Source organism: Sphingomonas astaxanthinifaciens DSM 22298 (assembly GCF_000711715.1).
Lineage (GTDB): Bacteria > Pseudomonadota > Alphaproteobacteria > Sphingomonadales > Sphingomonadaceae > Sphingomicrobium > Sphingomicrobium astaxanthinifaciens_A.
Window position 1 is genome coordinate 1,003,107 of record NZ_JONN01000001.1, and the last position, 108,084, is coordinate 1,111,190.

118 protein-coding genes, 3 tRNA genes and 1 pseudogene (1 of these 122 cut by a window edge) are annotated in these 108,084 nt (G+C 69.1%); 52 read left to right on the forward strand and 70 right to left on the reverse strand.

Annotated features, from left to right (window positions below):
• The 3 genes in view from BS69_RS14195 to BS69_RS0104995 are tightly spaced (at most 28 nt apart) and all read right to left on the reverse strand, a layout consistent with a single transcriptional unit that may run on beyond the window.
• Window positions 1-294, reverse strand: partial view of a sensor histidine kinase gene (locus BS69_RS14195; protein WP_029940874.1) — the beginning only. Its footprint begins 1,035 nt before the window's first position; only the first 294 of its 1,329 coding nucleotides appear in the window; the start codon lies at window positions 292-294; the stop codon falls past the left edge of the window.
• The gene (locus BS69_RS14200; protein ID WP_029940875.1) at window positions 287-1,318 is read right to left on the reverse strand and encodes a DUF2336 domain-containing protein; all 1,032 of its coding nucleotides are present in this window, start codon (window positions 1,316-1,318) and stop codon (window positions 287-289) included. Before BS69_RS14200 ends, BS69_RS14195 begins: the two co-directional genes overlap by 8 nt.
• 28 nt (window positions 1,319-1,346) lie before the next feature.
• The gene (locus tag BS69_RS0104995) at window positions 1,347-2,531 is read right to left on the reverse strand and encodes a hypothetical protein (protein WP_029940876.1); all 1,185 of its coding nucleotides are present in this window, start codon (window positions 2,529-2,531) and stop codon (window positions 1,347-1,349) included.
• A 66-nt stretch (window positions 2,532-2,597) separates the two neighbouring features.
• On the opposite strand from BS69_RS0104995, the gene BS69_RS0105000 reads away from it, so the two are divergent.
• A complete protein-coding gene (locus tag BS69_RS0105000; RefSeq protein WP_029940877.1) occupies window positions 2,598-4,895 on the forward strand; it encodes a hypothetical protein in 2,298 nt (765 codons plus the stop codon).
• On the opposite strand, the gene BS69_RS0105005 is transcribed toward BS69_RS0105000, so the two are convergent.
• From BS69_RS0105005 to BS69_RS0105125, 25 genes are all read right to left on the reverse strand, one after another.
• Window positions 4,892-5,152, reverse strand: a complete 261-nt coding sequence (locus BS69_RS0105005) for a DUF1467 family protein (RefSeq protein WP_029940878.1) — start codon at window positions 5,150-5,152, stop codon at window positions 4,892-4,894. The genes BS69_RS0105000 and BS69_RS0105005 overlap by 4 nt on opposite strands.
• A complete protein-coding gene (locus BS69_RS0105010) occupies window positions 5,149-6,783 on the reverse strand; it encodes a ribonuclease J (RefSeq protein WP_029940879.1) in 1,635 nt (544 codons plus the stop codon). Before BS69_RS0105010 ends, BS69_RS0105005 begins: the two co-directional genes overlap by 4 nt.
• A complete protein-coding gene (locus tag BS69_RS0105015; protein WP_029940880.1) occupies window positions 6,784-7,569 on the reverse strand; it encodes a type III pantothenate kinase in 786 nt (261 codons plus the stop codon).
• Between the two features lie 3 nt (window positions 7,570-7,572).
• The gene (locus tag BS69_RS0105020; RefSeq protein ID WP_342665814.1) at window positions 7,573-8,283 is read right to left on the reverse strand and encodes a biotin--[acetyl-CoA-carboxylase] ligase; all 711 of its coding nucleotides are present in this window, start codon (window positions 8,281-8,283) and stop codon (window positions 7,573-7,575) included.
• Complete coding sequence (gene nuoN, locus BS69_RS0105025; RefSeq protein WP_029940881.1) at window positions 8,280-9,707, reverse strand: NADH-quinone oxidoreductase subunit NuoN; 1,428 nt, start codon at window positions 9,705-9,707, stop codon at window positions 8,280-8,282. The genes BS69_RS0105020 and nuoN overlap by 4 nt, the downstream gene beginning before the upstream one ends.
• Window positions 9,707-11,239, reverse strand: coding sequence for an NADH-quinone oxidoreductase subunit M (locus tag BS69_RS0105030; RefSeq protein ID WP_029940882.1), 1,533 nt, complete (start codon window positions 11,237-11,239; stop codon window positions 9,707-9,709). The genes nuoN and BS69_RS0105030 overlap by 1 nt, the downstream gene beginning before the upstream one ends.
• A 1-nt stretch (window position 11,240) precedes the next feature.
• Window positions 11,241-13,283 carry an NADH-quinone oxidoreductase subunit L gene (nuoL, locus tag BS69_RS0105035; RefSeq protein ID WP_029940883.1) on the reverse strand — a complete coding sequence of 681 codons (2,043 nt, stop codon included), beginning with the start codon at window positions 13,281-13,283 and terminating at the stop codon, window positions 11,241-11,243.
• A gap of 1 nt (window position 13,284) precedes the next feature.
• Window positions 13,285-13,590: an NADH-quinone oxidoreductase subunit NuoK gene (gene nuoK / locus BS69_RS0105040; RefSeq protein ID WP_029940884.1), complete on the reverse strand. Its 306-nt coding sequence runs from the start codon at window positions 13,588-13,590 to the stop codon at window positions 13,285-13,287.
• A complete protein-coding gene (locus tag BS69_RS0105045) occupies window positions 13,587-14,189 on the reverse strand; it encodes an NADH-quinone oxidoreductase subunit J (protein WP_029940885.1) in 603 nt (200 codons plus the stop codon). Before BS69_RS0105045 ends, nuoK begins: the two co-directional genes overlap by 4 nt.
• Window positions 14,190-14,204: 15 nt before the next feature.
• Window positions 14,205-14,687 carry an NADH-quinone oxidoreductase subunit NuoI gene (gene nuoI / locus BS69_RS0105050; protein ID WP_029940886.1) on the reverse strand — a complete coding sequence of 161 codons (483 nt, stop codon included), beginning with the start codon at window positions 14,685-14,687 and terminating at the stop codon, window positions 14,205-14,207.
• Window positions 14,684-15,709 (reverse strand): NADH-quinone oxidoreductase subunit NuoH, encoded by a 1,026-nt coding sequence (gene nuoH / locus BS69_RS0105055; protein WP_425423534.1) that lies wholly within the window; start codon window positions 15,707-15,709, stop codon window positions 14,684-14,686. The genes nuoI and nuoH overlap by 4 nt, the downstream gene beginning before the upstream one ends.
• A 20-nt stretch (window positions 15,710-15,729) precedes the next feature.
• Window positions 15,730-17,739 (reverse strand): NADH-quinone oxidoreductase subunit NuoG, encoded by a 2,010-nt coding sequence (gene nuoG / locus BS69_RS0105060; RefSeq protein WP_029940888.1) that lies wholly within the window; start codon window positions 17,737-17,739, stop codon window positions 15,730-15,732.
• The gene (locus BS69_RS13610; RefSeq protein ID WP_029940889.1) at window positions 17,739-18,455 is read right to left on the reverse strand and encodes a hypothetical protein; all 717 of its coding nucleotides are present in this window, start codon (window positions 18,453-18,455) and stop codon (window positions 17,739-17,741) included. The genes nuoG and BS69_RS13610 overlap by 1 nt, the downstream gene beginning before the upstream one ends.
• Window positions 18,452-19,033 (reverse strand): hypothetical protein, encoded by a 582-nt coding sequence (locus BS69_RS0105070; protein WP_029940890.1) that lies wholly within the window; start codon window positions 19,031-19,033, stop codon window positions 18,452-18,454. The genes BS69_RS13610 and BS69_RS0105070 overlap by 4 nt, the downstream gene beginning before the upstream one ends.
• Window positions 19,030-20,340 carry an NADH-quinone oxidoreductase subunit NuoF gene (gene nuoF, locus BS69_RS0105075; RefSeq protein WP_029940891.1) on the reverse strand — a complete coding sequence of 437 codons (1,311 nt, stop codon included), beginning with the start codon at window positions 20,338-20,340 and terminating at the stop codon, window positions 19,030-19,032. Before nuoF ends, BS69_RS0105070 begins: the two co-directional genes overlap by 4 nt.
• Window positions 20,340-20,477 (reverse strand): hypothetical protein, encoded by a 138-nt coding sequence (locus tag BS69_RS14410; protein WP_169738057.1) that lies wholly within the window; start codon window positions 20,475-20,477, stop codon window positions 20,340-20,342. Before BS69_RS14410 ends, nuoF begins: the two co-directional genes overlap by 1 nt.
• Window positions 20,478-20,595: 118 nt before the next feature.
• The gene (locus tag BS69_RS0105085) at window positions 20,596-21,291 is read right to left on the reverse strand and encodes a complex I 24 kDa subunit family protein (protein ID WP_029940892.1); all 696 of its coding nucleotides are present in this window, start codon (window positions 21,289-21,291) and stop codon (window positions 20,596-20,598) included.
• A complete protein-coding gene (locus BS69_RS0105090) occupies window positions 21,291-22,571 on the reverse strand; it encodes an NADH-quinone oxidoreductase subunit D (protein WP_084184290.1) in 1,281 nt (426 codons plus the stop codon). Before BS69_RS0105090 ends, BS69_RS0105085 begins: the two co-directional genes overlap by 1 nt.
• Window positions 22,571-23,452 carry an NADH-quinone oxidoreductase subunit C gene (locus BS69_RS0105095; RefSeq protein ID WP_084184292.1) on the reverse strand — a complete coding sequence of 294 codons (882 nt, stop codon included), beginning with the start codon at window positions 23,450-23,452 and terminating at the stop codon, window positions 22,571-22,573. The genes BS69_RS0105090 and BS69_RS0105095 overlap by 1 nt, the downstream gene beginning before the upstream one ends.
• Window positions 23,449-23,922, reverse strand: coding sequence for a NuoB/complex I 20 kDa subunit family protein (locus BS69_RS0105100; RefSeq protein WP_156957009.1), 474 nt, complete (start codon window positions 23,920-23,922; stop codon window positions 23,449-23,451). The genes BS69_RS0105095 and BS69_RS0105100 overlap by 4 nt, the downstream gene beginning before the upstream one ends.
• 98 nt (window positions 23,923-24,020) lie before the next feature.
• A complete protein-coding gene (ndhC, locus tag BS69_RS0105105; RefSeq protein ID WP_029940896.1) occupies window positions 24,021-24,398 on the reverse strand; it encodes an NADH-quinone oxidoreductase subunit A in 378 nt (125 codons plus the stop codon).
• An 83-nt stretch (window positions 24,399-24,481) separates the two neighbouring features.
• The gene (locus tag BS69_RS0105110; protein WP_029940897.1) at window positions 24,482-25,297 is read right to left on the reverse strand and encodes an inositol monophosphatase family protein; all 816 of its coding nucleotides are present in this window, start codon (window positions 25,295-25,297) and stop codon (window positions 24,482-24,484) included.
• A gap of 88 nt (window positions 25,298-25,385) precedes the next feature.
• Window positions 25,386-25,949 carry an elongation factor P gene (efp, locus tag BS69_RS0105115; protein WP_029940898.1) on the reverse strand — a complete coding sequence of 188 codons (564 nt, stop codon included), beginning with the start codon at window positions 25,947-25,949 and terminating at the stop codon, window positions 25,386-25,388.
• Window positions 25,950-26,008: 59 nt separating this feature from the next.
• Complete coding sequence (locus tag BS69_RS0105120) at window positions 26,009-26,677, reverse strand: M23 family metallopeptidase (protein WP_029940899.1); 669 nt, start codon at window positions 26,675-26,677, stop codon at window positions 26,009-26,011.
• Window positions 26,678-26,687: 10 nt separating this feature from the next.
• On the reverse strand, window positions 26,688-27,809 hold the full coding sequence (locus BS69_RS0105125; protein ID WP_245605109.1) for a L,D-transpeptidase family protein: 1,122 nt from the start codon (window positions 27,807-27,809) through the stop codon (window positions 26,688-26,690).
• 147 nt (window positions 27,810-27,956) lie between these two features.
• Between BS69_RS0105125 and BS69_RS0105130 the strand changes: the two genes are divergently transcribed.
• Window positions 27,957-28,535: an outer membrane beta-barrel protein gene (locus tag BS69_RS0105130; protein WP_084184294.1), complete on the forward strand. Its 579-nt coding sequence runs from the start codon at window positions 27,957-27,959 to the stop codon at window positions 28,533-28,535.
• A 72-nt stretch (window positions 28,536-28,607) separates the two neighbouring features.
• Window positions 28,608-29,285 (forward strand): HAD family hydrolase, encoded by a 678-nt coding sequence (locus BS69_RS0105135; RefSeq protein WP_029940902.1) that lies wholly within the window; start codon window positions 28,608-28,610, stop codon window positions 29,283-29,285.
• Here the strand turns inward: BS69_RS0105135 and thiE are convergent.
• The gene (gene thiE, locus BS69_RS0105140) at window positions 29,251-29,952 is read right to left on the reverse strand and encodes a thiamine phosphate synthase (protein ID WP_029940903.1); all 702 of its coding nucleotides are present in this window, start codon (window positions 29,950-29,952) and stop codon (window positions 29,251-29,253) included. The two genes, BS69_RS0105135 and thiE, sit on opposite strands and share 35 nt — an antisense overlap.
• Before the next feature lie 11 nt (window positions 29,953-29,963).
• Window positions 29,964-30,488, reverse strand: coding sequence for a hypothetical protein (locus tag BS69_RS0105145; RefSeq protein WP_037504383.1), 525 nt, complete (start codon window positions 30,486-30,488; stop codon window positions 29,964-29,966).
• 92 nt (window positions 30,489-30,580) lie between these two features.
• Here BS69_RS0105145 and BS69_RS13185 point away from each other — a divergent pair, with 92 nt between their 5' ends.
• Window positions 30,581-31,615 (forward strand): winged helix-turn-helix domain-containing protein, encoded by a 1,035-nt coding sequence (locus BS69_RS13185; RefSeq protein WP_156956904.1) that lies wholly within the window; start codon window positions 30,581-30,583, stop codon window positions 31,613-31,615.
• Here the strand turns inward: BS69_RS13185 and BS69_RS0105160 are convergent.
• From BS69_RS0105160 to tkt, 4 genes are all read right to left on the reverse strand, one after another.
• A complete protein-coding gene (locus BS69_RS0105160; protein ID WP_029940906.1) occupies window positions 31,612-32,499 on the reverse strand; it encodes a fructose bisphosphate aldolase in 888 nt (295 codons plus the stop codon). The genes BS69_RS13185 and BS69_RS0105160 overlap by 4 nt on opposite strands.
• 71 nt (window positions 32,500-32,570) lie before the next feature.
• The gene (locus tag BS69_RS0105165; protein ID WP_029940907.1) at window positions 32,571-33,770 is read right to left on the reverse strand and encodes a phosphoglycerate kinase; all 1,200 of its coding nucleotides are present in this window, start codon (window positions 33,768-33,770) and stop codon (window positions 32,571-32,573) included.
• Window positions 33,771-33,851: 81 nt separating this feature from the next.
• Window positions 33,852-34,859: a type I glyceraldehyde-3-phosphate dehydrogenase gene (gene gap / locus BS69_RS0105170; protein WP_029940908.1), complete on the reverse strand. Its 1,008-nt coding sequence runs from the start codon at window positions 34,857-34,859 to the stop codon at window positions 33,852-33,854.
• A gap of 71 nt (window positions 34,860-34,930) precedes the next feature.
• Window positions 34,931-36,919 (reverse strand): transketolase, encoded by a 1,989-nt coding sequence (gene tkt / locus BS69_RS0105175; RefSeq protein ID WP_029940909.1) that lies wholly within the window; start codon window positions 36,917-36,919, stop codon window positions 34,931-34,933.
• Window positions 36,920-37,053: 134 nt separating this feature from the next.
• Between tkt and BS69_RS14205 the strand changes: the two genes are divergently transcribed.
• The 5 genes from BS69_RS14205 (at window position 37,054) to BS69_RS13615 (ending at window position 39,709) form a co-directional block, all read left to right on the forward strand.
• Complete coding sequence (locus BS69_RS14205; RefSeq protein ID WP_156956906.1) at window positions 37,054-37,227, forward strand: hypothetical protein; 174 nt, start codon at window positions 37,054-37,056, stop codon at window positions 37,225-37,227.
• 3 nt (window positions 37,228-37,230) lie between these two features.
• Window positions 37,231-37,554, forward strand: a complete 324-nt coding sequence (locus tag BS69_RS0105185; RefSeq protein ID WP_029940910.1) for a cell division protein ZapA — start codon at window positions 37,231-37,233, stop codon at window positions 37,552-37,554.
• 154 nt (window positions 37,555-37,708) lie between these two features.
• Window positions 37,709-38,296 carry a 5-formyltetrahydrofolate cyclo-ligase gene (locus BS69_RS13190; RefSeq protein ID WP_051676556.1) on the forward strand — a complete coding sequence of 196 codons (588 nt, stop codon included), beginning with the start codon at window positions 37,709-37,711 and terminating at the stop codon, window positions 38,294-38,296.
• Window positions 38,293-38,529: a DUF2842 domain-containing protein gene (locus BS69_RS0105195; protein ID WP_029940912.1), complete on the forward strand. Its 237-nt coding sequence runs from the start codon at window positions 38,293-38,295 to the stop codon at window positions 38,527-38,529. The genes BS69_RS13190 and BS69_RS0105195 overlap by 4 nt, the downstream gene beginning before the upstream one ends.
• A 37-nt stretch (window positions 38,530-38,566) precedes the next feature.
• Entirely contained in the window at window positions 38,567-39,709 is a 1,143-nt protein-coding gene (locus BS69_RS13615; protein ID WP_051676557.1) for a cell wall hydrolase, read from the forward strand.
• Between the two features lie 58 nt (window positions 39,710-39,767).
• On the opposite strand, the gene BS69_RS0105205 is transcribed toward BS69_RS13615, so the two are convergent.
• Window positions 39,768-39,844 (reverse strand) — tRNA-Asp (locus BS69_RS0105205).
• A 58-nt stretch (window positions 39,845-39,902) separates the two neighbouring features.
• Entirely contained in the window at window positions 39,903-41,132 is a 1,230-nt protein-coding gene (locus BS69_RS0105210) for an AI-2E family transporter (RefSeq protein WP_051676558.1), read from the reverse strand.
• A gap of 141 nt (window positions 41,133-41,273) precedes the next feature.
• Here BS69_RS0105210 and BS69_RS0105215 point away from each other — a divergent pair, with 141 nt between their 5' ends.
• A complete protein-coding gene (locus tag BS69_RS0105215) occupies window positions 41,274-42,164 on the forward strand; it encodes an MBL fold metallo-hydrolase (RefSeq protein ID WP_029940915.1) in 891 nt (296 codons plus the stop codon).
• Window positions 42,165-42,174: 10 nt separating this feature from the next.
• On the opposite strand, the gene BS69_RS0105220 is transcribed toward BS69_RS0105215, so the two are convergent.
• The 3 genes from BS69_RS0105220 to BS69_RS0105230 form a co-directional block, all read right to left on the reverse strand.
• Window positions 42,175-42,258: transfer RNA gene (locus BS69_RS0105220), tRNA-Leu, on the reverse strand.
• A 59-nt stretch (window positions 42,259-42,317) separates the two neighbouring features.
• Complete coding sequence (locus BS69_RS13620) at window positions 42,318-42,746, reverse strand: DUF805 domain-containing protein (RefSeq protein WP_051676559.1); 429 nt, start codon at window positions 42,744-42,746, stop codon at window positions 42,318-42,320.
• 51 nt (window positions 42,747-42,797) lie between these two features.
• Window positions 42,798-44,306: a YifB family Mg chelatase-like AAA ATPase gene (locus BS69_RS0105230; protein ID WP_029940917.1), complete on the reverse strand. Its 1,509-nt coding sequence runs from the start codon at window positions 44,304-44,306 to the stop codon at window positions 42,798-42,800.
• 135 nt (window positions 44,307-44,441) lie between these two features.
• On the opposite strand from BS69_RS0105230, the gene BS69_RS0105235 reads away from it, so the two are divergent.
• The 8 genes and pseudogenes from BS69_RS0105235 to BS69_RS0105270 all read left to right on the forward strand — a co-directional run bounded on the left by BS69_RS0105235 (window position 44,442) and on the right by BS69_RS0105270 (window position 49,230).
• Entirely contained in the window at window positions 44,442-44,876 is a 435-nt protein-coding gene (locus BS69_RS0105235; RefSeq protein ID WP_245605110.1) for a hypothetical protein, read from the forward strand.
• 93 nt (window positions 44,877-44,969) lie between these two features.
• Entirely contained in the window at window positions 44,970-45,104 is a 135-nt protein-coding gene (gene rpmH / locus BS69_RS0105240; protein WP_029942004.1) for a 50S ribosomal protein L34, read from the forward strand.
• An 11-nt stretch (window positions 45,105-45,115) separates the two neighbouring features.
• Window positions 45,116-45,427: pseudogene (rnpA, locus tag BS69_RS0105245) on the forward strand (ribonuclease P protein component); the annotation flags it as partial.
• A 44-nt stretch (window positions 45,428-45,471) separates the two neighbouring features.
• A complete protein-coding gene (yidD, locus tag BS69_RS0105250) occupies window positions 45,472-45,684 on the forward strand; it encodes a membrane protein insertion efficiency factor YidD (RefSeq protein WP_029940920.1) in 213 nt (70 codons plus the stop codon).
• A 17-nt stretch (window positions 45,685-45,701) separates the two neighbouring features.
• A complete protein-coding gene (gene yidC, locus BS69_RS0105255; protein WP_084184298.1) occupies window positions 45,702-47,429 on the forward strand; it encodes a membrane protein insertase YidC in 1,728 nt (575 codons plus the stop codon).
• Window positions 47,429-48,070, forward strand: a complete 642-nt coding sequence (gene yihA / locus BS69_RS0105260; protein ID WP_029940922.1) for a ribosome biogenesis GTP-binding protein YihA/YsxC — start codon at window positions 47,429-47,431, stop codon at window positions 48,068-48,070. Before yidC ends, yihA begins: the two co-directional genes overlap by 1 nt.
• Before the next feature lie 86 nt (window positions 48,071-48,156).
• Window positions 48,157-48,849, forward strand: a complete 693-nt coding sequence (locus BS69_RS0105265; RefSeq protein WP_029940923.1) for a glutathione S-transferase family protein — start codon at window positions 48,157-48,159, stop codon at window positions 48,847-48,849.
• Window positions 48,850-48,888: 39 nt separating this feature from the next.
• Window positions 48,889-49,230 carry a hypothetical protein gene (locus tag BS69_RS0105270; RefSeq protein ID WP_245605112.1) on the forward strand — a complete coding sequence of 114 codons (342 nt, stop codon included), beginning with the start codon at window positions 48,889-48,891 and terminating at the stop codon, window positions 49,228-49,230.
• Here the strand turns inward: BS69_RS0105270 and BS69_RS0105275 are convergent.
• On the reverse strand, window positions 49,227-49,688 hold the full coding sequence (locus BS69_RS0105275) for a cupin domain-containing protein (RefSeq protein ID WP_029940925.1): 462 nt from the start codon (window positions 49,686-49,688) through the stop codon (window positions 49,227-49,229). The genes BS69_RS0105270 and BS69_RS0105275 overlap by 4 nt on opposite strands.
• A 27-nt stretch (window positions 49,689-49,715) precedes the next feature.
• Here BS69_RS0105275 and dapE point away from each other — a divergent pair, with 27 nt between their 5' ends.
• Window positions 49,716-50,849 carry a succinyl-diaminopimelate desuccinylase gene (gene dapE, locus BS69_RS0105280; protein WP_029940926.1) on the forward strand — a complete coding sequence of 378 codons (1,134 nt, stop codon included), beginning with the start codon at window positions 49,716-49,718 and terminating at the stop codon, window positions 50,847-50,849.
• Here dapE and BS69_RS0105285 read toward each other — a convergent pair.
• From BS69_RS0105285 to BS69_RS0105300, 4 genes are all read right to left on the reverse strand, one after another.
• Window positions 50,846-52,519, reverse strand: a complete 1,674-nt coding sequence (locus BS69_RS0105285; protein WP_169738058.1) for a putative bifunctional diguanylate cyclase/phosphodiesterase — start codon at window positions 52,517-52,519, stop codon at window positions 50,846-50,848. The genes dapE and BS69_RS0105285 overlap by 4 nt on opposite strands.
• A 62-nt stretch (window positions 52,520-52,581) precedes the next feature.
• Window positions 52,582-53,124 carry a Smr/MutS family protein gene (locus BS69_RS0105290; protein WP_029940928.1) on the reverse strand — a complete coding sequence of 181 codons (543 nt, stop codon included), beginning with the start codon at window positions 53,122-53,124 and terminating at the stop codon, window positions 52,582-52,584.
• Window positions 53,105-54,328 carry a murein transglycosylase A gene (mltA, locus tag BS69_RS0105295; RefSeq protein ID WP_051676562.1) on the reverse strand — a complete coding sequence of 408 codons (1,224 nt, stop codon included), beginning with the start codon at window positions 54,326-54,328 and terminating at the stop codon, window positions 53,105-53,107. Before mltA ends, BS69_RS0105290 begins: the two co-directional genes overlap by 20 nt.
• Window positions 54,328-54,978: a Tim44/TimA family putative adaptor protein gene (locus BS69_RS0105300; protein ID WP_029940930.1), complete on the reverse strand. Its 651-nt coding sequence runs from the start codon at window positions 54,976-54,978 to the stop codon at window positions 54,328-54,330. The genes mltA and BS69_RS0105300 overlap by 1 nt, the downstream gene beginning before the upstream one ends.
• 201 nt (window positions 54,979-55,179) lie before the next feature.
• Here BS69_RS0105300 and secB point away from each other — a divergent pair, with 201 nt between their 5' ends.
• The 6 genes from secB to BS69_RS0105330 all read left to right on the forward strand — a co-directional run bounded on the left by secB (window position 55,180) and on the right by BS69_RS0105330 (window position 60,388).
• Window positions 55,180-55,707: a protein-export chaperone SecB gene (gene secB, locus BS69_RS0105305; RefSeq protein WP_029940931.1), complete on the forward strand. Its 528-nt coding sequence runs from the start codon at window positions 55,180-55,182 to the stop codon at window positions 55,705-55,707.
• A gap of 22 nt (window positions 55,708-55,729) precedes the next feature.
• Window positions 55,730-57,289 carry a murein biosynthesis integral membrane protein MurJ gene (murJ, locus tag BS69_RS0105310; RefSeq protein ID WP_029940932.1) on the forward strand — a complete coding sequence of 520 codons (1,560 nt, stop codon included), beginning with the start codon at window positions 55,730-55,732 and terminating at the stop codon, window positions 57,287-57,289.
• Window positions 57,279-58,298 carry a tryptophan--tRNA ligase gene (trpS, locus tag BS69_RS0105315; protein ID WP_029940933.1) on the forward strand — a complete coding sequence of 340 codons (1,020 nt, stop codon included), beginning with the start codon at window positions 57,279-57,281 and terminating at the stop codon, window positions 58,296-58,298. Before murJ ends, trpS begins: the two co-directional genes overlap by 11 nt.
• Window positions 58,299-58,495: 197 nt before the next feature.
• Window positions 58,496-59,224: a DUF4136 domain-containing protein gene (locus tag BS69_RS0105320; RefSeq protein WP_029940934.1), complete on the forward strand. Its 729-nt coding sequence runs from the start codon at window positions 58,496-58,498 to the stop codon at window positions 59,222-59,224.
• An 89-nt stretch (window positions 59,225-59,313) separates the two neighbouring features.
• The gene (locus BS69_RS0105325) at window positions 59,314-59,772 is read left to right on the forward strand and encodes a tRNA (cytidine(34)-2'-O)-methyltransferase (RefSeq protein ID WP_029940935.1); all 459 of its coding nucleotides are present in this window, start codon (window positions 59,314-59,316) and stop codon (window positions 59,770-59,772) included.
• 7 nt (window positions 59,773-59,779) lie between these two features.
• Entirely contained in the window at window positions 59,780-60,388 is a 609-nt protein-coding gene (locus BS69_RS0105330; protein WP_156956908.1) for a hypothetical protein, read from the forward strand.
• 9 nt (window positions 60,389-60,397) lie between these two features.
• Here BS69_RS0105330 and BS69_RS0105335 read toward each other — a convergent pair whose 3' ends face one another.
• From BS69_RS0105335 to mutM, 4 genes are all read right to left on the reverse strand, one after another.
• Window positions 60,398-60,784: a hypothetical protein gene (locus BS69_RS0105335; RefSeq protein ID WP_029940937.1), complete on the reverse strand. Its 387-nt coding sequence runs from the start codon at window positions 60,782-60,784 to the stop codon at window positions 60,398-60,400.
• An 84-nt stretch (window positions 60,785-60,868) separates the two neighbouring features.
• A complete protein-coding gene (gene dnaA, locus BS69_RS0105340) occupies window positions 60,869-62,239 on the reverse strand; it encodes a chromosomal replication initiator protein DnaA (RefSeq protein WP_029940938.1) in 1,371 nt (456 codons plus the stop codon).
• 445 nt (window positions 62,240-62,684) lie between these two features.
• Window positions 62,685-62,948, reverse strand: coding sequence for a 30S ribosomal protein S20 (gene rpsT / locus BS69_RS0105345; RefSeq protein WP_029940939.1), 264 nt, complete (start codon window positions 62,946-62,948; stop codon window positions 62,685-62,687).
• 108 nt (window positions 62,949-63,056) lie between these two features.
• Entirely contained in the window at window positions 63,057-63,863 is an 807-nt protein-coding gene (gene mutM / locus BS69_RS0105350) for a bifunctional DNA-formamidopyrimidine glycosylase/DNA-(apurinic or apyrimidinic site) lyase (RefSeq protein ID WP_029940940.1), read from the reverse strand.
• Between the two features lie 50 nt (window positions 63,864-63,913).
• On the opposite strand from mutM, the gene BS69_RS0105355 reads away from it, so the two are divergent.
• Both BS69_RS0105355 and ubiB read left to right on the forward strand, forming a co-directional pair.
• On the forward strand, window positions 63,914-64,645 hold the full coding sequence (locus tag BS69_RS0105355; protein ID WP_029940941.1) for a class I SAM-dependent methyltransferase: 732 nt from the start codon (window positions 63,914-63,916) through the stop codon (window positions 64,643-64,645).
• Between the two features lie 40 nt (window positions 64,646-64,685).
• Entirely contained in the window at window positions 64,686-66,224 is a 1,539-nt protein-coding gene (gene ubiB / locus BS69_RS0105360) for a 2-polyprenylphenol 6-hydroxylase (protein ID WP_029940942.1), read from the forward strand.
• 88 nt (window positions 66,225-66,312) lie between these two features.
• Here ubiB and BS69_RS0105365 read toward each other — a convergent pair whose 3' ends face one another.
• The gene (locus BS69_RS0105365; protein ID WP_084184304.1) at window positions 66,313-68,670 is read right to left on the reverse strand and encodes a DUF305 domain-containing protein; all 2,358 of its coding nucleotides are present in this window, start codon (window positions 68,668-68,670) and stop codon (window positions 66,313-66,315) included.
• A 145-nt stretch (window positions 68,671-68,815) separates the two neighbouring features.
• On the opposite strand from BS69_RS0105365, the gene BS69_RS0105370 reads away from it, so the two are divergent.
• The gene (locus BS69_RS0105370) at window positions 68,816-69,361 is read left to right on the forward strand and encodes a hypothetical protein (RefSeq protein WP_029940944.1); all 546 of its coding nucleotides are present in this window, start codon (window positions 68,816-68,818) and stop codon (window positions 69,359-69,361) included.
• 154 nt (window positions 69,362-69,515) lie between these two features.
• Complete coding sequence (locus BS69_RS0105375; RefSeq protein WP_029940945.1) at window positions 69,516-69,950, forward strand: hypothetical protein; 435 nt, start codon at window positions 69,516-69,518, stop codon at window positions 69,948-69,950.
• Here the strand turns inward: BS69_RS0105375 and yghU are convergent.
• A complete protein-coding gene (gene yghU / locus BS69_RS0105380) occupies window positions 69,947-70,777 on the reverse strand; it encodes a glutathione-dependent disulfide-bond oxidoreductase (RefSeq protein ID WP_029940946.1) in 831 nt (276 codons plus the stop codon). The two genes, BS69_RS0105375 and yghU, sit on opposite strands and share 4 nt — an antisense overlap.
• 283 nt (window positions 70,778-71,060) lie before the next feature.
• On the opposite strand from yghU, the gene BS69_RS0105385 reads away from it, so the two are divergent.
• The 3 genes from BS69_RS0105385 (at window position 71,061) to BS69_RS0105395 (ending at window position 73,580) form a co-directional block, all read left to right on the forward strand.
• The gene (locus BS69_RS0105385; RefSeq protein ID WP_029940947.1) at window positions 71,061-72,314 is read left to right on the forward strand and encodes a bifunctional phosphopantothenoylcysteine decarboxylase/phosphopantothenate synthase; all 1,254 of its coding nucleotides are present in this window, start codon (window positions 71,061-71,063) and stop codon (window positions 72,312-72,314) included.
• Window positions 72,311-72,748: a dUTP diphosphatase gene (dut, locus tag BS69_RS0105390; protein WP_029940948.1), complete on the forward strand. Its 438-nt coding sequence runs from the start codon at window positions 72,311-72,313 to the stop codon at window positions 72,746-72,748. The genes BS69_RS0105385 and dut overlap by 4 nt, the downstream gene beginning before the upstream one ends.
• Window positions 72,749-72,830: 82 nt before the next feature.
• Complete coding sequence (locus tag BS69_RS0105395; protein ID WP_029940949.1) at window positions 72,831-73,580, forward strand: HesA/MoeB/ThiF family protein; 750 nt, start codon at window positions 72,831-72,833, stop codon at window positions 73,578-73,580.
• Here the strand turns inward: BS69_RS0105395 and topA are convergent.
• From topA to plsY, 4 genes are all read right to left on the reverse strand, one after another.
• Window positions 73,567-76,038, reverse strand: a complete 2,472-nt coding sequence (topA, locus tag BS69_RS0105400; RefSeq protein WP_029940950.1) for a type I DNA topoisomerase — start codon at window positions 76,036-76,038, stop codon at window positions 73,567-73,569. The two genes, BS69_RS0105395 and topA, sit on opposite strands and share 14 nt — an antisense overlap.
• Window positions 76,039-76,100: 62 nt before the next feature.
• The gene (locus BS69_RS0105405) at window positions 76,101-76,637 is read right to left on the reverse strand and encodes a hypothetical protein (protein WP_029940951.1); all 537 of its coding nucleotides are present in this window, start codon (window positions 76,635-76,637) and stop codon (window positions 76,101-76,103) included.
• Entirely contained in the window at window positions 76,634-77,728 is a 1,095-nt protein-coding gene (gene dprA, locus BS69_RS0105410) for a DNA-processing protein DprA (protein WP_029940952.1), read from the reverse strand. The genes BS69_RS0105405 and dprA overlap by 4 nt, the downstream gene beginning before the upstream one ends.
• Window positions 77,725-78,345: a glycerol-3-phosphate 1-O-acyltransferase PlsY gene (plsY, locus tag BS69_RS0105415; RefSeq protein ID WP_169738059.1), complete on the reverse strand. Its 621-nt coding sequence runs from the start codon at window positions 78,343-78,345 to the stop codon at window positions 77,725-77,727. Before plsY ends, dprA begins: the two co-directional genes overlap by 4 nt.
• Before the next feature lie 36 nt (window positions 78,346-78,381).
• On the opposite strand from plsY, the gene murI reads away from it, so the two are divergent.
• Both murI and hemA read left to right on the forward strand, forming a co-directional pair.
• Complete coding sequence (murI, locus tag BS69_RS0105420; protein WP_029940954.1) at window positions 78,382-79,167, forward strand: glutamate racemase; 786 nt, start codon at window positions 78,382-78,384, stop codon at window positions 79,165-79,167.
• 72 nt (window positions 79,168-79,239) lie between these two features.
• Window positions 79,240-80,454, forward strand: a complete 1,215-nt coding sequence (hemA, locus tag BS69_RS0105425; RefSeq protein ID WP_029940955.1) for a 5-aminolevulinate synthase — start codon at window positions 79,240-79,242, stop codon at window positions 80,452-80,454.
• Between the two features lie 6 nt (window positions 80,455-80,460).
• On the opposite strand, the gene BS69_RS0105430 is transcribed toward hemA, so the two are convergent.
• Window positions 80,461-80,931, reverse strand: a complete 471-nt coding sequence (locus BS69_RS0105430) for a hypothetical protein (RefSeq protein ID WP_029940956.1) — start codon at window positions 80,929-80,931, stop codon at window positions 80,461-80,463.
• 66 nt (window positions 80,932-80,997) lie between these two features.
• Window positions 80,998-81,438, reverse strand: coding sequence for a DUF3429 domain-containing protein (locus BS69_RS0105435; RefSeq protein WP_029940957.1), 441 nt, complete (start codon window positions 81,436-81,438; stop codon window positions 80,998-81,000).
• A gap of 44 nt (window positions 81,439-81,482) precedes the next feature.
• On the opposite strand from BS69_RS0105435, the gene rpiB reads away from it, so the two are divergent.
• The 5 genes from rpiB to BS69_RS0105460 all read left to right on the forward strand — a co-directional run bounded on the left by rpiB (window position 81,483) and on the right by BS69_RS0105460 (window position 85,145).
• Window positions 81,483-81,923, forward strand: coding sequence for a ribose 5-phosphate isomerase B (gene rpiB, locus BS69_RS0105440; RefSeq protein WP_029940958.1), 441 nt, complete (start codon window positions 81,483-81,485; stop codon window positions 81,921-81,923).
• Between the two features lie 3 nt (window positions 81,924-81,926).
• Window positions 81,927-83,234: a serine hydroxymethyltransferase gene (glyA, locus tag BS69_RS0105445; protein WP_029940959.1), complete on the forward strand. Its 1,308-nt coding sequence runs from the start codon at window positions 81,927-81,929 to the stop codon at window positions 83,232-83,234.
• Between the two features lie 2 nt (window positions 83,235-83,236).
• Window positions 83,237-83,722, forward strand: coding sequence for a transcriptional regulator NrdR (nrdR, locus tag BS69_RS0105450; protein WP_051676564.1), 486 nt, complete (start codon window positions 83,237-83,239; stop codon window positions 83,720-83,722).
• Between the two features lie 14 nt (window positions 83,723-83,736).
• Entirely contained in the window at window positions 83,737-84,834 is a 1,098-nt protein-coding gene (locus BS69_RS0105455; protein WP_245605113.1) for a TrmH family RNA methyltransferase, read from the forward strand.
• A 62-nt stretch (window positions 84,835-84,896) separates the two neighbouring features.
• Complete coding sequence (locus tag BS69_RS0105460; protein WP_029940962.1) at window positions 84,897-85,145, forward strand: hypothetical protein; 249 nt, start codon at window positions 84,897-84,899, stop codon at window positions 85,143-85,145.
• Here BS69_RS0105460 and BS69_RS0105465 read toward each other — a convergent pair.
• A complete protein-coding gene (locus BS69_RS0105465; RefSeq protein ID WP_029940963.1) occupies window positions 85,142-85,453 on the reverse strand; it encodes a chorismate mutase in 312 nt (103 codons plus the stop codon). The genes BS69_RS0105460 and BS69_RS0105465 overlap by 4 nt on opposite strands.
• Window positions 85,454-85,616: 163 nt before the next feature.
• Between BS69_RS0105465 and rpsD the strand changes: the two genes are divergently transcribed.
• Complete coding sequence (gene rpsD / locus BS69_RS0105470) at window positions 85,617-86,231, forward strand: 30S ribosomal protein S4 (protein WP_029940964.1); 615 nt, start codon at window positions 85,617-85,619, stop codon at window positions 86,229-86,231.
• Here rpsD and BS69_RS0105475 read toward each other — a convergent pair.
• Window positions 86,228-87,772, reverse strand: coding sequence for a glycosyltransferase 87 family protein (locus tag BS69_RS0105475; RefSeq protein ID WP_029940965.1), 1,545 nt, complete (start codon window positions 87,770-87,772; stop codon window positions 86,228-86,230). The genes rpsD and BS69_RS0105475 overlap by 4 nt on opposite strands.
• Before the next feature lie 123 nt (window positions 87,773-87,895).
• Here BS69_RS0105475 and BS69_RS0105480 point away from each other — a divergent pair, with 123 nt between their 5' ends.
• From BS69_RS0105480 to BS69_RS0105500, 4 genes are all read left to right on the forward strand, one after another.
• Complete coding sequence (locus BS69_RS0105480) at window positions 87,896-88,870, forward strand: agmatine deiminase family protein (protein ID WP_029940966.1); 975 nt, start codon at window positions 87,896-87,898, stop codon at window positions 88,868-88,870.
• Window positions 88,867-89,217, forward strand: coding sequence for a DUF3147 family protein (locus BS69_RS0105485; RefSeq protein WP_029940967.1), 351 nt, complete (start codon window positions 88,867-88,869; stop codon window positions 89,215-89,217). Before BS69_RS0105480 ends, BS69_RS0105485 begins: the two co-directional genes overlap by 4 nt.
• A gap of 12 nt (window positions 89,218-89,229) precedes the next feature.
• A complete protein-coding gene (gene aguB / locus BS69_RS0105490) occupies window positions 89,230-90,081 on the forward strand; it encodes an N-carbamoylputrescine amidase (protein ID WP_029940968.1) in 852 nt (283 codons plus the stop codon).
• Between the two features lie 943 nt (window positions 90,082-91,024).
• Window positions 91,025-92,032 (forward strand): NAD(P)H-binding protein, encoded by a 1,008-nt coding sequence (locus BS69_RS0105500; protein ID WP_245605114.1) that lies wholly within the window; start codon window positions 91,025-91,027, stop codon window positions 92,030-92,032.
• Between the two features lie 4 nt (window positions 92,033-92,036).
• Here BS69_RS0105500 and BS69_RS0105505 read toward each other — a convergent pair whose 3' ends face one another.
• Together BS69_RS0105505 and BS69_RS14210 are read right to left on the reverse strand one after the other, a co-directional pair.
• Window positions 92,037-92,576 carry a GNAT family N-acetyltransferase gene (locus tag BS69_RS0105505; protein ID WP_342665815.1) on the reverse strand — a complete coding sequence of 180 codons (540 nt, stop codon included), beginning with the start codon at window positions 92,574-92,576 and terminating at the stop codon, window positions 92,037-92,039.
• Window positions 92,521-93,192 carry a uracil-DNA glycosylase gene (locus BS69_RS14210; RefSeq protein WP_029940972.1) on the reverse strand — a complete coding sequence of 224 codons (672 nt, stop codon included), beginning with the start codon at window positions 93,190-93,192 and terminating at the stop codon, window positions 92,521-92,523. Before BS69_RS14210 ends, BS69_RS0105505 begins: the two co-directional genes overlap by 56 nt.
• Window positions 93,193-93,267: 75 nt before the next feature.
• Here BS69_RS14210 and folK point away from each other — a divergent pair, with 75 nt between their 5' ends.
• The 3 genes from folK to BS69_RS0105525 all read left to right on the forward strand — a co-directional run bounded on the left by folK (window position 93,268) and on the right by BS69_RS0105525 (window position 95,011).
• Window positions 93,268-93,756 (forward strand): 2-amino-4-hydroxy-6-hydroxymethyldihydropteridine diphosphokinase, encoded by a 489-nt coding sequence (gene folK / locus BS69_RS14215; RefSeq protein WP_029940973.1) that lies wholly within the window; start codon window positions 93,268-93,270, stop codon window positions 93,754-93,756.
• A gap of 14 nt (window positions 93,757-93,770) precedes the next feature.
• A tRNA-Lys gene (locus BS69_RS0105520) sits at window positions 93,771-93,843 on the forward strand.
• A gap of 40 nt (window positions 93,844-93,883) precedes the next feature.
• Complete coding sequence (locus tag BS69_RS0105525; RefSeq protein WP_037504389.1) at window positions 93,884-95,011, forward strand: glycosyltransferase family 4 protein; 1,128 nt, start codon at window positions 93,884-93,886, stop codon at window positions 95,009-95,011.
• Here the strand turns inward: BS69_RS0105525 and BS69_RS0105530 are convergent.
• From BS69_RS0105530 to BS69_RS0105540, 3 genes are read right to left on the reverse strand one after another with little or no spacing between them, the layout of a single operon-like run.
• Entirely contained in the window at window positions 94,902-95,813 is a 912-nt protein-coding gene (locus tag BS69_RS0105530) for a glucosamine inositolphosphorylceramide transferase family protein (protein ID WP_037504390.1), read from the reverse strand. The two genes, BS69_RS0105525 and BS69_RS0105530, sit on opposite strands and share 110 nt — an antisense overlap.
• Window positions 95,798-97,114 carry a lipopolysaccharide biosynthesis protein gene (locus tag BS69_RS0105535; RefSeq protein WP_029940976.1) on the reverse strand — a complete coding sequence of 439 codons (1,317 nt, stop codon included), beginning with the start codon at window positions 97,112-97,114 and terminating at the stop codon, window positions 95,798-95,800. The genes BS69_RS0105530 and BS69_RS0105535 overlap by 16 nt, the downstream gene beginning before the upstream one ends.
• Window positions 97,111-98,181, reverse strand: coding sequence for a glycosyltransferase (locus tag BS69_RS0105540; RefSeq protein ID WP_156956912.1), 1,071 nt, complete (start codon window positions 98,179-98,181; stop codon window positions 97,111-97,113). Before BS69_RS0105540 ends, BS69_RS0105535 begins: the two co-directional genes overlap by 4 nt.
• A gap of 74 nt (window positions 98,182-98,255) precedes the next feature.
• Here BS69_RS0105540 and BS69_RS0105545 point away from each other — a divergent pair, with 74 nt between their 5' ends.
• A complete protein-coding gene (locus BS69_RS0105545) occupies window positions 98,256-99,440 on the forward strand; it encodes a hypothetical protein (RefSeq protein ID WP_029940978.1) in 1,185 nt (394 codons plus the stop codon).
• Between the two features lie 23 nt (window positions 99,441-99,463).
• Here BS69_RS0105545 and BS69_RS0105550 read toward each other — a convergent pair whose 3' ends face one another.
• The 3 genes from BS69_RS0105550 to BS69_RS0105560 form a co-directional block, all read right to left on the reverse strand.
• Entirely contained in the window at window positions 99,464-100,771 is a 1,308-nt protein-coding gene (locus BS69_RS0105550; protein ID WP_051676566.1) for a HAMP domain-containing sensor histidine kinase, read from the reverse strand.
• A gap of 62 nt (window positions 100,772-100,833) precedes the next feature.
• Window positions 100,834-101,517: a response regulator transcription factor gene (locus BS69_RS0105555; RefSeq protein WP_029940980.1), complete on the reverse strand. Its 684-nt coding sequence runs from the start codon at window positions 101,515-101,517 to the stop codon at window positions 100,834-100,836.
• 56 nt (window positions 101,518-101,573) lie between these two features.
• Window positions 101,574-102,002 carry a PDZ domain-containing protein gene (locus tag BS69_RS0105560; RefSeq protein WP_084184316.1) on the reverse strand — a complete coding sequence of 143 codons (429 nt, stop codon included), beginning with the start codon at window positions 102,000-102,002 and terminating at the stop codon, window positions 101,574-101,576.
• Between the two features lie 196 nt (window positions 102,003-102,198).
• On the opposite strand from BS69_RS0105560, the gene BS69_RS0105565 reads away from it, so the two are divergent.
• Window positions 102,199-102,381, forward strand: coding sequence for a hypothetical protein (locus tag BS69_RS0105565; RefSeq protein ID WP_029940982.1), 183 nt, complete (start codon window positions 102,199-102,201; stop codon window positions 102,379-102,381).
• 59 nt (window positions 102,382-102,440) lie between these two features.
• Here the strand turns inward: BS69_RS0105565 and BS69_RS0105570 are convergent, their stop codons facing one another.
• Entirely contained in the window at window positions 102,441-103,436 is a 996-nt protein-coding gene (locus BS69_RS0105570; protein WP_051676567.1) for a retropepsin-like aspartic protease, read from the reverse strand.
• 169 nt (window positions 103,437-103,605) lie between these two features.
• Between BS69_RS0105570 and BS69_RS0105575 the strand changes: the two genes are divergently transcribed.
• Entirely contained in the window at window positions 103,606-104,235 is a 630-nt protein-coding gene (locus BS69_RS0105575; protein WP_029940984.1) for a PilZ domain-containing protein, read from the forward strand.
• 24 nt (window positions 104,236-104,259) lie between these two features.
• Here BS69_RS0105575 and BS69_RS0105580 read toward each other — a convergent pair whose 3' ends face one another.
• Window positions 104,260-104,709: a PilZ domain-containing protein gene (locus BS69_RS0105580; RefSeq protein WP_084184320.1), complete on the reverse strand. Its 450-nt coding sequence runs from the start codon at window positions 104,707-104,709 to the stop codon at window positions 104,260-104,262.
• A gap of 43 nt (window positions 104,710-104,752) precedes the next feature.
• Between BS69_RS0105580 and BS69_RS0105585 the strand changes: the two genes are divergently transcribed.
• Window positions 104,753-105,325, forward strand: a complete 573-nt coding sequence (locus BS69_RS0105585) for a phosphatase PAP2 family protein (protein WP_169738061.1) — start codon at window positions 104,753-104,755, stop codon at window positions 105,323-105,325.
• Here the strand turns inward: BS69_RS0105585 and BS69_RS0105590 are convergent.
• The gene (locus BS69_RS0105590) at window positions 105,297-105,893 is read right to left on the reverse strand and encodes a DUF938 domain-containing protein (protein ID WP_029940987.1); all 597 of its coding nucleotides are present in this window, start codon (window positions 105,891-105,893) and stop codon (window positions 105,297-105,299) included. The genes BS69_RS0105585 and BS69_RS0105590 overlap by 29 nt on opposite strands.
• Window positions 105,890-106,360, reverse strand: coding sequence for an ABA4-like family protein (locus BS69_RS13200; RefSeq protein ID WP_037504393.1), 471 nt, complete (start codon window positions 106,358-106,360; stop codon window positions 105,890-105,892). Before BS69_RS13200 ends, BS69_RS0105590 begins: the two co-directional genes overlap by 4 nt.
• A gap of 98 nt (window positions 106,361-106,458) precedes the next feature.
• Between BS69_RS13200 and BS69_RS0105600 the strand changes: the two genes are divergently transcribed.
• The gene (locus tag BS69_RS0105600; RefSeq protein WP_029940989.1) at window positions 106,459-108,045 is read left to right on the forward strand and encodes a hypothetical protein; all 1,587 of its coding nucleotides are present in this window, start codon (window positions 106,459-106,461) and stop codon (window positions 108,043-108,045) included.
• Window positions 108,046-108,084 lie beyond the last annotated feature (39 nt).

The window sequence follows — 108,084 nt, forward strand, 5'->3', positions numbered from 1 at the left end:
ACTGCTGCTCGACCAGCGCTCGACGCTGAGGGTCACGCCATCGGCATCGGGTTCGGCGCGGACGGTGAGTTCGAGATCCTCGTCCATGCTGGCGGCGACCACCGGGCGGGTGATGGTAACCCCGAGGCGCAGCGCCAGCCGGGCGAGCGCGGCAAGCTGGGGCACCGCGACCGCATTGCCGAGGGTCGCGCCGGCCTCTTCCTGCAGCGCGAGCAAAGGCGCGTCGGCGGCGACCAGCCGGCCGTTGCGGTCGATCCGCGCGCCGATCGGCGGCTGGAGGGGCTGGCTAGCCATGACGGGCAAGGATCGCCTTGGCGCGCCGGTAGCTCGGCGGGAGAACCAGTTCCTCGCGAACCGCCTCGACCGCTTCCGGGCCGAGCCGGTCGAAGGTCTCGATCGCGACGACGGGATCGCCGATCCCGAGCGCGGGGCCGGCATTGGCGAGGAGCGCCGCGGCATCGGCGCGGGCGACATTGGCGAGCCGCAGCAGCAGCGCGAGCTGCGCGCCGCCGCCGAGCAGCGCCCGCCACGCCTCGTCGGCGGGAATGCCGCCATCGACCGCCAGGATCGCTGCCAGCAATGGGGCTTCGCCTTCGGCCGCGAGGCTGACGAGCAGGCCCTCGGCGCGGCGGCCCTCCTCGCCGAGCGCGAGCGCGAGCGCCGCTTCGAGCTCCTCGAGCCGGGCGCCGTCGGGCCGGTCGCGCAGAAGGTCGGCCGCGGCCCCGGCCACCGCAAGGTCGCTCGGGCTCGAGCAGCGCCGGCCAAGCGCGGCGGCGACCGCGAGCACCAGCCCTTGCGCAAGGACCGGCGGAAGGTCGACGAGGTCGAGCGCGGCCCGGCCGAAGCGGTCGCGGCCACGGCCCCGCGCGGTGACCAGCGCCATAGCGGCGGCGGCCAGCTCGGCATCCTCGGCGGCGGTCCAGCGCTGGAGCATGGTGCGCGCGCCCTGCCCCGCGTTCGACAGGCGCTGCACGTCGGCGCGGCGCAGCAGCACGCCGACCAAAGTCTCGTCCTGGAGCAGCCCGGCGGCGGTGAGGTCGGCGATGAGCTCGACCGCGCCCGCGGCGCAGGCCTCGGCGGTGGCGGGCTCGAGCCGGGCCAGAAGCTCGTCGGCGATGCGCTCGATGAGGCCATGGAGCATGGCGGTCATCAGCGCCCGCTCCTGCTCGGTCAGGCGGACGTCGGGAGAGAGGAAGAAGTCCTGGACGATGGCCGCAAGGCGGCGGTCACCGACCGCGGGCATGGCGGTCGGCGTGGCGGCGCTGCCCTCCTCGTTTGGGGGCGCGGCAATGGGCCACTCGCTGGGCATCTGCCGCATCGTTAGCGCAGATGGCGTTAACGGCGCGTCAATCGCGGTTCGGTGCGTGGACGAGGTTCTGCACGACGAAGAAGCTGACCGTCGCATAGACGGCGAGCACTACGGTCAGCAGGCTCCACGCGCCGAAGATGGCGAAGGGGATGGCGGTGAACACCGCCGCGCGCGACCCGAACAGCCAGAGGTCGGGGCCGAGCTCGCGGCCGGCGCGCTCGATCCGGGCCGCCTCGGCGAAGGCGACGGTGGCGGCGGCGGCGACCAGCGCGCCCCAGCCCGCACCGTGCCGGGTCTCGAACCAGGCGAGGCCGAGCAGCGCGAGGCCGTGCGCCGGGGGCAGCAGGCGGGCGGGCAGATTGCCGCGCGCGAGCGGCCGCAGGCGGACCGTGCCGAGCCGCTCGGCGAGGCGATCGAGCGGCGTGGCGGCGACCAGCAGTCCCATCGCCCACCAGTTGAGCCCACGCGTGAGGAGCAAGGCCGCCACCAGCACCATCGCCACCGCCAGCCATAGCAGCCAGGCCGGCTGGATCGGCGCCCCCATCAGCTGGCGGGTGAGGAAATCCTCGAGCGGGGGCAGGACGAAGCGGCTCGGCCAGTCGCGGCGGCGGCTCCGCGAGCTTTGCAGCAGGTGGCGGTCGAACGCCTCGCCGCTGTCGACCGAGCCGGCGACGAACGGCGTCATCCCCTCGGGCGCCGCGACCAGTCGTGCGCCGGCCTGGACTGTGCGGCGAAGCAGGGTCGACTGGAGGTCCCAGTCGCCGAGCATCCGGACGGTATCGGCAAGCAGGGCCGAATCGACCAGCGCGAGACCGGCCCAGCGGCGGCTGTCGTCGATCCGTTCGAATGCCTCGTGGCGCTCGTCGTCGGGGACGGTGAGGATGGTGCGGCTGTCCTCGGCGGCAAGGTCGGCGAGGAGCGCGGGCGACGGCGCCACCCCGTCGGCCATCTGCAGCACCTGGAGGTCGGGATCGAAGCGCGCGCTCGCCTCGGCGGCGTCGCTGACCGGCACCACGCCGATTCCCTCGCCGCGAAGCCGCTCGAACGCGGCCTGGAGCGCGGGCGGCACCCGCTCGACCAGGATGACGATCGGCGCGGCGCCGACCGCGGCGGCGCAGCGGGCCTGATATTCGACGAGCGTTCGGCCGGCGAGCGGCGCCAGGGCGTGCAGCCCGCCGCCATCGTCTTCGCCATTTGCCGCAATGAGAGCGCCGAGCGCCATCAATCCCTCCCTCGACGCCCCTCTTGCACGCTTCCGAATGCGAGCAAAGGTGGTAAACATGACCTTATGAGCTCGCCCCTGCCCGCCACCGGCGCCGACCACCGCGACCCGCCGCTCGAACTGACCGAGGCGCTGGCGCCCGGATCCGACCAGTGGAGCGCCGACGCGGCCCATGCCCTGCAGCCCGAAATGGCGGCCGAACGCGGGGCCGACGGCCGGCGGGTGCTCGGCGTCACGCTCGGGATCCTGGCCCTCGCCTGGATCGGCCTTGCCGGCTGGAGCGCGGGGCAATCGATCGGTCGCGCAGCCTCGGCCGCGGCGGTCGCCCAGTGGCTGGCGGTCGCCGCGGCCCCGCTGGTGCTGCTCGGCCTCGTCTGGCTGATCTTCGGCCGCACCCGCCGCCGCGAGGCCGAGCGCTTCACCCACGCGGTCCAGGTGATGCGGGCCGAAGCCAGCAGCCTCGAGCAATTGCTCGGCGTGCTTCGCACCCGGCTCGACGAGGAACAGGCAGCGCTGGGCGCGCATGCCGAACGGCTGATGCGGCTTGGCGACGAGGCGTCGCACCGCCTCGGCGGGGTCACCCGCGAGCTTGGCGCCGGAAGCGAAACCCTGTCCCGCCACGCCGCGGCGCTCGACCGGGCGGCGGAGAGCGCGCGCAACGACATCGCCGTGCTGCTCGAGGACCTTCCCCGGGCCGAGGCGAGCAGCCGGGCGATGGCCGAGGAATTGCGCGGTTCGGGCCGCGAGGCGAGCGCGCAGGCCGCGGCCCTCGAGGCGCAGCTGGCCGCGATCAGCGGCCGGGCGCGCGAAGCCGAGGACAGTGTCGGCGGCGCGGCCCAGCGGCTGGTCGCCCACCTCACCCAGATCGAAAGCGCCGGCGCGGCCGCCGCGACCCGGGTCGGCGATGCCGGCACCTCGGCCTCGGCCGAGGTCGACGCCCTGCTCGCCCGCACCGGCGAGGCCCTGGTCCAGGTCCGCGCCGGGATCGACGAGCAGTCGGCCGCCGTGCGCGCGCTGGTCGAGCAGAGTGCCGCCGCGATCGGCATCGCCGGTCACGAGGCCGCCACGTCGCTCGGCACCAGGCTCGGCTCGGCCGGCCAGGCCCTCGACGGGCTGTCGACACGGATAGCCGAGCAGGACCGCGCGGTCACCGCCCTCGTCAGCGGGCTCGAGCGCCAGCTGGCCGACGTCGACCAGCGCTTCGTCGATCTTGCCGCCGAGGGCGACCTGCGCGCCCAGGCGGTGGCGAGCGCGATCGACCGGGTGCGCCGCGAACTCGACGGCCTGTCGGGCCAGCAGGCGGCGAGCGGCGGCACGCTCGAGGACCTCGCCGGCAAGACCGAGCAGCTGCGCTCGAGCGTCGCGGCGCTGCAGCGCGAGTGCGGCGAGGAACTGACGGGTGCGCTGAGCCATGCCGAAGGCGGCGCCGAACGGCTGCTCGCCGCGGTCCAGGCCGCGCGCCCCGATGTCGAGTGGATCGCCAGCGCGGCGCTCGACGCCAGCCAGAAGCTCGATGCGGGCACCGCCGGCCTCGCCGGCCAGCAGGAGCGGCTGACCACCCTCCTCGCGACCATCGACAATGGCGTCGGCAGCGCCGAGCAGCGCCTCACCGAGCTGTCGCAGGCGATCGCCAGCGCCGAGCAGGATGCGACCCGGCTCCAGGCCGAAACCGGCCCCGCGCTGGTCCAGGCGATGGTCCAGATCCGCGAAGCCGCCGCCCAGGCCGCCACCCGCGCCCGCGAGGCGCTCGCCGCGGTCGTTCCCGAGACCGCCGACCAGCTCTCGGCCCAGGCGCGCACCGCGCTTACCCGCGCGGTCGAGGACAGCGTGCGGGCCCAGCTTGCCGAGGTCGAACGCGTCGCGACCCAGGCGCTGAGCGCGGCGCAGAGCGCGTCCGAGGGGCTGTCGCGCCAGATGCTCAACATCGGCCGCACCGCCTCGGCGCTCGAGCAGCACATGGTCAAGACCACCGAAGAAGCGCGCGAAACCGAGAGCGAGGCCTTCGCCCGCCGCTCGAGCGTCTTGATCGATTCGCTTCATTCGGCCTCGATCGACGTCGGCCGGATCCTTTCGGACGAGGTCGATGACCGCGCCTGGGCGGCCTATCTCAAGGGCGACCGCGGGGTGTTCACCCGCAAGGCCGTGCGCCTGCTTTCGTCGAGCGACCTCAGGACGCTCGACCAGCAGGTCGGCACCGATCCCGAATTCGCCGCCTCGGTCACCCGCTACGTCCAGGATTTCGAGGCGATGCTCCGCCGCGTGGGCGGCGAGCGCGAGGGCGGGATGATGGCGGTCACCCTGCTGTCGAGCGACATGGGCCGGCTCTACACCGCGCTGGCGCAGGTCCTCGAGCGGCGCCGCTAGTTGTAGAAGTCGAGGTCCTCGGCGCCGATCCAGCCAAACACGTAATTGGCGTAGAAGAGCGCGAACAGCAGCGCCGATACGATCGCCGAGCGGACGAGGTGCCGCTTGAGATCGAAGCGGTGCGGCGCGCTCTCGGCATGGCCGAGCTCGGCCTTCTCGCCCACTTCCTCCGCGGTCCGGACGCCGAACGGCAGCAGCAGGAAGGCCGTGAAGGTGAAGAAGAGGAAGTAGATGGCGAGCGCCGAGCCGATCTTCACAGGCGGCTCACCAGCACTTCCACCGTCGGCTTCTTGCCGGTCCACAACGTGGCGCAGCGGCGGACGGCGAGGCGGACGTCCTCGCGCAGCTTGGCTTCGTCGCGGGTCGGCGAAACGGCGCGGGCAGCGGTCTCGGTGCAGTCGCGGATGAAGTCTTCGAGGTCAGCCTCGACCGGGACCCCGACCGGGCGGATGACCGGGTCGGCGGCGATCGCGCCCGACTTGCCCAGCACGATGCTGACCGCGATGACGCCCTGGAAGGCGAGGCGCCGGCGCTCGTTGATCGTGCTGCCGTCGGCCGGCAGGATGACGTCGCCGTCGAGGACCAGTCGTCCGACCCGCTCCTCGCCGAGCTTCTTCGGTTGGCCGGGCGCGAGGCGGATGAGGTCGCCGTTCTGTTGGACGAGCGCCGATGGCACGCCGTTGGCGAGACCGAGCCGGGCCTGCTCGAGCATGTGTCGGCGTTCGCCATGGACGGGGATCAGGCACTTTGGCCGGATCCAGCCATACATCTGGACGAGCTCGGGCCGACCGGGATGGCCGGAGACGTGGACGTGGGCCTGGCGCTCGGTGATGGTACGCGCGCCAAGCTCGGCGAGCTGGTTCATCACCCGCCCGACCGCGGTCTCGTTGCCGGGGATCTGGCGCGAGGAGAAGATCACCGTGTCGCCTTCGCCGATCTTCAGTTCATGCTGGCCCGAGGCGATCCGGCCGAGCGCGGCGCGCGGCTCGCCCTGCCCGCCGGTGGCGACGATCAGCACTTCCTTGCGTGGGAGGCGCATCGCCTCGTCGTAGCGGATGGTCTCGGGGAAGTCGGTCAGATAGCCGGTCGCCTTGGCGACCTTCAGGTAGCGCTCGATCGAGCGGCCCGCGACCGCGACCCGGCGACCGGTCTCCTCGGCGACCCGGCCGATGGTGTGCAGCCGCGCGGCGTTGGAGGCGAAGGTCGTCACCAGCACGCGGGCGGGCGATTCCTCGACGGTCTTGAGCAGGCCGTCGAAGACCGAGGCTTCCGAGCCCGATTCGGTCTCGGTGAAGGCGTTGGTCGAATCGCACACCATGACGTCGATCCCGCGGTCGCCGATGGCGCGCAGCTGCTCGGGGGACGTCGGATTGCCGAGCACCGGGGTGGGGTCGAGCTTCCAGTCGCCGGTGTGGAAGATCTTTCCGAGCGCGGTCTCGATCAGCAGCGCATTGGATTCGGGAATCGAGTGGGCGAGCGGCACCGGGGTCACGCGGAACGGCCCGAGGTCGAGCACGTCGCCCGGGTGAATGAGCTTCAAGGGAACCTGGCCCGTCAGCCCCTCTTCCTCGAGCTTGTGGGCGATGAGCCCGGCGGTGAAGGGCGTGGCGTAGAGCGGGACCTTCAAATCGGCGGCGAGGTAGGGAAGCGCGCCGATATGGTCCTCGTGACCATGGGTAAGGACCAGCCCGACGAGGTCGCGGCGGCGCTTCTCGATGAACTCGAGGTCGGGCAGGACGAGGTCGATGCCTGGATAGTCGTGCTCGCCGAAGGTCATGCCGCAATCGACCATCAGCCACTTGCCGCTGCAGCCGTAGAGATTGACGTTCATGCCGATCTCGCCCGAGCCACCGAGCGCGAGGAAGAGAAGTTCGTCGTTGGAAGCCACTTACAGTCCTTGCTGGCGGCGCTGATGGAGCAGCGCCAACCCCTGAATGGTGAGATCGGGTTCGATCGCGTCGAACACCCGCGTGTGCTGCTGGAACAGGGTCGCGAGCCCGCCGGTCGCGATGGTGGTGACGGGGCGGCCGATCTCGGCCTTCACCCGGGCGAGCAGGCCCTCGATCATCGCGACATAGCCCCAGTAAATGCCTGAGAGCATCTGGCTGGCGGTGGTGCGGCCGATGACGGTCGGATCCTCGGGCGCCTCGATCGCGATCCGCGGCAGCTTGGCGGCGGCGGCGACCAGCGCGTCGAGGCTGAGGTTGATGCCCGGCGCGATTATCCCGCCCTTGTAGGCGCCGTCATAGTCGACGACGTCGAAGGTGGTTGCGGTGCCGAAATCGATCACCACGAGGTCGCCGGCATGGCGGGCATGGGCGGCGATGGCGTTCAAGGCCCGGTCGGCGCCGACATTCTGCGGCTCGTCGACGTCGAGGCGGATGCCCCACGGCACCGTCCCCTGCCCGGCGACCAGCGCCTCGGTGCGGAAATATTTGCTGGCGAGGACCTGCAGGTTGTGGAGCGCGCGCGGGACCACGGTGCCGATGATGACCCCGCTCACATCCTCGCGGGCATAGCCCTCGAGCTGGAGCAACTGGTGGAGCCAGACGGCATATTCGTCGGCGGTGCGGCGGGGGTCGGTCGCGATCCGCCAGCGCGCGGCGATGCTCCCGTCCTCCGCCACCAGGGCGAAGACGACATTGGTGTTTCCGGCATCGACGGCGAGTAGCATGGGTTACGCGGTTCCGAGGCTTACGTCGGCGGCGTGGATGCGCCGCTCCTCGCCGCTTGGCAAGCTGAGCCGGAGCGCGCCGTCCTCGGCAAGACCGGCAAAACGGCCCTCGATCTTCTCCTCGGCCGAGAAATGGACCGACAGCGGCGCGCCAAGGGGATGCGCGCTTTCGAGCCAGAGGGCGACGAGACCCTCGGGATCGCTCCGCCAGCGGGCCAGTTCGCGGGCGAAGGAGGCGGCGAGCAGCGGGGCGAAGGCCTCGGGACTGACGAGGGCGATTCCCGACAGAGCGGCGGTCTCGCGCCCTGGAATCGTGGGCGCATGGGCAAGATTGACCCCGAAGCCGGCAACCACCCGGTCGCCCTGCCGCTCGAGCAGGATCCCGGCAAGCTTGGCGCTCCCGAGCAGGAGGTCGTTCGGCCACTTGAGCATGAGCCCGGTGGCCGGCGCCGCCGCCTCGACCGCGCGGATCAGCGCGAGGCCGGCGGCGAGCGAGAGGCTGCTCGGCTGCGGATCGCCGGGCTGGAGCCGGACGAGCGTCGATCCGTGGAAATTGCCGGCCGGGCTTTCCCAGTTCCGATTCTGCCGCCCACGCCCGCTGTCCTGCCGCGCCGCGACCAGCCAGTCGCCCTCATGGGCGTCGGGGGCGTCCAGCAGGTCGGTGTTGGTCGAGCCCGTCCGCTCGACGAAACGAATGCGCGGCAGCGGGCTCAGAACACGCTCGCCGCATTGGCGGCAAGGTCGCTCAAGGGGCGGATCAGCAGGTAGCCGACCGGGCTGATGACCAGCGCGGTCACGGCGATCAGCGCGCTTTCGAGCCCGCTCCGGGCCGGGGCGTAAGCCTCGGCGGGCGCGTCGAAATACATGACCTTGATGACCTTGAGATAATAATAGGCCCCGACCACCGTCAGCGCGGCGGCGGCCAGCGCGAGGAGGTTGAGCCCCGCCCCGACCGCGGCCTGGAAGACCATCAGCTTGGGCCAGAAGCCGAACAGCGGCGGGATGCCGGCGAGGCTGAACATGAACATGGCCAGCGCCAGCGCCAGCGCGGGCCGCGTCTGCGATAGGCCCGACAGGCTGGCGAGGCTCTCGACCGGGCGGCCCTCGGCGTCGCGCATCCGCAGCACGCAGAGGAAGGCGCCCAAGGTCATCACGACATAGACCGCGACGTAGAGCAGCACCGCCTGCGCGCCCGCGCGGCCGCCGGCGGCGAGGCCGACCAGCGCGAAGCCGACATTGTTGATCGACGAATAGGCAAGCAGGCGCTTGATGTTGGTCTGGCCATAGGCCGCCACCGCGCCGAGGATGATCGAGCCCAGCGCCGCAAAGATCACGATCTGCTGCCACTGGCTCGTCGCCGGACCCATGGCGTCGAGGCAGACGCGGGTCGCGAGCAGGATCGCCGCCGCCTTCTGGCCCGCCGCGAAGAAGGCCGCGACCGGGGTCGGGGCGCCTTCGTAGACGTCCGGGGTCCACATGTGGAACGGCACGGCGCTGATCTTGAAGGCGAGGCCGGCGAGCGTGAACACCAGCCCGAACAGCAGCCCGAGGTTGGTCGCCCCGCCATCGGCGAAGGCCGCGGCGATGCCGGTGAACAGGGTCGTGCCGGCAAAGCCGTAGATAAGGCTGATGCCGTAAAGCAGGATGCCGCTGGCGAGGCCGCCGAGCACGAAATACTTCAGGCCCGCCTCGGCCGACCGCTCGTCGTGGCGGCGGTAGGAAGCGAGGACGTAGGCCGAGAGGCTCTGCAGCTCGAGACCGACGTAGAGCATCATGAGGTCGGTCGCCGAGACCATCATCGACGCGCCCAGCGCCGAGAGCAGGATCAGCACCGCATATTCGGCGGCATGTTCCTGATCCCGTTCGAACCAGTTGTGCGCCATGACGATCGCGACCGCGGCCGAGAGATAGATGATGACCTTGCCGAAGGCGGCGAAGCTGTCGGCGGCCCACATGCCGTCGAACACCGCGCCCGCAGTCTGCGGCGCGCCGATCAAGGCGGCACAGGCGCCGAGCAGGACGAGGATCGCGCCCCAGTGGGTGACCGACGACGCGCGGCGGACGAAGGCCGAGACCATCATCAGGACGATGGCGCCAAGCCCGAGGAGGATTTCGGGAAGGATCGGAGCGGCGTTCATCAGTGCGCCTCCCCGGCGGCATGTTCGGGTTGGGTGGCGACCGGCTTGCCCGGGGTCGGGCGGCTGTCACCGGCGGGGGTCACGCGCTCGATCCGGGTCAGCAGCCGGCCGACGTCGTCGCGCATCGGCGCCATGAAGCTTTCGGGATAGACGCCCATCCACATTACCACCGCGGCGATCGGCGCCAGCAGCAGCCACTCGCGGCGGTCCAGATCGACCATCGCCTTGGCTTCGGCGGTGCGGGCGGTGCCGTAGCTGATCCGCCAGTAGAGGTAGAGCATGTAGGCGGCGCCGAGGATGATGCCGGTGGTCGCGAAGATCGCACCCCAGGTCGACACCTTGTAAGTGCCCATCATCGCCAGGAACTCGCCGACGAAGCCGCTGGTCCCGGGCAGGCCGACTGAGGCCATGGTGAACAGCAGGAACATCAGGGCATAGCCCGGCATGTTGTCGGCAAGGCCGCCGTACTTGGCGATCTCGCGGGTGTGCATCCGGTCGTAGATGACGCCGACGCACAGGAAGAGCGCGCCCGAGACGAGGCCGTGGCTCAGCATCACCACCAGCGCGCCCTCGATCCCCTGCCGGTTGAAGGCGAACAGGCCGAAGGTGACGAACGCCATGTGCGCGACCGACGAATAAGCGATCAGCTTCTTCATGTCGTTCTGCACCAGCGCGACGAGGCTGGTGTAGACGATGGCGACGCTCGACAGGCCGAAGACCAACGGCACGAACTGCGCGCTCGCGTCGGGGAACATGGGCAGGCTGAAGCGGATGAAGCCGTAGCCGCCCATCTTCAGCAGCACGCCGGCGAGGATTACCGAGCCCGCGGTCGGCGCCTGGACGTGCGCGTCGGGAAGCCAGGTATGGACCGGCCACATCGGCATCTTGACCGCGAAGCTCGCGAAGAAGGCGAGCCACAGCCAATATTGCAGCTGGGGCGCGAAGTTGGTCTGCATCAGCGTCGGAATGTCGCCGGTGCCCGCCTGCCCGATCATCACCAGCATGGCGATCAGCATCAGCACCGAGCCGAGCAGGGTGTAGAGGAAGAACTTGTAGGCGGCCTTGATCCGCTCGACCCCGCCCCAGATGCCGATGATCAGGTACATCGGGATGAGGCCGGCTTCGAAGAAGATGTAGAAGAGCAGCAGGTCCTGCGCCATGAAGACGCCGAGCATCAGCGCCTCCATCAGCAGGAAGGCCGCCATATATTCGGGCACCCGCTTCTCGATCGCGCGCCAGCTCGCCCCGATGCAGATCGGCATCAGGAACACGCTGAGCATGATCAGCATCAGCGCGATGCCGTCGATGCCGAGGTTCCAGTTGAGATAGGGCGTGCCGAGGCCGACCTTCTCGACGAACTGCCATTCGGGCCCGCCGACCTGGAAGTTCACCCACAGCAGGATGCCGAGCACGAACAGCACCAGCGTCGCGCCGAGCGCGAGCCAGCGGGCGCCCTGCGCGCTGAGGAACAGGCAGCCCAGCGCCGCGAGCAGCGGCAGGGCGATCATCAGGGAGAGGATGGGAAAGCTCATCTTAGCGGGTCATCACCCAGGTGGCGGCACCGACCAGGCCGAGCAGCATCACCAGTGCATAGGAGTTGAGATAGCCCGACTGCAGCCGGGCGGTCATGCGATTGCCGACCCCGACCGCGACCGCCGCGCCATGCGGGCCGAAGCGGTCGATCGTCTGCTCGTCGCCGCGCTTCCAGAAGAAGCGGCCGAGGGCGAGCGACGGGCGGACGAAGAGCCAGTTGTAGAGCTCGTCGAAATACCACTTGTTCATCAGGAACTGGTGGATCGGGCCGGTGGCGGCGACGATCCGGCCCGGCGCCGAGGGATCGCGGATATAGTTGTTCCAGGCGATGGCGAGCCCGACCAGCATGACGAGGCCGGGGGTGAGCTTCACCCACAACGGCACCTCGTGCGAAGCGTGCATGAGATGCTCGTTGAAGACGAGCGCGCCCTTCCAGAATTCCCCGGCATGCTCGGGGTTCACGAAATAATGCTCGAAGGCGAAGCCGGCGAACACCGCGCCGAGGCTGAGCACGCCCAGAGGCACCAGCATCGACCACGGGCTCTCGTGCGGGTGGTAGCCCGCGGTGCCCGTCACCGGCGCGGCGGTCGAATGGCTGCTGTCGCCATGCTCCTCGTCCGGGTGGTCGTGATGGTCGCCGTGGACCGCGTGCTGGATATGCTCGCTGCCAGCCCAGCGCGCCTTGCCGAAGAAGGTGAGGAAGATCAGCCGCCAGCTGTAGAAGCTGGTCAGCAGCGCCGCGAAGGAGCCGACGAAGAAGGCGAGATGGCCGTGGACGCTGCCGCTCGCAAAGGCGCTCTCGAGGATCGAATCCTTCGAATAGAAGCCCGCGAAGCCGAACACCCCGATGATCCCGACGCCGGTGATCGCCAGCGTGCCGAGCACCATCGCCCAGAAGGTCAGCGGGATCTCCTTCCGTAGCGCACCATAGTAACGCATGTCCTGCTCGTGGTGCATCGCGTGGATGACCGAACCCGCGCCGAGGAACAGCAACGCCTTGAAGAAGGCGTGGGTGAAGAGGTGGAACATCGCCGCGCCATAGGCGCCGACGCCCGCGGCGAAGAACATGTAGCCGAGCTGGCTGCAGGTCGAATAAGCGATGACCCGCTTGATGTCGTTCTGCACCAACCCGACCGTCGCCGCGAAGAGCGCGGTCGCAAGGCCGACATAGGTGACGACCGTCATCGCGGTCGGCGACACTTCGAACATCGGCGACAGGCGGCAGACCATGAAGACGCCCGCGGTGACCATGGTCGCGGCGTGGATCAGCGCCGACACGGGCGTCGGGCCTTCCATCGCGTCCGGAAGCCAGGTGTGGAGCCCGAGCTGGGCCGACTTGCCCATCGCGCCGACGAACAGCAGCAGGCAGAGCAGGGTCATGGTATCGACGTGCAGGCCGGCAAAGCCGATGGTCGAGCCGGCCATGCCGGGCGCCGCCGCCAGGATCGCCGGGATCGAGACGGTGCCGAAGACGAGGAACGTCCCGAAGATTCCGAGGCTGAAGCCGAAGTCGCCGACGCGGTTGACCACGAAGGCCTTCATCGCCGCGGCATTGGCTGAGGGCTTGTAGTACCAGAAGCCGATCAGCAGGTAGGAGGCGAGGCCCACCCCTTCCCAGCCGAAGAACATCTGGATCAGGCTGTCGGCGGTCACCAGCATCAGCATCGCGAAGGTGAACAGCGACAGATAGGCGAAGAAGCGGGGCTGGGAGGGATCTTCCTCCATATAGCCCCAGCTGTAGAGGTGGACGAGGCTCGAGACGGTGGTAATCACCACCAGCATGACCGCGGTCAGCGCGTCGACCCGCAGGCTCCAGTCGACCACCAGGTCACCCGAGCGGATCCAGTCGAGCACGGGCACGACCGAGGCTTCGGCCGAGCCGTTCATGAACGAGATGAAGACCGGCCAGCTCAATGCGCAGCTGATGAACAGGGCGCCGGTGGTGACGACCTTGGCCGGCACCTTGCCGATGGCGCGCCCGCCCAGCCCCGCGACGATCGCGGCCAGCAGCGGCAGGAAGACGATGAGGATGATGGGGTGCATGTTACCCGCGCATGGAGTCGGCCGCGTCGACCGCAATGGTCCCGCGCCGGCGGAAGAAGATGACCAGGATGGCGAGCCCGATCGCGGCCTCGGCGGCGGCGACGGTCAGCACGAACATCGCGAAGATCTGCCCCTTCATGTCGCCGAGGAAGGCGCTGAAGGCGACGAGATTGATGTTCACGCTCAGCAGCAGCAGTTCGATCGCCATCAGCATCAGGATGACGTTGCGGCGATTGAGGAAGATGCCGAGCACGCCGATCACGAACAGGGTCGCCGAAACGGCGAGATAATGGGCGAGACCGATCACAGCTTCATGCCCTCCCCGACCGGCTGGTCGACGTTCTTGACTGCGTCCTCAGGCCGGCGCGAGATCTGGCGGCTGGCATTCTGCCCGCGCACGTCGCCGCGGCTGCGATGGGTCAGCACGATCGCACCGATCATCGCGACCAGCAGGATCAGACCGGCGAGCTCGAACGGCAGCAGATAGCGGCTGTAGAGCTCGGCCCCCAGCGCCTCGATGTTGGGCACCGGGTTGGTCGCCGGCGCCTCGGCCATCGCCGGAGCGCCGCGCCGCGCCATCACGGCGAAACCGATCTCAACCAGGAGCACCAGTGCGATCAGCAGGCCGAACGGCAGGTTGCGGTTGAAGCCCGAGCGCAGCTTGGAAAAGTCGATGTCGAGCATCATGACCACGAACAGGAACAGCACCGCGACCGCGCCGACGTAGACGATGACCAGCAGCATGGCGATGAACTCTGCCCCGACGAGCAGCATCAGCCCGGCCGCGTTGAAGAAGGCCAGGATCAGCCACAGCACGCTGTGCACGGGGTTGCGCGCGAAGATCACCGCCACCGCCGAGGAGACGGTGACGAATGCGAACAGGTAGAAGGCGAGGAGTGCGATCATGGGATTGCCGGGCGCCTAGCGGTAGGCCGCATCGGCGGCAAGGTTGGCGGCAATCGCCTGTTCCCAGCGATCACCGTTGGCGAGCAGTTTCGCCTTGTCGTAGAGCAACTCCTCGCGCGTCTCGGTCGAGAATTCGAGGTTCGGCCCCTCGACGATCGCGTCGACCGGGCAGGCCTCGGCGCACAGGCCGCAATAGATGCACTTCACCATGTCGATGTCGTAGCGCGTGGTCCGGCGGCTGCCGTCCTCACGCGGTTCGGCCTCGATGGTGATCGCCTGCGCCGGGCACACCGCCTCGCACAGCTTGCACGCGATGCAGCGCTCTTCCCCGTTGGGATAGCGGCGCAGCGCATGCTCACCGCGAAAGCGCGGGCTCTGCGGGGTCTTCTCGTAGGGGTAGTTGATCGTCGCCTTGGGCTTGAAGAAATACTTCAGGGTCAGGGCATGACCCTTCACCAGCTCCCACAGGGTGAACGACTTGATCCAGTGGGCGATCATGCGCCGCCTCCATAACGGGTCAGCATCAGCCAGCCCGAGATCGCGAAGACAAAGAACAGCGACAGCGGCAGGAAGATCTTCCAGCCCAGCCGCATCAGCTGGTCGTAACGGTACCGCGGCACCGTCGCGCGGACCCAGCCGAACACGAAGAAGAAGAACAGCATCTTGGCGAACAGCCAGATGATGCCCGGGACGTAATAGAGCGGCGCCCAGTCGATCGGCGGCAGGAACCCGCCCCAGAACAGGATGGCGTTCAGCGCCGTCATCAGGATGACGTTGCCATATTCGCCGAGCCAGAAGAGCGCGAAGGCCATCGAGCTATATTCGGTCTGGAAACCGGCGACGAGTTCGCTCTCCGCCTCGGTCAGGTCGAACGGCGTGCGGAAGGTCTCGGCCATGGACGAGATCAGGAACACCACCGCCATCGGGAACAGCAGGGGATTGAACCCGAAGCCGTTCAGGATGCCGAAGATGTTGCCCTTCTGGGCAAGCACAATTTCGGTCATGTTGAAGGTGCCGGCGTAGAGCACGACGCAGACCAGGACGAAGCCGATCGAGACTTCGTAACTCACCATCTGCGCGGCCGCGCGGAGCGCCGAGAAGAAGGGATATTTGGAGTTGGACGCCCAGCCCGCGATGATGATCCCGTAGACGCCAAGGCTCGAGGCGGCGAGGATGTAGAGCAGGCCGACGTTGATGTCGGAGAGCACCACGCCGACGTCGAACGGCACCACCGCCCAGACGATCAGCGCGACGGTGAAGCTGATGATCGGCGCCAGCAGGAACAGGCCCTTGTTGGCGCTGGTCGGGACGATCGTCTCCTTGAGGAAGACCTTGAGCCCGTCCGCGAAGCTCTGCAGCACGCCGAACGGACCGACCACGTTGGGCCCGCGGCGAAGCGCCATCGCCGCCCAGATCTTGCGCTCGGCATAGATGATCATCGCCACCGCCAGCATCAGCGGCAGCGCGATCAAGAGGATCCCGATGATCGTGGCGAGGAACCACGACGCCTCGAAGCTCATGTAATTTTCGAAAAAGGCAGTCACTCGGCGGCCTCCGCGAAAGCCTGGCCGTGGACGAGCTCGGCCGAGCAGCGCTGCATCGTCGGGCTGGCCCGGCAGATGGCGTTGGTGAGGTAGAAGTCCTTGACCGGAAGGCCGACGGGACCCTCGGCCTTGGCCGACAGCTTGGGCGCCTTCCACGGCAGGTCGATCAGGCCCTCGGTGCCGAGCTGCGGCACTTCGGCGATCATCGCGCTACGCAGCTGGTCGAAGCGGTCGAAGGCGAGCGGCGTGCCGAGGAGGTCCGAGACCGCCCGGAAGATGGTCCAGTCCTCGCGCGCCTCGCCCGGCGGGAAGCTCGCCTTTTCGGCGCGCTGCACCCGGCCCTCGAGGTTGACGAAGGTGCCGTGCTTCTCGCTGTAGGCCGCGCCCGGAAGGACGAGGTCAGCCATGCGGGCTCCCTTGTCGCCATGGTGGCCGACATAGACCTTGAAGGCGCCTTGGAAGCGCTCGGCCGCGACCTCGTCGGCGCCGAGCAGCAACACGAGCTCGGGGCCGGCGGCCTCGAGGTCGGCGATCCCGCCCTTCGCGGCATAACCGAGCATCAGTCCGGCCATCCGGCTCGCGGCGGTGTGGATGACGTTGAAGCCGTTCCACTCGCCCTTGATGAGGCCAAGGCTCTCGACCAGTGCCAGCGCCGCGCCGAGCGCCCCTGCCCCAAGCGCCCCCGGACCGACGATCACCGCCGGCCGCTCGGCCTTGGCAAAGGCGTCGGTCACGGCCTTGGGCAGCTTGCCCAGCAGCGACAGGTCGTCGCCGAGGTCGGTCACGGCATAAGTGAGGTCGACCGCCGGGCCGACGCTGAACACGCCCGCCCCGCGCCGCACCGCCTTGCGCAGGCGAGTGTTGACCAGCGGCGCTTCCCAGCGCGGGTTGGTCCCGACCAGCAGGATGGCGTCGGCATCCTCGATGCCCGCAAGGGTCGAGTTGAACGCCACCGCGCTCAGCGAGCTCACGTCATAGTCGAGCCCGGTCTGCCGGCCCTCTAGCAGCGACGAGCCCTGCACTTCCAGGAGCTTCTTCGCCGCATACATGGTCTCGGCGTCGAGGAGGTCGCCGGCGATGGCCGCGACCTTGGAACCGGCGCTCTTGAGCTTGGCCGCGAAGACCTCGAGCGCCTCGGCCCAGGTCGCCGCGCGCAGCTTGCCGCCTTCGCGCAGCCACGGCCGGTCGAGGCGATTGCGGACGAGCGCGTCGGCATGGTGCCGCGTCTTGTCGCTGATCCACTCCTCGTTCACGTCCTCGTTGATCCGCGGCAGGATCCGCATCACCTGCGGCCCACGCATGTCGAGGCGGATGTTGCTCCCGACCGCGTCCATCACGTCGATCGAGGGCACCTTGCGCAGCTCCCACGGACGCGCCTCGAAGCTCTGCGGCGCCTGCAGCAGCGCGCCCACCGGGCACAGGTCGGCAAGGTTGCCCGACAGTTCACTGGTCAGCGCGCGCTCGAGATAGGCGGTGATCTGCGCATCCTCGCCGCGATAGAGCATGCCGATCTCGGGCGTGCCCGCGACTTCCTCGGCAAAGCGCACGCAGCGGGTGCACTGGATGCAGCGGGTCATCGTCGTCTTGATGATCGGACCCATGTACTTGTCGTCGACGCTGCGCTTGTTCTCGTCGAACCGGCTGGACGAGCGGCCATAGGCCATGGCCTGGTCCTGGAGATCGCATTCGCCGCCCTGGTCGCAGATCGGGCAGTCGAGCGGGTGGTTGATGAGGAGGAACTCCATCACCCCCTCGCGCGCCTTCTTGACCATCGGCGTGTCGGTGCGGATCACCTGGTTGTCGGCGGCCGGAAGCGCGCAGCTCGCCTGCGGCTTGGGCGGCCCGGGCGCGACCTCGACCAGGCACATGCGGCAATTGCCGGCGATGCTCAGCCGCTCGTGATAGCAGAAGCGCGGGATCTCCTTGCCGGCAAGCTCGCAGGCCTGCAGCACGGTCGCCCCCGCGGGGACCTCGATTTCCTGTCCGTCGACGGTGACCTTGGGCATTACGGCTTCTCGGTTGGCGGCACGGCGGCGACGGCCGGCTCGTTAAGACGGTGGAACATGGCGTCGGCCAGCGCGGCGCGCATCGACGGGCGATTGGCCTGCAGCCTGGCGCCCGCGCGCAGGCAGGGTGCGAAGCTCGGCGAGAGCGCGGCAAAGGCCTCGCCTTCCTCCTTGCTGTACTGGCTCGTGGCAAGCAGCCGGCCGGTCGCAGCGGGATTGGTGTCGGTGATGCAGACCGCCATCTCGTCGACGATCGCGTTGCGTCCGGTCATCCCCAGCCACGGACGGCTGTAGACCTTCTGCAGCGGCAAGGCGGGCAGCGCGGCGATCTGCTGGCGCTCGCTGCGCAGCGCGGATTCGGCCAGCATCCCGCGCATCAGCGGCGGCTCGGCGTTGATGATGCGGGTGTCCGACATCTCGCTGAAGCCGGTGACCTGCTGGCAGGACAGGCCGCGCGCGAACAGGCTCCGCTCCGCCTTGCCGACCTCGTCAGCGGTCGTGGCGAGCAGCATCGCGCGGGCATGAGTCCCGCGCTTCTCGACGAGGCAATTGGCATATTCCTGGCCGGCCAAGGCGGCCGACCGGGCAGAGAATTGCATCCCCTGCGGTTCGCTGCGCTTGGGCAGGCGGGTCCCGAGCGGGGGCGGCTCCTGCGCGGCCGCTGGGCTCGTGCCGAGCATCGCCGCGAGGCCAAGGGCGATCACGGTGACCTTCACTTCGCCGCTCCGGCGGGCTTGGGCGCCGAGGCGACGCGCAGCGCGGCGAGCGCCAGCACGGCGCGCAGGCCCGGCTTGTTGAGCGTCATCTGCTGGCCCTCGACCAGGCAGTCGGGAAGGGCGGCGACCAGCGGCTTGATCGCGGCGCCTTCCTCGGGGCTCGCGGGCTTGGTCGCCAGCAGCGCTTCGGTCTCGGCCGGCGCCTTCATCGCGAGGCACAGGGCCATGGTCTCGGTCTCGCTGCGCGAGGCGATCGGAACCGCCGGGGTCACCAGCGCGGCGGCGAGGCCCGTCTTGTACTCGCGCGCCAGCAACCCTTCCGCGAGCGCGCCCGCGAACAGCAATTGCCCGCTGCGCAGGCGGCCGCCGCGATCGACGCAGCCGTTCATGTTCTGCGCGAACAGGCGCAGCGCCTTGTTATATTCCTCGGTGCGATAGTCGCCGTCGAGCAGCCGCGCCGCCCGCCCAGGCTGCCGGTTCGCGACGCAGCGGCCATAATCCTGCATCTCGGTCAGCGAGACTTGCGGGGCAGCCGGCGCCTGCGCGGCGACCGCGGCGAGGAAGGCGAGCGCGATCATTCCGCCGCCTCGGCAAGCTGGCCGCCGTTGCGCTCGGCGATGCGGCGCTCGAGCTCGGGGCGGAAGTGGCGGATGAGGCCCTGGATCGGCCAGGCCGCGGCGTCGCCCAATGCGCAGATGGTGTGGCCCTCGACCTGCTTGGTGACGTCGTGGAGGCGGTCGATCATGTCGGGCGACGCATCGCCCTCGCGCAGCCGCTCCATGATCCGCCACATCCAGCCGGTGCCCTCGCGGCACGGGGTGCACTGGCCGCAGCTCTCATGCTTGTAGAAATAGCTGATGCGGCTGATCGCGCGGACGATGTCGGTCGACTTGTCCATGACGATGACCGCCGCGGTGCCGAGGCCCGAGCCCAGCGCCTTCAGCCCGTCGAAGTCCATCGGCGCGTCCATGATCTCGGCCGCCGGCACGAGCGGCACCGAGCTTCCGCCGGGGATCACCGCGAGGAGATTGTCCCACCCGCCGCGAATGCCGCCGCAATGGCGGTCGATCAGCTCGCGGAAGGGGATGCTCATGCTCTCTTCGACGACGCACGGGCGGTTCACGTGGCCCGAGATCTGGAAGAGCTTGGTGCCCTCGTTCTTCTCGCGACCGAAACCCGCGAACCAGGCCGCGCCGCGCCGCAGGATGGTCGGCACGACCGCGATCGATTCGACGTTGTTGACCGTGGTCGGGCAGCCGTAGAGGCCCGCGCCCGCCGGGAACGGGGGCTTCAAACGCGGCCGCCCCATCTTGCCCTCGAGGCTCTCGAGCATCGCGGTCTCTTCGCCGCAGATGTAGGCGCCCGCACCGCGGTGGCAGAAGATGTCGAAGTCGTAGCCCGAGCCCGCGGCATTCTTGCCGACGAGGCCCGCGGCATAGGCCTCGGCAATCGCCTTCTCGAGCGCCTGCGCCTCGGCGATATATTCGCCGCGGATGTAGATGTAGCAGGCCCGCGCGCGCATCGCGAAGCTGGCGATCAGCGCGCCTTCGATCAGCTTGTGCGGATCGTGGCGGATGATCTCGCGGTCCTTGCACGAGCCGGGCTCGGACTCGTCGGCGTTGATGACGAGGAAGTTCGGCTTACCGGGCTTGGGCTCCTTGGGCATGAAGCTCCACTTCATGCCGGTCGGGAAGCCCGCCCCGCCGCGCCCGCGCAGGCCCGACGCCTTGACCGTCTCGATGATCGCGTCCTGGCCGACGGCCATCAGCGCTTTCGTATTGTCCCAGTCGCCACGCGCCTGCGCTGCCTTCAGATCGGGCGACTGGAAGCCGTAGACGTTGGTGAAGATGCGGTCCTTGTCCGCGAGAGGCCCGGTGTAACCCATCACATGCCGCCCTGGCTGAGGAAATAGAAAGCCGCGCCGATGATCAGCAGGATCACGCCGAACTTCACCACGCCCGCGATGAAGCGGAAGGCGAGGAAGACGAGCAGGAGCGCGACGAGGATGACGGCGATGCTCATGCGCCTTCACCGCGAATAAGATCGTTCGTGCTGAGCGAAGTCGAAGCACGCCCGCGCGAACGCTTGCACCGGCACCCTTCGACTTCGCTCAGGGCGATCGACCCTTGGGAGAAGATCGTCATGCGCCCTCGCCCGCCGGCGCCGCATCGGCCCACATCGGGCGATAGTCGTAATTGCGCTCGGTCATCTTCTTGAGGCTGGTCGGGCCGCCCTCGGGGCAGCTCGTCTGGCGCCCGGTCTGCGACCCGGCCTTGACCGGCTTGCCCGCCGCCAGCGCGTCGAGGATCGCGGCCGTGCTTTCCTCGGTCAAATCCTCGAAATTGTCGTCGTTGATCTGGACCATGGGCGCGTTGGCGCAGGCGCCGAGGCACTCGACCTCGGTCAGCGTCCACAGGCCGTCGGGGGTCGTCTTCCCCTTCTTCATGCCCTTGGCGTAGCAGGCCTTGAGGACGTCGTCCGACCCGCGCAGCATGCACGGCGTGGTGCCGCACACCTGGACGTGGAATTTGCCCACCGGCACCAGGTTGAACATGGTGTAGAAGCTGGCGACCTCCATCGCGCGCACCGGCGGCAAGCCGCACTCGGCGGCGACGAACTCGATCACCGGGATCGGCAGCCAGCCCTGCGTGCCCGTCTCGGCGCCAACCTGCCGCTGGGCCAGGTCGAGCAGCGGGATCACGGCGCTAGCCTTGCGGCCTTCCGGATACTTACCGAGCGCGCGCTGGGCTTCGGGCGCATGCGCCGCGTCCCAGGTGAAATTGCCCCAGCGCTCGCGGAGCTCGGGGACGTCGGGGGCAAAGTGACGCTCGGCCATTAGCGGTCACACTCCCCAAATACGATGTCCATCGCGCCGAGCACGGCGGTCGTATCGGCCAGCATGTGACCCTTCATCATGAAGTCCATCGCCTGCAGGTGGCTGAACGCGGTCGGCCGGATCTTGCAGCGGTAGGGCTTGTTGGTGCCGTCGGCGACGAGATAGACGCCGAATTCGCCCTTGGGGCTCTCGGTCGCGACATACACTTCGCCCGCGGGGACGTGATAGCCCTCGGTGTAGAGCTTGAAGTGATGGATGAGCGCTTCCATCGACGTCTTCATCTCGGCGCGCTTGGGCGGGAAGACCTTGCGGTCGCTGGTCCCGATCTCGCCCGCGGGCATCTCGCTGAGGCACTGGCGGGCGATCCGCCAGCTCTGGCGGACCTCCTCGACGCGGACCATGAAGCGGTCGTAGCAGTCGCCGCGGGTGCCGACGGGGACGTCGAACTTCATCCGGTCGTAAACTTCGTAGGGCTGCGACTTGCGGATGTCCCAGGGGATGCCCGAGCCGCGGATCATCGGCCCCGAGAAGCCCCAGCGAATAGCGTCTTCCTTCGACACGATCGCGATGTCGACGTTGCGCTGCTTGAAGATGCGGTTGTCGGCGACGAGGCTGATCGCGTCCTCGAACAACTGCAGCCGCGTGTCGAGGAAGCGGCCGATCTCGTCGAACACCTTGGGCGGGATGTCCTGGTGGACGCCGCCGACCCGGAAGTAATTGGCGTGCATCCGCGCGCCGCTGACGCTCTCGTAAATCTGCATGAGGTCTTCACGCAGCTCGAACAGCCACAGGTTCGGCGTCATCGCGCCGACGTCCATGATGTGGGAGCCCAAATTGAGCATGTGGTTCTTGATGCGGGTCAGCTCCGCCATCAGGACCCGGATATATTGGGCGCGGATCGGGACCTCGAGGCCCATCAGCTTCTCGGCCGCGAGCACGAAGCTGTGCTCCATGCACATCGGCGAACAGTAATCGAGACGATCGAAATAGGGGATCGCCTGCGCGTAGGTCTTGTATTCGATCAGCTTCTCGGTGCCGCGGTGGAGCAGCCCGACGTGCGGATCGCAGCGTTCGACGATCTCGCCGTCGAGCTCCATGATCAGCCGGAGCACGCCGTGCGCGGCCGGGTGCTGGGGCCCGAAGTTGATCGTGTAATTGTTGATGACGTCGTCGCCCGGCTCGGACTGGACGCCGATCTCGACCGTGCGGGTCTGCTTCTGGATTTCGCTGACCGTCTTGGGATGGTCCTCGAACGGCAGCGTGTCTTGCGTGGTCGGCATTACTGCGCCTCCGGCCCGCTGTTGGGGGCCTTGTCACCAGGCTTGGGCTCGTCAGTGCCCGTCACCTTGCCGCCGGCCCTGGCGGCCTTGGCGCGGTTGCTCTTGCGCGCTTCGGCCTTGGCTTCGGCGGCACCGGCGGTGGCCTGGTCCTCGTTGTCGGTCTTGTACGGCTTCTCGCCCTTGCGCTCGCCCGCGCCCGCGGCGGGAGCGACCTTGGGCTCCTCGGCCTTGGCTGGAGCCGGCGACGGCGCACCGGCGGCCTGCGGCTCGGCCTTTTCGTCGCCGGGCAGCCTGTATTCCGGGCCGTTCCACGGGGTCAGGAAGTCGAAGCTGCGGAAGTCCTGGGCGAGGCTCACGGGCTCGTAGACCACGCGCTTTTCGGCCTCGGAATAGCGCATCTCGGTGAAGCCGGTCAGCGGGAAGTCCTTGCGCAGCGGATGGCCCTCGAAACCGTAATCGGTGAGGATTCGGCGAAGGTCCGCGTTCCCTGCGAAGGTCACGCCATAAAGGTCGAACACTTCGCGCTCGAGCCAGCCGGCGACCGGCCACAAAGTCGTGACGGTCGGCACCGGGGTCCGCTCGTCGGTCCGGACCTTGACCCGGATGCGGCGGTTCTGCGTGAGGCTGAGGAGGTGGTAGTTGACCTCGAAGCGCTCGGGCGCCTCGGGATAGTCGACCCCGGCGATCTCCATCAGCTGCTGATATTCGAGGCCCGGCGTGTCGCGTAAGCGGCGGCAGGCCTCGGCAAGGCCCTCGCGCTGCACCGTCAGCGTGATCTCGTCGGCATGGTCCTTGGTCTCGAGGACGAGGCCGACGAGCGCCTTCTCGGCGGCGGCGATGACGCCCTCGTTGGACGCGGTCCTGGGTGCGGAATGGCTCACCGCTCGATCGTCCCTTCGCGGCGGATCTTCCGCTGCAGCTGCATGATCCCGTAGAGCAATGCCTCGGCGGTCGGCGGACAGCCCGGGACATAGATGTCGACCGGCACGATCCGGTCGCAACCGCGAACGACGCTGTAGCTGTAGTGATAATAGCCGCCGCCATTGGCGCAGCTGCCCATCGAGATGACGTAGCGCGGCTCGGCCATCTGGTCGTAGACCCGGCGAAGCGCCGGCGCCATCTTGTTGCAGAGCGTGCCGGCGACGATCATCACGTCCGACTGACGCGGGCTCGCGCGCGGGGCGACCCCGAACCGCTCGAGGTCGTAGCGCGGCATGTTGACGTGGATCATCTCCACCGCGCAGCAGGCGAGGCCGAAGGTCATCCACCACAAAGAGCCCGTCCGGGCCCAGGTGAACAGGTCCTCGGCGGACGTGACCAGGAAGCCCTTCTCGTCGAGGTCCTTGCCCATCTCGGTCAAGCGGGCATGCTCGGGGCTGCCGGGGGTCAGGCCATAGGCGCGGGCGATCTCCTCCTCGGTCGGATGGGGGTTCGCCGCGGGGTCGAGCATCACTCCCATTCGAGCGCTCCCTTCTTCCAGGCATAGGCAAGGCCGAGACCCAGTTCGGCGAGGAACAGCATCATCGCCCCCCACCCCATCCAGCCGGTGTCCTTGAGCGTCACCGCCCAGGGAAACAGGAAGGCCGCTTCGAGGTCGAACACGATGAACAGGATCGCGACCAGGTAGAAGCGGACGTCGAACTGCGAGCGGCTGTCCTCGAAGGCGGGGAAGCCGCACTCATATTCGGTCAGCTTCTCGGCATAGGGCCGGTCGGTGCCGGTGAACTTGGACGCGATGATCGGCGCGACCACGAAGATGCCGCTCAGTCCCAGGGCGACCGCCAGGAACAGCAGGATCGGCAGATATTGAGCGGCGGTTGAGGCCACGAAGAGACTCCGCAAAACAGGCTTGGCGGCCCTCTAGAACAGGGCCGTTGGAGAGACAACCGGTACTGTGGGCGTAAGTTGCCCTAGCCGCGCAGCGCGCCCGCCACCAGCTTGTGCAGCCGGCTGTGGAGATCGCCGTTGGCGGCGAGATATTCGCGCCGCTCGACCATCCGGTCCTGGCCCCGGAAATCGGAGACGAACCCGCCCGCTTCCTTGACCAGAAGGATGCCCGCCGCGCTGTCCCAGATGTCGAGATCGTCTTCCCAGAAGCCGTCCATCCGGCCCGCCGCGACCCAGGCGAAGTCGAGGCTGGCGGCGCCGAACCGGCGGATCCCGGCGACTTCGGGGGCGATGGCGGCGTAGATCCTGGTCCACTGCGCCGCGTCCGACCGGCCGAGGTGCGGGATCCCGGTCCCGATCAGCGCCTCGTCGAGGTAGCGCCGCGCCGACACGCGCAGGCGGCGGTCGTGGAGCCAGCTGCCGCGGCCCTTTTCGGCCCAGAAGGTCTCGTCGGTCAGCGGCTGGTAGACCAGCGCATGGGTGATGTCGGGCTGGCCGTTGGGCTTCTTCTCCTCGACCGCGATCGAGATGGCGAAGTGCGGGATTCCGTGGAGGAAGTTGGTCGTCCCGTCCAAGGGATCGATGATGAACCGCGGCTTGGCCGGATTGCCCTCGATCGCCCCGCCTTCCTCGAGCAGGAAGCCCCAGTCGGGCCGGGCCGCGCGCAATTCCTCGACGAGCGTCTGCTCGGCGCGCTTGTCGGCCATGGAGACGAAGTCGCCGGGGCCCTTCTTCGAGACCTGCAGCTGCTCGACCTCGCCGAAGTCGCGGCGCAGCCGCGGGGCGGCCTTGCGGGCCGCTTTCTGCATGACGGCGATGAGGCCGGAGTGACTTACCAACTTATTTCTCCGTTCGTGCCGAGCGAAGTCGAGGCACTGCCCGACCACGTCCCTCGACTTCGCTCGGGACTAACGGCGTTCCTTGTCTTCAGTCCGCGCGGCGGACGTAGGTCTGCTCGTAGACGTCGACCACGATCCGGGTGCCGCTCGAAATGTGCGGCGGGACCATGACGCGCACGCCATTGTCGAGGACGGCGGGCTTGTAGCTCGACGAGGCGGTCTGCCCCTTCACCACCGCGTCGGCCTCGACGATCGTGGCTTCGATGGTGTCGGGAAGCTGCACCGAAATGGCTTCCTCGTCGTAGAGCTCCATCACCACGTCCATGCCGTCCTGGAGGAAGGCGGCGGCGTCGCCGAGAAGGTCGCGCGGCAGGCTGACCTGGTCGTAGGTTTCCTTGTCCATGAAGACGAGCATGTCGCCCTCGGGATAAAGGAACTGGAAGTCCTTGGTGTCGAGGCGGACGCGCTCGACCGTCTCGGCCGAGCGGAAGCGGACATTGTTCTTGCGACCGTCGCGCAGGTTCTTCAGCTCGACCTGCATGTAGGCGCCGCCCTTGCCGGGCTGGGTGTGCTGGATCTTCACCGCACGCCAGATGCCGCCTTCATATTCGATGATGTTGCCGGGACGAATGTCCACGCCGCTGATCTTCATGGATCGCTACTACCGCTTCTACGAGTTGAAAGAGCCCGGCCGAAACCGTGGCGCGCCCCCTAGCCTCTCCCGCCTTTCCCGGCAAGCTGCGGGTAGGGATTGATTGGCGTCCCCTGCCACCAGCGCTCGCCCGGTGCCATGCGATAGATGGCATAGTGAAGGTGCGGTCCGTCGGGGCTGGCATTGCCGGTCGAGCCGACCATGCCGATCGGATCCCCGCGCCGGATCCGCGCGCCTTCCCTGAGGGTCGGCGCATAGGAATCGAGATGCGCATAATAATGCATCCAGGCGCCGTCGGACGAGCGGACATAGGCGGAAATCCCGCCCCCGCCGTGCGAGAAGTAGAGCTTCTCGACCGTCCCGTCGCTGGCCGAGATCACCGGCGTCCCGCGCGGGGCCATGATGTCGATCGCATTGTGGACCCGCGCGCCGCCCGCCCGGCTCTGCGTGAACGTGTCGGTCAGCTCGCTGGCCTTGATGCCGACCACCGGGATGGCGAGCCCGGTCGGGCCAAGCTGAAGCGGTCCCGTCCGAGCCGGGCTCGCGACCCTCGGCGCCCCCGCCGCGGCATCGACGCCGACCTGGGATGCCGTTTCCGACAGGACCGCCACGGCGCCCGAGGGCGGATCGGCGCTGCGGGTGACATTGTGCCACCACAGCCAGCCGCCCAGCGCCAGCACCGCGAACACCACGGCATTACCGAAGATGCTCAGCGATCTCCCGCTCATGCCCCGCTCCCTAGCCCTGGAAGATCGCGGTGAAGCCCGGCTTCATCATCCGCGACAGCCGGATCACGTCCCAGTTCGACATGCGGATGCAGCCATGGCTCTCCGCGCGGCCGATGGTCTCGGGCGCGGGCGTGCCGTGGATCCCGTAATGCTCCTTGGTGAGGTCGAGCCAGGCGACCCCCACCGGCCCGTTGGGCCCCGGCGGAAGCATCTTGTCGTCGGCGCTCTTGTCCTTGGCGTCCCAGAACAGATTGGGCTGGTAGTGGAAGGGCGGGTCGAAGGCGAAGGTCGGCACTTTCCACTTGCCCAGCGGCAGCGGATCGTGGGTCGAGCCCATGGTCACCGGGAACTGGGCGACCAGCTTGCCCGGATTGTCGGTGAGCTTGGGCGGGGCGCCGCGGTTCTTCTCGCTGCTGTAGGCGCCGGCGGGCACCTCGCCCTGATAGACCCGGAGCACGCCCTCGCTCTTGTCGACGACGATGAAATTGCCCTGCGGCTGGGTGGCGTCGACATTGTAGAGACCGAGCAGGCCCGATTGTTTGTCGTCGATGGCCCCGGCATAGTCGCGCGATTGCGGCAGGATGTTGGGGAGGACCAGCTTCTGGCCGCGCCCGATCAGCTTGTCTGGCCCGTTCAGCGCAAGGATCGTGTCGGGGGTCGTGTGGAAGCGCTCGGCCAGTTTCTCGAGCATGTTGCGATAGCCGAGGCCCTTGAGCTTGGCCTGGTCCTCGGGCTTCTTGGGGAAGGGATAGACGAACGGCCCGCCGACGTCGGTGTCGGTCAGTTCGAGCAGCTGGGTCGAACGGCGGTCCTGCTGGAGCAGCGCCTGGCGGGTCGGCCCGTCGAGTTCGCCCGTCTGCTTGAGGCCTTTGCTCTGCTGGAAGCCGCGCAGCGCCTGCTCGAACACCATGCCCTTCTTGCCGTCGATCACGCCGCTCGGGAAACCGGCGACATCCAGCAGCACCTGGGCATGGAAGATGGTCGCGTCGATCGGCGAGCCTGCGGTTCCGGGCGGCACCCACTGCGCGGCGGTCTTGGGAGCTTTTGCCTCGGGCTGGGCAACGGCCTGCGCGCCGAGCGCCAGGGACAGGACCGACGCGGCTACAAGAGTGGAACGACGCAGATTGGACACGGGCACACCTCGAACAGAAAGAGTTTGCGTCCGTAACGAGCAAAGCCACGCTTCTTTCCCGTGCCGCCCTTGAGTGGCGGCAAAACCGCCCCTAAGCGGCCGCGCGGCAGAAGCCTCTGCCGCTTTCAACCCAATGGGGGGTAATCAATGCGTACTCTACTCGTGAGCGCGATCGCGCTCGCGGCCGCTTCGCCCGCGCTGGCTCAGACCACCACCGGCACGCCGAACAATTATGACGGCTTCCGCGGCGAAATTCGTCTCGGCTACGAGACCCCGACCGTCAGCGGCGACGGCGACGTCTACAAGCTCGGCAGCGCGGTGAGCTACGGCGGCGAGATCGGCTACGACCTCGCGGTCAGCCCGACCGTCACCGTCGGCCCCTATGCCAGCCTCGAGGAAAGCTCGGTCAAGCTCGAGGACGAAACCAGCAGCGCTGCGATCAAGGTCGGCCGCAACTACCAGCTCGGCGGCCGTATCGGCGTCGGCCTCGGTGGCGTGCTCGGTTACTTCAAGCTCGGCTACTCGAACATCAAGCTGACCGCGGTCGACACCGGCTTCTCGGCCAGCGACACCAAGGGCGGCATCGGGGGCGGCCTCGGCGTCGAGGGCAACCTCGGCCGGAACGCCTATGTCGGTGTCGAAGCCAATTACTCCGACTTCGGCAAGTTCGAGGGCATCAACCTGCAGCGCCGCCAGCTGGCGCTGAAGGGCGGCTTCCGCTTCTGAGCGGCGGCGCTTTCGAATGACAAAAAAGGGGCGCGCCCGGCAACGGTCGCGCCCCTACCTCGTTCAGCGGCCATGCTCCGCGCGATCCTGTTCGACATCGACGGCACACTCGTCGACAGCAACGACTTCCACGTCCTTGCCTGGGCCGAGGCCTTTCACGCAGCCGGTCACGATTTCCGTCTGGGCGAAATCCACGCGCAGGTCGGGCAAGGCGGCGACAATTTCGTCCGGGCCTTGCTGCCCGATATCGCCGACGCCGATGCCGAGGCGCTGGTCGAGGCGCACCACCGCCTGTTCCGCAAGCATTACCTGCACCGCCTGAAGCCCTTTCCCGGGGCCCGCGACCTCCTCGCCCGCTGCCGCGACGCGGGTCTGAAGGTGATGCTCGCCACCTCGGCGACCCGCGAGGAACTGCAGCGCCACCTTGACGTCCTCGATGCCCGCGCGCTGGTCGACGGCTGGAGCAGCGCCGACGACGTCGGTTGCTCCAAGCCCTGCCCCGACGTGTTCGAGACCGCCGCCGCCAAGGCCGGGGTCGCTCCCGGCGAGGCGCTGGCGGTCGGCGACACGCCGTTCGACATCATTGCCGCCCGCGCCGCGGGGATCGCCACGGTCGCGGTCCGCTCGGGACTGTTCCCGGAGACCGAGCTCCAAGGAGCGATCGCGCTTTACGACAATGTCGAAGCGCTGCTCACCGGGTTCGACGACAGCCCGCTCAACCCCGAACGAGCAAGGGCTGGAACGCCCTGACCACCGCGGCCGGATCGGCGGCATTCCACACCGCGCCGCTGACCGCGAGGAAATCCGCCCCGGCCTTGACCAAAGGCCCGCCATTCTCGGGCGTGATCCCGCCGATGGCGACGCAGGGGATCTCGAACAAGGTCGCCCACCAGCCGAGGATGTCCGGCTCGGGGACGTGCTTCACTTCCTTGGTGGTGGTCGGGAAAAAGGCCCCGAAGGCGACGTAGTCGGCTCCCGCCTCGCCGGCTTCCATCGCGAGGTGGCGACTGTCGTGGCAGGTAACGCCGATCTGCGCATTGGGGCCGAGCAAGGCGCGGGCCTCGCGCGGATCTCCGTCGTCCTGCCCGAGATGCACCCCGTCGGCGCCGATTCGCTTCGCCAGGCCCATGTCGTCGTTGACGATGAAGGCGACCTCGCGCTCGGCGCAGATCGCCTGCAAGGGCTCGGCGAGTTTCGCCAGCGCATGCTGGTCGACGCCCTTCACCCGCAGCTGGAAGGCCGCGACGGGACCGCCGTCGAGCGCCGCACGCAGGCGGTCGGGGAAGGCTCCGCCGACTTCCTGCGGGCTGACGAGGTAGAGCATCGCGTCGCCCCGCCCCTGCGGCTCGAACCGCTCGGCAAAGCCGGTCACGCTGAGGTCGTCGTCATGGGGCTCGAAGCTGATGGGGTCGATCATGGGCAAGAGCCCTAGCGCCTCGCTCCCGCGCGGAACAGGCCCGCCGCGATCAGCCAGAAGACGACGAAGAGCAGGCTTAAGCGCCCGCCGCGCGGATCGGCGGCCATTCCCTCCAGCGCCAGCGCCGCCTGGACGAGCCCGCAGCCAAGCGCGATCCATGCGAGGCCCGCCGGCCGGAAGCGCACCAGCACCGCCCCCGCGATCGCCGCCGGGACCAGCCCCATGAAGAGGAGATTGTAGGGATTGTCCTCCGATCCGATCATCCCGACCGCGAGATTGACCCAGATGGTGAGGAAACAGACGATCACCAGCATCGCCGAGCCCGCCCGCGCGAAGGGGTTGGCGGAGCGGGCGAACAGATACTCGATGCCCCCGCCGAGCGCGCCCAGCATCAACGCCATCAGCACGAAGTCCGAGGCGGTCCACGGAAAGCCGAGGATCGCGGGCAGGCTGAGAAGCCCCGCGAGGACGCCCCACAGCATGAGACGAACGGGACGCGGGCGGCGCGGGCCGGTGGCGGTCGTGGTGGTGGTCATGGATTGCGCTCCTCCGGCGGGATGCCGAGGCTTGCCAGTGCCGGCGCGCGCAGGAAAAGAGGTGAGCGGAGGGTGAGCATTTGGCCGACGCGGTGAGCAATGCAGTGATGCGGCTGGGGAGCGTCGTGATCGACCCGGCCGAGCGGCGGCTGGCGGTCGACGGCACCCCGGTGACGGTCACCGCGCGCTATTTCGACGCGCTGCTCCTCCTCGCCCGCCACCCCGGCCAGCTGATCACCAAGGACCGGTTCCACGCCGAGGTCTGGCAGATGATGCCGATCACCGACGAGGCGCTGACCCAGTGCATCCGGGTACTGCGCAAGGCGCTCGGCGACGAGGCGGCGCGGCCCCGCTTCATCGAGACCGTGCCGCGCTACGGCTATCGCTGGATCGGCCCGGCCGACGCCTCCCGGCCCTCCGCGACGCCCGAGCGCGCGCCCAGCGCCGCCCGCCCGTCGCGCTTCGCGGCGCTGTGCGCGGCGGGGCTCGGCGGGGGCGCGGCGGCGGGGCTTGCCGGCGGGCTCGGCTATGGCCTTCTCGCCGCCTCGGCACCGCCACCCGGGACGGGCGCCATCTCGCTCGTGCTGGTGATGACCTGCCTGTGCCTCGTCGTCGGGCTGCTCGGCGGCGGCGGGATCGGACTGGGCGCCGCGCTCGGCGACCGGCTCGGGCCTGGCACGCTGTTCGCGCTGCTCGCCGGCACTGCCGCGGGCGGGTTCGTCACCGGCACGCTCGGCCGGCTGGTCGGGCTCGACGCCTTCGCGCTGCTGACCGGCACCCGCCCGGCCGCGATCACCGGGGGCGCCGAGGGACTGGTCGTCGGGCTCTTCGCCGGGCTTGCCGCCTTCACCGCGCTCCACCGCCCCGCAGTCCCGGCGCGCACCCTGCTCGGGCTGGGCGCGGCGATGGGGCTGGCGGCGGGACTGATCATTGCCCTGCTCGGCGGAAGGCTGATGGCCGGGAGCCTCGCCGGGCTTGCCGCCCTCTATCCCGACGCGCCGCTCGGCGGCCTCCTCAGCGGCGGGCTGGCCCCACCCTGGTCGCTGGTCTGCGCGGGGGTCGAGGGAGCGGTGCTGACCGCCGCCCTCACCCTTGCCTTCCGCCGCGCCGCGGAGACCGCGCCTTAGGCGATCGAGGCGGCGTGGATCTCGTCGATCGCGGTGCCGAGCGTCTTGTCGAACTCGTCATCGCTCTGCTGGTGGCGGAGGTCCGACAGCAAAGCCCGGCTGAAGCTCGCGATCATGCCCGGGTTCTTCGCCAGCTCGGCGCAGGCGTCCTGCCGGCTGAACCCGCCCGACAGCGCCACCACGCGAAGCACCTTGGGATGGTCGATCAGCGGCTGGAACAAGCCGGCCTCGGCGGGGATCGACAGCTTGAGCATCACCTGCGTGCCCTCGGCCAGCCGATCGAGGTGGCGGAGGATCTCGTCACGCAGCAGGCGGTCGCAGGCGTCGCGGTCGGTGCTCTTGATGTTCACTTCGGGCTCGATGATCGGGACCAGGCCGTGGCGCAGCACGTGGGATGCCACCTCGAACTGCTGGCCGACCACTTCGGCGATCCCCGCCTCGTTGGCGAGGTTGATCACCGAGCGCTCCTTGGTCCCGAACACGCCGAGCCCGCTCGCGCGGCTGAGGAGATCGTCGAGCCCGGGAATCGGCTTCATCAACTGGACGCCATTGGCCTCGTCCTCGAGGCCCTTGTCGATCTTGATGAAGGGGACGATTCCCCGCTCGATCAGCGCCTGCGGGGTCGGCTTGCCATCGACCTCGCCATCCATGGTCCGCTCGAACAGGATCGCGCCGATCACCTTCTCGCCCGAGAAGCAGGGCGAGGTGATGATCCGGCTGCGCATGGCGTGGATCAGGCCGAACATCTCCTCGTCGTTCGACCAGCCGTCCTCGTCGATGCCATAGCCCTTGAGCGCCTTGGGGGTCGAACCGCCCGACTGGTCGAGCGCGGCGATGAAGCCCTGGCCGCCCGCGATCTTGTCCCGCATTTCCTGGCTGTTCATGACGCTCCTCGAACCCTTCTGCATACGTATGCGGGCGGGCTCTAACGGGCGGTCATGAAGCACGCAACCGACTAGCGGGCGAGCGCGGCGACCCCGGGAAGCGTGCGCCCTTCCATCCACTCGAGGAAGGCGCCGCCGGCGGTCGAGACGAAGGTGAAGTCGTGTGCCACCCCGGCGTGGTTGAGCGCGGCGACCGTGTCCCCGCCGCCGGCGACCGAGACCAGGCTCCCGTCCTGCGTCAGCGCCGCCGCGGTCCGCGCCAGCGCCACCGTCGCGGCGTCGAAGGGCGGGGTCTCGAACGCGCCCAGCGGCCCGTTCCAGACGAGGGTCCGGCAATTCTTGAGGGCGTCGCCCAGCGCCTCGACCGCCGATGGGCCGATGTCGAGGATCATCTCGTTCTCGGCGACCTCGTGGACGTTGCAGGTCCGCATGCTCGGCGGATTGGCGGCGAATTCGGTCGCGACCACCACGTCATAGGGGAGGTGGACGGTGCAATTGGCCGCGTCGGCACGCTCGAGGATCGCCTCGGCCTCGCCGGTGAGGTCATGCTCGCACAGGCTTTTGCCGACATTCACCCCGCGCGCGGCGAGGAAGGTGTTGGCCATGCCGCCGCCGATGATCAGGTGATCGACCTTGTCGACGAGGTGGCCGAGGACCGCGAGCTTGGTCGAGACCTTGGCCCCGCCGACCACCGCCGCGACGGGCCGCTCGGGGCTGCCCAGCGCTGCCTCGAGCGTCTTCAGTTCCTTCTCCATCGCCCGTCCGGCGAAGGCGGGCAGGAGATGCGCCACGCCCTCGGTCGAGCTGTGAGCCCGGTGCGCGGCGGAGAAGGCGTCGTTGACGTAAAAGTCCCCGAGTGCCGCGATCCCCTGCGACAGGGCAGGATCATTCTTCTCCTCGCCGGCGTGGAAGCGGGTGTTCTCGAGCACCCCGATCGCGCCCGGCGTCATGGTCGTGATCGCCCGCGCCGCCTGCGCGCCTTGGCAGTCTTCGATGAAGCGCACCGAACGCCCGGTGAGGTCGGTCAGCGGCTTGACTAGCAGCGCGGTCGACATATCGGGCCGGTTCTGTCCCTTGGGCCGCCCGAAGTGGCTCAGCAGCAGCACGATCGCGCCGCGGTCCGACAGCTCGAGGATGGTCGGGAGCGCCGCCTGGAGCCGGGTCGCGTCGGACACCGCGCCGTCCTGCATCGGCACGTTGAGGTCGACGCGGACGAGCACCTTCTTGCCGGTGAGGTCCGAGGGGAGATCGTCGAGGGTCTGGAAGGGCATTCACTTCTCCGTTCGTGCCGAGCGAAGTCGAGGCACAGTGCAGGCCCCTCGACTTCGCTCGGGGCAAACGGTGGCTTGCGCCTACCCCAGCTTCGCCATCGCCGCGGCGGTGTCGACCATGCGGTTCGAGAAGCCCCACTCATTGTCGTACCAGCTGACCACGCGGACCAGTTTGCCTTCGAGCACGGCGGTCTCGAGGCTGTCGACGGTCGAGCTCGCCGGCGAATGGTTGAGGTCGATCGAGACCAAAGGCTCGTCCGAATAAGCGAGGATGCCCTTCAGCGGCCCGCTCTCCGAGGCCGCCTTGAGGAGGCCGTTCACCTCGTCGAGCGACGTGTCGCGCGCCGGAGTGAAGGTCAGGTCGATGAGGCTGACGTTCGGGGTCGGCACGCGCACCGCCGAACCGTCGAGCTTGCCCTTGAGCTCGGGCAGCACCTCGCCCACCGCGCGGGCGGCGCCGGTGGTGGTCGGAATGATGCTCATGCCGGCCGCGCGCGCACGGCGCAGGTCGCTGTGGATCTGGTCGAGGATCTTCTGGTCGTTGGTGTAGGCGTGGATGGTGGTCATCAGCCCGCGCTCGATGCCGATCGCGTCGTTCAGCACCTTGGCGACCGGCGCCAGGCAGTTGGTGGTGCACGAGGCGTTCGACACGATCTTGTGGTCGGCGGTCAGCTTGTCGTGGTTGACGCCATAGACGACCGTCAGGTCCGCGCCCTTGGCCGGGGCCGAGATGAGGACGCGCTTGGCGCCCGCCGCGAGATGCTTCTCGCCGCCTTCCTTGCTGGTGAAGAAGCCGGTGCACTCGAGGGCGATGTCGACCCCATGCGCCTTGTGCGGCAGGTTGGCGGGATCGCGCTCGGCGGTGACCGCGATGCGCTTGCCATTGATGACGATGTCGTTGCCCTCGGCCTTCACCTCGCCCGGAAACTTCCCGTGGACGCTGTCGCGGCTGAACAGCCAGGCGTTGGACTTGGCGTCGGCAAGGTCGTTGATCGCGACCAGCTCGAGCCCGCTCTCGGGCCGCTCGAGGATGGCGCGGGCGACGAGGCGGCCGATCCGGCCGAATCCGTTGATGGCGACTTTGGTCATCTGTTTTCTTCTCCCAAACTCGTTCGGGCCGAGCGAAGTCGAAGCCCGTCTTGATTACCCTTCGACGTCGCTCAGGACGAGCGAGGACGTGACCGCAGGGCGGAAATGATCTGCGGCGCGATCTTCTCGGCGGTCAGGCCGAAATGGTCGTAGAGGTCCTTGGCGGGCGCGCTGGCGCCGAAGCTGTCGATCCCGAAGCGAAGCCCCTGGACCATGGTCAGCCGTTCCCAGCCGAAGGTGGTGCCCGCCTCGATCGAGACGCGCAGGATCTCGTCCGGACCGACCGTCGGCAGCACCGCCTCGCGATAGGCCTCGTCCTGCGCCTCGAACCGGCGCCAGTTGGGCAGGCTCACCACGCGGGCGGCGATGCCCTCGCCCTCGAGCCGCCCGGCCACGTCGAGCGCGATCTCGACCTCGGAGCCGGTGGCGATGAGGATCACCTTGGGCTCGGCCGCCTCGCGCACGACATAGCCGCCGCGTGCGCTCAGATTCTCGCTCGCCGCCGCGGTCCGCACTGGCTTCAGGTTCTGGCGCGACAGGCATAGGACGCTGGGACCCTCCTGCTTCAGCGCATCGGCCCAGGCCTCGGCGGTCTCGACCGCGTCGGCCGGCCGCCACACCTCGAGGTTCGGGATCATCCGCAGGCTCATGATGTGCTCGATCGGCTGGTGGGTCGGCCCATCCTCGCCGAGCCCGATCGAATCGTGGGTCATCACATAGACGACCCGCGCATTCTGGAGCGCCGAGAGCCGCATCGCCGCGCGGCAGTAATCGGAGAAGACGAGGAAGGTCCCGCCATAAGGGATGACGCCGCCGTGCAGCGCCATGCCGTTCATCGCCGCGGCCATGCCGAATTCGCGGATTCCGTAATAGACGTAGCGGCCCGAATAATCCTCGGCGGTGAGCGGGCCGGTCGACTTGGTCTTGGTGTTGTTCGAGCCGGTCAGGTCGGCCGAGCCGCCGATGGTGGCGGGAACCGCGGTGTTGATCACCTCGAGCGCCATTTCCGACGCCTTGCGGGTGGCGACGGTCGGCGGGCTCTTGAGCAGTTCGTCGAGATAGGGCGCGAGCCAGCGGTCATCGACCGCGCCCGCCATCCGCCGCTTGAACTCGTCGGCCTTGCCGCTCTTCGCCAGTCGCGCTTCCCACGCCGCGCGTTCGGCGCTTCCGCGCGCGCCGACCTTGGCCCAGGCCTCGCGCACGTCGGCAGGGATGGTGAATTCGGTCGGATCGAGCCCCAGCTCCTTGCGTGCCGCCTCGACCTCGGCCTTGCCCAGCGCCGCGCCGTGGGTCGCCGCCGTGCCCTGCTTGTTGGGCGCGCCATAGCCGATCACGGTCTTGCAGCGGATCAGGCTCGGCCGCGGGTCGGCAATCGCCTTTTCGAGCGCCTGGGCGACCTTGCCCGCATCGAGGCCGTCGCACTCGATCGTGTGCCAACCGCTCGCCGCATGGCGGGCCATCACGTCCTCGGAGCGGCTGAGCTCGGTCGAACCGTCGATGGTGATCTTGTTGTCGTCCCACAGGACAATCAGCCGGCCGAGCTTGAGATGGCCGGCAAGGCCCACCGCCTCGTGGTTGATGCCTTCCATCAGGCAGCCGTCGCCCGCGATCACATAGGTGCGGTGATCGACCAGCTCGTCGCCATAGAGGCAGTTGAGGTGGCGCTCGGCGATCGCCATGCCGACCGCGGTGGCGAGGCCCTGGCCGAGCGGCCCGGTGGTGGTCTCGATGCCCGCCAGTTCGAAATTCTCGGGGTGGCCGGCGCAGGGGGAGCCGAGCTGGCGGAAGCGCTTGATCTCGTCGAGCGTCGGATGCGCGTAGCCGGTCAGGTGGAGGAGCGCGTAGATCAGCATCGAGCCATGCCCGGCCGACAGCACGAAGCGGTCGCGGTCGGCCCAGTGCGGGTCGGCGGGATCGTATTTCAGGACCTTGGTGAACAAGGCGGTGGCGGCGTCGGCCATGCCCATCGGCATGCCGGGATGGCCGCTGTTGGCGGCCTCCACCGCGTCCATGGCCAAGGCCCGGATGGCATTGGCGAGACGGCGCTGGGTCGGCTGCATCGAGGCTCCGCTAATCAAGGGCGGGCAGCACCGGAATCGGCCGCCCGACAGTGCGGCCCCTTTGGGCGGTGAGCCGTTGAGCGTCAACACCCGCGCCGCTTGGCAGGACGCCCCAAGAGGCATAGGTCAGGGCCATGACACAAGAGGCACTGGAAGCGGCGCTGGTACGCGCCGAGCGGGCACTGGCACGGGTCGAGCGCGTGGCCGAGCAGGTCGGTCGCCGCGGCGACGGCGAGGAGCGGCTCCGCGCCAGGGTCCGCGCCGCCATCGCCGAACTCGACACCATCATCAGCAAGGTCGAAGCCTGAGCCATGGCCGAAGTCGACATCACCATCGCCGGCCGCGCCTATCGGGTCGCCTGCCGTGACGGCGAGGAGCAGAACCTTCGCCACGCCGCCGAACTCGTCGATGCCAAGGGCCGTGAGGCGCTGGCCGGCCTTGGCGCGCTGTCGGAGGCGCGGATGCTCCTGTTCGCCTCCTTGCTGCTGGCCGACCAGCTGATCGAAAAGCGCGGCGTGACCGCCCCGCCGCCACCTTCGCCGCCCGACCCGATGGTGATCCGCCGGGTCGACGCGCTGGCCGAGCGGCTCGAGCGGCTCGCCGGTCACCTTGAGAATGAGCTCGCAAACGCCTAGATAGGTAGTTGACGGGCACTGCCTGGCACGAGCTTTTCGCAATCCCTGAGGCTATTCCCGATCCTTGGGGGCTGTCCCTGGTTGGACCCTGGTCCGGCACATATGGTCCCCACCTGACGTTACCGGCGTCAGAGGATTACAGAGCAACGACCTCATGGTGGTCCCGTCACTTCCCTCCCTGGCCGACAAGGCCGCCGCCCGCGCCGCGCTGCGTGCCGAGCGCAAGGCCTTCGCCGCCAGCCTCGCCCCTGACACCCGCGCCGCGCTCGAGGCCGAGCTTACGCGCCGGCTCGAGCCGCTGCTGTTCGCCGCCCGCGTGGTTGCCGCCTACCAGCCGATGAAGGACGAGATCAGCCCGCTGGCCGCGCTCGACCGGGCCCGGGCGCTCGGCAGGGAGACCGCCCTTCCCGCCTTCGCGGCGCGCGATTCGCGGATGACCTTTCGCCCCGGCGACGCGACCGAGCCCGGCCCCTGGGGCCTGCTCCAGCCGCCGCTCGACCACGACCCGCTCGTTCCCGACCTCGTCCTTGTGCCGCTGGTCGGCTGCGATTCCCGTGGCAACCGCATCGGCATGGGCCAGGGCCATTACGACCGCGCGCTCGAGGCCTTGCGCGGAAGCGCGCGGATCGTCGGCATCGGCTGGGACTTCCAGCTCCTCGACTCGACCATCGCCGCCGATCCCTGGGACCAGCCGCTCGACGCCTTCGCTTCCCCTTCCGGCCTCCTGGAGTTTGCCCGTTGACCCACGAACAGCCCCCGCGGCCGCGCCCGACCGCGGGCGTGTTCATGATCCTTGGCGTGATCATCGTCTGGGCGGCGCTGATCGTCTCGCTCTCGGACGTGGTCGGCCGCTGGCCAGCCGCGGTTCAGCTGCCTTTCTATATCGTCGCAGGGATCATCTGGGTGCTTCCGCTCAAGCCGATCCTGCGCTGGAGCGAGACCGGACGATGGCGGAACGACCCGCCCAACCCTTGAAATTTCGGACTGCTTTAGCTAACTCATACACCTGCTCATGACTTCTCTGGCCCTCCCCCAGGCCCGGCCGTTCGCGGCCCGACAGGCCCTTGCGCTGCTGCGCGCCCGCCCGCTCGAAGCGGTCGGCGGCGGCCTGCTGCTGGTGGCCGCGGCGGCCTCGATCGCGGCGGTGACCGATCCGTCGCGCTCGCCCGAGCCCCAGGAGACGGCGGCCGACGCCGCCCCCTCGGTGCAGGCCATGACCCCTTTTGCCGTCCGCCAGGTCGCGCCGGACGAGGCGCTCAAGCTCAACGCCGCGCTGCCGCTCGCCGGCGGCCCCAATCCGGCGGCCGCGCCGTTCGTCCTGAAGACCGACTCCAGGACCTATGGTCGGGCGCTCGAGTGCCTGACCCAGGCGGTCTATTACGAGGCGGCGCGCGAGCCCGAGGAAGGGATGCGCGGGGTCGCGCAGGTGGTCCTGAACCGGGTCCGCCATCCCGCCTATCCCGCCACCGTCTGCGGGGTCGTCTACCAGGGCGCCGAGCGGCAGACGGGCTGCCAGTTCAGCTTCACCTGCGATGGCTCGCTCGCGGCCGCGCCGATGCGCGTCTACTGGGATCGTGCCCGTCGCATCGCCGACGAGGCGCTCAAGGGCCATGTCGCGGCCGCGGTCGGCAACGCCACCCATTATCACGCCAATTACGTCATGCCTTACTGGGCCCCGACGCTGACCAAGAGCGCGGTGATCGGCGCGCACATCTTCTATCGCTGGCCGGGTGGCTGGGGACAGCCTTCCGCCTTCACCCAGCAGTGGGCGAAGCGCGAGGCGGATCCCAAGGGCCTGCGCTCGGCCGCGCTGGCCGCCGAGGCGCGCTTTGCCGCCATGACGCCGTCGCAGACCACCCCCGCGGTGGTCGCTCAGGCGCGCCAGGAACTGCCGCCCGAGCTCGCCAAGCTGGTCGAGGCCGAGGTCGGTCCCGGCGGCAAGACGCGGGTCACCATGCGGATCGATGCCGGCCGCCACGACGCGGCCACGCGCGCCGCCGCCGAAGCTGCCGACCGGAGCCTGATGAGTTCGGCCTCGCCGAGCCTGAAATGGGGTCTGACGGGGGGCGAGGATTCGGCCCAGGCTCCGCTTGGCCGCAAGCCCGACGCGCCGGCCGCGACCGGCACCGGCACCGCGGCAGCCTCGGGACTCTGACGTCCCGACCGGCGCCGGCGGACCGGCGCCATTTCCATTTTTTCGATGAAAAGGGAAATGGCGCGAGTGACGGGGCTCGAACCCGCGACCTCCGGCGTGACAGGCCGGCGCTCTAACCAACTGAGCTACACCCGCTTGGGTGAGCGGCCAACTAGGGGGCGGACCCGCCCTCGTCAATCGGGAAAACGCCTCGTCAGGGCATTTGTCGGTCGCGCGGCGCAGCGGAAAGGGCCGGCGGCCGCTCGGTCGCCTCGTACTCGTCCTCCTCGCCGGCATGGGTCAGCGTCCCGTGCTCGAACAGGAAACCGGCGATATCCGGCGTTCCCGCCGCCGCGAACACGGTCTTGAAAATGATCAGCAGGGGAATGGCGAGCAGCGCGCCGACCGTGCCCCACACCCACGCCCAGAAGCTCAGCGAGAGGAGGATGAGGATCGGATTGATCTTCACCCTTTTGCCCACGATCAGCGGGGTGACCGCATTGGCCTCGACCAGGTGCATGCCGATGAAGATCAGCGGCGGGAGGAAGGCCTTCCACGTCTCGGGCCCGCCGAAGCTGATCAGTCCGCCGAGCGCGAGCAGCGCCGCCGCGGCGATCGGGCCGAGATAGGGAATGAAGTTCAGCACCGCGACGATGCCGCCCCACATCAGCGGCGAATCCATGCCCACCGCCCACACGATCAGCGCCAGCAGCGCGCCGAGCGTGACGTTGATGAGCGAGATGGTGCCGATGTAGGTCGAGGTGGCGGTGACCGTCTGCTGGATCACCCGGGCGGTGGTCAGCGCCCCCTCGAAGCTCCCGCGGCTGGTGATCGTCGACTTGCGCATCGCGGTCCAGCCGGCGAGGAAGAAGTAGATCAGCAGCAGCGCGAAGAACATCTGGATGAGCGCGTGCGGGGCCGAGTTGGTGAGCAGGTCGCTGATCGAATTGGGGGTCTCGAGCTTGACCGTCTGGCCGCCACCCGCCGAATCCCCCGAGGGCAGCTGCTTGATGATCCGGTCGGCGAAGCGCTGCAGGTCCTCGTAGATCTTGAGCAGCGGCCCCAGCGCCTCCTTCACCCGGCCGATCCGCTGCGGCAGCAGCATGACCCAGTCGGTCGCGGGAATGACGATCGACAAGAGGGCGAAGGCGGTGACCGCGAGGAACACCAGCACGCAACTCAGCGCCGACAGCGCGGCGGGCAGCCCGCGCCGCTCGAACCACTGCAGCAGCGGCACCAGCGCGATCGCGATGACGATGGCCGCGGTGACGGGCAGGAAGAACTCCGCCCCCGCCCGGAGCGCGAAGGGAAGCGCGAAGATGAGGCCGATACCCGCGATCAGGGTCAGCGAGGCGAGCAGCCGGTCACGCTTGACGGTGATCTGCTCGGCGAGCAGCGCCGCATCGTCCTCGGGGCTGTCGGTGCGGGGCTGAGAGGCATCCATGGCCACACCCTAGCCAGCCCACGAGCGCTTCGCCAGCAGGAGCCCGATGCGGCCTAAGGTCCGTGCCGGCGGCGGGAACGCGCGCGGCATTCCTTCGTCTGGTTGACCGAGTTTCATTCCCGCCCCGGAGACCCGCCAGCGATGCGCACAGCCCCCTTCTTCCTCGCCGCCGTCCTCGCCGCCTCGGCCACCGCTGCCATCGCCGTCCAGGCCCCGCCGCCGGTCGCGCCCGAGGCGCGCAACGTGGCGCTCGGCGCGCTCACCCTCACTCCGGTCCGCGATGGCGCCAACATTGCGCCCAACGACGGTAAGGTGTTCGGCCTCGATGTCGGCCCGGCCGCGGTCGCCGCCTTCCTCCGCGCCAAGGGTCTTCCGACCGATGCCATCCCGCTCAACGTCGGCGGCCTGCTGGTCCGCGGGCTGCCCGGGCGGGTGGTGCTGATCGACACCGGCAACGGGCCGACCAAGGGCGGGCAGCTGATGGCGAGCCTTGCCCGCGCCGGGGTCGCGCCGGGCGCGGTCACCGACGTCCTCATCACCCATGGCCATGGCGATCATATCGGGGGGCTGGTCGACGCCGCCGGCCGCCCCGCCTTCCCGCGCGCCACGATCCGCATGTCGGCGCCCGAATGGGCCTATGTGCGAACGCAGGGCTCCTCCTCGGCGATCGCCCGGGGAATCGCGCCGCGCGTCCGCACCTTCGCGCCCGGCGCGGCGGTGCTTCCGGGAATCGTCGCGGTCCCGCTTCGCGGCCACACCCCCGGCCACACGGGCTACCGAATCAGCTCGCGCGGGCGGAGCCTCCTCGACATCGGCGACACGGCGCACAGCTCGGTGGTCTCGCTCGGCCACCCCGAATGGACCATGGGCTATGACGGCAACAAGCCGCTCGCAGAGCGCACCCGGGTCGCCGAGCTGGCGCGGATCGCGGGCACCGGCATGCTCATCTTCGCGCCGCATTTCCCCTATCCGGGAATCGGCCGCGTGGTCCGCAGCCGCCCCGGCTATGCCTGGCAGCCCGCGCTTCGATAGGGAAAAAGGCTGGTACGGGCGGTCGGACTCGAACCGACAAGGATTGCTCCGGCGGATTTTGAGTCCGCTGCGTCTACCATTCCGCCACGCCCGCGTGGGAAGGACGGCTCGCCCCTAGCGCGGTTTCGCGCCGGGGGCGATACCCCTGGCGCTTTAGCGCGCGAAGGAGAAAGCGGTCGGGCTCGATCCCCACTTGTTGGGAACCTTGCTGCCTTCCTTGAGGAAGTGGCGCAGCAGCGCGGCGAAGAAGATCAGCGCGGTGGCGATGACCCCGAGCGTCACGATCCGCGACAGGAAGCCCGGGAAGACCGCCAGCAGGCTTGCCGCGAACATCATCGCGAAGGGGATGATCAGCTCCTTGCCAGAGCAATTGACGTCGTGGAGCCGGCGCACCGCCACCGACAGCTGCGGCACGAACAGGACCAGCGCGACGATCCCGCCGATCCGCATCCCGAACATGCCCGCGACGAGATTGAGGAGCAGCACGAAGCCGAAGAAGATCCAGAATTCGGAGCGCGAGGCGCGTCCCTTGAAGTCGGCAAAATGGCGAAAGCTGTGACCGACCGATTCGAACGCACCCATGACACTTCCCCCCTGCAAGAGCCCGCAACCTGCGGGCCGAGACGTTAATTCCTAGTTATTGGGCGTCAATCGCCGGTAGCTGAGCGCCTCGGCGACATGGATCCGCCCGACCGTCTCCGCCCCCGCGAGGTCGGCGATGGTCCGCGCGACTCGAAGCACCCGGTGATAGTCCCGTGCCGACAATCGCATCGCCGCCGCGGCATCGGCGAGAAGCTTTCGCCCCGGCTCGTCGGGGGTCGCGACCGTGTCGAGGAGTTCGCCATCGGCCTCGGCATTGGTCCGTGCCCCCTGCCCCTCGTAGCGCCGCGTCTGCACGCCGCGCGCCCGCGCCACCCGCCCGGCGACCGCGGCGCTCCCCTCGGCGGGCGGGGGCAGCGACAGATCGGCGGCGCTCACCCCGGCGACTTCGACATGAAGGTCGATCCGGTCGAGCAGCGGCCCCGACACCCGCGACTGATAGTCGGATGCGCAGCGCGGGGCGCGGGCGCAGGCGAGCGCCGGATCGCCGAGATGCCCGCAGCGGCACGGGTTCATCGCCGCAATCAGCTGGACCCGCGCGGGAAAGGTCAGGTGGCTGTTCGCCCGCGCGACGCTGACCGTCCCGGTCTCGAGCGGTTGGCGCAGGCTGTCGAGCACCACCCGCTGGAACTCGGGCAATTCGTCGAGGAACAGCACGCCGAGATGCGCGAGGCTGATCTCCCCAGGCCGCACCTTCAGTCCGCCGCCGACCAGGGCCGGCATCGAGGCGCTGTGGTGCGGCGCTCGGAAGGGCCGCCGCCGCTTCATCTGCCCGCCGGTCATCTCGCCCGCCACCGAGGCCACCATCGACACCTCGAGCGCCTCGGCCGGCGACAGCGGCGGCAGGATCCCAGGCAGGCAGGAGGCGAGCAGCGACTTGCCCGCGCCCGGCGGTCCGCTCATCAGCAAGTTGTGCCCGCCCGCCGCGGCGATCTCGAGCGCGCGCTTGGCGACTTCCTGCCCCTTGACCTGGAGCAGGTCGGGACCGCCTGCCGCCGGTTCGGCCTCACCCGGCGGCGGCGCGGCGAGCAGGGTCGTCCCCTTGAGGTGCGCGAGGAGGCTGAGGAGGTCGGGCGCGGCGAGCACCTCGACTTCCCCCGCCCAGGCCGCTTCCGCCCCCTGCGACGCGGGGCAGATCAGCCCCTTCTCCTCGCTCGCCGCATGAAGCGCCGCCAGCAGCACGCCGGGCGAGGCGGCGATCCGCCCGTCGAGCCCGAGTTCGCCCACCGCGACATAATGCGACAGCATCTCGGCGTCGGTCGCCCCCACCGCCGCCAGCAGGCCGAGCGCGATTGGCAGGTCGAAATGGCTGCCTTCCTTGGGCAGGTCAGCCGGCGACAGGTTGACCGTGATGACCTTGGGCGGGAGCGCCAGCCCGATCGCGGTCAGCGCCGCGCGGACCCGCTCGCGGCTCTCGGCCACCGCCTTGTCGGGCAGGCCGACGATCACGAATCGCGGGATTCCGGTCGAGAGCTGGACCTGCACCTCGACGGCGCGGGCCTCCAACCCGAGATAGGCGACCGTGCTGACGATCGCGACCATCAGCCGCGGTTCCCCGTCACCAGCAATCCGAGATGCACATCGCCCCCTAGCTCGGCGGGCGCGATGCTATGGCAAGCCCGCCAGGGGCACAAGCCGCCCCTTGCCCGACCGTCTTAGCTCCCTACATCACCGTCCATGTCGCTGCGTGCCCGTTTCCTCGCCATTCGCGATACCCGGCTGTTCCAGGGCCTGGTCTTCGCCATCGGCGTCCTCCTGATCCTCGTCACCCCGCTGGTCAGCGCGCTGCCGGGGCCGGGCGGGATCTTCGTCTTCGCCGCCGGCCTGACCCTGATCCTGCGCTCGAGCCTCTGGGCCAAGCGCCATTATGTCCGCTTCAAGCGCTGGCAGCCCAAGGCGGGGGGCTGGGCCGACTGGGGTCTTCGCCGCGGCAGCGCCAAGCGTCGCGAGGCGATTCGCAAGGAGCGCGAGCGCGCCGAGGCCCCGCCGCCGGGCGAGGCGCCGCGCACCGACGACCCGCTTCCGGGCGCCGGCCTGGAGATCGCGCCGATCGATCCTGGCCCCGCCGCGGTGGCACCCGCCACGCCCGCCACTTCCCCCTCGCAGCATTGACTTCGCCGGTTGCCTTGCGTATCGGGCGCCCAGACAATGCGGCTGCCCTCGTTGGGGCGGCCCTTTTTATTCCACCTCTCAAGGCAATGAGCGATGAAGCGCACTTTCCAGCCCAGCAACCTCGTCCGCAAGCGGCGTCACGGCTTCCGTTCGCGCTCGGCCACGGTGGGTGGCCGCAAGGTGCTGGCGGCGCGCCGCGCCCGCGGCCGCAAGAAGCTCAGCGCTTAGTCACCCTACGGAAGCGCGCGGATTTCCTGGCTGCCAACGGCGGCCGGCGCGCCGCCATGCCCGGCTTCGTGCTGCTGGTCCGCCCCCGGGCGGACGGCTCGGACGTGAAGCGCATCGGCTATACGGTGACCAAGAAGATCGGCAACGCCGTCGTCCGTAACCGGATGAAGCGGCGCCTTCGCGCGCTGGCCGCCGAGCTCCTGCCCGCAGGCGGAATCGCCGGCGCCGACCACATCCTGATCGGCCGCAACGGGGGAATCGAGCGCGACTTCGACCTTCTCCGCAAGGAACTCGCCAAGGCGCTGCGCAAGGTGGCCGCCTGATGTGCCTCGACCATGCTTCGCACAAGGACGAGGCCCGCACCGGCCTGTCGGCGAAGCTCCTCATCCTGATCGCGCGCGGCTGGCAAGTGGGCCCGAGCGCGATCCTGCCCCCTTCCTGCCGCTTCCAGCCGAGCTGCTCGGCCTATGCAATCACCGCCTGGCGCCGCTATGGGGCGCTGCGCGGAAGCTGGCTCGCATTGAAGCGGATCGGCCGCTGCCACCCCTGGGGCGGCCAGGGCTTCGACCCGGTCCCCTGACGAGGATTTGAACCACCGTGAATAACGACACGCGCAACATGGTCCTCGCGATCGCCCTGTCGGCCCTCGTGCTGCTGGGCTGGGGCCTGCTGTCCGAGCGCTTCTTCCCGACCCCGAAGAAGCCCGTCGCGACCGCGCCCGCCCAGCCCGGCGCCCCCGCATCCACCACCGCCGCCGCCCCGCAGGCACCGGCGGCTCCGACGATGAGCCGGGCCCAGGCGATCGGCAGCGTTCCGCGCGTCCGCATCCAGACCCCGAGCCTCATTGGCTCGCTCAACCTCAAGGGCGCGCGCTTCGACGACCTCGCGATGGTCCGCCAGACCGAGACGGTGAAGAAGGATTCGCCCGCCGCGCGGCTGCTCAGCCCGGCCGGAGCGCCCGGCGCCTATTTCGCCAGCTTCGGCTGGACCGGCCAGGGCGTCGCGGTGCCCGACGCCAACACCGTGTGGACCGCCAGCGCGCCGACGCTCACCCCCGGCAAGCCTGTCGTCCTGAGCTGGACCAACCCCACCGGCCAGCGCTTCGAGCTGACGGTCGCGGTCGACGACGGCTATCTCTTCACCGTGACCCAGAAGGTCGCGAACGGCGGGACCGGCCCCGTCGCCGTCCGCCCGTTCGCGCTCCTCAGCCGCGCCGACAAGTCGGCCGATCCCGACGGTTGGACCCATCATGTCGGGCCGATGGCGGTGCTCGATTCCAAGGCCAATTACGGGATCAACTACAAGGATCTCGACGAGGATCGCGCCGGCCAGCGCTTCTCGGGCAACAACGGCTGGATCGGCTTCACCGACAAATATTGGCTGACCGCGCTCGCCCCCGCCGGCGACGGCGCCATCGCCGCCAGCTTCCGCCGCGGTGCGGGCACCAGCTACCAGGCCGATTACGCGCTCGAGAACAAGATCCTCCCGCCCGGCCAGGTGCTGACCGACACCACCCGCCTCTTCGCCGGCGCCAAGGAAAAGAAGTGGCTCGACAGCTATGAAGCGGCCGGCACCGTCCCGCTCATCTCCAAGTCGATCGACTGGGGCTGGTTCGAGTGGTTCATGCGCCCGATCTTCGCGCTGCTCGTCTGGCTGTTCCACACCATCGGCAACTTCGGCTTCGCGATTATCGCGCTGACCTTCATCGTTCGCGGCCTGATGTACCCGATCTTCGACCGCCAGTTCCGCGGCATGGCCGCGATGCGCGCGGTGCAGCCGAAGATGAAGGAGATCCAGGAGCGTCACAAGGACGACCGGACCAGGATGCAGCAGGAGCTGATGGAGCTCTACAAGCGCGAGAAGATCAACCCCGCCGCCGGCTGCCTTCCGATCTTCCTCCAGATCCCGGTCTTCTATGCGCTCTACAAGGTGCTGACCGTCAGCGTCGAAATGCGCCACCAGCCCTTCATCCTGTGGATCAAGGACCTGTCGGCCCCCGACCCGCTGACCCCGATCAACCTGTTCGGCCTGCTGCCCTTCGATCCCCCGGGCCTGCTGCACCTCGGCGTGCTGCCGATCCTGCTCGGGATCACCATGTGGGCGCAGTTCAAGCTCAACCCCGCACCGATGGACGACGTCCAGAAGCAGATCTTCTCGATCATGCCGTGGGTGCTGATGTTCACCATGGCGAGCTTCGCCGCGGGCCTGCAGCTCTACTGGGTGGTCTCGAACATCCTCGGCATCCTCCAGCAGAAGTATCTCTATTCGAAATATGACGCCGACCGAATCGCCGCCAAGGCAGGCGTCACCACGGTGAAGACCTGATGGACGGCCTTCCCGAAGACCTGGTCGAGCGGGCGCGCAAGCTGTTCGCCGGCCCGGTCGAGTTCCTGAAGTCGGCCCCGGGTCTGGAGTTCCTGCCCGATCCTACCGTGCCCGAGATCGCCTTTGCCGGCCGCTCGAACGTCGGCAAGAGCTCGCTCCTCAACGCCATCACCGGGCGCAACAAGCTGGCGCGCACCTCGAACACGCCAGGCCGGACGCAGGAGCTGAACTTCTTCGACGTCGGCGCGCCGCTGGCGCTGCGGCTGGTCGACATGCCGGGCTATGGCTTCGCCGAGGCGCCGAGGGACATGGTCAAGCGCTGGCGCTTCCTCGTGAACGACTATCTGCGCGGCCGCGCCGTGCTGAAGCGCGCGGTGGTCCTCATCGACAGCCGCCACGGGGTGAAGCCGGTCGATCGCGAGATCATGGAGATGCTCGACGCCGCGGCGGTCGGCTATCGCCTCGTGCTCACCAAGGCCGACAAGATCAAGGCGAGCGAACTTGCCGCGGTCACCGCGGCCACCGAGGCCGAGGCGCGCAAGCACCCCGCCGCCTTCCCCCAGCTCATCGCCACCTCGAGCGAGAAGGGCATGGGCATCGCCGAGGTCCGCGCCGCGGTTCTGGAAGACGCGCTGTCCTGAGCTTTCGTCACCCCGGGCTTGACCCGGGGTCCACCTTTCTTTCTTCCCGTCGGTCGAAAGCAGATGGATGCCGGATCAAGTCCGGCATGACCGCGAACGGAGAAGACGTGCTCAAGCTCATCCTCGGCAACAAGGCCTATTCCTCCTGGTCGATGCGCGGCTGGTTGGCAGTCAAGGCCTCGGGCCTCGACTTCGAGGAGCTGGTCGTGCCCCTCTACAACGATACGTGGGACGAGCGACGCGAGGGCGACGAATTCGCCCCGTCCTCGGGCAAGGTGCCGCTGCTCTGGCATGACGAGACGGTCGTCTGGGACAGCCTCGCGATCATCGAATATTGCGCCGACCTTACGAGCCGCGAGCATTACTGGCCGGAGGACCTCGCCGCCCGCGCCATGGCCCGCTCGATGGCCGCCGAAATGCATTCGGGCTTTTCGGCCCTGCGCCGCGAATGCCCGATGAACGTCCGCCGCAACGTCCCCACCCCCGACCTTTCCGACGAGGCGGTGGCCGACATCAACCGTGTCCTCACCCTGTGGGCGCAGGCCCGCGCCCGCCACGGTTCGGGCGGCCCCTTCCTGTTCGGCGGCTGGTCGGCGGTCGACATGATGTACGCGCCCGTCGTCACCCGTTTCCTGACCTGGTCGATCCCCGTCCCGCCCTTCGCCCGCCAGTATATGTCCGATGTGCTCCGCCACCCGCATGTCGCGCAGTGGATCGACGCCGCGCAGGACGAACCGTGGGTGATCGAACAATTCGAGGGCGGCAAAGGAACTGCCTGACCTGCCGTTCGTCCGGTGGCCATGCGTTTACCTTGCGTTATGGCCGCCGCCCTTTCCCTCGCTCTCCCCGCCTGTGCCACCCCGGCCGAGCGGATCAGCGATACGCTTGCCGAAGTCGGACTCGAGCGATCGCGCGCCGATTGCGTCGGCAATTACCTCCAGGCCGAACTCAGCACCGCCCAGTTGCTCGAGCTCGGGCGGGCGGCGCGCGAATGGCGGGCGCGTGATCCCGATCCCAAGGCGCTGACCATCGATGACCTGCTGCTCGTCAGCAGCCAGATCCGCGACCCCAAGATTTCGCTGACCGTGGCCAAGTCGGCCGGGCGCTGCGGGCTGGTCCCGCTCGGCTTCACCGACCTGTCGAAGGCGCTGCTCAGCTAGATCCGGCTGGCGTCGTAGGGCGTCCCGTCCTTGCTGGTATAGCGGCCCTCGGGCGTGAACAGCATGTCGATGTCGCTGTAGGCGCCGCCCTTCGCTTCGCCCCCGCCGACGCACAGGAAGCGGCAGTCGGAGCCGCTCTCGTTGCGCAGGTGGTGGCCGTTCCGTACCCCCTTGGGGAAGGCCGCGCAGTCGCCCGCCCGAAGAACGACCTCGCCCTCGTCCTCGACCAGCACCGCTTCGCCTTCGAGCATGATCAGGAACTCGTCCTCGCCCTCGTGCCAGTGGCGCTGGCTCGACCAGGCGCCGGGCTTGAGCACCACCAGGCTGACCCCGAAGTCGGTCAGCTTCCCGGCCGGGGCCAGTCGCTGATACCAGCGCCCCGCGACCGCGGCGTCGTGCGGCGGCGGATAGCCGGTCCGGTTGGTGCGCTCGATCGTTCCCAAGTCCAGTTTCGGCATTGTCGCTCCCATGCTAGCGCGTGGCCCATGTCCTCTATCGACCCCGTCGACCTCGCCGCCAAGCTCATCTCGGTGCCCTCGGTCACCCCCGCCAGCGGCGCGGTGTTCGACGTCCTCGACGAGGCGCTATCGGCCATCGGCTTCACCGTCCATCGATTCATCCTCGGCGAAGCGCCCGACGGGCCGACCGAGAACATGGTCGCGATCCGTGAACGCGGCCCCGGCCCCCATGTCGGCTTCGCCGGCCATCTCGACGTGGTGCCCGCGGGCGAGGGCTGGACGGCAAGCGCCTTCGAGGCGCGGATCGAGGACGGCCGGCTGATCGGGCGCGGCGCCAACGACATGAAGAGCGCGATCGCCGCCGCCGCCGCCGCCGCGTCCGCGATCGACCAGCAGGGGGGCACCCTTTCCTTCCTCATCACCGGCGACGAGGAAGGCTATGCGACCTATGGCACGCCGCGGATCATCGACTGGCTGAACGAGCGCGCGATCCGCCCCGACATGATCCTGATCGGCGAGCCGACCAGCGAGACCCGGCTCGGCGACACGGTCAAGATCGGCCGCCGCGGTTCGGTCAATTTGTGGCTGACGGTCAAGGGCGTGCAGGGCCACGTCGCCTATCCGCACAAGGCCGACAATCCGGTCCCGCGCCTCGCCCGCATCGTCGCCGCCCTGTCGGAGCTTCATCTCGACGACGGGACCGAGGCCTTCCCGCCCTCGAACCTCGAATTTACCGCGCTCGGCACCCCGACCAGCGCCAGCAATCTCATTCCGGGCGAGGCGACCGCCCAGCTCAACATCCGCTTCAACAACCTTCAGAACGGCGCCGACCTCGTCGCCGAGGTCACCCGCATCGCCCGCACAATCGACCCCGCCGCCGAGGTCCGCGCGCGCATCTCGGGCGAGGCCTTCCTGACACCGGCAGGCCGGCTCTACGATATCGTCACGGAGGCGATCGAGGCCGAGTGCGGAATTGCGCCAAGGCTCTCGACCGGCGGCGGCACCTCGGATGGCCGCTTCCTCATCCAGCTCTGCCCGGTGGTCGACTTCGGCCTGCCCAATGCGACCATGCACAAGGTCGGGGAAAGCGCAGGCGTGGCGGATATCGAGGCGCTGGCCCGCATCTACCGGCGGGTGTTCGAAGCGGGCCTGCGACCCTAGGCCGCGCTCCGCCCCTCGCTGCTGGCGTGGCGGGTCCAGGCGAGGAACTCGGTCTCCATCATCGGCTCGGCGAAGACGAAGCCCTGGATGGTCTCGCAGCCCATGGCGCGCAGGATGTCGGCCTGGGCGACGGTCTCGACCGCCTCGGCGACCAGCTCGCAATCGACCCCGCGAACCAGCTGGATCACCGCCTGGACGACGTTGCGCGCCTGCTCGCTGGTAACGATGTCGTGGATCAGCGACTGGTCGAGCTTGACCCGGTCGATCGGCAGCTTCCGGAGCCGCGCGATGTTCGAATAGCCCGTCCCGAAATCGTCGATGGCGATTCGTGCGCCTTCGCGGCGGACCTCGGCGATCTCGGCCAGCACCGCGGCCGAGCATTCCATCGCCGCGGTCTCGGTGAATTCGAGCTCGACCCGGTCGAGCCCGACCCCGGCATTGGCGAAGATCTGCCGCAGGCGCGGGAAGAAGTCGGCGCGCTCGATCTGGCGCGGCGAGATGTTGAAGGCGACCCGGCCAAGCCCCTCGCCGGTCTCCTCCCAGCTCGCGAGCATCGCCGCCACCTCGGCCATCACCCAGTCGCCGATGTCGTTGATGACCCCGGTCTGCTCGGCGATGGTGATGAACTCGGCCGGGCGCACCAGCCCGCGGGTCGGGTGGTTCCAGCGCAGCAGCGCCTCGGCCCCCGTCACCGCGCCGCTGGCGAGGCTGAGCTGCGGCTGCAGCGCGAGCACGAACTCGCCCCGCTGGACCGCATCGACCAGCGCCTTCTCGGTCTCCAGCCGGTGGCGATGCTCCTCGGCGATGGCGTCGTTGAACAGGCAATGCTGGTGCCCGCCGCGGCCCTTGGCGCGGTACATGGCGATGTCCGCCGCCTTCATCAGTTCCTCGACCGAGCGACCGTGCGCGGGGCTCATCGCCACCCCCACCGAAGCGCCGATATCGACGCTGTGGCCGTGGAGTTCGAACGGCTCGCCGATCGCCAGCACCAGCCGGCGGGCGAGGCGCTCGGCCTCGGCCGCGCTGCCCACGTCGGGGAAGAAAAGCGTGAATTCGTCGCCCGCGAGCCGCGCCAGCAGCGGACGGACGGTGCTGCTGGTCGCCTCGCTGTTGACCAGCACCCGCAGCCGGTTGGCGACCATCACCAGCAGCTGGTCGCCGCGGGCATGGCCGAGACTGTCGTTGACCGCCTTGAACCGGTCGAGGTCAAGGAACAGCATGACCGACGATCGTTCGCCCGCCGCCGCGAGCATCCGCTCGGCCTCGGCGCGGAAGTTGAGGCGGTTGGGTAGGCTGGTGACGGGATCGTACATGCCCAGCGCATGGGCGTTGTCGATCGAGTTGCGGACCTCGGCGAACAGGCTGTCCACCGCCGCCGCGACCTTGGGCATGGCATGGCGGACGAGGTCCGGCGCGGGGCTGGTGAGGTCGCCTTCCTCCACTGCCAGCAGCCGGTCGCGCAAGGCGGCCAGCGCGCGCGCGCCTTCGCTGTTGGGCCGCTCCGAGGCGACATAGCAGACGACCAGGCAGAAGGCCCCGGCGATCACCGCCGCGGCGATCTGCTGCGGCAGCTGGGTGATGGTGACGAAAGCGTAAAGCGAGAAGATGAACGAAGCCACGCCCGCCAGCCCCGACAGGATCATGTTGCTGATCTTTTGAGCGCTGCCCACCTTCATTACGGGGCACGTGTAAAAGGATGGGGTTAAGAAGCCGTGTAGGTCCGGCCCCCGGCTCAGCGCCGCAGGATGAGGTACAGACTCCCGCCCCCGCCATGCCGGCGGTGTGCGCTTCGGACCGCGGCGATGCGGTCGGCATGGCGGCTGACCGCCAGCCAGTCGTGGACCGCGGCGCGGATCCGCCCGCGCTGGATCGGCGGCTCGCCCGGACGATGGTGGCCGGTGACCAGCAAGAGCACCCGCTCGCCCGCATTCACCGCCCGCTCGAGCGCGCGGTCGATCGCCTCCCAGGCGGCGTCGAGATTATGGCCATGGAGGTCGACGGTGCGGTCGACCGCGATGTTGCCGCTCTTGAGCCGCTTTTCCCAATGGCCGTCGAGATTGCCATGAATGGTCGCGCGGCGGACCGGGGCGGCGGTCACCGGCCGCGGCGGCGGCACCCGCCCTTTCGGCGGTGGCGAGCGGACGGGTTCGGGCAGTGGCGGCGGCGCGGGCGCAGGGGCAAGCTTCGGCGCGGGCGCGTCGTCACGGCTGAGCGGCGTGATGGTCGCGGTCACCCGCGCCCACAGGGCCTGTTCTTCAGGGCTGAGGTTGCGCAACGGTCGGGACCACTCCCGCGGCGCTGGCCGCGCGCGCCTTGGCGGCGGCAAGGCTCCCGCGCGGGAGGAGCAGCAGCGCGCTGCCCTTGGCCGCCATGCCGCCCGCGATCCGCGTGGCCTCGACCCCGTGGCCCCAGAAGGTATCGACCCGGTTGGCGCCCTTGATCGCGCCGCCGGTGTCCTGCGCGATCCACAGGCCATTGGCCTCGGGCCGGTCGACCGACAGGAAGATCGGCGCACCCAAGGGCACGAACAGGGGATCGGCGGCAACGCTCGCGCGGCCCGTCACGGGGACGTTCATCGCGCCCAGGGGGCCCGGCCCGGTCAGCTCGCGAAAGAAGACGTAGGACAGGTTCTCGCGCATGATCGCGCGGCCTTGGTCGGGATAAGCGCGCAGCCAGGCGACGATGTCCTGCATGGTGGTGCCGCCGGGCTGGAGGATGCCGCGCTCGCGCATGATCCGCCCGATCGCCTTGTATTCGCGGCCGTTCTGTTCGGCATAGCCGATCCGCATCTCGTTCCCGTCGGGCAGCTTCAGCCGCCCCGAGCCCTGGATCTGGAGGAAGAACAAGTCGATCGGGTCGGCCGCCCAGGCGAGCTCGAGCCCCTTGTTCGCCAGCGCCCCGTCCTCGATCTCGGGCCGCGAATAATAAAGGACGCAGGTCCCCGTCTCGTCGATCCGCCCGCGCCCGGTCTGCCCGTCGGGACGGGTGCAGCGGGTGAGGTCTGTCGGGGTCCGGTAGATCGGCACATAGCCCGGCAGCGGCGTCCGTGAGCCGGCCAGCTCGGGCTCGTAATAGCCGGTCGCGAAGGCCTTGCCGTCGCCGACCTGGACCCAGTCGAAGCGCTGCTCGAAAAACGCCCTCGCTTGGCCGGCCGTCAGGCTCGCCGCCTCGGCGCAGAGCGGCTGCCAGTCCGCCGCCAGGGTCAGGCCCGAGGCGTCCTTGCGCCGGACCAGCACCGGGCAGCTGATCTTGAACGCGTCGAGCGCGCGGCTCGCCTGCTCGTCGGTCAGGGTCCGCGGCGCGGCGAGGAAGGCGCCGGCGTCGAGCGCGCGCTTGGGTGGCGGCGGCGCGGGCGGCGGAGCCGGGGTCGGCACCGGGGCGGGCGCCGGGAGCGGCGCGGGCTGGGGAACCGGACGGGTCGCGCAGGCCGCGATCGACAAAGCGAGCAGCGCGGCGAACGCAGGCTTGAAGCTCCGCACTATTCGTCGTCGGTTTCGATCAGGATCCAGTTGGGATCGCGCGAGCCGAGGTCGCGGCGGAAGGTCCACCGGTCACGGGTCTGGACCGCGTCGCTGAGCGAGCCGGCGACGACATTGCCCTCGCCGTCGCGGGTGACCGCGGCGATGTCGGCCTCGAACCGGACGGTGACGGTGGCGACCTTGCCCGACAGGTTGGCCGCGGCGATCAGCGCCTGCTCGATCGCGATCAGGCGGTTGTCGAGCGTCTGGCCCGCGGCCTCGCGCTCGGCGATCGCCTGGTCGAAAGCCCCCGCGATCTCGGGGTCGAGGAAGCCGCGCACCTCGTCGATCCGGCCCTTCCAGAAGCTCTCGAGGATCATCCGGTAGGCGGCCTGCGCGCCCTCGAGGAAGCGGGCGACGTCGAAGCTCGGGTCGGCGGCGAGCAGCGCGCGGACACCGGGCCCGGCAGTCGGGAGATACGCCGTGTCGAGCGGCTCGGCTGGAAGCGCCTGGCCGGGGGTCGCGACCGCCGTGCGCGGCGCCGGGGCCGCCTCGGCGTCGGCGGGCTTCAGGGTCAGCTGCTGTTCGTGTCCCGTCCGTTCGCCCAGCACATTGTACAGCCTGAGGCCGATGAACAGGGCAACCAGCGCGAGGATGATGATCGAAACCAAGGAACCGCTTTCTCTCGTGTCGAGCCTGGGGACGTAACGCATTACATAGGGGCTGGTGCCCCGGCTTTCCAACCCTCGCCTAAAGGCTTGCCCGCGCCATTGCACCGGTTCGACCCGGCTGCTAGTCGCCCGCCCCATCACGGGCCGGGCAACACACGTTCTGCCTCATTCTTCCTTGTAGCATGGTTAAGGGCATAAATCATGGCCGCTTCTGATCCCGCGACCCTCGGTGCGAACGGCGCCGACGAGACCGCCAACCCTGAGGCTCCGCAGGTCGCGGCGCTGGCGCAATATGTGAAGGACCTGTCGGTCGAGAACCCCTCGTCGCCGCAGGTGCTGCAGTGGAACGAGCAGCCGCAGCTCGACGTCCAGTTCAACATCGCGGTCAACAAGATCGCCGACGATGTCCACGAGGTCGTGCTCAAGATCGACGCCTCGGCCCGCTCGGCCTCGGGCGTCCATTTCGTCCTCGATTTGAGCTACGCTGGCCTGTTCGGGCTGCGCAACATCCCCGAAGAGCAGCTTCCGCCGTTCCTGCTGGTCGAGGCCCCGCGCCTGCTCTTCCCGTTCGCGCGCCAGGTCGTCGCCCACTCGGTCCAGGACGCCGGCTTCCCGCCGCTGATGCTCGATCCGATCGACTTCGCCGGAATCTACATGGCGCAGGTCGAAGCGCAGGCGCAGCAGGCCGACGGCGGCGAACAGCCCGCCGGCGAACCGACCGTCCAGTAAAGAGCGCGAAGGGCCCGCGGGAGTGAACCTCCTCAAATCGACCGGGACGATCGGCGGGCTGACGATGGTCAGCCGGATCCTCGGATTCGGCCGCGAGATGCTGACCTCGCGCATCCTCGGCGCGAGCAACGCCACCGATGCCTTCGTGGTCGCCTTCCGCCTGCCCAACACCTTCCGCCGGCTGTTCGGCGAGGGCGCCTTCTCGGCCGGTTTCGTGCCCCTCTTCTCGCAGCGCCTCCACGGCGAAGGCGGCGCCGAGGAAGCGCGCAAATTTTCCGAGGAAGTGCTGGCGGTGTTCCTGCCGACGCTCATCCTCTTCACCCTGGTGTTCCAGGTGATCATGGGCCCGTTCGTCGCGGCCCTATCGGGCTATGTCGGCGACAAGCTCGAGTTCACCACCTTCCTCACCCGGATCACCTTCCCCTACCTGCTGCTGATCAGCCTGGTCTCGCTCTTCTCGGGCATCCTCAACAGCCTGACCCGCTTCACCGCCGCCGCCTTCGCGCCGGCGCTGCTCAACCTCATGATGATGATCGCGCTGCTGGTCGTCCCCGAGGGCGGCAAGCCGAGCGCAACCGCGCTTGCGGTGGCGGTCACGCTGGGCGGCGTGGTCCAGCTCGCTTTGCTGCTGATCGCGACCAAGCGCGCGGGCATTTCGCTCCGCCTCCGCCGCCCGCGGATGACGCCGGGCGTGCGCCAGTTCGTCCGGGTGGTCGTCCCCGCGACGCTGGGCGCGGGCGTCTACCAGATCAGTGCTTTCATCGACACCTTCTTCCTGACCCGGCTCGGCACGGGCGCCCCCAGCTACTTCAACTTCGCCGACCGGCTGAACCAGCTTCCGCTGGGCGTCATCGGCGCCGCGCTCGGCACCGCCATCCTGCCCCAGATCAGCCGCCACGTCGGCGCCGGCGAGCCCGACAAGGCCGCCACCATCCAGGCCCAGGCGGCCGAACTCGCGATGCTGCTCTGCCTTCCCGCCGCCCTCGCGCTCTGCGCCGCGGCCGAGCCGCTGGTCGGCGCGCTATTCCAGGGCGGCAAGTTCAGCGCCGCCGACACCGCGGTCACCGCGCAGGTGCTGGCGATCATCGTGCTCGGCCTTCCCGCCTATGTGCTGGTCAAGGTGCTGACCCCCGGCTTCTATTCGCGCCAGGACACCGGCACCCCGGTCAAGATCGCGGCGGTGGTGCTGGTCGCCAACGTCGTCCTCAACTTCGCCCTGATCCCCTTCTTCGGGATCGCCGGCCTTTCGGCGGTGGTCGCCTTCACCAGCTGGCTCAACTGCGCGATCCTCTACGTCATCCTCCACCGCCGCGGGCATTTCCGGATGCCGGGCTGGCTCGGGACTCGGATCCTCCGCCAGTTCCTTGCCGCCGGCGCGATGGTCGCGGCGATCTACGTGGTCCGCCAGCTTATTGGCGACTGGTTCACCGGCGGCCTCGGCCACCGGCTGGTCGGGCTCGCCGTGCTGATCGGCAGCGGCCTTGCCGTCTATTTCCCGCTGGTGTGGGTGCTGGGAGGGGTCGACCGCGACGCCTTCCTTGCCCTCCTGCGCCGCAAGCGCCCGGTGGCCGATGCCGGCTGAGCGTCCCGTCACCCGCGTCCTGTCGGGCATCCAGCCGACCGGCAACCTTCACCTCGGCAACCTGCTCGGCGCGATCCTGCGCTGGGTGCGGATGCAGGATGAGGCCCCGTGCCTCTTCTTCCTCGCCGACCTCCACAGCCTGTCGGACTTCATCCCGGCCGAGACCCGCCGCGCGCAGGTCCGCGCCATGGCCGCCGCCTTGATCGCCAGCGGGATCGACCCCGCCCGCTCGACCCTTTTCGCGCAGAGCGACGTCCCCGCCCATGCCGAGCTCTGCTGGATCCTCAACGGCACCGCCCGGATGGGCTGGCTCAGCCGGATGACCCAGTGGAAGGACAAGTCGGGCAAGAACAAGGAAGGGGCCAGCGTCGCTCTGTTCGACTATCCCGTCCTCCAGGCCGCCGACATCCTCCTCTATCGCCCCAGCCACGTGCCCGTGGGCGAGGACCAGAAGCAGCATATCGAGCTGACCCGCGACATCGCGATCAAGTTCAACCAGGACACGGGCACCGAGACCTTCGCCATCCCCGAGCCGTTCGTCGGCGGCGGCGTCTCGGCGCGAGTCATGAGCTTGCGCGACGGCTCGGCCAAGATGAGCAAGTCCGACCCCTCGGACATGAGCCGGATCAACCTCGTCGATTCGGACGACGAGATCGCCGCCAAGATCCGCAAGGCGCGCACCGATCCCGATCCGCTTCCCGGCGACCCCGAGCTGCTCGCCGGCCGCCCCGAGGCACGCAACCTCGTCGGCATCCTTGCTGCGGTCACCGGCGAGAGCGAGACCGCCATCCTCGCCCGCTTCGAGGGCCAGGGCTTCGGCGCCTTCAAGCCCGCGCTGGCCGAGGCGCTGATGACGCTGATCGCCCCGATCCGCGCCCGCTACACCGAGCTCGAGCGCGACACCGCCACCCTCGACCGGCTGCTCGACAAGGGTGCCGAGGACGCGGCTGCCCTCGCCGCCCCGACCCTGCTGGCCGCCAAGCGCGCGCTGGGCCTCTCGCGGCACTAGGGTCAGGACATCGTTCGTCCTGAGCGACGTCGAAGGGCGCCTGCGCCACCGTGCTTCGACGTCGCTCAGCGCGAACGACCGCCGGTATGAGCCTCCGCTCACCGCCCCACCCGCTCCCTTCATCGACGGTTCAACCAACTTCATGTTATAAGCCCCTCGTTTACCGGGACTTTCCCCGAGTCGAGGGTTTGCCAGTCATGACGTTCCTCAAGAAGCTTGCCGCGGCCGCTCTGGTCGGCGCGGCGTCGGTCGGGCTCTCCGCCTGCGCCACCGGCCTTCCGGCCAAGGTCACCCGGTTCCAGGCCATGCCCGCCCCCCAGGGGCAGAGCTTTTACGTCGTTCCCGGCGAAGGCCGCGCGCGCGGCGGCGGGCTCGAGTGGAGCCGTTATGCCGCGCTCGTCACCCAGCAGCTCCAGGCGCAGGGCTACAGCGCCGCCGCCAGCCCTGAGGCCGCGACGATGATCGTCCAGCTCGGCTACGACGTCGACAAGGGCACCCAGCGGGTGGTCGTCGATAACTTCGGGCCGGGCCGCTACGATCCCTTCTATCGCGGCTATTACAGCCCCTACGGCCTCTACGGCAGCCGCTTCGACCCGCGCTTCGGCGTCTATTACGGCCAGCCCTATTACAGCCGCTTCGGCTATTATGGCGGCTATCGCTCGCCCTTCTTCTACGGCTGGGACGACCCCTTCTGGTACGGCGGTCCGGACGTGCGCGAATATACCGAGTACAAGTCCGAGCTCGATCTCGACATCCGTCGCCGCGCCGACAACCAGCAGTTGTTCGATGGCAAGGCGCAGGCGCGCTCGACCACCGACAACACGCAGGTACTGGTGCCCAACCTGATCCAGGCGATGTTCACCGGCTTCCCGGGCCGCGACGGCGAGACGATCAAGATCACCGTCCCCGCCCAGAAGAAGCGCTAGGCCGCTTCACCGGCGACAAAAACACGAGCCCGTCCAGAGTGATCCGGGCGGGCTTTCCTTTGCCCGCCGAACCCGCCAACGACGCGCCCATGCGCATCGCCCTGTTCGAGCCCGAGATCCCCGGCAATGTCGGCGCCGTCCTTCGCCTCGGCGCCTGCCTGGGGGTCGCGGTCGACCTCATCGAGCCGATGGGCTTCGAGTGGGACGATGCCCGCGTCCGCCGCACCGCCATGGACTATATCGACCATGTCGCGGTTACCCGCCACGCCGGCTTCGACGCCTTCCTTGAGACGGTCGGCCACGCGCGCCTGATCCTCTTCACCACCCGCGCGACGGTCTCGGCCTACGATTTCGCCTACCGAAGCGACGACATCCTGCTGTTCGGCAAGGAAAGCGCCGGCGTGCCCGACCCCGTCCGCGCCCTCGTCCAGGAACAGGTCCGAATCCCGCTCCGTCCGCAAGTCCGCTCGCTCAACCTCGCCACCTCCGCCGCCCTCGCGCTGGGCGAGGCGCTGCGCCAGACGAACGCCCTCCCGCCGCTCGCCTGAAGGGTCGTTGCGCCGGCGTCACGGCAATGCGATGCTCGCGCCGATGATCCTGCTCGCCGCCCTCCTGCTGCAGGCTGCGCCGCCGCCGACAACGCTACAGCGCGCCACGGCCTGCGGGCTCGGGACGCCCACCATGCGGTTCGAGCGGGTCCTCGACATGGACATCCTCTCCCTGCCCGCCGCGACCAGCGCTACCGACGCCCAGCTCTCCTGCCTCGACGAGGCGGCGACCCTCGACACCCGGGTCGAGCTGTCGCCCGCGCTCCAGCCCCGCTTCGACCGAATCCGCAACACCCGCGCCGCCGCCTTCATGAAGAGCGAGGCGACCAGCTGGCTCACCCAGCACGGCCTCCTCGAGCGCGCGCCGCGCTTCACGCCCGGCACGAGCGACCCCAAGGCCTACGTCCGCGCGGTCGAGGCCCATTGCGGTCCGGCGGCTGCCGGCGCGCTGAGCGGTCCTTATGGCCCGGGCGCGATCGATCCGGCCTGGCTGGCCAGGGACGGCGTCCGCGTGCGCCAGCCGGGCGACGTCGATCCCCTCGCCTGCATGCTCAACGTGACGGCGCTGTCGGGCTACCCGCTCGGCTTCATCGGCAACGAGACCTACGCCCGCTAGCAAACCTTCCTACCTGACCGCCGCGCGCGGAGCGTCGGCGGGATAGGGATATTGCACCGACAGGAAGGATCCGCCCTTGGGGTCCGGCCAGAAGCTGACGAAGAAGCGCTGCTTCTTCCCGCAGAAGGTCGCGTCCCATTCCTCGAAGGAGGCCTCGGGCGAGTCGGGCCGGAGCCTGGCCGGGACCGACGCGGCATTGAGGAGGTCGGCGGCAATCACGCTCGGCGCGGGGCAATGGAACGCGCTTCCGTAGAGGGTGATCGTCCTGACGATGTCGGTCTGGAGTTCGTCGTCGGCGGCACTTCGTCCGGTCAGCCGGACCTGCTCCGACGCCTGTGCCGACTGCCCTGCCAGCGCGAGCGCGATACCCGCCGCAACAATGCCGTGGTGACGCATGATGATGGCCCTCCGTCGCCGGCCATCATGACAGCTTTACGCCGCGCGCTCCACTCCCCGGCCCGAGCGGCCAGGCTGGCGGGCTCAGCCCTCGAGCTGGCGGGTCAGCAGGCGGATCGCGGCGTCCATGTCGGGATCGCTCGCGCGCAGCTTCTCGATCTGGCGGACGGCGTGGATCACCGTCGTATGGTCGCGCCCGCCGAAGCGGCGGCCGATGTCGGGCAGCGACTTGGGCGTCAGCTGCTTGGACAAATACATGGCGACCTGGCGCGGACGGGCGACCTCGCGGGCGCGGCGCGCGCTGACCATCTCGGCCTTGCGGATGCAATAATGCTCGGCGACCCGGGTCTGGATCTCGTCGATGCTGATCCGCCGCTGGTTGGCGCGCAGCACGTTCGCCAGCACTTCCTCGACGAAGGCGAGGTCGATCGCCTTGCCCGTCATCAGCGCATAAGCGGCGATGCGGTTCAGCGCGCCCTCGAGCTCGCGGATCGAATTGGTCAGCCGGCGGGCGAGGAAGTCGACCACATTGTCGGGCATCGACACGCCCGGCAGCTGCGCCAGCTTGGCGAGGAGGATGTTGTAGCGAAGCTCGAGGTCGGCGGCGTTGATATCCGCGACCAGCCCCCAGCTCAGGCGCGAGAGGATCCGCGGGGCGATCCCGTCGAGGTCCTGCGGCGCGCGGTCCGAGGTGATCACCAGCCGCTTACCGGCGTTGATGATCTCGTTCATCGTGTGGAAGAATTCTTCCTGCGTCGATTCCTTGCCGGCGATGAATTGGACGTCGTCGACCAGCAGCAGGTCGGCGCTGCGCAGCCGATGCTTGAAGCCGATGGTGTCGTTCTCGCGGATCGCGCGGACGAACTCGACCATGAACTTCTCGGCGCTCATCATCACGACGAGGGCCTGCGGGTTGAGTTCGAGGAAGCGCTGGCCGAGCGCGTGCAGCAGGTGGGTCTTGCCCCGCCCGGTGCCGCCATGGAGGAACAAGGGATTGAAGGTCACGCTCGGCGCTTCGGCGAGGGTCTTGGCGGCGGTCGCCGCGACCTCGTTCGCCTTGCCGACGACGAAGCTCTCGAAGCTGTAGCGCGGATCGAAGGCCGGGCGGGGATGCGGCGAGGCGATCGCCACCGGCGCGGCCGGAACCGGCTCCTCCTCGAGGATCAGCAGCGGCGCGGGGCGCGGGCCCCCGTCGCAGGCGACGACCCGAACTTCGCGCACCACCGGAAGCGTGGTCCGCCAGGCGAGCTGGAGCCGCTCGCCGAAATGGCTGCGCACCCAGTCGGCCATGAACTGGCTCGGCATGACCAGCTCGAGGCTGCCGCTGTCGGGATCGAAGGCGCCGAGCTCGGCCGGCTTCAGCCAGCCGTCGAAGGTGCGGGCGCCGCAGTCGCGGCGAAGGCCGGTCCGGATCGCGGACCAGGCCGCAGCGAGCGGCGAGGTATCGAGGGACATCACCGCCCCATCGTCCTGGCCGACTGCCCCCTGCCCCATTCCCGATCCATAACCCGTCACTTGGCCCCGAGCCTCCCTCTTGTCGTCCGCGCCGGCAGTCGGCGATTTCCCCGGGCAAAGCAGGAGCGTCCGCGGCGACCCCGAGTCGCCACGCTCCACTTCACCCTCGCTTGGATCCCCCCAGTGGAATCACTGCCGGAGGGGTTTTCTGGAACATCGGACGGGCGTCTGACAACTGCCCTTTTTTCACGAGAGTGAAATAAATGCGCTTGACACGCCCCTCCCGAGAGGAGCGGCCATTACCCGCTGTTTTCCGCCGTTTTTCTGTGTCTCGTTAACCGCAGCTGGTCGCGAATCGCGGGAAGCAAACGGTTTTTTGCCCGTAACGAAAAAGGCCGCCGGATTCGCATCCGACGGCCTTCCCGAAATTGGACAGTTTGCGGTGTCAGCCGAGCGAGGCGACCCGCTTGGTCAGGCGCGAGAACTTGCGCGAGGCGGTGTTCTTGTGGAGCACGCCGCGGGCCACGCCGCGCTGCAGCTCGGGCTGGGCCGCCTTGAGGGCCTCGCTCGCCGCGCCCTTGTCGCCGGCCAGCAACGCCGATTCGACCGCCTTGATGAAGGTGCGGATGCGGCTGACGCGCGCGCCGTTGATCTCGGCGCGGCGGGTGTTGCGGCGGATGCGCTTCTTGGCTTGCGGCGTGTTCGCCATGGCTGACTTACGTTCCTTAAAGCTGACAAATGAAAAGCGGCGCAAAGCCCATGTGGCTCGCACCGGTTGACGGGTCCCCTATACGAGGAGGCCCATGCGGTCAACTCACTAGCGCTGGCAGGCGGGGCAATACCAGGTCGAGCGCCCGCCCTGCGCGAACCGGCGTACCTTGCCCCCGCACGGGCAGTCCGCGCCCTCGCGATCATAGACCGAGAAGCTCTTGCTGAAATAGCCGAGTTCGCCGTCGGGCTGGGCATAGTCGCGAAGCGTCGAGCCGCCCGCCGCGATCGCCTCGGCAAGCACCGCGTGGATCGCGGGCACCAGCCGCTCGAGTCGGGCGCGGCTGACCTTGCCCCCGGCGCGCTTGGGATTGATCCCCGCCCGGAACAGCGCCTCGCAGACGTAGATATTGCCCAGCCCGGCGACGATTCGCTGGTCGAGCAGCAAGAGCTTGATCGCCGCGCTCCGCCCCTCCAGCCGCCGCTCGAGGTCGCCCGCGGTGAGGTCGAAGGGCTCGGGTCCCAGCTCGGCGAAGGCCGGCCACGAATCGAGCTTTGCGGTCGGCACCAGGTCGACGCTCCCGAACCGGCGCGGGTCGTTCAGCGCCAGCCGGTGCCCGTCGTCGGTGTCGAGCAGCAGATGGTCGTGAAGTTCGATCTCGGTGGGATCGATCCGCCACCGCCCGCTCATGCCGAGATGGAAGATCATCGTATCGGCCCGGTCGGTATGGACGAGCCCATATTTCGCCCGCCGCCCGAGGCCCGTCACCCGCGCCCCCGTCAGCCGCTGGCCAAGATCGTCCGGGAAGGCGCGCCGGAGATCCGCGCGCCGCGCCTCGACCCGGGTCAGGCGGCGGCCGAGAAGCACCTTCTCCAGCCCGCGCACGGTGGTTTCGACTTCGGGAAGCTCGGGCATGCTGCAGGCCATATGGCGCGCGCCGCCCGGCCCCGCTAGAGCCCTCACCCATGTCCGAACCCGTGAACTTCGGCGACCAGCTGGTCAGCCCCGAGGAAAAGACCCGCAAGGTGGGCGAGGTCTTCTCCTCCGTCGCCCGTCGCTACGACATCATGAACGACCTGATGAGCGCGGGCATGCACCGGCTCTGGAAGGACCGCTTCGTCAGCCGCGTGAAGCCCCAGCCGGGCGAGCAGATCCTCGACATGGCGGGAGGCACCGGCGACATCGCCTTCCGCATGGCCAGGCGCGGCGCGCGGGTCACGGTCAGCGACATCAACGCCGACATGCTCGGCGTCGGCGAGGAGCGCGCGGCCAAGAAGGGGATCGAGGGCCTGACCTGGTCGGTCCAGAATGCCGAGGTGCTCGGCTTCTCCGACCGCGCCTTCGACGCCTACACCATCGCCTTCGGCATCCGGAACGTCACCGACATTCCCAAGGCGCTGCGCGAAGCCCACCGGGTCCTCAAGTTCGGCGGCCGCTTCTTCGTGCTCGAATTCTCGACCAGCGACTGGCCGGGCTTCGGCGAGGCCTATGAACTGTGGGCCGACAAGGCGATCCCCAAGATCGGCAAGGCGGTCACCAACGACGAGGCGAGCTACCGCTATCTCGTCGAAAGCATCCGCCGCTTCCCCAAGCCGCATGATTTCGAGCGGATGATCGGCGAAGCCGGCTTCGTCCGCACCCGCACCGAAACGCTGATGGGCGGCCTCGTCTGCATTTGGTCGGGGTGGAAGGCATGACCCAGCCTTTCTCCCCTTCCGCCTGCGAGCGGGAGTGGCAGTGACCTCCTCAACCACCCACGTTCTCCGCCTGCTGCGATGGGGGCGGACGCTCGCGCGCTACGGCGCCCTGCAGGGGGTCGAAAAAGACCCGCTGACCCCGCCCTTCGCGCGCCGCCTCGTCCGGCTCGCACGCTTCGGCCTCCCGCAACCAGCCGAGCCCGATTACGCCGCCGCGCTCCAGCAACTGGGCCCGGCCGCGATCAAGCTCGGCCAGGCGCTCGCCACCCGCCCCGACCTCGTCGGCGAGAAAGCCGCGCACAATCTGTTCGCGCTCCAGGATTCGCTTCCCCCCGCCCCCTTCCCGCTGATCCGGAAAGCGGTCGAGCAGGCGCTCGAGGCCCCGCTCGAAACGCTCTTCAGCAGCTTCGACGAGGTGCCGGTCGGCGCCGCCTCGATCGCGCAGGTCCACCGCGCGGTCACCACCGAGGGCCGCGAGGTCGCGGTCAAGGTGCTGCGCCCGGGCATCGAGGACATGTTCGCCGAGGCGCTCGAGACCTATGAATGGGCCGCCGCCCACCTCGAAGCCCATGCCGGGGACGAGGCGAAGCGCCTCCGACCCAAGACCGTCATCGCCCATTTCCGCCAGTGGACCCGGCGCGAACTCGACCTCCAGCGCGAAGCCGCCTCGGCCAGCGAGCTCAAGGAGAATATGGTCGCCGAGGACGGTTTCTACGTCCCCGAGATCGACTGGCGCCGGACCGCGCGGCGCGTCCTGACGCTCGAGTGGCTCGACGGGATCAAGCTTTCCAAGCGCGACGACCTCATCGCCGCCGGCCACAATCCGCGCGACCTCGCCGGGATCCTCGTCCGCGCCTTCCTCCGCCAGGCGGTGATCGACGGCTTCTTCCACGCCGACCTCCACCAGGGCAATCTGTTCGCGCTTCCCGACGGCCGCCTCGCCGCGATCGATTTCGGGATCATGGGCCGGATCGACCGCCGCGCGCGGCTGTGGCTGGCCGAGATCCTCTACGGGCTCATTACCGGCAATTACGCCCGCGTCGCCGAGATCCACTTCGAGGCGCAGTACGTCCCCGCCCACCACAACAGCGAGGAGTTCGCGACCGCGCTGCGCGCCGTTGGCGAGCCGATCCGCGGCCTCCCGGTCAAGGACATCAGCGTCGGCCGGATGCTCGAAGGCCTGTTCTCGATCACCCGCGACTTCGACATGCCGGTCCAGCCGCACCTGCTGCTCCTCCAGAAGACGATGGTGATGGAGGAAGGGGTCGCGACCTTCCTCGATCCCGACATCAACATGTGGGAGCAGGCCGAGCCCTTCCTCAAGGAATGGATCCGCTCCGAGCTCGGCCCCGAGGCCTATGCCGCCGACCGCATCGTCCATGTCACCCGGGCGCTCAGGAAGATCCCCGACCTCATCGACCGGCTCGACCATTATTTCCCGGCACCCGGCGGCGCGCCCCCCGGCATCCCCGAGGTCAAGGTCGAGGTGAACAAGCTGCCGCGGGTCCGGATCCGCGACCTCGTCGTCGCGATCCTCGCCGCGGCCGCGAGCGCGGCGGCGGTGCTGCTGCTGCGCTAAAAGACCGTCGTCCCCGCGCAGGCGGGGACCCCAGGAAACGCTTTCCATCGTCGCCCGAGGTCCCCGCCTGCGCGGGGACGACGTTTTCCTACTTCATCGCCAGCAGCACGGTCTTCAGCGCCGCCACCCGCTTCGCCGCGATCGCGTCGGCCGGGGCGACCAGAGACCCCGCGAGGCTGCGGAGCTGCCCCGCCTTCGGCGCCGCCAAGGCCGAGCGCAGCTGGGCAATTTGCGCGGCGGGCAGGCTCTGGCTCCGCTCGAGCTGGTCGACATAGGCGAGCGCCACCACCGGCACCGCGGGCCAGCTGACCGGATACTGGTCCTGCGGATTGAAGCGCCCGTTGGCATATTGGGCGAGCGCCGCCGCCGCGATCTCGTTCGCCGACAGCTGCGGGCCGGGCTTGAGCGCCAGCACGTCGAGCCCGCGCGCGATCTCGGTCCCGTAGATCTGCCCCTTGTAGTAATAGGCCGACCAGAAGCCGGCGAGGGTCAGCTCGTCCTTGTAGAGCGGGCCGCGGTCGAAATAGCCGATCTCGGTCGGGCGGCTCGAATCGGTGAAGTCGCTGATCGATATGCCGCCCTGGTACCAGGCCTGGACGAACAGGTCGCGGCCCGGGACCGGGATGATCGAGCCGTTGTGCGCGACGCAATTCTCGGTCTCGGTCTGCGGCGCGGGCAGCTTGTAATGGTTGCGGAACCGGAGCTTGCCGTCGACGATGTCGTAGATGGCGTTGGCGCCCCAGTCCTTGGGATCGCTGACCAGGCAGCGCGGCCGCCCGCCGCCGCCCCACTCGTCGGTGAAGATGACCTTGGTGCCGTCGTTGTTGAAGGTCGCCGAATGCCAGTAGGCGAAGGTCGGATCGAGCACCTGGTCGACACGCTTCGGCTTCGAGGGATTGCTGATGTCGAGCAGGATGCCGTTGCCCGAGCAGGCGCCCGCCGCCAGCTTCAGCGAGGGGAAGGCGGTGATGTCGTGGCACTGGTCGGTGCGGTTGGTCTCCTGCGTCCCGTCGCCATGGTCGCCGCCCGCCCACAGCCCCGAGATGCTGCCGGTGGCGGGGTCGCCGAAGACGCGCGGCTTGTCGACGATCCGCGCCGCCGCCGGATTGGCGAGCGGGATCTCGATCACGTCGATGCTGAACAAGGCCGACTTTTGCGAGCCGGGGTCGTTGACGCAACCCGCCAGTTCCTTCTCGCTGCGGACCTGCGAGGTGCCCGAGACATAGACGATGATCTTCTCGGCGTCGGAGCTGATCACCGAATGGGTGTGGCTCCCGCGGCAGGTCTGCACCGCGCCGACCTGGCGCGGATTGGCGAGGTCGGAGATGTCGAAGATGCGGATCCCGCGGAAGCGCTCGGGACTGACGAAGTCCTGCACGCCCTGCCGGCCGCAGTCGAGCCGGCCGCGGCCCTGCTCGACGCTCATGATCAGGATGTTGCCGACCAGGCTGAGGTCGCCCTGCCCGCCCGGGCAGATGGTCGAGCTGACCAGCGCCGGCGCGCCGCCCGCGGGGTTCACCCGGTAGAGGTTGAAGCCATGGTAGTTGCCGGTCGCCAGCACATCGCCCTGGAAGGCCATGTCGGTCTGCGCGAAGCTCAGCAGCGGCGCGCGGCCGGCGCCCTCGGGCAGCTTCTCGCCTTGCTTGACCAGCGCCTTGGGCGGCAGGTCATAGGGGTTCTTGGGATCGAAGAAGCCGGTCGGCCGCGGCAGCGAGGCGACGAGCGTCATCCCGCTGATCGCCTGGCCCGCGTCCCTGGTCCCCGCCTTGAGCCCGGTGCGCGGATCCTCGGCGATGGTGCCGAGCAGCGCGGTCATCCGCTTGATCTCTTCCTGCTGCTCCTTGACGAGGTCGGTGACGAAGGCGTTGAGGCCGGGGTCCGCCGCGGTCCCCCCGCGCCCCAGCAGCTCCTGCGCCATCCGCACCGCGCCCTGGTGGTGGCTGATCATCCGGGTCAGGAACAGGCGCTCGAACTCGACGCCCTTGGCCGCGGAGAGCGCCGCCATCTGCTCGGGGGTCGCCATCCCCATCATCGTCATCATCGCCGCGTCATGCATCATGTGCATGGCATGCTCGTTGGTGGTCGCCTGCCCGCGATCGGTCAGCCACTTCTTCATGAAGGCGATTTCGTCGGCCTGGGTGGCGTCGATCCGCTTCGCGACCGTCAGGATCTCGGGCCGGTTGGTGCGGCTCGGGACCAGCGCGGTCATCTGGGTCGCCTGCGCGTGGTGCGGGATCATGTCCTGCAGGAAGCGCACGTCATAGGCCGAGTAGCTGGTGTCGGCGATCCTGACTGCGGTCGCCGCATCGACCGCCCGCGACGCCTGCCCCGGCGCGCCCGGCTGCACGATCGGCGCGCTCTGCGCAAAGGCGACGGCGGCGGTGCAGCTCGCCGAAAGCAGCAGCATCCTGGCGCCGCGAAAGGCGACGTTCGTGAGGTTGTTCATGAAGTTTCCCTGTCCTCCACCCGGTAAGTGTGAAGGCAGGCTAGCAGCCCCGCCGCGCGGTTCAACCGAGCTTGTTTGCGACTCACCCAAGCCATGCTAGGCGCGAGGCATACGCCCAACCTAACGAACCAGGGGACTTTCACCAATGAGCGACAGCGTCACCATCACCTTGCGCGAGCTGCACTGCGAAGCGCAGTCGGAAGAGGGCGGCTGCGAGCCCTATCTCTTCACCAGCTTCTACGCGGTGGGTGCCGACGGTTCGGTCAAGGTCACCAGCCCCCATCACGCCGACGTGCGCGAAGCCTTCGCCAATGGCGTCGAGGCTGGCGCCACCCTCCCCATCCCGCAGGAAATCGGGACCTGCGAGCTTCCGGGCGGCGGCTCGGTCGGGATCGTCGCGCTCGTCCTCGACGAGGACGCCGGCCAGGTGATCGCGGTCGACAAGGCGCATGAAGCCTTCCACCGCGGGATCGAGCGCCAGCTCAACGACGGCGGCAAGGTCGATTGCGAAACCCTGCTGGTCGAGGTCAAAGAAGCCATCGCCGGCACCTACGAATATTCGGACCTGTTCAAGGACCAGGACGATCTCCTCGGCATCGCCGTCCACCCGATCAGCGGCAACGGACCGTTCGAAGTCCGCCTCGGCACCAGCGACGACGACCGCTTCATCCTCCGCGGCGACGCGAACTAAGTCCCACCAGACGACCGTCGTCCCGGCGCAGGCCGGGACCTCAGGAGACCCGCGAAGGTCCTGAGGTCCCGGCCGACGCCGGGACGACGCGTTTTAGGGACTCCTTGAGCCCTCCCCACCGCGCCCCCACCTTCACCGCTCGAGGGGGACCGCCATGCTGTATCTGTTCGTCGCCGTGATCGCGCTGCTGCGCTGGATCCCCGACATCCCGCTGTCCCGCAGCCTTCACCGCTGGCTGGTCGAGGAGCCCGTCCGTCAGCTCAGCCAGTTCAACCGGGCCAAGCTCTTCTTCCTCGTCATCATGCTGACGCTGATGGTCGCGGGGGCGGAGACGATCGTGATGCTCGGTTCGGCCGAGCTCGCCATGGCCTTTGCCTGGCAACTCGCCCTTTATGCCGATGCCTTGACCGTCACGCTGACGGCGGCACTTCTCGTCAGGGCGCGGCCGGTCACCGCATTGATCGCGGTCGGCGCCCGCGCGCTCCTTCCTCGCCGCGCCGGCAGGGCCCGCCGCCGCCAGCGGGTCGCCGCCGAGCGGACTTCCGCCAACGACGACGACCCTGCTCTCGCTCTCGCGCTGGCCGCCTAGAGCCCCAGCGCCTCGAAGTCGGCGGCCGAGTGCCGCTCGCGCAGCTGCAGGTCGCCGCGCATCACGTTGACGATCCGCCCGCGCTTCACCGCCGGCCGCGCGTCGATCTGCTCGGCCCAGCGGATAAGGTTCCTGTAGCTCTGCGCGTCGAGGAACTCGCCCGCACCCTCGTAGGTGCGGTTCAGCGCGACCCCACCATACCAGGGCCACAGCGCGATATCGGCGATGCTGTAGTCCTCGCCCGCGATGAACTCGCTCGTGGCCAGCCGCTTGTCGAGCACGTCCAGCTGGCGCTTCACTTCCATCGTGTAGCGGTCGATCGGATATTCATACTTGGCCGGCGCATAGGCGAAGAAATGGCCGAAGCCGCCGCCCAGGATCGGGGCCGAGCCCATCTGCCAGAAGAGCCAGCTCAAGGTCTCGGTCCGGCTGGTGCCGAGGAACGCCCCGAACTTCTCGGCGAGGTAGAGGAGGATCGCGCCGCTCTCGAACACGCGGACGGGCTCGGGCCCGCTGCGGTCGACCAGCGCGGGAATCTTGCTGTTGGGATTGATGCCGACGAAGCCTGAGCCGAACTGGTCGCCCTTCATGATCTCGATGATCCAGGCGTCATACTCCGCCTCGCTGAACCCCGCCGCCAGCAGTTCCTCGAGGAGGATGGTCACCTTCTGCCCATTGGGGGTGCCGAGGCTGTAGAGCTGGAGCGGATGCTTGCCGACGGGCAGCTCGGTCTCGTGGGTCGCGCCCGACACCGGCCGGTTGATCGAGGCAAACTGGCCTTCCGCGGGCTTGGGGGTCCAGACCTTGGGCGGAACGTATTCGGACATGCATGGCTCTCCCTGTCGTTTCGGGCGCGAGATGGGAGCGTCGCCGCTGCCCTCAAGGGGGCACCTTCATGTTCCTGCCTAGCAAAGTAGGATTTCGTCTGGCATCGGACGATGGTGACGATGGCGCCGACTTTTCTGCCTCCCGGACTTACCGCGACTGACGCTTCGGGCCGCCGTCGCCGAACCCGACTCGGCCACCCTGTGACCTTTGTGACCTTCGGGTCGAACGCGACTCGCGGACCCCGTGACCTTTGTGACCTTCGCCGGGCGGAGCGCGGCTGACATGGCCCGGATCCTGCTCATCGTCGGCGGCGGAATCGCGGCGTTCAAGGCCGCCGAACTGATTCGCCTCGCCCGCCGCCAGGGCCATTCGGTCACCCCCGTCCTCACCAGTGGCGGAAGTCATTTCGTCACCCCCATGACCCTCGCCGCGCTGGCCGAGAGCCCGGTCTACACCTCGCTCTGGGACCTCAAGGACGAGACCGAGATGGGGCACATCCAGCTCTCTCGCGCGGCCGACCTCGTGCTCGTCTGCCCGGCCACCGCCGATCTCCTCGCCAAGATGGCCGCCGGGATCGCCGACGACCTCGCCACCACCCTCCTCCTCGCCACCGACAAGCCGGTCTACGCCGCCCCGGCGATGAACGTCCGCATGTGGCAACATGCCGCGACGGTCGCCAACGTCGCGACCCTGCGAAAGCGCGGCGTCACGGTGATCGAGCCGACCGAGGGCGAAATGGCCTGCGGCGAATATGGCCCGGGAAGGCTGCCCGAACCGGCGGACATTCTCTCCGAACTTTCCCGTCACCCCGGACTTGATCCGGGGTCCCGCTTCTTTCCTTCGGCGGGTCAAGAAGAAGAAGCGGGATCCCGGGTCGAGCCCGGGATGACGAACAAGGCAATCGATCTCACCGGCCGCCACATCCTCGTCACTGCCGGCCCCACCCACGAGCCGATCGATCCCGTCCGGGTGATCGCCAACCGCTCCTCGGGCCGCCAGGGCTTCGCCATCGCCGCCGCCGCCGCCGCCGCCGGTGCCCGCGTCACCCTCATTGCCGGTCCGGTCGCCCTCCCCACCCCGCCGGGCGTCGCACGGATCGACGTCGAGACCGCCGAGGAGATGCTCGCCGCGACCCTCGGCGCGCTCCCCGCCGACGCCGCCATCCTCGTCGCCGCGGTCGCCGACTGGAAGGTCGCGGCCAGCCCGACCAAGTTGAAGAAGAGCGCCGGCCCGCCCGAGCTTCGCTTCAGCCCCAATCCCGACATCCTCGCGACGCTCGGGAGCCACCCCGACCGCCCGCGCCTGCTGGTCGGCTTCGCGGCGGAGACGGACGACCTCCTTGCCAATGCGACCGCCAAGCGCAGCGCCAAGAAGGCCGACTGGATCGTCGCGAACGACGTTTCCGGCGACGTCATGGGCGGCGCATCGAACCATTTGCACCTCGTCACCGCCGCGGGCGTCGAGGACCTCGGGGCCGGCCCCAAGGAGCAACTCGCCCGCGCGCTCGTCACCCGCATTGCCCAGGACCTTGCATGATCCGTATCCAGATTGCCCGCCTGCCCCACGGCGAGGGGCTTCCCCTGCCCGCCTATGCGACCGAACATGCCGCGGGCATGGACGTGGTGTCCGCCGAGGATCTCGACCTCCAGCCCGGCCAGCGCCACGCGGTCGCGACGGGCCTCCGGATCGCCATTCCCGCCGGCTATGAGGTGCAGGTCCGCCCGCGCTCGGGCCTTGCGCTCAAGCATGGCATCACCGTTCCCAATACGCCGGGCACGATCGACGCCGACTATCGCGGCGAACTCAAGGTCATCATGATCAACCACGGGACGGAGGCCTTTCCGATCCGCCGCGGCGAGCGCATCGCCCAGCTCGTCCCCGCCGCGGTCACGCAGGCTAGCTGGGACGAGGTCGACGAGCTCGACGAGACCGCGCGGGGCGACGGCGGGTTCGGTTCGACTGGCCGCTAAGTCCCGTTTGTCCCGAGCGACGTCGAGGGACATCAGTGCAATGGTGCCTCGACGTCGCTCGGCACGAACGGATTTTTGAAGCATGCTGACCGACGAGGAACTCACCCGCTACGCCCGGCAGATCGTGCTGCCGGACCTCGGCGGGACCGGACAGCAAAGGCTCAAGGCCAGCCGGGTCGTCGTGGTCGGCGCGGGCGGGATTGGCTGTGCGGTGATCCCCGCGCTGGCGGGTGCCGGGGTCGGTCGCCTGACCATCATCGACCCCGACCTGTGCGACCTGTCGAACCTCCATCGCCAGCCGATCTTCCGCTCGCGCGACGCGGGCGAACCCAAGGCGGCGCTCGCGGGCCAGTTCGTGCGGCGCCTCAATCCCTTCGTCGAGGTCGATCCGGTCGAGCGGCGGATCGAGGCGCACAATGCCGCAGCCCTGCTCTCCGGGCATGACCTCGTCATCGACGGCACCGACAATTTCGCGACCCGGCTCGCGGTCAGCGACGCCTGCGTGGCGCTCGGCCTGCCGCTGCTGAGCGCCGCCGCAGCCCAGTGGCAGGGGCAGGTCGGGTTGTTCCGGGGCAAGCCCTGCTATCGCTGCTTCGTCGGCGACGCCTTCGACGCCGACGATTGCGACAATTGCGCCGAGCTCGGGGTGACGGGCGCGCTGACCGGCCTCGCCGGCAACCTCGCCGCGCTGATCGCGCTTCGGGTGCTGGCGGGTGCGGGCGACGACCCGGCCGGCCAGCTTCATCTCATCGACGGGCTGACCGGCACCCAGCGCCGGATCCGGATCCCCGCCGACCCGACCTGCCGGGCCTGCGGGATCACTTCTTCTTAGCCGGAGCCTTCTTCTTGGCCGGGGCCTTCTTCCTGCCCTTGGCCGGTCCCTTCGCCGCCTTGGCGTCGATCAGGGCAATCGCCTCCTCGAGCGTGACCGCCTTGGGGTCGGCCGCCTTGGGCAGCGTCGCATGGGTGGTGCCGTCGGTGACATAGGGACCGAAGCGGCCCTCCATCACCTTCAATTCCTTGGCGCTCTCGGGGTGGGTTCCGAGCACCGCCAGCGGCTCGCGGCTCGCGCCCCGGCCCTTGCCCCCGCCCGCCGCGGCATCGGCCAGCTTGGCGACCGCGGCGTTCATGCCGGTCTCGAACACCTCCGCGGTGCTCTGGAGCCTCGCATATTTGCCCTGGTGCACCAGATAGGGCCCGTAGCGCCCGATCGAGGCCGAGATCATCTCGCCCGTCTCCGGATGCGGCCCGATCTCGCGCGGCAGGCTGAGCAGCTTCTTCGCCCAGTCGAGGTTGATCGACACGTCCTTGGGGATCGAGGCGCGCTTCTCGCCCTGCTCGACATAGGGCCCGAAGCGACCGCTCTTGAGGAGGATGCCCTCGCCAAGGTCGGCCGGTTCGCCGCTCGACGCCGCGGCGTCGCCGCCCTGGCCGAACTTCCGGGTGAACTTGCAGTCGGGATAGTTGGAGCAGGCGACGAACGCGCCGAACTTGCCCCCGCGCAGCGCCAGCCGGCCGGTGCCGCAGAGCGGGCAGGTCCGGGGGTCCGAGCCGTCGCCCTTGTTGGGGAACAGCCAGGGCGACAGGAATTCGTCGAGCGCCGCCGTCACTTCGGACGGCTTCTGGTCCATCACCTCGCCCGCTTTGGGCTTGAAGTCGCGCCAGAAGGCGTCGAGCAGCTTGATCCAGTCGAGCCGCCCGCCCGAGACGTCGTCCAGCTCCTCCTCGAGCTCGGCGGTATAGTCGTAGCTGACATATTTCTCGAAGAAGCGCTCGAGGAAGGCCGTCACCAGCCGCCCGCTCTCCTCGGGAATGAAGCGCTGCTTCTCGAGCCGCACATATTCGCGGTCCTTGAGCGTCTGCAGCGTCGCCGCATATGTCGAGGGCCGGCCGATGCCGAGCTCTTCCAGCCGCTTGACCAGGCTCGCCTCGGAGTAGCGCGGCGGCGGCTGGGTGAAGCTCTGCACCGCCTCGACGCCGAGCTTGTCGGGCCGGTCGCCCTTGGCAAGATGCGGCATCTTCGCGCCGTCCTCGTCGTCACCCTTCTCGTCGCGGCCTTCCTCGTAGAGCGCGAGGAAGCCGGGGAAGAGCGTGACCTGTCCCGTCGCGCGCAGCCGGGCGCGGTCGGCCGCCAGCTCCACCGTCGTGCGCTCGAGCCGGGCCGAGGCCATCTGGCTGGCGAGCGCGCGGTTCAAGACCAGCTCGTAGAGCCGGGCATGGTCGCCGCTGCCGGCCTTCTCGCGGGCAAAGTCGGTCGGACGGATCGCCTCGTGGGCCTCCTGCGCGTTCTTGGCCTTGCTCGAATACTGGCGCGGCTTGTCGGGGAGGTGCGCGGCGCCGAAGCGGTCGGCGACGGCCTTGCGTGCCGCGCTGATCGCCTCGCCGGCCATCTGCACGCCGTCGGTCCGCATGTACGTGATCAGCCCGTCCTCGTAGAGCTGCTGCGCGATCCGCATCGTGTGGCTGGCGGCGAAGCCCAGCTTGCGCGCGGCCTCCTGCTGCAGGGTCGAGGTGGTGAAGGGCGGCGGGGGGTTGCGGCTGAAGGGCTTGGTCTCGACCGAATCGACCGCGAAGTGGCCGGCCTCGACCGCCTTCCTCGCGTCGGTCGCCGAGCCCTTGTCGCCGAGGGTGAGCTTGTCGAGCTTCTTCCCGTCGAGCTCGATCAGGCGCGCCGAAAATTCCTGGCCATTGGCCGCGAAGCGCGCGGTGACGGTCCAATATTCCTGCGCGGTGAAGCGCTCGATCTCGGCCTCGCGGTCGACGATCAGGCGCAGCGCGACCGACTGGACGCGGCCCGCGCTCTTGGCGCCCGGGAGCTTGCGCCAGAGGATCGGTGAGAGGGTGAAACCGACGAGATAGTCGAGCGCGCGGCGGGCCCGGTAGGCGTCGATCAGATCCTCGTCGAGCGCGCGCGGGGCGGCCATCGCCTCGAGCACGGCGGACTTGGTGATGGCGTTGAAAGTGACCCGCTGGACGTCCTTGGGCAGCGCCTTCTTCTTCTTGAGCAGTTCCTGGACGTGCCAGCTGATTGCCTCGCCCTCGCGGTCGGGGTCGGTCGCGAGGATCAGCGTGTCCGAGGCCTTGGCGGCGTCGGCGATCGCCTTCACCTGGCGCGCCTTGTCGCCATAGACCTCCCAGTCCATCGCGAACTCATGGTCGGGATCGACCGATCCGTCCTTGGCCGGCAGGTCGCGGACATGGCCATAGCTCGCCAGCACCTTGTGGCCCGGCCCCAGATACTTCTCGATGGTCTTGGCCTTGGCCGGCGATTCGACGACGACCAGCTTCACGAATTCATTCCTTCACGCATACGCACGAGGGTGGATGGTCGGCGGCGAGCCCGTCAAGCGGGTCAGTCGTAACCGCAGATATATTCGTTCGGTCCAATGGTTCGGCAGTGCCGGATCCGTTCGCCTGTTAGTCTGAGTTGCTCGTTCATCGCCAGGTCGACAGGATTGCCCGATGCGTAGCGGACGATCGCAACACCGCCGTCCGGAATTCCTTCAACCCAGGGCATGGCTGCCGCTCGACCCGGCCCTGCCGCCTTCTCGGCGAAGTGCATCTCCGAAGACCTTGCGGCGAGCGAAAGTGCTGCACTGAGGCGCGCGGGAGCCGCTGTTGCTCCATTGAGCAGGACCAGCCCGGTCATGACGATTGGAAGGGAGACGGCTGTCCTCCACCGAGAGGCGAGGCCAGGCTCAGCAGATCTGATGGCTTCGATGAAGTGAGACAGCCCGAATGCCAAGACCAGTATCCAGAAGAGGCCTTCGATCAAACCGGCGCCAATCCATAGCCGGTCGTAAAGCGCAGCCCAGCCGATTTTGAGGGCCAGATACATCAGGCCCAGACCGATCGCGACCTTGTCGGCCGGCAGCAGGCGACGGCTCAACGGAGGCTGACCTTGCCGCCCGCGTGCCGGTCGAGCTTTCCGGCGAGGTCGAGTTCGAGGAGGACGAGCTGGACCGCGCCGGGCTCGAGGCCGGAGAGGCGGACGATCTCGTCGACCGGCGCGGGCGACGGGCCGAGCAATTCCTGAACGCGGTCGCGGTCGCTCTGGTCCGGCTCGGCCGAAGTGTCGGCAGGGGGCGCTTCGAAGCTGAAGAGGTCGCGACCCGACCGGACCTCGCCGAGCGCCGGGCGAAGCGCCTCGACGACATCGGCCGCATTCTGGACCAGGGTCGCGCCGTCGCGGATGAGGCCGTTGCACCCCTGCGCGCGGGGGTCGAGCGGGCTGCCGGGGACCGCCATCACCTCGCGCCCCATTTCGGCGGCGAGGCGGGCGGTGATGAGCGACCCCGACCTGGGCGCGGCCTCGATCACGACAATCCCTTCGGAGAGGCCGGCGATGATCCGGTTGCGGCGGGGGAAGTCGCGGGCGCGCGGCTCGTAGCCGGGCGGGCACTCGCTGACGACGAGCCCGGTCTCGGCCATGCGGCGCTGGCGGGCTTCGTTCTCGGGGGGATAGAAGATGTCGATCCCGCCCGCCGCGCAGCCGATGGTGCCGCTCTCCATCGCCCCGTCATGGGCGGCGGCGTCGATCCCGCGGGCGAGGCCCGAAACCACCACCAGACCCTCGCGGCCAAGGTCGTGGGCGAGGCTCCGGGCGAAGCGGCAGGCGGCGGCGCTGGCATTGCGGGCACCGACCATCCCGACCATCCGTCGGTCGAGGAGGCGGAGGTCGCCCCTGACGATCAGCAGCGGGGGCGCGCCGTCGGTCTCGGCCAGCGCCTTGGGGTAGAGCCCCTGGCCGATGGCGAGATAGCGGCCACCGGCCTGCTCCACCGCCGCCATCTCGCGCCGGGCGCTGGCCTCGGGCGGGACCGCCGGCATCCGGCCACCGCCGCGGGCGACGAGGTCGGGCAAGGCGGCAAGCGCGGCCTCGGCGCTGCCGAAGCGAGCGAGGAGCTGGCGGAAGGAAATGGGGCCGATGCTCGGCGTCCGGATCAGCCGGATCCGGGCGACGAGATCGGCCTCGGTCAAGCGCGCGACCGCCCGACCCGGGGCTCGGTCCCCGCCGCCAGCCGGGCGATGTTCTCGCGGTGCTTGTAGACGACCAGCAGCGCGAAGCCGGCGAGCATCAGGGTGAGGTCGGGGCGGCCGAGCAGGCTGGCGGCGATCGGCGCGCTGACCGCGGCGACCATGCCCGCGACCGAACTGATGCGCAGGATCAGGAGCAGACCGATCCACACCGCCGCGTAGATGGCGGCGACCGGCCAGGCGAGGCCAAGCAGGATGCCGAGCAGGGTCGCGACGCCCTTGCCGCCCTTGAAGCGCAGCCACACGGGATAGAGGTGCCCGACGAGCGCGCCCGCCGCGGCATAGCGGCCGCTGCCCGGCCACAGCAGTTCGGCCAGCAGCACCGCCGCGGTGCCCTTGAGCGCGTCGAGGATCAGCGTCGCGGCGGCGAGGCCCTTGGACCCGGTGCGAAGGACGTTGGTCGCGCCGATATTCCCCGAACCGATGTCGCGGATGTCGCCGCGCCCGCTCAACCGGGTGAGGACGAGGCCGAAGGGGATCGAGCCGAGGAGATAGCCGAGGGCAATGGCGAGCAGCATGGGCGTGGAGATGTTCATCTGGCGGCGAAGGCTAGTCAGCATTGCGCGGCCGCGCAACGACCGCCACATGGCCATGAGATGACCATCGCCGCCGACGCTCCCCTGCTCTTCTTCGATTCCGGTGTCGGCGGGCTGTCGGTGCTTGGGCCCACGCGGGCGCTGCTCCCGACCGCCCCGATCGTCTACGTCGCCGACAGCGCGGCCTTTCCCTATGGCACGCGCTCGGAGGCCGAGATTGCGGCGCGGGTGCCGGCGCTGCTGGGGCGGCTGACCGAGCGTTTCCGGCCGCGGCTGGCAGTGATCGCCTGCAACACCGCCTCGACCATCGCGCTGCCGTTCGTCCGCGCGGCGCTCGACATTCCGGTGGTCGGCACCGTGCCCGCGATCAAGCCCGCCGCCGAGCAGTCGAACAGCCGGGTTATCGGGGTGCTGGGCACCGAGGCGACCGTCCGCCAGCCCTATGTCGACGACCTCGCCCGGCGCTTCGCCAGCGATTGCACGGTGCTTCGCCACGGCTCGGCCGAACTCGTCGCGCTTGCCGAGGCCAAGCTTGCGGGCGAGACGATCGACCCGGCCGCGGTCGCCGCCGCGGTCGCGCCCCTGACGGGCCGGGACATGGACGTCGTCGTGCTGGCCTGCACGCACTTCCCCCTGCTCGCCGAGGAACTGGCCGCCGCGCTGCCCGGGGTCGCGCAGGTCGACGGCGGGCCCGGCATCGCGCGGCGGATCGCGCATCTCACCGAGGGCCAGTCCTGGCCGGACGAGGCGCCGCCGGGAATCGCCGTCTTCACCGGACTAGGACCAAATGTCCCATTGGCCGAGGCGCTTGGCCGCTACAATCTGGGAGAGATCAGGCACGTCTGACTTGCGAGTCGTTTGCATTGGCCTTGCAGGATCGAATTGGTTAAAGGCGCGCCCGAGCAAGAGGCACCAGCGTTGGACTACAACTCCGTCTTCAAGGCCGCGATCGACCGGCTCCATGACGAGGGCCGCTACCGGGTCTTCATCGACATCCTGCGCAACAAGGGTGCGTTTCCGAACGCGCGCTGTTTCGCCGGGCACAATGGCCCCAAGCCGATCACCGTCTGGTGTTCGAACGACTATCTCGGCATGGGCCAGCACCCCGACGTGATCGCAGCGATGGAGGAAGCGCTGCACGACGTCGGCGCGGGCTCGGGCGGGACCCGCAACATCGGCGGCAACACTCATTATCACGTCGACCTCGAGGCCGAGCTCGCCGACCTTCACGGCAAGGAAGCCGCGCTGCTGTTCACGTCCGGCTATGTCTCGAACGAGGCGGCGCTGTCGACGCTCGGCAAGCTGCTGCCGGGCTGCATCATCTTCTCGGACGAACTCAACCACGCGAGCATGATCGCGGGGATCAAGAATTCGGGCTGCGAGAAGCAGATCTTCCGCCACAACGACCTCGCCCACCTCGAGGAATTGCTGGCGGCGGTCGATCCGGCGACGCCTAAGCTGATCGCCTTCGAGAGCGTCTATTCGATGGACGGCGACGTCGCCCCAATCGCCGAGATCTGCGACCTCGCCGACCGCTACGGCGCGCTGACCTATCTCGACGAAGTCCATGCGGTCGGCATGTACGGTGAGCGTGGCGGCGGCATTTCGGAGCGCGACGACGTCGCCCACCGGCTGACGATCATCGAGGGCACGCTGGGCAAGGCGTTCGGCGTGATGGGCGGCTATATCGCGGCCGACCAGAATATCGTCGACTGCATCCGCTCTTACGCGCCGGGCTTCATCTTCACGACCTCGCTGTCGCCGGTGCTGGTCGCCGGGGCGCTGGCGAGCGTCCGGCATCTGAAAGCCTCGGCCGCCGAGCGCGAGGGCCAGCAGGCCGCCGCCGCGATGCTCAAGCGCAAGTTCGCCGATGCGGGCCTGCCGGTGATGGACAGCGTCACCCACATCGTGCCGCTGCTGGTCGGCTGCCCGGTCAAGGCCAAGCGGATCAGCGACATCCTGCTCGCCGAATATGGCTTCTACGTGCAGCCGATCAATTTCCCGACCGTGCCCCGCGGGACCGAGCGCCTGCGCTTCACCCCCGGCCCCTGCCACGACGAAGCGATGCAAGACGAGCTGACCGGCGCGCTGGCCGAAATCTGGAGCCGGCTGGAGCTGCGCGAAGCCGCCTAGCGCCGCTCAATCCGCCGGTCGTCCATCTCCCCGATCCCGAACCAGCCGGTCGGAGGGTCGCAGGACGATCAGAATTGCGTGGACGACGACCAGGCCCAGGGCCACCCAGGCAGCAGTGTTGGCGCCCTCGCTTGCCAAGGTGCCCGCGCCGCCGCCGGTGAAGGCGAGCGACAGGAAGATTCCGAAGGCCACGAAGATCAGCCAGTCCGAGGAGAAACCGCCCGCCTCGACCTCGCCGCCGCGGGCTACATGCCTCTTGTTGGCGATCGCCTGCGCCGCTGCCTGAATGATCCAACTGATATAGAAACCCAATGTTGGTGTGTTGGCAGGTCCCGCCAGGAAGCGCTCGAAGGCGTGGACGAGGCCGTCGCCAGTCCAGAAGAAAATTGTGCCGAGCGCGTAAAGTACGGGCAGGCAAACGAGGAACACTAGGATTCCGAGCTGCGGCTCGCCGCCCAGATGACGACTGATCCTCATGGCTAAGCCCCTCTCGTCTCGGCGAGGGAGAGGTTACAATCTGGGTCGCGATCCGCAAGTCATCGCTTAGCGGACCAGCGCCCAGCCGCTCAGCGCGCAGCAGAGGGCAAGGCCGGTCGAGAGGGGTACCCGAAGACCCGTCCACCAGGGCGGCGCAAGGCGGCGGCGGACCATGAGGGCGTCGACCGCAAGGGCTGCGAGCAGCAGGACGGCGAGGCCGAACAGGGCCTCGGGCGGGCGGAACGAGGCGATCGCCCACCAGCCGGCGAGCGACGGAATGACGCTCAAGCTCAGCAGCCACCAGCTCGGCTTCTCCTCGCGGCAGGCGAAGGCCCACCAGGTGCCGCCGAGAAAGCTCAGGATCACCGCCGCATAGGTCCGGACGAAGCCCGGGGTCGACGGCGCGAACAGCCCGAGGTCGAGCACGGCGACCGCGGTCAGCACGGCGGGCGGGATCAGCCCGGCGAGGCCGAGCAGCAAGGCAGGCAGGGGGGCCCTCGTTTTCATGTCGCCACGGTGGCATTTCGCGGGCACCCCGGCTAGATGGCCGCATGACCATCGCCCTCGCCGCCGACCATGCCGGATTCGCGCTCAAGGACGCGCTCGCCGACTGGCTGCGCGCGGAAGGGCATGAGGTGCTCGACCTCGGCACCAATGGGCCCGAGAGTGTCGATTACCCACGCTTCGGAAGCCTGCTCGCCGAGGCGGTCGCCGACGGCCGCGCAACCCGCGGGATCGCGGTCTGCGGCTCGGGGATCGGAATTTCCATTTCGGTCAATCGCAACCCGGCCTGCCGCTGCGCGCTGGTCAACGAGCCGCTCTCGGCCGCGCTCGCCCGCGAGCACAACGACGCCAACGTGATCGCGCTGGGCGCCCGGCTGACCGGAATCGACCTCGCCAAGGCCTGCGTCACCGCCTTTCTTTCGACCGACTTCGCCGGCGGCCGCCACCAGCGCCGCGTCGACCTCCTCTCCGCCCCTACAGGAGCCTGATCCATGGCCACCGCCGCCAATTTGAACGACCAGCAACCCGAGGGCTTCTTCACCCGCGCCCTTGAGCAGGCCGACCCCGCCGTCGCCGCCGCGGTTCGTGACGAACTGACCCGCGAACAGACCCAGATCGAGCTGATCGCGTCCGAGAACATCGTCTCCAAGGCGGTGCTCGAGGCGCAGGGCTCGGTGTTCACCAACAAATATGCCGAGGGCTATCCGGGCCGCCGCTACTACCAGGGCTGCCATCCCTCCGACGCGGTCGAGACCCTCGCGATCGAGCGGGCCAAGCAGCTGTTCGGTTGCGGCTTCGCCAACGTCCAGCCGCATTCGGGCGCGCAGGCCAATGGCGCGGTGTTCCTCGCCCTCCTGCAGCCCGGCGACACGATCCTCGGCATGAGCCTCGACGCGGGCGGCCACCTCACCCACGGCGCGCCGCCGGCCCAGTCGGGCAAGTGGTTCAAGGCGATCCAATATGGCGTGCGCGCCGACGATCATCTGGTCGACTTCGAGCAGGTCGAACGGCTTGCCAAGGAGCACAAGCCCAAGCTGATCATCGCGGGCGGCTCGGCCTATCCGCGCCATCTCGATTTCGCGCGCTTCCGGGCCATCGCCGACGGCGTGGGCGCCATGCTGATGGTCGACATGGCGCATTTCGCCGGGCTGGTCGCGGCGGGCGAGCATCCCTCGCCCTTCGGCCACGCGCATGTGGTCACCACCACCACCCACAAGACCCTGCGCGGCCCGCGCGGCGGCATGATCCTGACCGACGACGAGGCGCTGGCGAAGAAGTTCAACTCGGCGGTCTTCCCGGGCCTGCAGGGCGGCCCGCTGATGCACGTCATCGCCGCCAAGGCGGTCGCCTTCGGCGAGGCGCTCCAGCCCGATTTCAAGAAGTACGCCAAGGCGGTGGTCGCCAATGCCCGCACGCTGGCGAACCGGCTGAAGGAGCGCGGCGCCGACCTCGTCGCGGGCGGCACCGATACCCACCTCGCGCTGATCGACCTGAGGCCCCTCGGGATCACCGGCAAGGACGCCGACGAGAGCCTCGAGCGTGCCGGCATCACCTGCAACAAGAACGGCATTCCGTTCGATCCCCTGCCGCCGATGAAGACCAGCGGGATCCGCGTCGGCTCGCCCGCCGGCACCACCCGCGGCTTCGGCGAGGCCGAATTCCGCGAGATCGGCGACATGGTCGCGGACGTCCTCGAGGGGCTGCGCGCCAACGGCGTCGAGAATAATGGCGCGGTCGAGCGGGACGTGAACGAGCGCGTCCGCGCGCTCTGTGCCCGCTTCCCCATCTATCAGGGCTGAGGATGCGCTGCCCATTTTGCGGTGATCTCGACAGCCAGGTGAAGGACAGCCGCTCGTCGGAAGACGGGGCGGCGATCCGTCGCCGGCGGCAGTGCGAGGGATGCGGTGCGCGCTTCACCACCTTCGAGCGGGTCCAGCTGCGCGATCTCGTGGTGATCAAGAAGGACGGCCGCCGCGAGCCCTTCGACCGGGCCAAGCTTGCCCGCGCGATCGGCTTCGCCAGCGCCAAGCGCGACATTCCCTTCGAGAAGATCGAGCGGCTGGTGTCGGGCATCCAGAGGCAGCTGGAGACCAGCGGCGACGAGGTGCGCGCCGAGCAGATCGGCGAGAAGGTGATGGCGGGGCTCAAGACCCTCGACCATGTCGCCTACATCCGCTTCGCCTCCATCTACCGCGACTTCTCCGAAGCGAGCGATTTTGCCGAAATCGCCGAGGAAGTGGGCGAGCCCGCCGACGATCCCGCGGCGCCCCCGGGCAAGTTGCTGTGACATTCGCAGCCTATATGCTCCGCTGCGCCGACGGCAGTTACTACGTCGGTCATTCGGACGACCTCACGGCGCGGGTGGCCCAACACCGATCGGGGGAAGTCGAGGGCTACACGTCGAGCCGCCTGCCGGTTGAGCTGGTCTGGTCGCAGGAGTTTACGACACGGGACGAGGCGCTGGAGGCCGAACGGCGGATCAAGGGCTGGAGCCGCGCCAAGAAGGAAGCGCTGATCGCCGGTGACTGGGAGGGCGTGCAGGCACTCTCGCGCAAGCTCTTCCTTCGATACGGCGCTTCGACAGGCTCAGCGCCTACTCAGGACCAACGGAATGAAGAAAGGCCGCTCGTTCTGAGTAGCGGACCGAGCGAAGCCGAGGGCCGCGTATCGAAGGAGCAGAGCCCGCCCCCCGTCATCGTCCTCGTCCGTCCGCAGCTCGGCCAGAATATCGGCAAGGCGGCGCGGGCGATGCTCAATTTCGGGCTGACCGAGATGCGGCTGGTGGCGCCGCGCGACGGCTGGCCCAATCCCGAGGCTGGCCCGGCGGCGAGCGGGGCCGATGTCGTGCTCGAGCGGGCGCAGGTCTTCGACAGCGTCGCCGAGGCGATCGCCGATTGCGGGCAGGTGTTCGCCTCGACGGTGCGCAAGCGTGACGTCATGACGCCGGTGGTCGGTCCCGAGGAGATGGCATCGGCGATCCGGGCGACCAGCGGCCGCAGCGCGATCCTGTTCGGACCCGAGCGCTCGGGCCTCGCGACCGAGGACGTGGTGCTGGCCAGCCACATCGTGACCGTGCCGATCAACCCCGAATTCGGCAGCCTCAACCTCGCCCAGGCGGTGATCCTGCTCGCCTATGAATGGTCGCGCGGGGAAAGCCTCGCCCAGCCGACGCAGTTCGAGCAGGAACCGCGCGCGCCGCAATCGGACCTCGAGGGGCTGATCGGCCACTTCGAGGACGCGCTCGAGGCGAGCGGCTATTTCCATCCGCCCGAGCGAACCCAGGCGACCAAGAACACCATTCGCACGATCCTCACCAAGCCCGGCTGGTCGACCCGCGAGATCAAGGCGGTCCGTGGAATGATCCGGTCGTTGGTCGAAGAACGCCGCTCGCGCGGTTGACCTCTCGCGCGGCGGCCCGCAAGACCCCGCAGCCATTCGTTTGCGTCCGAGAGGATTCTCTTATGTCCCTGATTTTCGCCGCTTTGCTCGCTGTCCAGGCTGCTCCCGCCGCTTCGGAAACCGTCCCGGCCCCGACGACCCCGGTGCAGACGGCGGAAGCCAAGCAAGAGCGCAAGATCTGCCGCCGCGAGATGTCGTCGGTCGGGCTTCACCGCTCCAAGCGCATCTGCCTGACCGCCAGCGAGTGGAAGGCCCGCGAAGGCCAGGGCAATGCCGACGGCATGGCCGACGCGGGGACGCGCGGCAACTAGCCCCGGGTGCGGTCGAAGACTTCGAATTCGTAGGCGATCGAGGCTTCTACCAATTGGTCGTACAGCGCCTCGGCCAGGTCCGGCCGGGGCAACTGCATCTCTTCCGCCGCCGCGCGCACCTTGGCGAGCACGTCCGCCTTGCGCGCCTCGTCGCGGACCGCCGAGCGGTCGGGCTTGATCCGGGCCGCGGCGTCCATGTAGCCGAAGCGGCGCTTCAGGAGCGCCACGACGGCGCGGTCGACCGCGTCCACGCCGGCGCGGACCTCGGTCATGGTGGTGCAATCCTCGGGGGCGACGGTTTCGCTCATGGGCAACGCTAGTGGCCGCTGACCTTGACCTTCGCAACCCCTTCGCCTAGGGGCGCGCCTTCGCAATTGGCCTCGCACTCCGGTGAAGCGGTGGCCCTGTCCCGATCCTGGTCGACGGCAGCGCGGTTCCGGAAACAGACGCAAACGCAATTGGAGTAATGGAATGTCGAAGCGCACCAGCGCCAAGTACAAGCTTGACCGCCGCATGGGCGAGAACGTCTTCGGTCGCCCGAAGAGCCCGGTCAACAAGCGCGAATATGGTCCCGGCCAGCACGGCCAGCGCCGCAAGGGCAAGATGTCGGACTTCGGCATCCAGCTGCGCGCCAAGCAGAAGCTGAAGGGCTATTACGGCGACGTCACCGAGAAGCAGTTCAAGCGGACCTTCTTCGAAGCGAGCCGGATGAAGGGCGACGCCAGCCAGAACCTGATCGGCCTGCTCGAGCGCCGCCTCGACATGGTGGTCTATCGCGCCAAGTTCGCGCCGACCATCTGGGCCGCCCGCCAGCTCGTCAGCCACGGCCACGTCCGCGTCAATGGCGGCAAGTGCAACGTTGCCAGCCGCCGCATCAACGTCGGTGACGTGATCGAGCTCGGGCCCAAGGCGCAGGAAATGGCGCTGGTCCTCGAGGCGCAGAGCCTGGCCGAGCGCGACATCCCCGACTACGTCTCGCCGGACGGCAACGCCAAGGTGACCTACACCCGCGTTCCGACCCTCGACGAAGTGCCCTATCCGGTCCGGATGGAGCCGAACCTCGTGGTCGAATTCTACTCGCGCTAAGCGGGTTTGCGGGACGGACCCTGCGGGGTCCGGACCTGACCGTAATGGGGCGGCTCTTCGGGGCCGCCCCTTTTCGTTGGCGCGACCCACATCCGCCAGCCGCGCCCCGGCAGCGGCTGGGGGCGATAGCCACGGCTCGCCGCCCAGTCGTCGAGGCTGTCGTCGAGCCCGTGCGGGAAGAGCGGCGGGCGGACGCGGCGCTCGGCGCCCGTGACCAGCACGGCCGGCGGATCGCGGTCGAGGTCGCCGAGGCGCTGGAAGGTCGGTGCGCCGACCTCGGCCTCGACCATCGCGCCGGTGGGCCCCTGGATCCGGAACAGGAACGGCCCGGCGGTGAAGTCGGGATCGAGGCGCACGTCGGCCCCTGCGATCTGTTCGGGCGAGAGGGTGGCGACCGGCCGGCCGGCGGCGACGGCGGCGACGATCCGGCCGCGGTCGACCGCCTCGAGCAGCGGCGGCTCGCGCATCGCCATGGTTGCGATCGCCTTGAGCGAGCCGCTCGCGCCGACGATCGCGAACACCGCGCCCGCCGCCAGCGTGACCCGGCGGCCGAGCGGGCCCAGCATCGGTAGCGCCCGCCCCGCCCGCGCGAACAGCGGCGGGAGGAGCGGGATCATATATTGCTTGAAGAATGGGTCGGGGAGGTAGGCGGCGACCAGTCCGCCCAGCGCCATGATCTCGAACAATCGCTGGCGAGCGCGCGAGCGGAGCGTGAAGATGGTGAGCAGCAGCGCCAGTGCGGTCGCGCCGCGAAGCGATTCGGCGACGATGTCGTCGAGCTTGCTGAGCGGATGCAGCCGCCAGGATTCGCCGATGCCGTTCCAGTAGAGTTCGGGCGCGACGAGGCTGTAGGTGAAGACCCCGAAGGTGAAGCGCTCGGGCGCCATGGCGTAGAGGACGAGGCTGGGCAGTAGCCCGACCAGCCCGCCGAGCGCCGCGGTCGCCACCGCCCTCGCTCCGACCCGGTTGAAGCGCCACAGCAGCCACAGGCCCGCCCCCGCGGCGGGTACCGCCATGCTGATCTTGGCCGAGATGGCGAGGCCGAGGAACAGCCCCGCGAGGCCCGTCCGGCGCCAGCTCGGCATCTCGCCATGCGGCAGGAAGGCGAACAGGCTCAGCGCGAGGAGCGCGGCCGGAAGCATGTCGTTGCGGGCCACCTCGGTTCCGAACAGGAAGGCGTTGGTGGTAGCCATGCCGATCGTGGTCGCGGCCGCCGCCCAGAAAGGGATGCGGTCGCGGAACAGGCGCAGCAGCGCCCAGCAGGCGAGCACGCCGAAGAGGACGTTCGCAAGCCGCGCCCCGACCAGCAGCCAGCCGGCGGGAAGCAGCGACAGCGGCGAGAGCAGGAGCGGCTGGAGCGGGGTCTGGAGGAAGGGCCAGTCGCGGAATGGCAGGCCCTCGCGCATCATCGCGATCGCGCCGACATACTGGCTTTCGTCATGGTTGATCGGAGCCGCCAGCGACGCGGCCGCGAACAGCAGGAATAGGAGCAGAAGCAACAGATGCTCGTGCCTCGGACGGGAGAACTCGTCTTCACTCATGAGAAGGGCGGCTTTGCACGGACCCGTTCTGGCAAACTGGAGGGCGTTCGGCCGCGCTAGCTTGCACCTCGCGACGGGTAAAGCAACTTGGCCTTGCAGCCCGCCATTGCTACTCGCCGCGCCATGCACTCGTCCCCCCTCCCCGAATGGTCCACGCACGATGCAATGTGGATCGGATTTCCGAGCGATCCCGAATTGTGGGTCGAGGACCTGGCCCCTGCGCAGGCCGAGGTCGCCGCGCTCGCCAAGGCGCTCCACGCGGGCGGCAAGGGCGAGCAGATCGTGCTGGTCGCGGCCGATAGCGAGGCGGCGGCCGAGGCGCGCCGGCTGGCCCCCTTCGCGACCATTTTCGAGGAGCCGTTCGGCGACATCTGGCTGCGCGACACGGGGCCGATCGTGCTCGGTTCGGGCAAGGACCGGCGCGCCCAGGGCTTCGGCTTCAACGGCTGGGGCGGCAAATATGATCTCGAGGGCGACGACAGCATCGGCGAGCGTCTCGCGGCCTCGGCCAGCCTCCCCTACGCCAAGGCCGACTGGATCCTCGAAGGCGGCGCGATCGACGGCGACGGCTCGGGGACGTTCCTGACGACCGAGCAGTGCCTGCTCAATCCCAATCGCAACCCCGGTCTCGGCCGCGCGCAGATCGAGGAGCGGCTCGCCCGCGATCTCGGCGCGAGCAAGGTCGTGTGGCTGGGCGAGGGTCTCGCCAACGACCATACCGACGGCCATGTCGACAATCTGGCGCGGTTCGTCGCGCCGGGCCGGGTGCTGCTTCCGACCCCGGCGAAGGACGATCCCAATGCCGCGGTCTATGCCGATGCGGCCAGGCGGGTGAAGGCGGCGGGCCTCGATCTCGTCAACATTCCCTCCCCCGGCCGGATCGAGGCCGACGGCGACCTCATCCCGGCGAGCTACATGAACTTCCTGATCGGCAATGCCGCGGTGGTGGTGCCGCTCTACGGAGCCGAGAACGACCAGGCGGCGGTGACCGTGCTGCAGGCGATCTTCCCCCAGCATCGCGTGGTCGGGCTGAGGGCGGACCATATCCTGACCGGCGGCGGCAGCTTCCACTGCATCTCGCAGCAGATCCCGGCGTGATCGTCTTCTGGCTGAAGGCGCTGCTCTCGGGCCTGCTCGTCGCGCTCGCCTCGACCATTGCCCGCCGCTCGCCGGCGATGGGCTCGCTGATCGTCTCGCTGCCCCTGGTGTCGGTGCTCAGCATGATCTGGCTGTGGCGCGACGGCACCGACAAGGCCGAGCTCGCCACCTATATCCAGAACACCTTCTGGTATTTCCTGCCCACCATCCCGATGTTCCTCGTCATGCCCCTGCTGCTTCGCCGCGGCATGGAATTCTGGCCAGCGCTCGGCCTCGGCTGCGCGATGACCATCCTGCTCTACATCCTGATGACCGCCGCCCTCAGCCGGTTCGGCGTCCGCCTCTAGAGGTTCGAAGCCATGTCCGAAGTCCACGTCGCCGCCCTCCAGCTCGAACTCGGAGGCGATATCGAGACCAACATCGCCGCGGTGACTGAGCTGGTCCGCGAGGCCGCGGCCAAGGGCGCCGAGGTCGTGCTCCCCCCCGAGCTGTTCGAAGGGCCCTATTTCTGCCGGACCGAGGACGAGGGCCTGTTCGCGACCGCCAGGCCGACCGAGAGCCACGCCAGCGTGGTGGCGATGCGCAAGCTGGCCGCCGAGCTCAAGATCTGGATCCCGACCAGCTTCTTCGAGCGCGACGGGCCGCATCACTACAACAGCCTCGCGATGATCGACCCCGACGGCAAGATCATGGGCACCTACCGCAAGAGCCACATCCCCGACGGCCCGGGCTATGAGGAGAAGTTCTACTTCCGGCCGGGCAACACCGGCTTCAAGGTGTGGGACGGCCCGGCGCACGAGAAGCTCGGCGTCGGCATCTGCTGGGACCAGTGGTATCCCGAGACCGCGCGGGCGATGATGCTGATGGGGGCCGAGATCCTCTTCTACCCGACCGCGATCGGGACCGAGCCGCACGACCCCGATCTCGACACCAGCCGGCTGTGGCGGCGGGCGATGATCGGCCATGCGGTCTCGAACGTCGTGCCGGTGGTCGCCGCGAACCGGATCGGCACGGAAGGCGGCCAGCGTTTCTATGGCCACAGCTTCATCTGCGACGAGCGCGGCGACCTCCTCGCCGAGTTCGGCGCGACCGAGACCGGCGTGCTCAGCGCGACCCTCGACCTCGATGCTGCCCGCCGCCACCGCGCCGCCTTCGGCTTCTTCCGCGACCGGCGCCCGGAGCTGTACGGGCGGCTGGTGCAAGACATCTGACCACTCGCAAAGGTCTCAAACGTCACAGGGTGCGCGAGTCGCGTTGCCGAGTTGCTCAGGCATAAATTCACGAACTTCGCGCCTATTGCGCCTGGTGGCGGCACGACAAGTGATCGCGCCCTAACCTGTCGAACCAACGATGCAAAGAGCCTCGCGACGAACCGCTTGGGTTAGAAAAGCAGGCGCATTCCTACATTGCAAGTGCTGCTGCGAATGTCTGCATTGGGTGGAAAGCGGACATCACTCCGAAGTGCGGTGACCTCGTCCGCGCCCGAAAAGGACGAGCGTCGAGACGATGAACCAGACAGCGATCACGAGGAGTAAGCTGCCCGTGAGATTGGGCTGGGCTTCGTGACATCTCAGGTCAAAGCAGTCACCGAGCGTTGAGCCGAGTAGCCACAACGCTGTTCCGGCAAAGCAAAGGGCAGTCCAAACCAAGGCCGCCACTATCCTCAGCCAAACGCTCATGCCGAACTGCCTCCAACTTACTTGACTCAACGAAGCACGCCCAATGAACGTCAGCAAGGGGTCGGAAGCAGACGTCAGAAGTCCAGAGGCGCCAAGCCCTTTAGGCGGTGCTCAAAGGCCTGAGCGGCATTCTTCTTGCGGAGCCAACGCCATCGAAGAAAAAGCCCGACGATTAACGGCACTAGGTAGGCCGGTGAGCCCGCGACCAAATAATTCCCGACATCTTGCCAGCCAATCCGCCCGCGCTGCTGAAACGAAAACAACAAGACGGCTAAAGCAACGAACATCAAGCCAGATAGCCAGAGCCACAGGAGATGAAGCGCGCGAGGCGGCACGGTGGGACCACTCGTCACCACACGACCATGTCAGTGCGGCCTGCTGTCCGCAATGGGTCGGAAGCGGACATGTGTACCGTGGCAGACTTCGGGCCTCGCCCCGGGTGACGGCTTGCGCCGAAAATGGCAGGCTTCACCGGGTGACCGACCGCATCCCGCATGAACCCCGCCCTCCGGTTCCCCGCCGCATTCTCCTCGTCGGGGCGACGGGGACGATCGGGCGGGCGACGGTGCGGGCGCTGGTGGCGCGGGGGCATGAGGTGGTGTGCCTGGTTCGGCGTTCGACGGCGGCGGCGGTCCAGGCAGGTCTTGCCGGGGCCGAGGTCCGGGTCGGCGATGTGACCGACCCAGGCTCGGTCGCTCGGGACGGGTTTCGGGGGGAGCGGTTCGATACGGTCGTTTCCTGCCTCGCCTCGCGAACGGGGGCGCCGCGCGATGCCTGGGCCATCGACCATGACGCGCATCTGGTCCTGCTCGAGGCGGCGAAAGCGGCCGGCGTCATGCATTTCGTGCTGCTGTCGGCGATCTGCGTCCAGAAGCCGCTGCTCGCCTTCCAGCATGCCAAGCTGGCCTTCGAGCAGGCGCTGATCGGGTCGGGGATGGCCTACAGCATCGTCCGGCCGACCGCCTACTTCAAATCGCTGTCGGGGCAAGTGGCGCGGGTCCAGCGGGGCAAGCCCTTTCTCTTGTTCGGGGACGGCCGGCTGACCGCCTGCAAGCCGATCAGCGACGCCGACCTTGCGGCCTATCTCGCGGCCTGCGTCGACGACGAGGCGTTGCGCGGCCGGATCCTCCCCATCGGCGGCCCTGGCCCGGCGATCACCCCGCGCGAGCAGGGCGAGGCATTGTTCGCGCTGCTTAGGCAGCCGCCGCGCTTCCGCTCGGTGCCGGTGGGACTGCTCGACGCGGTGATCGCGGTGCTCGGCGGGCTCGGCCGATTCTCGCCGCGCCTCGCCGACAAGGCCGAGCTGGCGCGGATCGGGCGCTATTATGCGACTCAGTCGATGCTGGTGCTCGATCCCGCAACCGGTCGCTACGACGCCGAGGCGACCCCTTCGAGCGGAAGCGACACGTTGGTCGATCATTATGCGAAGCTGGTGCGCGGCGAAGCGACGGCCGACCTCGGGGCCCACGCAATCCTCTCTTGAGCGCTCAGAGGTCCCGGCGCCAGTAGATGCTGTCGAACCACTGGCCGCCGATCAGCCAGGTCTTTGTCGCCCGGCCGGTCTCGACGAAGCCGTGGCGCTGGAGCAGCCGGATCGAGGCCGTGTTGCGCGGATCGGTGTCGGCGGTGAGGAATAAGCTGCCCTGACGGCGGCGATGGTCGAGGAAGGCCGCCATGGCCTCGCTCGCATAGCCCTTTCCCCAGTGGGCGGGGTCGAGGAGATAGCCGAAGTCGGGAAGCGCCCAGGCGCCGAACTTGCCGATCACCGCCCCGTCCAGCGTCACGATGAAGTCGTCGCTCTCCTGCGGGGGCGAGAGCATCGAGCGGACCCAGTCGGCGGTGGTCTTCACGCTCTCGTGCGGCAAGGTCGACCAGAAGCGCATGGCCTCGGGATCGCGCATGATGCGATGCATCGCGCCGACGTCCTCGATCCGGGCGCGGCGCAGGACGAGGCGCTCGGTGGCGATCTGCTCAACCAGGGCGATGCTCCATGGCCTTGGCGAAGACGTCCTCGAACATCGGGGCAGTGAGCCGGCCGGTGTTCTGGTTGTAGCGGCTCGAATGATAGGTGCCGAGCAGGATCCGGCCGTCGGGCGCGACGACCTCGCTGCCGTGCCCGAACTTGGCATGGACCGGCCGGAGCCCGAGCGCGCGGGCGGCGGCGGCGTGGGCGATGGCGCCCAAAGCGACCAGCACGCGGACCTTGGGGAGCTGCGCGAGCGCCGCCTCGAAATAGGTCCGGCAGGTGGCGATCTCGCTCGGCTCGGGCTTGTTCTGGGGCGGCAGGCACTTCACCGCGTTGAGGATGAGCGCGCCCTCGAGGCGGACGTCGTCGCCGGGGTCGGCGCGATAGGTGCCGGTCGCCAGGCCGAACCTGGCCAGCGTCGCGTAGAGGAGGTCGCCCGCGAAATCGCCGGTGAAGGGCCGGCCGGTGCGGTTCGCGCCCTGCTTGCCCGGCGCCATGCCGACCACCGCGAGCCAGGCGTCGGGATCGCCAAAGGCGGGAACGGGGGAATTCCACCAGCCGGGATGCTCGGCCCGGCATTCCTCGCGGAAGCGGACCAGCCGCGGGCAGAGCGGGCAGTCGCGCGGCGCCTCGGCCTCGGGCACGGGGGAGACGACGGGCGGGCTCGGGAACAGCATGGGCCTTCTTATCGACTGGAATGGAGATGTCGAAGCACGTTGCGCCGCTGCACGACTTGGCTCAGGGCGAACGCCGTGAAGCAACCTCATCTTTACGCGATCGCGATCGGCTCGAACCGGCCGCACGGGCGGCATGGGCGGCCCGCCGGCGTGGTCGCGGCGGCGGTGGCCGAGCTCGACCGGCGCTTCGGGCTGTTCGACGCCTCGCCCTTGATGATCAATCCAGCGGCGGGCGGCGCGGGCCGGGACTTCGCCAATGCCGCGGCGATGGTCGAGAGCCCGCTCGAGCCCCCGGCAATGCTTCGTGCCCTCAAGGAGATCGAACGCGAGTTCGGGCGTCGGCGGGGCAAACGCTGGTCCGCCCGGGTGCTCGACCTCGACCTCCTCGCCTGGGACGGCGGCCGCTGGCGCTCGCGAACCCTGGTCATTCCCCATCCCCGGCTCGAGGAACGGCCGTTCATGCTGCTCCCGCTGGCCGGAATCGCGCCGCACTGGCGGGTACGCGACGGCCTGAGCGCAAGGCAACTCGCGGCCCGCCTTGGCAAGCGGCGGCGAAAGCCCTAGGTGCGCCCTCGCGTGGGCCGTTAGCTCAGTCGGTAGAGCAGCTGACTTTTAATCAGCGGGTCGCTGGTTCGAGCCCAGCACGGCTCACGCCATGTCCTCAACTCCGCTGGGCGGTGATGGCGCGACGATGAGGATCATCTACGTCATCAACTCGGCCGAGGGCGGCGGCGCGGCCTTTCCCGTGCCGCGGATCCTGGGCACGCTCGCCCGGCTCGGCGCCGAGGTCCGGCTCCTCATCCTCACCCCCCGCGACCGCCGCGCCCTTCCCCGCTTCGATGCGGCCGGCCTCGATTACGTGCTGCGCGAGGGCGGTCGGACCGACCATCTGCACGCCCTGCGCTGGCTCGACCGCGAGGTCGCGCGCTGGGGGCCCAACGTCATCTGGACCTCGCTCACGCGCGCGACCCTGCTCGGCCAGCAGGTCGGGCGGAGGCGCGCAATCCCGGTCGTGAGCTGGCAGCATGCGGCGTTTCTCAAGCCCGCGAACCTCCTGCTCCTGCGCGCGACGCAGCGCCGCTCCCGGCTGTGGATCGGGGATTCGGCGGCGATCACCGCGCTGACGGCCGAACGGCTCCACGTGCCGCCCGAGCGGCTGACGAGCTGGCCGATCTTCGCCACCGATCCTGCCGCGCCGGTGGCGAGGCCGTGGTCGCCGGGGGAGACCCTGCGCCTCGGAAGCCTCGGGCGATTGCACCCGGTCAAAGGCTATGACCTGCTGGTCGCGGCGATGGGGATTCTCCGACGCAACGGCTTCGTCGCGCCTGCGCCGTGGGAGGTGACGATCGGCGGCGAGGGCGAGGCGCGATCTGCGCTCGAGCAGCAGGCACGCGCGGCTGGTATCGATCTGCATCTCCCGGGCTTCACCGCGGCGGGCGAGGCATTTCTCTCCGGGCTGCACCTTTATCTCCAGCCTTCGCGCGGCGAGGGCTTCTGCATCGCGGCGCACGAGGCGATGCAGGCGGGGCTGCCGGTGATCGGCTCGGCCGTGGGCGAGATGGCCAACAGCATCGTCGATGGCGAGACCGGGCGGCTGGTCGCGCCGGACGATGCCGAGGGGCTGGCGACGGCGCTGCGCGACCTCCTGTCGCGGCCCGAGCGGCTGGCGGCGATGGGCCAGGCAGGACGGACCCGTGTGCTCGAGCGGTTCAGCGAGCCGGCGTTCGAGGAGCGCGCGCGCGCCATCCTCGCGCGGCTCGCCGGCTTCGCCCGAGAAGGTCGACCGGAAGCCGGAGGAGCGAGCGCTCGATCCGCTTGACGTCGATCAGCGTGACGGGGCCGCAGGCGCTCATGCTGTGCAGCCCGTCGCGGAAGGTGCCGGCCGATACAGGAGCGAGGATCGGGTCACCGAGGCGGGTGACGGCGCGCTCGGGGGTCAGCGCGTCGAACCACAGGGGCCGGATCGCGCCGCCATAGGTGCGCGAACAATCCTGGACCGGCGCGCACAGCCGGCCGTCGACCCGCACCGGCGTGCCCCCCGGCCGGGCGCCACGAGGATCGCGGGTCAGCGGACTGTCAGGATGGGCGTGCCAGGGGCCAGTGAGGACGTCGGCAAAGGCGAGGTGGAGCGCTCCCTCGGCCGCGTAAAGCAGCCACCAGCGACCCTCGTGCCGGAAAGGCGTGGCGTCGATCGCGACATGGGGCAGGTCGAGGATGGCCACGCCTTCCCAGGCGTCGGGAAAGCGGGTCGCCCGGTAGAGCGTCAGTCGGCCCGAACGCGAGGCCTCGGGCAGCATCCAGGTTTCGCCCTCGTCCTCGAACACGACCGGATAGGAGAGGTGCCAGGGCTCGGTTAGACAGCGTCGGCGCTCGCGCAAGGTGCGATCCGGATCGAAGCGCAGGACGTCGATCGCGCCGAGGCGGGTGCGATAGTCATAGGCTTCGGCGAAGACGAAGAACGCACCGTTGCGCTCAAGGCCGAAGGGGTCGGCGAGGAAGCGATAGGCCCCCTGCCCTTCGACCCAGCTGATGGGCTGGTCGATGCGGCCGGCACGGAAGAGGTCGCCGAGCGGCGCCGCGACGATCCCGATCTTCCAGATGTCCATCAGCCCTTCGCCCATGCGCGAACTTCCTTCTCGAAATAGAAGGCGAGCAGCGCGACGACGAGCAGCGACTGGAGGAGGGCGTGCCAGCCGGCGCCGTTGAGGCCGAACCACAGCAGCATCAACGGCAGCAGCGGATAGAGGAGGAGGTTGCCGACGAGATTGGCGGTGATCGAGCGCGTCGGACGGCCGAACGCGATCAGGCCCGAGGAGAGCGAGGTGGCACCGAGCGCGACCAGCCGGCCGGCGGCAATCAGGAACAGGAGCAGGGCAGCGCCGCCGAAGCTCCGGCCGCCGAGGAGGTGGAGGATCGGGTTGCCGAACAGCCCGATGACGAGGGTGATCGGCGTGCCGATCGCGGTCGCGACGAGCGCGGAGTGGCGGACCGAGCGGCGGAACCCGCGCCGGTCGCCGGCGGCAAGCAGCTTGGCGATGACCGCATAGCTCGCCTGGCCGAGCATGGTCGCGGGCTGCTGGAGCACGACGCTCGCGCGCTGGGCGAGCGAAAAGATGCCGGCCGCGGCGGGGCCCAGCATCCATCCCACCGTCAGCGGCGACAATTTGGGGCCGAGTTCGCTCAAGGTGAGGTCGACGTTGGTGGTGACGATGAAGGGCAGCAGCCCCTCGTTCTCGGCAACGGTCCCGCGCACCCCGCCCAGCAGCGGCGCCGAGAGGCGCATGCCGCGCGTTCCCCACCAGCCGAGCAGCCACATGGTTACCCCCTCGAGGATCGCCGCCGCCAGCCAGACGAGAAGAAAAGCGGTGAGCCCTCCGCCGGAGAGCCAGGCGGCGACGCTTCCGACGAGGCGGACGGTCGGGCTGACCAGCTGGTGGAGGCTGATGAGGTCGAAGCGCCCGGCGATCTGGAGCAGGCCGTGGGGGGTCGAACGGACGTTGGCGAGAATGGCGAGCGAATAAGGCACCGCCAGCGCCATGGCGGCCGGCGGCCAGTCCATGTGCGGACCGACGAGGGGCACGAGCGCCGCGGCGACGAGGATCGCGACGACCCCGCAGCCGACCTCGACGAGCGCCATGAAGCGTGTCAGCCGGAGCAGCCGGTGATGGTCGCCGGCCTCATAGGCGATATTGCCGTAGCGCACGACGCCGTGCCAGCCCGAGAAGGCGATGACCCCGCCGAGCAGGGTCGCATAAGCATGGACGAGGACGAGCGTCCCGTAATCGGTCGCGCCGAGCGCGCGCGCGGCAAGGACGAGATAGACGAGGCTCATCAGGCCGGCGCCGGCCTTCCCGCCGAGCAGCAGGCCGAGATTGGCGAAGATGCGCGCCACCCCGCCGCGCTCTGCGAGGCCCGCGCTCATGCCGAGGTCAGCAGCTCAAGATAGTGGTTTGCGACCGCGCCGATCCGGTGCGGGGCGGTGATCCGGGCGATCGTCCCGGCCAGGGGCGGCGGGAGGCGGAGCTGGCGATCCAGCGCGGCGGCGAGGGCCGCGGGCCTGAGATTTGCGACCACCTCGCCGACCGCCGGATCGTCGACGATTTCGCTTATGGCGGGGCTGCAATCGGTGGCGACGATCCGGCAGCCGGCCGCGATCGCCTCGATGAGAACGGCGGGATAGCCTTCGTAGCGCGAGGAGAGGAGAAACACCTTCGCGCGGGCGAAATGCGGATGGACGTCGCTCACCCGGCCGGGAAGCAGGACCCGATCTTCCAGACCGAGGGCAGCGATCCGCGCGGCGATTCCGGCCAGCTCCGCGCCGTCGCCGAGGATGGTGAGCCGCTCCCCCCCGGGCAGTTCGGCCATCGCCTCGACCGCGAGGGCAAAGTTCTTCTGGGCCACGAAGCGGCCGGCGGCGACGATCCCGCCGCGCCGGCTGTCGATGGCGACGGGGTCCTCGTCCTCGAGGATCGGTTCGGGCACGACGACGAGCGGCAGGTCGCCGAGCCGGCGGCGCGCTTCCTCGGCAAGCGCGGGCGACATGGCGACGACGTGGTCGGCGTGCCGCAGTCGCCGCCTCATCCGGGCGTGCGACAGGCGCCGGAGCAGCGGACTGGTGCCCGGGCGATCGAGCGCGTTGCTGAGCTTGGCGACGAGGCGCGGTCGCGGCGCGGTCGAACCGAGGGTCTCCAGCACGGGAAAGTGGAAATTGCCGGGGACGAACAGGCCGGCGATGGCGAATGCCCGGACTTCGGCGGCGACCCATGCGCCAAGCCGGCGGCGCGAGCCCGGACCGCGGCGGATCGGCCGCGCCGGGCTGACCAGCCGAGCCGTCGGCGGCACGAGACGCGCCAGCGGACCGGTCGGATCGCCGCAGAAGATGATCACCGGTCGTCCCGCTCGCGACCAGGCGCCGGCCAGGCGAAGCGCGATCCGCTCGGTTCCGCCGGGCGAGAAATCATGCACGACGAGCCCGATCCACTGGTCCACGGGCGGTGTCACCTTACCGATTTGTCATGTCGGGGACAGGGTGGCGCGCAGGCGCGCGGGCGCATCAGCACGGCATGCGTGTCGGATTTCTCTTCAACCACGACCAGATCCACCAGGTCGCCCACAGCCTCCCGGTCGCCCTCGCCTTGGCCGGGTCGGGTGCGGGGATCGAGGTCGTCATCGCGACCACCAACGCCCGGCTCAGGGCCGAGGTCGATCACCTGATCGCCCAATGGCCCGGCAAGCCCGTCGTCACCCGGGTCGACCTGCGCCCCTGCAGCCTCGCCAGCCGGGTGGCGATCGGGCTGTTCGAAAGCGTCGCGCCGCTCGCCAAGCTCGCGGTCTATCGCGACAATCTCGATTTCTTCCGCTCGCTCGACGCGCTGGTGGTGGCGGAAAAGACGTCGGCGATCCTCAAGACGCATTACGGGCTCGAAGGGCTGAAGCTCATTCACACCCGGCACGGCGCCGGCGACCGCGCGATCGGCTTCAATGCGGCCAGCGCGCGCTTCGACCTCGTGCTGGTGTCGGGCCCGCTGATCCGCGACCGGCTGATCGCCGAAACGGGACTGGCGCCCGAGCAGGTGAGGATCGCGGGCTATCCGAAGTTCGACACCCTCTTCCAGCCACTGCCGAAGCTGCCGCTTCCCGAAGGCCGGCCGACCGTGCTCTACAATCCGCACGTCTCGCCGCACCTCTCCTCCTGGTATCGCGACGGCGCGGCGATCCTCGACTTCTTCCGCACCAGCTCCGACTACAATCTCATCTTCGCCCCGCACGTGATGCTGTTCGAGCGGCCCTTCGCGCTGACGATCGACAAGCTGACGATGAAGCGGACGGGCCATGTCCCCGAGGCCGTGCGGCGCGCGCCCAACATCCTGGTCGACACCGGCAGCCGGGCCTGTACCGACATGAGCTATACGCGGGCAGCCGACATCTATCTCGGCGACGTCAGCAGCCAGGTCTACGAGTTCCTCGAGCGGCCGCGGCCCTGCATCTTCGTCAACAGCCATGGCGTCGATCACGCGGGCGATCCGAGTTATGCCCACTGGGGCGCCGGCGAGGTGATCGGCTCGGCGGCCGAGCTGCCCGCGGCGCTGGCCCGCGCGACAGGGGAGCATCGCCGCCGCCATGAGGCCGCGCAGCTGCGGCTGTTCGGCGAACGGATCGCGCGGGTTCCCGGAAGCGCCTCCCGCCGGGCGGCCGGGCTGATCCTCGATTTCCTCCAGGGTCCGCGGGTCACGGCCGAAGCTGCCTGACCGCCTGGGCCCGATCGCCGCGATCACTCGTCCGGGCCCGCGTTCAGGGGCAGGTCGATCACGCCTCGCAAGCCTCCCCCGGCATCCTCGAGCCGGAAACTCCCGCCGTGGAGCCGGGCCACCGCCTGGACGAGGGACAGGCCGAGCCCGGTGCCCTGGCCATGCCGGGCGGGGTCGAGGCGCCCGAAGCGCTGCATCGCCTGCTCGCGCTGGTGCTCGGGGATCCCAGGGCCGCGATCGGCGACGAAGAGCAACACCCGGTCGCCGGCTTGCTTGGCGCCCAGCGTGACCCGGCCGGGCACGGCGTGGACGATGGCATTTTCGAGGAGGTTGCCGAGCGACTGGCTGAGCAAGGCGCGGTCAGCGCGCAGGGTCAGCGGCTCGGCGCTGACCTCGAGCCTGTGCCCCATCTCTTCGAACGCGGGGCCGTACAATTCGGCGAGATCGCCGAGGAGCGGTGCGACCTCGATCCGGGTGAAGCGCTCGCGCCCGGCCCCCGCTTCGACCCGCGCGATCTCCAGCGCGGTGGCGACGATCCGAAGGACGAGCTTCGCCTCGGCGGCGGCCTTGTCGAGCGCCGCGCGGGCGCCCGGATCGAGCTCGCCAGCCGAAAGCCGGTCGAGATTGACCTGGAGCCGGGTGAGCGGCGAGCGCAGGTCGTGCGCCAGTCCCTCGGTGACGACCTGGAGCTCGGAAACCAGATGCTCGATCCGCTCGAGCATATTGTTGATGCTGCTCCCGAGCAGGTCGAAGGCGTCGCCGGTGCCCTGCTCGGGAACGCGGCGTGAGAGGAGGCCGGCGGCGACCGCGCTGCTGGTCTGCTCGAGCACCCGAATCCGGCTGGTGACGAGCTTGATGGTGATGGCCGCGCCGATTCCCGCCAGCAGCAGGCCGAGCAGCATGGCGATGGTCAGCACCTCGCCGAGCAGCCGGAACAGCGCGGCCTCGTCCTCCAGCACATAGCCCGACAGCAGGCGAGCGCCGCCGTCGAGACGGGTCCCGATCACCCCCATGCGCTCCGGCGCGGCCCGGTCGTTGCGGAACAGGGAGATCTGGCGATAGCGGCTGTCGAGCGGCACGCTCGGCGGCCACTCGGCGATATTGCCCGCAAGCACCCGGCCCCGGGCGTCGACCAGCAGCAGGACCAGATCGCGATCGGCCGGATCGGCGGCCCGAGTCCGCACGAGACGTGTGAGATCGGCCATGCCCTCGTCGCGAAATTCGTCGGTCATGTCTTCGCGAAGCTGGATCGCGAGCGCGCGCGAATTGCGCTCGACCCGTTGCTCGGCGACCTTCCAGACGACCGCCAGCAGGATCGCCGCCGACAGCACCTGGAGCAGCAGCGCGACCGCGAACAGTTGCGCGGTGATCGAGCGGGGGGAAAGGCGGCGGGTCAGGCGTCGGGGCCCAGCCGATAGCCGGCACCGCGCACCGTCTGCAGCAGTTCGGGCCGACCCTCTTCCTCGATCTTGCGGCGAAGCCGACTGACGTGGACGTCGATGACGTTCGTTCCGGGATCGAAATGATAGTCCCAGACGCTCTCGAGCAGCATGGTCCGGGTGACCACCTGCCCGCAGTGCCGGAGCAGGAATTCGAGCAGCCGGAATTCGCGCGGCTGGAGATCGACCGGCCGGTCGCCACGACGGACCTTGCGGGTCAGGAGGTCCATTTCGAGGTCGCGGCAGCGAAGGCTGGTCTCGACCACCGTGGCCGTACCGCGACGCTGGAGGTTGGTGACTCGTGCCAGCAATTCGGCGAAGCCGAAGGGCTTGACCAGATAGTCGTCCGCCCCGCCTTCGAGCCCCTTCACGCGCTCGTCGAGCGAGCCCATGGCCGAGAGGAACAGGACCGGCGTGTGCGTACCCGCGGCGCGCAGCGCGGCAAGGACCGACAGACCGTCCATCCCGGGCAGCATCCGGTCGAGGATGATCACCGAATAGCTGCCGTCGGTCGCATGGAAGAGGCCATCGCGGCCGTTGTCGGCATAGTCGACGACATAGCCGGCCTCGGTCAGTCCCTTGCGCAGATAGTCCGCGGTATTCTTGTCATCTTCGACCAGCAGGATCTTGCGCGACATCTTGGCTCCAGACGGTGAGACTAGGTCGAGGGCGGGAACGGGTTCAAGGCCCGCGATCACCGAATGTCCACCGTCGTCACGAGATCGCGTCCGGCGCGCTGGAGCTCGAGGTCGAGACGGCCGGGCCGGTGCGACAGCAAGGCGCGGACGTCGGAGAGATTGGCGACGTCATCCTCGTTGATCCGCTCGATGACGTCGCCGACGCGAAGCCCCGACGCGCGGGGTCCGGGGCTCGCGAGGCTGGTCACGAACAGGCCGGTCGAGCCCGCTGGAAGCCCCGCCGCCTGCGCCAGGTCCCCCGTCACCGGTTGGACCGTCGCGCCGATCATCCGGTCGAAGCGGAGCAAGGCGGCTTCCTCGCGCTCGGCGGCGCGCAGCCGGGCCCCCTGGATCGCCAACAGCGCCATGGCGAGCGACAGGGTCATGAGGACGGGCCGGCCGAGACCGGGTCGAGGGGATGGTGGACGCTGCGTGGTGGCGGTCATGGGCGCGTCAGCGTGGCGCTCGGCGGATTGCGGCCAGTTGGGCGCAACATGACAAATCTCTCATGATGCGCCTGTTCCCGATGGAGAGACGGCCTTCCTTACCGATGCGTAAGTTCGGCTTCATCGAGCGCAGAGCCGGGCCGTGCGAGACCGAGGGCATCCCCGCTGACGGGGCCCATCGACAAGGAGTGACCACATGATCCGCACCACCCTCATCGGCCTCGGCGCGCTGGCGATCGCCGCCACTCCGGCGCTGGCCGCGAAGACCAGTGCCACCACCAAGCCGGTCGCCGCCGCTTCGGCAAAATCGACCCACAAGGCCGCCAAGAAAGAGGTGGCCAAGGCCCCGCAGAAGGCCGCGCACGCCAGGAAGCGCTGAAGTCCGGGCGGGTCGGGCTTCGCCCCCGGGCCCGACCTGCCTGCCCCTGCCGTCAGGAGTCAGCCGCGCTGGCGGCTCGTTCCGAGAAGGGCATTGTCCATCCGCTGGCCGCGCCCGGGCATGGCGAAGCGGAGCTTCCTCGCCGCGAGGTCGATGGTCACGCTGTCGAACGCCTGGAGCGCGTTCATGCCGAGCAGCAGCGCGGGCCGCTCGTTCAGCCCCATGGCGGTGAAGGTGTGGGCATCGGCAAAGGCGATTCCCAGCCCGGCCATCGTCACGCCTCCGATGTCGAGCTGGCGCACCAGCATGTAGCGCGCCTGGAGCATGGCCCCGGTGACCGAGCGCAGCTCGATCGGCTGGTTGTCGGTCAGTGCCCGGCGCCGGGCGAGCGCGCGGCGCAGCGCCTCGTTGCCGATCGAGATTTCCGAGCCGGTATCGAGGACAACGGTCAGGCGCTGGCCATCGAGCTCGGCCTCGGTGATGATCAGCCGGCCGGCGCGCTTGCGGGCTTCGACGACAATGGTGTCGGGCTCGGCCCGGCGGCTGGCGCGGTCGCTGGCCACGATCGACAGGAGATTGTTGCGAAAGTCGAAGCGGACCATCGCCGAGCGCAGGACGTCGGTCCCGAGAATCCCGTCGGCCCCGACGTTCTGTGCCTCGAGCACCGGCGCGGTGACATCGGGCAAGGTGCGGGTCGCGACCCTCATGCCGGTGACCGATGCGGTCGCGACACTGGTCTGGCCGGTGACGCTGTGGAGCTTGGCGGTGCGTCCCGGCGGAAGCGAGAGCCGGTCGGCGAGCTGGCGCGAGACCGCGCTGCTGTCGGCGCCGGTGTCGACGAGGAAGCGGAACGGCCCCGCCCCTCCGACCGAGACCGGAACGGTCAGCCGCGTGTCGGCGCCGGTGGTGAGATCGACCTGTTCGCCCGGCTTTTCGGGTGCCGGAGCCGGGGTGGCGGTCGCCTCGAGGCGGGTCACCTGACCGATCGGCGGAGCCGGGGGAACGGGCGAAGCGGCGAGCGGCACGGCGGCCAAGGCGATCAGGGCGATCAACATCGACGCTTCTCCCGGGGGATTTTTCGACGAACCGCCAATCTATCCCGGAACGGTAGCAATGGCCATCGGGCGCAACCCTTTGGCAACCAATCGGACCATAAAACCTCCTCGGGTGGGGAATGACGGTCAGGCCCCGGTCTGGCAGTCCGGGAGCTATAATGTGGATGAGATGCCCGTCGAAACGACCCTCTATTCGCTGAGTGACCAGGCGCCCCAACCTGAGGATCGCCGCGAGGGCGATCGGCATCTGACCCTTTTCCGGGTCGGAACGATGGTGGTCGACGGGCGCCGCGAGCTCTGCCTGATCAAGAATATCTCGGCCGGCGGCGCGATGCTCCGGCTCTATACCGGCGGGCTCGAACTCGGGAGCGAGCTGACCGTCGAGCTCAAGTGCGGCCAGCCGCTGTCCGGCAAGGTCGCCTGGGTCCGCGATCCCAATGTCGGCCTCGCCTTCGAACAACCGATCGACGTCATTGCGATGCTGACCCAGAGCGAGGACGGCCCCCGCCCGCGCATGCCGCGGATCGAGACCAATGCCTTTGTCACCATCCGCGAGGGCGCGAGCATCCACCGCGCCCGGGCGTGCGACATCAGCCAGGGCGGCATCAAGATCGCCACCTCCATCCAGTTCGCGCGCAATGCCGAAGTGGTCGTCAGCCTCACCGGCCTCGACCCGCAGCCGGCGGTGGTGCGGTGGATCGACAATGGCTTTGCCGGGATCACCTTCAACCGGCTGCTTCCGCTCCCGACCCTGATCGAATGGTTGCGCGGCCAGCGTCGGCAGAGCCGCGCCGCCTGAGCGGCACGCCCGCTTCCGCCTCGCTTATTCGCCGGGAACGTCGTGCGCGGGCGTCACCGCCCATCTCGCCGCCGCAATCTTTTCCGACGGGCTGAGCGGACGCGACGCAAGCCCCGGACGGCGGAAGTCGGGAGCAACCCGCGGGCGCGGGGTGGGCACATGCCGAAGCAGGGCTTCGGGCGTGAGCGGGGTATGGAAGTTGATTCCCGCACGCGTGCCGCGAACCCAGATCACCTTGCCCGCCACGATGAGGTCGCCGCGCTTGAAGCGGATCTCGGCGCCTTCCACCGGCAGGCAGTCGGATTCGACCAGTGCCCCATCGGCGGACAGGTTGCGCAGCTTGACGTCGAGCGTCCGTCCCGAGAGCTCGATCACGGCCGTCAACAAGACGTTGGAACGACGCTCGCGCCGGTTCTGGGCCTGACTGCTTTCATCCATGACGGATGGAACTAGAGCAGCGAGGTAAAACTTCATTTAACGGATGACCATGCGGACGACCCTTTTTGCGCTTGCCGCCGTGGCATTCTTCACCCTGCTGGCGCTGGTGGGAGGGGCCGGCTCGGGCTTCGACCGTGGAGTGGTCCTCTGGTGGACCGCGTGGCGGGCGGGCGCGCCGGGCGCGACTCAGGCACTGGTCGTCTTCACGCAGCTGGGCGGGTTCGCGGTCCTTCTCTCACTCGTGGCGCTGGCGACGGGCTGGCTGTTATGGCGTGGCGAGCGGCGCGCGGCGCTGCTGTTCGCCGCGACCGTGCTGAGCGGGCGTCTCGCGGTCGAGGGCCTGAAGCTGCTGGTCGGGCGGCCGCGACCAAGCTTCGACGCGCACCCGGTAACCGTGCTCTCGAACAGCTTCCCGAGCGCGCATTCGGCCAACAGCATGACGACCTTCCTCGCGCTGGCGCTGTTCGTCGCGCCCGAGCGCTGGCGACGCGAGGCGCTCGCGGGCGCGGTGGTGCTGAGCCTGATGATCGGCGCGAGCCGGCCGATGCTGGGCGTCCACTGGCCGACCGACGTGCTGGGGGGCTGGCTGTTCGGGCTGACCTGGGTCGGGGTCGCCTGGACGCTCAGCCGGCGCGCACGAAGCGCAAGCTGAGATTGTTGGCCGGCATCGCCCGGCGCTCGGCCAGGACGAGCCCGCGATCCCGGGCCTCGGCGGCGAAGCTCGTGAGTTCGCGCAGGCCGTAGCGCGGATCGCGCTCCTTGAGCGCGGCGTCGAAGGCGAGGTTGGACGGGACCAATGGCTCGCCCCGCACCCGCCAGGGCCCGTAGAGGATCAGCGGGGCGCCCGGCGCGAGCAGCCGCGCCGCGCCGTCGAGCAGGCCGATGCTCGCCTCGGGCGGCGAGATATGGACGAGGTTGATCGCGACAATCGCCGCGGCCTCGGTGACCGGCCAATTATCGGAGGCGACGTCGAGCGCGAGCGGCGGGCGCAGGTTCGGGGTTCCCTCCTCCGCGCGCCAGGCGGCGATCGATTCGCGTGCCTCCGGGTCGGGGTCGCTCGGCTGCCAGTCGAGGTTGGGAAAAGCAGCCGCGAAGGCGATCGCATGTTCGCCGGTGCCGCTGGCGACCTCGAGCACCAGTCCCGATGCCGGAAGCCACTCGCGCAGCACGGCCAGGATCGGATCGCGGTTGCGGCTCGCCGCCGGGGCGGTGCGCTTCACTTGGGCGTCTTTGCGCGGGCCAGCGCCCGGGCGCGGCGTTCGCGGACGAACAGCCAGAGGATGAGGCCGAGCGGACCGGCCAGGAAGGTCAGCAGCAGGAACGGCGCCTGCACCAGCCGGCCGAACCCCTTGTTGTCCGCATCGCGCGAGATCCACAGCCCGACGAACAGGTCGAAGGCGAGATAATGGGTCCAGCCCACCACCACGCCGGCATCGGTCCCGAACAGCGCGCGGATCCCGCCGATGCTGTAGTCCGAATAGTCGAACGGCCGCGTGCCCGCGGCACCGGGATCGACGAGGCCGCCGACCAGCAGGACCAGCAGGACCGCATAGGTCAGGCAGAGAAGCCCCACCCCGCCGAACAGGATCACCGAATAGGTGCCAGGCCGGCGCGGCGCGAACAGCAGCAAGGCCCAGCCGATCACGGCGACGAGGTTGGTGACACCGAAAAGCCACGGCCAGTTCATGACCTTGCCGTACCGGCTGCGGAGCACTCCCTCAACCTGTTGACTTCGCCCCCGGCGCTCGGCTCCAACCGCGGCACTACAGGGGGAGTTTGCTTTTCATGTCCGTTCGTCATGTCCTGCTCGGCGCGGCTGCGCTGAGCCAGTTGCTTGCCACTGCCGCGACCGCCCAGGTCGCTCCGCCGCCCGTTGTCACCGCGCCCGCCAAACCCGCGGGCTCGGCCTATCTCCAGTGCGACGGCCAGCCCAACAACATGACCGACGGCGAAATGGCCGCGCGGCTGCTGGGCGCGGTCACCCTGCTCGGCCTGTTCGCCAAGGCGCCCGAAAGCGCCGACGCTTCCAAGCGGCTCTCCGGTGCCGCGGGCGTCGCCGCCTGTTCCTCGCTGATCGAGGGCGAGCGCAAGGAGGGCAATCCCAATCGCCGGATCGGCCTCATCCTCGGCCGCGCGATCCACCAGATCGAAGCCAAGAATTACGATGCGGCGATGGCCGACGTCGCCATGGCGCGGCGCGAGGCCGAGGCCGCGGGCCTGACCCGCGACCCCTATTGGCAGCGCTCGCGCGGGCGCTCGTTCGACCAGCTCGAGGCGGCGATCCTGTTCCGCCAGGGCAAGGCGGCCGAAGCGCAGGCGGTGTCGCTGCGGATGACCGAAGCGCAGCGCTATGCCCTGTTCGGGCTCGCCGACCTCGACGACTACCAGAATTTCGTCGCGCAGCCGGCGGCGATCGAGGACCAGCGGGCGCAGGCCATGACGCGGCTCTTCTGGGTGACCGGGGTCGGCCGCGCGAGCCGGCTCGAACAGGCCGGCCGCTATGCCGAGGCGGCGAAGCTGCGCGACGCGCTGATCGACTTCGACACGGTGCACACGCCCGAGACCAACAACAGCGCGCTCATGGCGCAGGCGGCAATCAGCCATGCGCTCGCAGGCAATTGGGAGATTGCGGCGGCGCGGGCGACGGCGGCCAGGGCCAATAGCGAGGCCCGGACCGCGGCAGGCAAACCCGAAGACAGCCAGTCCGAGCTGGTCGAGCTGCTCGACCTCTACGGCATCCTCGATACCGCGCACAAAGGCGACGTCAAGGCCGCACGCCGGCTCTTCTCGGCGCGCTCGCAATGGGTGTCGCCTTCCTATGGCGCGGTCAGCGCGGTCAACCGGCAGCTGCGCGAAGGCGCGTCGGCGGACGAGCTGATCGGCGGGCTCGCCAAGACGCCCGAACAGCTGTGGGCCGAACGGGTCGAAGCCAAGAAGGCCGCGCTGCTGGCCAAGGACAGCGACAACAAGACGCTATTCTCCAACCTGACCTCGGCCCAATCGCCGGCGTCCTACACGGGGCTGTCGAAGAACATCTGGCAGACCGACAAGAGCCGGCTCATCCTCAAGAAGAAGGCCGACAGCAAGGACCCGTTCCAGCTGATGTATCAATATGGCCTCGCGCCCGACGTCGCGCAGCAGGCCTATCTCCTGCACGCGGCGCTGATGAGCAAGGCGCAGGGCCAGCCGGGCTTCGTCTTCCAGCCGATCATGGCCGACAGCCTGTTCGCGGGGAGCTTCCGGCCGGGCAAGCTCGGCGACAAGGGCTTCGCGCCCGAACTCTACTACAATGCCGACGAGGTGATCGCGGCGCTGCGGGTGCTGTTTCCCGACCCCGCAACGCTGAAGGCGCAGGCCGCCGCCAAGAAGTAGGACGAAGGCGGAGGGCGCCGGTCCGGGCGCCCTCCCCTC

Excerpts from the sequence above, each read along its gene's own strand:
- BS69_RS14200 (WP_029940875.1), bottom strand. The coding sequence starts at position 1,318 with ATGCGGCAGATGCCCAGCGAGTGGCCCATTGCCGCGCCCCCAAACGAG.
- BS69_RS0104995 (WP_029940876.1), bottom strand. The coding sequence starts at position 2,531 with ATGGCGCTCGGCGCTCTCATTGCGGCAAATGGCGAAGACGATGGCGGC.
- BS69_RS0105000 (WP_029940877.1), top strand. The coding sequence starts at position 2,598 with ATGAGCTCGCCCCTGCCCGCCACCGGCGCCGACCACCGCGACCCGCCG.
- BS69_RS0105015 (WP_029940880.1), bottom strand. The coding sequence starts at position 7,569 with ATGCTACTCGCCGTCGATGCCGGAAACACCAATGTCGTCTTCGCCCTG.
- nuoN (WP_029940881.1), bottom strand. The coding sequence starts at position 9,707 with ATGAACGCCGCTCCGATCCTTCCCGAAATCCTCCTCGGGCTTGGCGCC.
- BS69_RS0105030 (WP_029940882.1), bottom strand. The coding sequence starts at position 11,239 with ATGAGCTTTCCCATCCTCTCCCTGATGATCGCCCTGCCGCTGCTCGCG.
- nuoL (WP_029940883.1), bottom strand. The coding sequence starts at position 13,283 with ATGCACCCCATCATCCTCATCGTCTTCCTGCCGCTGCTGGCCGCGATC.
- BS69_RS0105045 (WP_029940885.1), bottom strand. The coding sequence starts at position 14,189 with ATGATCGCACTCCTCGCCTTCTACCTGTTCGCATTCGTCACCGTCTCC.
- nuoI (WP_029940886.1), bottom strand. The coding sequence starts at position 14,687 with ATGATCGCCCACTGGATCAAGTCGTTCACCCTGTGGGAGCTGGTGAAG.
- nuoH (WP_425423534.1), bottom strand. The coding sequence starts at position 15,709 with ATGAGCTTCGAGGCGTCGTGGTTCCTCGCCACGATCATCGGGATCCTC.
- nuoG (WP_029940888.1), bottom strand. The coding sequence starts at position 17,739 with ATGCCCAAGGTCACCGTCGACGGACAGGAAATCGAGGTCCCCGCGGGG.
- BS69_RS0105070 (WP_029940890.1), bottom strand. The coding sequence starts at position 19,033 with ATGATCGCGCTCGCCTTCCTCGCCGCGGTCGCCGCGCAGGCGCCGGCT.
- nuoF (WP_029940891.1), bottom strand. The coding sequence starts at position 20,340 with ATGGGTTACACCGGGCCTCTCGCGGACAAGGACCGCATCTTCACCAAC.
- BS69_RS14410 (WP_169738057.1), bottom strand. The coding sequence starts at position 20,477 with ATGAGCATCGCCGTCATCCTCGTCGCGCTCCTGCTCGTCTTCCTCGCC.
- BS69_RS0105085 (WP_029940892.1), bottom strand. The coding sequence starts at position 21,291 with ATGGCCGAGCGTCACTTTGCCCCCGACGTCCCCGAGCTCCGCGAGCGC.
- BS69_RS0105090 (WP_084184290.1), bottom strand. The coding sequence starts at position 22,571 with ATGCCGACCACGCAAGACACGCTGCCGTTCGAGGACCATCCCAAGACG.
- BS69_RS0105100 (WP_156957009.1), bottom strand. The coding sequence starts at position 23,922 with ATGGGCAAGGACCTCGACGAGAAGGGCTTCCTGGTCACGTCCGCCGAG.
- efp (WP_029940898.1), bottom strand. The coding sequence starts at position 25,949 with ATGAAGATCAGCGGCGTGGACATTCGTCCCGGCAACATCATCGAATAT.
- BS69_RS0105120 (WP_029940899.1), bottom strand. The coding sequence starts at position 26,677 with ATGAGCGGGAGATCGCTGAGCATCTTCGGTAATGCCGTGGTGTTCGCG.
- BS69_RS0105130 (WP_084184294.1), top strand. The coding sequence starts at position 27,957 with ATGCGTACTCTACTCGTGAGCGCGATCGCGCTCGCGGCCGCTTCGCCC.
- BS69_RS0105135 (WP_029940902.1), top strand. The coding sequence starts at position 28,608 with ATGCTCCGCGCGATCCTGTTCGACATCGACGGCACACTCGTCGACAGC.
- thiE (WP_029940903.1), bottom strand. The coding sequence starts at position 29,952 with ATGATCGACCCCATCAGCTTCGAGCCCCATGACGACGACCTCAGCGTG.
- BS69_RS0105145 (WP_037504383.1), bottom strand. The coding sequence starts at position 30,488 with ATGACCACCACCACGACCGCCACCGGCCCGCGCCGCCCGCGTCCCGTT.
- BS69_RS0105160 (WP_029940906.1), bottom strand. The coding sequence starts at position 32,499 with ATGAACAGCCAGGAAATGCGGGACAAGATCGCGGGCGGCCAGGGCTTC.
- BS69_RS0105165 (WP_029940907.1), bottom strand. The coding sequence starts at position 33,770 with ATGCCCTTCCAGACCCTCGACGATCTCCCCTCGGACCTCACCGGCAAG.
- gap (WP_029940908.1), bottom strand. The coding sequence starts at position 34,859 with ATGACCAAAGTCGCCATCAACGGATTCGGCCGGATCGGCCGCCTCGTC.
- tkt (WP_029940909.1), bottom strand. The coding sequence starts at position 36,919 with ATGCAGCCGACCCAGCGCCGTCTCGCCAATGCCATCCGGGCCTTGGCC.
- BS69_RS14205 (WP_156956906.1), top strand. The coding sequence starts at position 37,054 with ATGACACAAGAGGCACTGGAAGCGGCGCTGGTACGCGCCGAGCGGGCA.
- BS69_RS0105185 (WP_029940910.1), top strand. The coding sequence starts at position 37,231 with ATGGCCGAAGTCGACATCACCATCGCCGGCCGCGCCTATCGGGTCGCC.
- BS69_RS13190 (WP_051676556.1), top strand. The coding sequence starts at position 37,709 with ATGGTGGTCCCGTCACTTCCCTCCCTGGCCGACAAGGCCGCCGCCCGC.
- BS69_RS13615 (WP_051676557.1), top strand. The coding sequence starts at position 38,567 with ATGACTTCTCTGGCCCTCCCCCAGGCCCGGCCGTTCGCGGCCCGACAG.
- BS69_RS0105210 (WP_051676558.1), bottom strand. The coding sequence starts at position 41,132 with ATGGATGCCTCTCAGCCCCGCACCGACAGCCCCGAGGACGATGCGGCG.
- BS69_RS0105215 (WP_029940915.1), top strand. The coding sequence starts at position 41,274 with ATGCGCACAGCCCCCTTCTTCCTCGCCGCCGTCCTCGCCGCCTCGGCC.
- BS69_RS13620 (WP_051676559.1), bottom strand. The coding sequence starts at position 42,746 with ATGGGTGCGTTCGAATCGGTCGGTCACAGCTTTCGCCATTTTGCCGAC.
- BS69_RS0105230 (WP_029940917.1), bottom strand. The coding sequence starts at position 44,306 with ATGGTCGCGATCGTCAGCACGGTCGCCTATCTCGGGTTGGAGGCCCGC.
- BS69_RS0105235 (WP_245605110.1), top strand. The coding sequence starts at position 44,442 with ATGTCGCTGCGTGCCCGTTTCCTCGCCATTCGCGATACCCGGCTGTTC.
- rpmH (WP_029942004.1), top strand. The coding sequence starts at position 44,970 with ATGAAGCGCACTTTCCAGCCCAGCAACCTCGTCCGCAAGCGGCGTCAC.
- yihA (WP_029940922.1), top strand. The coding sequence starts at position 47,429 with ATGGACGGCCTTCCCGAAGACCTGGTCGAGCGGGCGCGCAAGCTGTTC.
- BS69_RS0105265 (WP_029940923.1), top strand. The coding sequence starts at position 48,157 with ATGACCGCGAACGGAGAAGACGTGCTCAAGCTCATCCTCGGCAACAAG.
- BS69_RS0105270 (WP_245605112.1), top strand. The coding sequence starts at position 48,889 with ATGGCCGCCGCCCTTTCCCTCGCTCTCCCCGCCTGTGCCACCCCGGCC.
- BS69_RS0105275 (WP_029940925.1), bottom strand. The coding sequence starts at position 49,688 with ATGCCGAAACTGGACTTGGGAACGATCGAGCGCACCAACCGGACCGGC.
- dapE (WP_029940926.1), top strand. The coding sequence starts at position 49,716 with ATGTCCTCTATCGACCCCGTCGACCTCGCCGCCAAGCTCATCTCGGTG.
- secB (WP_029940931.1), top strand. The coding sequence starts at position 55,180 with ATGGCCGCTTCTGATCCCGCGACCCTCGGTGCGAACGGCGCCGACGAG.
- trpS (WP_029940933.1), top strand. The coding sequence starts at position 57,279 with ATGCCGGCTGAGCGTCCCGTCACCCGCGTCCTGTCGGGCATCCAGCCG.
- BS69_RS0105320 (WP_029940934.1), top strand. The coding sequence starts at position 58,496 with ATGACGTTCCTCAAGAAGCTTGCCGCGGCCGCTCTGGTCGGCGCGGCG.
- BS69_RS0105325 (WP_029940935.1), top strand. The coding sequence starts at position 59,314 with ATGCGCATCGCCCTGTTCGAGCCCGAGATCCCCGGCAATGTCGGCGCC.
- BS69_RS0105335 (WP_029940937.1), bottom strand. The coding sequence starts at position 60,784 with ATGCGTCACCACGGCATTGTTGCGGCGGGTATCGCGCTCGCGCTGGCA.
- dnaA (WP_029940938.1), bottom strand. The coding sequence starts at position 62,239 with ATGTCCCTCGATACCTCGCCGCTCGCTGCGGCCTGGTCCGCGATCCGG.
- rpsT (WP_029940939.1), bottom strand. The coding sequence starts at position 62,948 with ATGGCGAACACGCCGCAAGCCAAGAAGCGCATCCGCCGCAACACCCGC.
- mutM (WP_029940940.1), bottom strand. The coding sequence starts at position 63,863 with ATGCCCGAGCTTCCCGAAGTCGAAACCACCGTGCGCGGGCTGGAGAAG.
- BS69_RS0105355 (WP_029940941.1), top strand. The coding sequence starts at position 63,914 with ATGTCCGAACCCGTGAACTTCGGCGACCAGCTGGTCAGCCCCGAGGAA.
- BS69_RS0105365 (WP_084184304.1), bottom strand. The coding sequence starts at position 68,670 with ATGAACAACCTCACGAACGTCGCCTTTCGCGGCGCCAGGATGCTGCTG.
- BS69_RS0105370 (WP_029940944.1), top strand. The coding sequence starts at position 68,816 with ATGAGCGACAGCGTCACCATCACCTTGCGCGAGCTGCACTGCGAAGCG.
- BS69_RS0105375 (WP_029940945.1), top strand. The coding sequence starts at position 69,516 with ATGCTGTATCTGTTCGTCGCCGTGATCGCGCTGCTGCGCTGGATCCCC.
- yghU (WP_029940946.1), bottom strand. The coding sequence starts at position 70,777 with ATGTCCGAATACGTTCCGCCCAAGGTCTGGACCCCCAAGCCCGCGGAA.
- BS69_RS0105385 (WP_029940947.1), top strand. The coding sequence starts at position 71,061 with ATGGCCCGGATCCTGCTCATCGTCGGCGGCGGAATCGCGGCGTTCAAG.
- dut (WP_029940948.1), top strand. The coding sequence starts at position 72,311 with ATGATCCGTATCCAGATTGCCCGCCTGCCCCACGGCGAGGGGCTTCCC.
- BS69_RS0105395 (WP_029940949.1), top strand. The coding sequence starts at position 72,831 with ATGCTGACCGACGAGGAACTCACCCGCTACGCCCGGCAGATCGTGCTG.
- plsY (WP_169738059.1), bottom strand. The coding sequence starts at position 78,345 with ATGCTGACTAGCCTTCGCCGCCAGATGAACATCTCCACGCCCATGCTG.
- murI (WP_029940954.1), top strand. The coding sequence starts at position 78,382 with ATGACCATCGCCGCCGACGCTCCCCTGCTCTTCTTCGATTCCGGTGTC.
- BS69_RS0105430 (WP_029940956.1), bottom strand. The coding sequence starts at position 80,931 with ATGAGGATCAGTCGTCATCTGGGCGGCGAGCCGCAGCTCGGAATCCTA.
- BS69_RS0105435 (WP_029940957.1), bottom strand. The coding sequence starts at position 81,438 with ATGAAAACGAGGGCCCCCCTGCCTGCCTTGCTGCTCGGCCTCGCCGGG.
- rpiB (WP_029940958.1), top strand. The coding sequence starts at position 81,483 with ATGACCATCGCCCTCGCCGCCGACCATGCCGGATTCGCGCTCAAGGAC.
- glyA (WP_029940959.1), top strand. The coding sequence starts at position 81,927 with ATGGCCACCGCCGCCAATTTGAACGACCAGCAACCCGAGGGCTTCTTC.
- nrdR (WP_051676564.1), top strand. The coding sequence starts at position 83,237 with ATGCGCTGCCCATTTTGCGGTGATCTCGACAGCCAGGTGAAGGACAGC.
- BS69_RS0105455 (WP_245605113.1), top strand. The coding sequence starts at position 83,737 with ATGCTCCGCTGCGCCGACGGCAGTTACTACGTCGGTCATTCGGACGAC.
- BS69_RS0105460 (WP_029940962.1), top strand. The coding sequence starts at position 84,897 with ATGTCCCTGATTTTCGCCGCTTTGCTCGCTGTCCAGGCTGCTCCCGCC.
- BS69_RS0105465 (WP_029940963.1), bottom strand. The coding sequence starts at position 85,453 with ATGAGCGAAACCGTCGCCCCCGAGGATTGCACCACCATGACCGAGGTC.
- rpsD (WP_029940964.1), top strand. The coding sequence starts at position 85,617 with ATGTCGAAGCGCACCAGCGCCAAGTACAAGCTTGACCGCCGCATGGGC.
- BS69_RS0105475 (WP_029940965.1), bottom strand. The coding sequence starts at position 87,772 with ATGAGTGAAGACGAGTTCTCCCGTCCGAGGCACGAGCATCTGTTGCTT.
- BS69_RS0105480 (WP_029940966.1), top strand. The coding sequence starts at position 87,896 with ATGCACTCGTCCCCCCTCCCCGAATGGTCCACGCACGATGCAATGTGG.
- aguB (WP_029940968.1), top strand. The coding sequence starts at position 89,230 with ATGTCCGAAGTCCACGTCGCCGCCCTCCAGCTCGAACTCGGAGGCGAT.
- BS69_RS14210 (WP_029940972.1), bottom strand. The coding sequence starts at position 93,192 with ATGCTGTTCCCGAGCCCGCCCGTCGTCTCCCCCGTGCCCGAGGCCGAG.
- BS69_RS0105525 (WP_037504389.1), top strand. The coding sequence starts at position 93,884 with ATGAGGATCATCTACGTCATCAACTCGGCCGAGGGCGGCGGCGCGGCC.
- BS69_RS0105530 (WP_037504390.1), bottom strand. The coding sequence starts at position 95,813 with ATGGGCGAAGGGCTGATGGACATCTGGAAGATCGGGATCGTCGCGGCG.
- BS69_RS0105535 (WP_029940976.1), bottom strand. The coding sequence starts at position 97,114 with ATGAGCGCGGGCCTCGCAGAGCGCGGCGGGGTGGCGCGCATCTTCGCC.
- BS69_RS0105545 (WP_029940978.1), top strand. The coding sequence starts at position 98,256 with ATGCGTGTCGGATTTCTCTTCAACCACGACCAGATCCACCAGGTCGCC.
- BS69_RS0105555 (WP_029940980.1), bottom strand. The coding sequence starts at position 101,517 with ATGTCGCGCAAGATCCTGCTGGTCGAAGATGACAAGAATACCGCGGAC.
- BS69_RS0105560 (WP_084184316.1), bottom strand. The coding sequence starts at position 102,002 with ATGACCGCCACCACGCAGCGTCCACCATCCCCTCGACCCGGTCTCGGC.
- BS69_RS0105565 (WP_029940982.1), top strand. The coding sequence starts at position 102,199 with ATGATCCGCACCACCCTCATCGGCCTCGGCGCGCTGGCGATCGCCGCC.
- BS69_RS0105570 (WP_051676567.1), bottom strand. The coding sequence starts at position 103,436 with ATGTTGATCGCCCTGATCGCCTTGGCCGCCGTGCCGCTCGCCGCTTCG.
- BS69_RS0105575 (WP_029940984.1), top strand. The coding sequence starts at position 103,606 with ATGCCCGTCGAAACGACCCTCTATTCGCTGAGTGACCAGGCGCCCCAA.
- BS69_RS0105580 (WP_084184320.1), bottom strand. The coding sequence starts at position 104,709 with ATGAAGTTTTACCTCGCTGCTCTAGTTCCATCCGTCATGGATGAAAGC.
- BS69_RS13200 (WP_037504393.1), bottom strand. The coding sequence starts at position 106,360 with ATGAACTGGCCGTGGCTTTTCGGTGTCACCAACCTCGTCGCCGTGATC.
- BS69_RS0105600 (WP_029940989.1), top strand. The coding sequence starts at position 106,459 with ATGTCCGTTCGTCATGTCCTGCTCGGCGCGGCTGCGCTGAGCCAGTTG.